The sequence below is a fragment of the Lysinibacillus sp. PWR01 genome (assembly GCF_043359455.1).
In the GTDB taxonomy this organism is placed as follows: domain Bacteria; phylum Bacillota; class Bacilli; order Bacillales_A; family Planococcaceae; genus Lysinibacillus; species Lysinibacillus fusiformis_F.
In genome coordinates this window covers 115343-230685 of sequence record NZ_JBHERJ010000047.1, presented here as the reverse complement: position 1 = coordinate 230685, position 115343 = coordinate 115343, and the positions used below count along the sequence as shown (strand labels likewise).

The following is a 115343-nucleotide window of genomic DNA, read 5'->3' as shown; positions in this document are numbered from 1 at the left end:
ATTTCAGCTTTTGGTACTAAGGCAGCAACAGAGTCAATTACGATAATATCAATAGCACCACTACGCACTAATGCTTCTGCGATTTCAAGTGCTTGTTCACCTGTGTCAGGCTGTGATAATAATAGCTCATCAATATTAACACCTAATTTTTGTGCATAGATTGGGTCTAATGCATGCTCAGCATCGATAAATGCTGCTTGTCCACCTGTTGCTTGTACTTCAGCAATGGCATGCAGAGCAACAGTTGTTTTACCAGATGATTCTGGACCGTATACTTCAATAATACGTCCACGTGGATATCCACCCACTCCTAATGCAGCATCAAGTGCAAGTGAACCACTTGAAGATGTGGCAATTTCTAAATCGGTTTTTTCCCCGAGTTTCATGATGGAACCTTTACCAAAATTCTTTTCAATTTGTTTTAGAGCCTGTTCTAAGGCTGCTTTACGATCACTCATTCATTTTCCTCCTTCGAAAACTGTTCACTGTTTTTATCTATCTCTACTATACTTGTTTTTGAGAAAACACGCAAGAAAAAAGCGAACATTTATTCGATTTTCCTTCAAAATAAAAATTTGGATAGTTTTCCTCTACCCAAATTCCTATGTTTTAATCTATTTTAATAACGTTTTGTGTAGCCACGTTCTTCTAACAGCTGCATTAAATAGTGGCATGTAAATTTCACCGCACGGAGTCGATTCGTATTCCGCATGCCTGATAAATGAAGTAAATATGTAAGCGGCTCCTCATCATTTATGGCAATACCAATCCAAACAGTACCTACTGGCTGATGATCATGCGCAGTGGGACCTGCTTCTCCTGTAAGGCCAATCCCAATATTTGTAGCAAATTTCTCACGAACAGCACTTGCCATTGCCGCCGCACACTCAGCACTCACAACACCATGTGTATCAATTAATTCTTGTGAAATGCCTAGCTGTTTTACTTTCGCATCTGCTGCATAGGTAACAACGCCTCCTATAAGAGCATTGCCTACCCCTGGAATTTCCGCAAGCTCAGATTGAAATAACCCAGCAGTTAAACTTTCTGCAGCCGCGATTGTTAGCTTATTATCCAATAGCATTTCTACCGTTTTTGAGGCAAGGGAATCATCATCTACACCATATTGATAATCACCAACAAGTGCTTGTATTTCCGCAACCTTTGCCTTAATAAGCTGCCTAGCTTGCTGCTCTGTTGCGGCTTTAGCTGTTACGCGTAACGTTACCTCACCATCAGAAGCAAGTGGAGCAACTGTTGGATTGGTTTGTGCATCTAAAATATTTTGAACTTGTACTTCAAGCTCGGCCTCACCAATTCCATAAAATCGCATAACATGTGATGCAATGATCCCTCCATCATTAAGCATCGCAGCAAGTTTAGGTTTAGCCTCAAATTGAAACATTGGTTCTAACTCTTTTGGAGGTCCTGGTAATAAAATATAAGTGCGATCATTTTTTGTGAAGATCATACCTGGAGCCATTCCATGGTGATTAGCTAATACTTCACTCCCTGCTAAAATTAATGCCTGTTTACGATTATTTTCCGTCATTGGACGTCCTCGTTTAGCAAAAAATTGCTCAATATACGTCAATGCTACTTCATCAAACTCAAGAGAAACACCAAGATGACGTGCAATCGTTTCCTTCGTTAAATCATCTTTTGTTGGACCCAGTCCTCCCGAAAAAATAATGAGATCTGCACGAGACTCTGCCACTTCGATAGCTTGTTCTAAACGCTTTGCATTATCGCCCACTACGGTATGATAAAAAACGTTGATGCCAAGCTCGGATAGCTGGCTTGAGATAAATCTCGCATTTGTATTCGTAATTTGACCTAATAATAGTTCTGAGCCAACCGCAAGAATTTCAGCATTCATGATCCCAAGACCTTTCTTATTTAGACTCAAGTAATACACGTCGATTTAGATAGAAATAATCCCACCCTGACCAAAGTGTAAAGAACAATGCAATATAGAGCATGATTTTATCAAATGGAATACCAACCAATGTAAAGATTGTATTGTGTAAAAGAGCAGCAGCAATCGCTACAATTTGTGCCCAAGTTTTAATTTTACCAAGCTGATTGGCAGCGACCACTTCTCCTCCACCTGCCAAAATCAAACGTAAACCCGTAACAGCAAATTCACGACTAATAATAATGATAATTACCCAAGCAGGTGCCATCTTAAGCTCGACCATTAAAATAAAGGCTGCTGAGACAAGTAACTTGTCAGCTAAGGGATCTAAAAATTTCCCAAATGTAGTCACAAGGTTATACTTACGTGCGTAATAACCATCCACCCAATCGGTTGTTGAAGCAAAGATAAAAATAAGTGCACCTATAAAATGATGGATTGGCATCTCAGCACCAAAAAGCGATAATGTTCCCCAGCCAAAATCAAACATCATAACAATGACAAAGAATGGAATAAGCAAGATTCGAGAGATGGTAATTTTATTTGGAATGTTCATTTTTCTAACACCTTTCATGATGAAAGAAAGTAGTCATCATAGGATGACTACTGTTCTTTATTGAAATTGATGACGATATTTTGCGTTACAATTTGTTGTGCATACGTTAGAAGTTCGTCATTAATATAGATTTTAGCTTGCGTTGAATTACCGAGACGAATACGAACATAGTTTTGTGTTGAGGCGTCAAATTCAACTACTTCCCCGGCATTATAGACACGCGTATCTGTTAAGATTTCTTGTTGCTGTTGATTGCGAATACCAACAAATGTAGGGCCTGATATTTCGATTTTAAGTTTCATTGTATCCGTCCCTGTTAACGTATAAGAAGTTGTCGCTCCATCTGCTTCAACAGTACCCGCGGAAATTGTTTGCTTCATCTCTTCAGTTTGATCAGTGTCATCTTCATCAGTTGGTGTTTCTTCTGTAGCTTTTGTATCATCTTTATCTTTATCATTTTTCTGTGCATCTTTATTTTCTTGTTCTTTTTTATCCTTCTCACTATCAATTGGATTGACATTTGTGTCATATTCCATCTCAGGAGTTGGATTTACTTCTTCGCTTGTCCCTGGACTGTTTTTTGATTGCCATAGCACCCATATAGCCACAATAATGACTACAATAAATAAAGCAACAATGATTTTTGGCATAGCCTCCATCATTTTATTCGAAGGGCCTTTCGTTACTTTTCTTCTGCTAGGGCTATTCGTCATCGATTGACTTACTTGATCATTTGGAGTGCTCGGTAGTTCATTTTTATATGTCTCTAAAATTTCTTCCGCGTCCAAACCAACAGCTTCTGCATATTGTTTAATAAAAGCTCGTACATAAAACGAGCCAGGCATAATGGAATAATTGCCCTCTTCAATTCCTACTAAATAACGTTTTTGAATTTTCGTTATTTCTTGTAAATCGTCTAAGCTGTAGCCTTTAGACAGTCTCGCCTCTTTCAGTCGAGTCCCTAATTCTGCCACTAATAACACCTACTTTAACATCAAATTAAAAATTAAATCCACCAAAAGAATCGGATTCGGACATATGATTTTTTTCCATTATTTCATAAGTAATTTCTTCATCAGTGTGATGACGTAATTCAATGATATAATCAAAATCCTCTATTTTATATTCTGAGTGCTGAACAAACATATCTGGATGCTCTACAACTTTTATACAAGGCATATTCATCATTTCACGCACTAATTGCAAATGTTTCTCATCAGATGAACGTCGAGTCACAATACCATCTAGAATAAAAATATTGTTACGACTAAATTCATCTCCCACAAGCTTATTACGAACTGTTTGCTTAATCATTGTAGATGATAAAAAGATCCACTTTTTATTGGCGCAGACACTTGCGGCTACTATGGATTCAGTTTTTCCCACACGTGGCATCCCACGAATACCAATCAGCTTATGCCCCTCTTTTTTAAAGAGCTCTGCCATAAAGTCAACTAAAATACCTAGTTCGTCTCTTACGAAATGGAATGTGTTTTTTTCGTCTGCATCTCGAGGAATATAACGACCATGCCTAATGGCTAATCGGTCACGAAGTTTTGGTTGTCGAAATTTGGTTACGTTAATATGTTCCATTGTCGAAACAATTGTACGAAAACGCTCAATTGCCTCATCATTGTCTGTATGCACTAACATACCACGTCGATCCTCATCTACACCATTTATTGATATAATATTGACACGAAGCATCCCTAAAAGTGAAGCAATATCTCCTAATAATCCAGGGCGATTCACCTGAATTTCATATTCAAAGTACCAATCGCTCAACACACTCGTTCCCTTCCTATTAGTTAACGTAAAAAATCCTTTATAAGTTCCATCATAGCTGATTTTTTATGTAATGGAAAGTTAGAATACATGGAATTACAGCGTTATTTGCTAATTTTTTTTGATGCCTGTTAAAAGGCTTACATATGTTCCCGTTTTTACAGATAAAAAGTTTATTGTATAACAAAAAGAGGAGATTGGCTCTCCTCTTTTATTTACTGCACATGCTTATTTTGTACAAGCTTAATGACACAATTCGCTAATGCATGTTTTTCATCTTCAGAGGCAACGCCCCATAAATCCGACAGCACTCGCTCTTGTTCGTTTTTAGGATCGACATTTGTCGCCAAATATTCCCCAATTTGGACAGCAGCCGTTTGAATCATTTTCTTCGGCATACCGCTTGATTCAGCTTGCATAACGTTTTGCCCTAAAAACGATGTCCATTTTTGCCAGTTTTCTAAAATGGTCATATTCTTCCTCCTCCTTTACACAAGTAGTATGTGCAAAAGAGATTATTATATGTACCAGCCTCCATTTAATCGTACGATTTGTCCTGTCACATAATCAGCTTTACCAGACAAATAAAAACGTACCATTTCAGCCACATCCCTTGTTTGTCCAATGGAACCTAGTGGGATATCGTCCAAAATGTATTGAAGCTCTTCTTGACTTAGATGGCTGTTCATTGAGGTATTTATAAAGCCAGGAGCAATAGCATTCACTCTAATCCGAGATAATGCCGCTTCTTTTGCATAGGATTTAACAAAAGCATGTTGCGCACCCTTAACAGTTGCATAAAGTGCCTCCCCTGCTGAGCCAGCCTCTCCCCAAATGGAACCTATAAATAGTACATAGCTTACTTCATGCTTGCGAAGTTTTCCAGAAAGTAAAGCTGTTAATCTCATAGGATTTTGAACATGAACACGCCATAAGGCATTCATATCCTCCACTGTCGTATCTTCGAGCAATGAATAATGGGCTTGTCCATTGGCAAAAACAATTGCCTGCACATTGAAAATTTGCGCGGCTACTAATTCTGCTCCATTAACGATTGAAAAATCCCCCTGTACAAGCATAAATTCTTGTGCAGGGAAATTTTCGGAAAGCATTTCACATAATCTCTGTGCCGCATTTTGATTGTTTGAATAATGTACATAGATGGACCAGCCGTCCTCAGCTAAGCTTTGACAAATGGCGTGACCGATATCACCTGATGCACCTAAAACAAGGGCAAATTTTTTCACTGTGCATCCTGCTTACTTGGCAGAATTTTAAAGACTGTTTGCTGTGTTTCACCTTGGATAGAAGCAAATGCTTTTTGTAAGTCCTCAACGGTTAAAGTCTCAAGTACTGGTACTACATCAAATAAATTCATGTCATTAAAAGAATATCGTGTGAATTGGTTTGCGATAAACTCGATCGAATTTAGTGCACGTAGGAAGAACCCAATTTTTTTGCGTTTTATACGATCCAAACCAGCAGGATCGAATTGGCTATTTCCTTCATATTTTGCTAATTCGTCCATAATCGTTTTTGCCAATTTATCAGGCTCTGCTGAATCTGAACCAATCATGGCAAATCCAAAGCCATTTTCTAAGGTAAAATCAAAAGCATACGTCTCATCAATTAAACCTTCCTCGTAAACACGTTCATAAAAATCAGAAGTACGTCCAAAAATAAGTTCAAGCGCAATTTGAACGGACAACTCATGCTTTAACATGTCCTGACCTGATAAATTAGTGTCTTTCGCTTTTAAACCAACATAAATTTTTGGTTTTTGAACATCCATATTTAATGTACGTTCCTTAATGGCTACCTCTGTTGGTTCTATATCAAAGAAGCGTTGAATTGGCGTTGGTTCTGGGAACTCTTTTTTACCTTGATTGTCACGAATAAACGTCATCATTTGCTCTGGTTCTACAGCACCAATCACAAATAACAACATATTCGAAGGATGATAAAACGTATTGTAGCATGTATATAAATGCTCTGCTGTAATGCCATCAATCGATTCAATCGTACCAGCAATATCAATTTTCACAGGATGATGATGATACATATTTTCGATTGTACCAAAATATAGACGCCAGTCTGGTTGATCGTCATACATTGTAATTTCTTGCCCAATAATTCCTTTTTCTTTATTGACAGTAGCCTCTGTAAAGTATGGTTCTTGGACAAAATTCAATAAAGTTTCCGTACTTTTATAAATATTGTCGGTAGATGAAAATAAATAAGCCGTACGTGTAAACGATGTAAATGCATTCGCAGAAGCACCATATTCGCTAAATTTTTGGAAAACGTCTCCATCCTCTTTTTCGAACATTTTATGCTCTAAAAAGTGCGCAATACCATCTGGTACAGTAATACTTTCTGTTTCACCAATTGGTACGAATGTACGATCGACAGAGCCGTACTTTGTTGTAAATGTAACAAATGTTTTAGAGAAGCCCTTTTTCGGCAATATATAAACATCTAAGCCATTGTCTAGCTTTTCATAATAAAGTGTTTCATCTAATTGTTTAAATTCTATTGTTTTCATTGTGCGGCTTGCTCCTTTCCACATAAGAAATAGACCGCTTCAAGCTGCACTTGCTTTGCCATTGCAACAACATCTTCCTTTGTCACAGCTTTCCACTTATTTGCCCAGGCTTCAACTGAGAATTCCTCAGGTAAATCTTTATATTGATCAAAAATTTCGATTTGTCCTCGTGCAGAATCTAAGGACTCTTTTAGCTGATTCGTCAGCATAGCCTTTGTTTGTTCCAATTCTAAATCTGTAATGTCTCCAGCCTGCATGACGGCAAGTTGTTCTTTAATTAAAGATAGCGCTTTTTCTTCATTTTTAGCTTCAATACCAGATACAACAAATACAAGTCCATAATGCGATGCATAGGAACTAGAAGCATAATAAGCAAGGCTCTCTTTTTCACGAACATTCATAAACAACTTGGCATGTGGATATCCACCAAAAATGCCATTAAAAATTTGCATCTTAGAGAAATCTGCATCACCAAATCTAACAGGTGTGCTAAAGCCAATATGAAGTTTACCTTGTTTCATTTCATGCTGTTCTCTTACATAATCATTAGCAGGATGTTGTTGTGGAAGTACTGCTGGCACTTCCTCAGGTGTACGATCATTAAATGGTAGCGCTTTTTTTAATTTCGCAACAATTTCCTCTTCATTAATATCCCCAGCAACATAAATATCAATTTTGTCGTTAGCTAGCATCGATTGATATGCCTCAAATAAAGAGGCAGGTGTAATTTTTTGAATTTCTTCGACACTACCATTCGCTGAAATTGATGCTGGTTCATTTGGTCTCAGGATTTGTTGTAGACGGAATTGAGCAAAGCGAGATTTATCATCAAAAATAGATTCAATACGTTGAATAACAGTTTTTTTCTCACGCTCTACAACGGATTCCTTAAAGACACCATTTTCTAGATTAGGCTCAAAAATAGCTGTATGCAATAAACCAAGTACCTCGTTTAAGACACTCGTATTCGCTAGATAATGATCATTAACAGTCTCTACATTCATAAGAACTGTATGCTCATTTCCGCGCTTCGATGTATCAAAATACAAAACTGTACCATACAAGTCATCTAAAAAGCTTCGAAAAGCAGCCGTTGTCTTATATTTAGCATTACTGTGCTGCAGTACATTTGTTAACACTGTACGCTCTGATGCACTTTTAGCTGTTAATGCTCTTCTCCATTTAATTGAAAAATTTACGGTTTTAAATTGGGTCGTTTGTCGGATATGCAAATTGACACCTTTGGCAAAAGGTATTGTTTTAAACATATGAAACCCTCCTATCCTTCTTAATATAACGATGTACTACACATACTATACATGTCTATTGTCTATAATTGCAAAAGGAATCCAAAGTATGTATGGGAAAAATTAAAAATTACGCCAATCCTATATAAAAAGGACTGAGCATAGCTTGCTCAGTCCTTAAAATGCTTTTCTTAACGTTTACCTTTAATATAAGGCTGTCCACTCGCTTTTGGAGCGTTTGCTTTACCAATAAAGCCTGCTAAAGCAAGGATTGTTAATACATACGGTAAGATTTGCAGATAAACGGCTGGAACATTTTCGATAAATGGAATCTGGTTCCCTGCAATACTTAATGTTTGTGCTAAACCGAAGAATAAAGCTGCACCTAGCGCACCAATCGGATGCCATTTCCCGAAAATCATGGCAGCAATCGCCATGAAACCTTGCCCAGCAATTGTTGCATGTGAGAAGTCGTGCGTAATTGTTTGTGCATAGACAGCACCACCAAGTCCACCTAGAGCTCCAGAAATCATAACAGCAATATAACGCATTTTATTGACGTTAATCCCCATTGTATCTGCCGCCATTGGGTGTTCACCTACAGCGCGAAGGCGTAAGCCAAATGGTGTTTTATAAATAATAAACCAAGCACCAAAAGCTACCACAAACGCCAGAATAGACGTACTGTAAACATCATGGAACAATAAACGTCCAAAGAACGGAATGTCCTCTAAATAAGGAATACCAAAACGGCGAATCGGTTGGTCAATCATATCTGTTTGACCTTTATCATAAATCATTTTTACCAAGAATACAGTAGCAGCTAAGCCTAATAAGTTAATAGCTACCCCTGATACAGTTTGATCGGCACGGAATGAAATAGAAGCAACGGCATGGAAAAGTGAGAAAATCGCACCAATTACAACAGCCGCTAGCATTGCTACCCAAACAGTTGCCGCACCTAATGATGAAGCAAATTCTAAATTGATAAATATACCAACAAAAGCACCAACAATCATTAAGCCCTCTAGCCCGATGTTGACAACACCAGAGCGTTCAGAGAATACCCCACCGATGGCTGTAAAAATCAAAGGTGTTGCATATAGAATCGCCGAAGGGATGATGAAATATAACATTTCTAAAAAGCTCATGTTATTGTCCCTCCTTTTTCTTGCTCAGCTTTTGTAAGCCTACTCGAATAATATAGCCTGATGCAACGAAGAAGATAATCAATGCAATGATAATGGATACGATCTCTTCTGGGATACCCGCAGCATTTGGCATATTTAATGCACCATATTTTAAAGAACCGAAAAGGGATGCCCCAAATACTACGCCAAGTGGTGTATTGGCACCAAGTAAAGCAACGGCGATACCGTCAAAACCAATTCCTGTAAAGCCAGGTTTAATGGATGCGTTTTGGAACGTTCCTAATGCTTCCATCGCGCCGCCAAGACCTGCAAACATACCAGAAATCGTCATAGCTAAAATAATATTTTTATTGACACTCATACCTGCATAATCAGCAGCATTTTTGTTAAAACCTACTGCTTTTAGCTCGTAGCCCCGTGTTGTTTTTTCTAGAATGAACCACATCACGACTACCATTAAAAGTGCAACAATGATCCCATAGTGAAGACTTGAATTGTCTGTAAGCTCTCTTAAAAACGGAGAACGTAAAGAAGCTGACTCATGGATACGTTCTGTTTTAAAGCTGCCATCGGACAATTTTTTAATCACTGCATTTGCAATATAAAGTGCAGTGTAGTTTAGCATAATTGTCGCAATAACTTCATGAACTTTAAATTTCGCTTTTAAGAAACCTGCAATAAAGGCCCAAAATGCACCTGCAGCTGCTGCTGCAAGCAATGCTAATGGTAAGTGAATGATTTTAGGAAGTTCAAACGCATAACCTACCCAAGCTGCGGCTAACCAACCTAAAATTAGCTGACCTTCAACACCGATATTGAAGAGCCCTGTGCGGAATGCAAAGGCTACTGCGAGACCTGCTAAAATATATGGTGTAATTTGACGAATTGTGTTCCCGATTGAATATGAATCTCCAAAAATACCTGTCCAAAGAGCGATATAACCTTGCACTGGGTCATAGCCACTGACTACCATGACGATAGCCCCTACAATTAAACCGATAATGATAGAGATGATAGGAACGAGTATATTAATGACACGATTTGACATTAGTCGTTCCCCTCCTTCGCATCACGCTTGATATTTTTTTTACTTTGCCCTGCCATTAGTAAGCCTAGCTCTTGTTCAGTCGTTTCTTTCGGATTTAACTCATCGACAATTTGTCCATCATAGATAACGGCAATTCGATCCGAAACATTCATAACCTCATCTAATTCAAATGAGATTAACAAAACGGCTTTCCCTTTATCACGTTGCTCAATTAGACGAGAGTGAATGAATTCAATAGCTCCTACGTCAAGTCCACGTGTTGGTAGAGCAGCAATTAATAGATCAGGGTTACGGTCAATTTCACGACCAATAATTGCTTTTTGTTGGTTACCACCAGATAATGCACGAGCTGGTGTCATCTCCCCATTACCAGTACGCACATCATACTCTTTAATGATTTGGCGAGCTTTTTCTGACACCTTTTTATAGTCCATGACAAAGCCCTTCGCTATTGGAGATTGGTAATATGTTTGCAATGCAATATTATGACCAATTGGGAAATCTAAAACTAAACCATGCTTATGACGGTCTTGTGGAATATGTCCTACGCCTTCCTCTGTAATTTTACGAGGCTTCATGTTAGTAATATCTTTACCATTCAGCTTGACTTTACCACTTTTAATTTTGCGTAGACCTGTAATGGCTTCAATTAATTCGGATTGACCATTACCATCAATACCCGCAATACCTACGATTTCACCTTTACGAACATTTAAATTAAGACCTTTAACTTTATCAATATTTCGATAATCCGTAACAACCAAGTTCTCAATTGCAAGCACTTCGTCAGTTGGTGTCGCATCCGTTTTTTCCGTTTTGAATTCAACTTGACGGCCAACCATCATTTCAGCAAGCTGATCAGGATTTGTGGCAGCGGTTACAACAGTGCCAATCCCTTCTCCCTTACGGATAATCGTCACACGGTCTGAAACTTCCATAATTTCTTTTAGCTTATGCGTAATTAAAATAATGGATTTACCTTCTTCGATAAGACGACGCATTATTTGAATTAATTCGGTAATTTCTTGCGGTGTTAATGATGCAGTTGGTTCATCAAAAATTAAAATTTCGGCACCGCGATACAATGTTTTTAATATTTCTACACGTTGTTGCATACCAACCGTGATATCCTCGATTTTGGCGTTTGGATCAACATCTAATCCATACTTTTCAGAAAGTGCTTGTACTTTCTTTGCCGCATCTTTTATATTCACAATTCCCATTTTAGTAGGCTCAGTGCCTAAAATGATATTTTCTGTTACTGTAAAGTTTTCTACCAACATAAAATGTTGATGCACCATGCCAATCCCTAAATCATTGGCAATATTCGGGTTTGTAATTTTTACTGCCTTCCCACGTACACGAATTTCGCCACCTTCTGGTTGATACAAACCAAAAAGGACATTCATCAAAGTCGATTTACCTGCACCATTTTCACCTAGCAATGCATGAATCTCGCCTTGTTTCAGTTGGAGGGTGATATTATTATTCGCCACGAAATTACCGAATTCTTTACGGATTCCTAGCATTTCAATCACATAATCCAAATTTGTCACTCCCTTAATAGGCACTATTATTAAGTATTTTTGCCTTAGCGTATAGTATCTGCTGCTACATGATGGATGGTACAGATAAGCCATACGTCCAGTAATGAATTTTCTACCAGAGGCTATATTTTATTGACCGATTTAATATCCCACGTATAGAGGTAGATGTTTTGCTAAATTAATACAGGAAAGGTCATCGTTAGAAACCTTTCTTCTATTAACTTGTTACCATCATTATTCAAATCATAATTACTACCTCTATAAGGTTCCTATAAATCTAGCTAAATAGAGTATTGCGAATAATCTAAATATAACGATAGATTGAAAAATCATCATAAGGTCCTTCTAAAAGTCCCTTATGATGATCAAAAGATGAATTATTTTTCCACTTTTTCTGGAACTTTGATTTCACCCTTAGCAATTTTCTCTTTATATTCGTCGATTACTTTTTGTACATCTTCTGGAATTGCACCGCGAGAGTCCGCAAGTTTAACGCCATCTTCAGCTAAACCGTAAACAAGTGTTTCTCCACCTGGGAAATCACCATTTTTCGCTCTATTTGAAATATCTACTACTGCTGTATTAACACCTTTTAACATAGAAGTTAGTGTAACGTTTGTTTTATCGTCTACTTTACCTTCTTCGTATTGGTCAGCATCTACACCGATAACCCATACATCAGCATTTGGATCTTTCGCTTTACGCTCTTTTGCTTCAGAGAATACACCGTTACCAGTTGCACCAGCAGCGTGGAAGATTACATCTACACCTGAAGAATACATGCTGTTCGCTGTAATTTTACCAAGATCCGCTTTATCAAACGCACCAGTATATTTTACTTGAATTTCGATATCTGGGTTTACTGCTTTAGCACCTTCAACGAAACCAGCGTGGAAACGGTTAATAACTGGAATATCAACGCCGCCTACGAAGCCGATTTTACCTGTTTTAGATGTTTTCGCTGCAGCAACACCTGCTAAGAAAGCACCTTCTTGCTCTTTGAACAGTACGTTTACTACGTTGTCTGCTTCTACTTCAGCATCGATTAATGCAAAGTGATTATCTGGATTTTCAGAAGCAACTGCATCAATTGCATCAGCCATCATGAACCCGATACCAAATACTAGGTTAAAGTCACGACGAACTAAGTTGTTTAAGTTTGTTTCATAGTCAGCATCTGAAGCTGATTGTAGGTAGTCAAAACCACCATCACCTTTTGATAAACCGTGTTCTTTACCGTAAGCTTGTACACCTTCCCATGCAGATTGGTTGAATGATTTGTCATCCACGCCACCTACGTCAGTAACCATTGCTACTGAGAAAGCTTCTTCTGTGCTTTCGCCGCCTGAAGCTTTGTCATTTTCTTTCGCTGGCTTTTCGTCGTCTTTCGTACCACAAGCACCTAAAATAGCACTTGCCGCTAATACTGATGTTAATACTAAACCAAATTTACGTTTTTTCATTTAATTAACCCCCCAAAGGTATTGTAATTAGCAGGAAAAAATTTAGAAATGTTCTACACCCGTTTACGAACTACATGGAAGCTGAATTTATCAGCTCGGAAATAATTTTTTGAATAGAGCACTACTTGATCATGATCATCATAATGCAATTGCTTTAACACTAAAAGAGCTGTCTCACGTCCACAATTTAAAATCGGTGAGGCTTGTTCATGATACCCAACTGGATCAATATAGGTTACAGCATAAGCTACATGAATTTTGCCAGATTGCTCAAGTGCAGAGAACAGTGAAACTTCTTTTTTTTCGACAAAGTCAGTAGGCAGGAAGCTTGCAGGTAGCCTGTCTATGCAGTATACTACTGGCTCACCATCCGCTGTTCTGACACGTTCAATCGTGAGTATTTTATCGTCGCCATCACTTTGGAAGCGTTTTAAATCTTCCTCAGAAGGCACATGCTCAGTCGCTTTTAAAAATCGCGAACCTGGCTCCATACCTGCTGCCTCGATCATAGAAGAAATACTAGATAAATGCTCGATGCCTGATGTAAACAACGGCTTCGGGTTGACAAAAGTCCCAACCCCATGTCGGCGCACAATCACATTTTCCTCTTCCAACAGTCGAAGTGCTTCTCTAAGTGTTGCTCGACTGACTCCTAGTGATTTCGATAATTCAAATTCTGAAGGCAGCTTTTCATTTTCTAAAAAAATGCCAGCCTCGATGTCAGATTTTAAACGATCGATTACTTGAAGATAGAGATGACGATGATCTGCTTTAATAGTCACATATATCACCACCAAAATCAGAGATCAGACATCTGATGTACAACATTCCTACTAATCGTTCATAAATATAACATTTTTGCAGAATGAAATAAACAGTTTTGAGTAAAATCTGTTATAGAATTCATTCTTTCTTTATTTTATCTGCAAATTTTTGGACAAAAATACAAATGCTCTCACCATTTTCGTCTTCATTTTTTGCTTAGTTATCGTATTGGTGAACAAGTACTTGACGAGGTTTACTACCCTCTGGAGGCCCAACAATACCGCGTTGCTCCATCTGATCAACAATACGTGCAGCTCTTGAATAACCAATACGGAAGCGACGTTGAAGCATAGAGACAGATGCTGTTTGCATATTGACAACTAATTGGACTGCTTCATCATACAAATCATCTGTTTCCTCTAAAATGGTCTCTTCTTCAGAAGGAATCATCTCCTCCTGATACTGAGCTTTTTGCTGTTCTATAACAAAATGAACGACTGCCTCCACTTCTTGATCTGATAAAAAGGCACCCTGCACCCTTTTTGGTTTAGAAGCTCCAGCAGGTAAAAATAACATATCGCCTCGTCCTAATAATCGTTCAGCTCCACCCATGTCTAAAATTGTTCTTGAGTCAATCGCGGAAGAAACTGCAAAAGCAATTCTGGATGGAATATTTGCTTTAATGACACCTGTTAAAACATCTACACTTGGTCGTTGTGTGGCAATAATCAAATGAATGCCAGCTGCCCTTGCCATTTGCGCTAAACGTGTAATCGAATCCTCTACATCACTTGATGCGACCATCATCAAATCCGCTAACTCATCTACAATAACCACAATATAAGGTAGCTTTGGATGCTTTTCCTCTGTTTGATCATTAACCTTTTGGACATGTGCATTATAGCCCTCAATATTTCTTGTACCTGTATGAGAAAACAAATCATAGCGACGTTCCATTTCAGATACCACTTTTTTCAGTGCTTGCGAAGCTTTACGGGCATCCGTTACGACAGGCGCTAATAAATGTGGAATCCCATTATAAACGTTTAATTCAACCATTTTTGGGTCTATCATCATGAGCTTCACTTCATGCGGTTTTGTACGCATTAGTATGGATACAACAATGCCATTTATGCAAACACTTTTCCCACTACCTGTAGAACCAGCTACAAGTAAATGTGGCATTTTATTGAGCTCTGCTAATACAGCTTGTCCTGTAATATCTCGACCAAATGCTACTTGTAATAATGCTTCAGGCTTAGCACCATCTTTCGATTCTAATACCTCACGAAGTGTTACAATGGCTACCTCACTATTAGGTACTTCTATACCAATCGCAGATTTCCCAGGAATTGGCGCTTCCATACGAATATCTTTAGCTGCCAATGCTAATGCAAGATCATCTTGTAAATTGACAATTTTGCTTACTTTCACACCGATATCTGGTAAAATCTCGTATTTCGTAACAGCAGGACCTAAATGCACCTGTGTCACCTTTGCCTTTACGCCAAAACTTTGTAATGTCTGCTCAAGCTTTTTGGCATTTGCCTGAATCACTGAATATTCACCACTTTGATCATGTTGTGGAGGTAATTGTAATAAATTATATGATGGGAGCTGATAATCTGCATTTTCTACTGCATCTGTGCCCTGAATCTGGACATCATCCGATGCTTCTTCAAGTTCATTTTCCACCATGTGAGTTGTATCAATCACTTCTCTTTCTTGTGAAACATTCTGTGTAAAAGCAGAAATAATCGGTTCATGTGGTATTTCTTCTTCTTGTTCAGGCATATCTATAGATTGATTAACAGCTGCTACTTCATCCCTACTCTCTACTCTTGAACGACGATTATTTGGTTTTTTCGGTGTATTTTTTTTCTTATCACGATGCTTTTTTTTCCATTTACCAAATATATCTGGCGTTTTTTCTGCTAAATAAGGCACTAATGCTTTACCAGTGACAAGAATTAAACCAATAAAGAAAATAACCCAAGCAACAACTTTTGCCCCCGAGGCTTCAAACAGCACATGAAGCCCACTAAATAGTAGGGCACCAATCATGCCACCCCCTAAAGCATTACTACGATGAATGATACCATCTGTATTAATCAAAATTCGCCATGATTCACGTAGTACAGAATCAGATAGTAGACCACCTGATTTGGACAGTTGTTCAAATAATATGCCATGACTAAAAATCGTTAAGCTCATAACAATGAGGAACATGCCAAGTATTAATCGATCCTTTATCCCAACTTTTTTACGACCAATCATCATTAACAATGCAACAAATATAAGCATAAATGGAACAGCAAAATGTAAATTACCAAAAAGGAACATGGCGATTGTTTGTAGAATCCGCCCGATCATGCCGTATTCAAAAATCATAATGACTGCTAATGCAATTAAGAGCAACCCTAATATTTCGTACATAAGCGGATGCATTTCTTTTTTTTCTGTTGTCGCTTTACTTTTAGTAACTTTTTTTCTCTTACTAACTGCCATCAAATTCACCTTCTTCTGCAATCCATTCTATATATGTAGCGAATCATCACATGTAGAACTTGAATATTTCAAAAAAAGGATTTTCCACCGCAATTGGGAGAAAATCCTTTATCATTTATTTTTTCCTCAAAGCATATACGATGAGCTTGTTCAATTAATATTCCATAATAATAGGAATAATCATTGGGCGACGTTTTGTTTTTTGGAATAAATACGTATTTAGCGTATCTCTAATTTCTTGTTTTATGTTCGTCCATTCAAAGGTTTCTTTCCCAACGTACTTTTCAATCACATTCCTCGCAATGTCAGAAGCCTCAATCATTAATTCCTCTGATTCTCGTACATAGACAAAGCCTCGTGATAAAATTTCTGGCCCAGAGGCAATTTTCTTTTGTGCTCGATTTAATGTTACCACCACAATGAAAATACCATCCTGCGATAATAATTTACGGTCACGAAGGACAATATTACCTACATCGCCTACACCAATACCGTCAATTAAGACATTACCAGCTTGTACACGACCACTCATGCGCATTTTATTATTTTTATATTCTACGATATCCCCTTTATCAGCGATAAAAATTTGGGATTTTTGCATACCTAGCTGTTGTGCTAATTTAGAATGCGCAATTAGCATACGGTATTCTCCTTGTACGGGAATAAAGTACTTTGGTTGCATCAAGTTTAGCATCAGCTTTAAATCTTCTTGGCTACCATGTCCTGAAACATGGACATTTTTGCTAGAAGTCAAAATTTCAGCGCCTGCTTTTGACATAGAGTTCATTGTATTCGCCATTTGAACTTCCATGCCAGGAGAAGGTGTAAAGGTGATTAGTACCGTGTCACCTTGTTTAATTTTAATATCACGATGGTGCTTACGGACAATTTTTTCTAAAGCATCGAGAGGTTCTCCTCTGTTGCCTGTTGCAATAATGATAATTTCATCATCTTGATATTTTTGCATTTCCGAGATCGGAATAATTGTATCTTCTTCGACTGTTAAATAACCAAGCTGTACGCCTAAATCAACTGCCTTTTCCAATGGTTTGCCCACAATTACAACCTTACGGAATGATTTCTGTGCTTGAGCAAATACTTGTTGAATTCGAATAAAATTCGATGCGTAAACAGCTACTAAAATACGACCTGGTGCTGAGTGGAATGTTTTTGATAATTGTTCTTCAATGACAATCTCTGATGTCGTATATCCTGGTCGCTCAGCTTCGCAAGACTCAGATAGTAAAATGAAAACGCCGTCTTCTCCTAGCTGTGCCATTTTTGCTAAATCAGGTTTAAATTTACCTGTCGCTGACTGATCGAATTTAAACTCTCCTGTATGAACAATCGCGCCTTCAGATGTATGGAACACTACCCCTAACGAATCGGGAATACTATGTGTTGTGTGGAAGAATGTTACATACGTTGAGTTAAAATTCATACGACTACGGTTTGTTACTTCAAAAAACTTCACTTGATGTGGTGCAGGTAATTCTTTTAAATGTTCCTTTGCTAATGCAATAGTTAATTTCGATCCGTACACAGGTGCCTTTATTTTTTGTAATACATAGGCAATAGAGCCAATTGCATCTTCATGACCATGTGTTAAGAAAATACCTTTCACACGTTCTTTATTTTCTTCTAAGTAAGTAATGTCAGGAATCACGATATCTATACCTAGCATTTCATCTTCTGGGAACATTAAGCCGCTATCCACCACAAATAGCTCTTCATCAATTTCTACTACGTACATGGCTTTCCCAATTTCGCCTACACCACCAAGAGGGATGATGCGGATTAATTCATTTTTCTTTTTTGTCAATTTATTTCCTCCTAAAAAATATCCCGAACAGCAACCACTTAACATTTATTATACGGTTTGCAAAGCTTTTGCACAAATTAAAAATACATGTTTCACGTAGGAAATAGATTTTCCTGCTATTTGCTTATTACTAGCAGATGGAAAACAAATATTGGCTATCCTGTATAAATAGAGCTAAATAAGTATTTGTAAGGACGAGGAGTTACAAATTTTGTACATACTTTTTATTTAAAAAATATAAAAAACGAGACTGAAATGCTATCAGCCTCGCTCCTATTTATCTAAAACTTTTCGCTTTTTCTTGATACGTATCCCAAATTCGGTCAAAATTAGCTTTCTCTTCATCTGTCATTTCCATCATCGGCAAACGAACATTGAGTGTATCAAATCCTAATTTTGTCATCGCATATTTAATCGGTGAAGGGTTGGGCTGAGCGAACAGCGCACGTACTAAAGGTAATAAGGCTCGGTGAATTTGGGCTGCTAGCTTATGATTTCCTTCTTCAAACGCTTTAATCATTAATTGCATATCATTGCCTACCACATGGGCAGCTACAGAAATAACACCTGCTCCACCAATGGCCATTAGTGGGAGTGTTAAACCATCGTCCCCACTATACACTAAGAAATCATCAGCTGGATCAACATTCTCAATAACATCACCCATCTGATCTAAGTTACCGCTCGCTTCCTTAATCCAAGCAATATTAGGAATCTTGCTTAATGCAACAGAAGTTTCATAGGCAACATTGACCCCAGTACGCCCTGGAACATTATAAAGCATAACAGGGAGACTAGTTTGTTTAGCAATGGTTTCAAAGTGAGCATAAATCCCACGTTGATTTGGCTTATTATAGTAAGGAGCTACAAGCATAATGCCGTCTGCTCCATTTTCTTCTGCCTTATGTGTCATCGCGATAGAGTAAGCTGTTTCATTATCCCCAGTACCTGCAATAACTGGTACGCGACCTGCTACTTTCTCTACGGTAAAGCGTACAACTTCAATTTTCTCTTCTGTAGACATAGTTGGGTTTTCAGAAGTCGTACCACAAGCAACAATACAATCAGTACCATTGTCTATTAAATGATTAATAATACGTTCTAGTTCTGGATAATTAATCGTGCCATCATTTTTGAACGGCGTAATCATTGCCGTTCCAATTCGACCTAAATTCATCCTTACACCCCTCTTATAGTAAGTTATCCTCAAGCATTGCTTCTGCAATTTGGATAGAGTTTAATGCGGCGCCTTTTAATAAATTGTCAGAAACGATCCATAGATGGAACCCTTTGCTGTTGTCTAAATCTTGACGGATACGTCCTACAAAAGTAGCGTCTTCCCCTTCTGCATAAATAGGCATTGGGTAAGTTTGTGTTGCAATATCATCTTGTAATACCACACCTGGTGCGTTGCGTAATACTTCGAAAATCTCTTGGATTGACGCGTCTTTCTCTACCTCAATATAAACAGATTCAGAGTGACCTGAAACGACTGGCACACGAACACAAGTAGCAGCTACTTTTAGCTCTGGTGCATGCATGATTTTTTTCGTCTCATTAATCATTTTCATTTCTTCGTATGTAAATCCATTATCTGTGAATTTATCGATTTGTGGAATGACATTACGAGCAATTGGGTAATGACGTTTATCACTACCAGACGGTAAAATATTTGCTTCTACATCTTTACCTGCATCCCAGTTTTCGCTTTGTGCCTTTAATTCTTGGATCGCAGAAATCCCTGCACCTGATACTGCCTGATAAGTTGAAACAATTACTTTTGTTAAACCAAATGCATGACGAATTGGTTCAAGCGCAGCTACCATTTGAATTGTCGAGCAGTTTGGATTCGCAATAATTCCCTTATGCTTCGCTAAGTCGCCTCGATTCACTTCAGGCACGACAAGCGGTACCTCTGGATCCATACGAAAATGGCTCGTATTATCAATAACTACTGCACCACGCTTAGCTGCTTCTGGTGCAAGCACAGCTGATACTGAACCACCAGCTGAGAATAAAGCGACATTGACGCCTTCAAAAGCCTCAGGTGTCGCTTCTTCAATTGTATATGTTTCCCCATTAAATTCGATTGATTTTCCTGCTGAACGAGCAGAAGCTAGAAATTTAATATGTCCAATCGGAAATTTACGTTTAATCAACTGCTCCATCATTTTCGATCCTACTGCACCTGTTGCCCCAACAACCGCAACTGTTAACTGCTTTGTCATCTGTCATCTCTCCTTGAATACATGTTCCATAATGTGTGCTATTGTATCACAAAAATACTGAAAATTGTGTGTAATCTCTTATTTATTTGAAATATTGTATCAACAGCGGTTGTAATTGCTTTTTCTGCGTAATTGCTGCATGAACAGTATCCACCATTTGCTCAAAATCAGCAATTAAAGAATTTGGTTTGGAGTGAGGGGCATCCTGACCAAAGGGAATAAAATATATATTTTTAGCATTTAACAGCTTCATAATATTTATGCCATTTAAGCCTAGTGCATCGTTTGTGGAAATACCTAAAACTACAGGCGAACCATTACGCAAAGTAGCCTTTGCTGCCATTAACACAGGACTATCTGTTGCCGCATTAGCAAATTTACTTATGCTATTGCCTGTCATGGGGGCTATGACCATTGCATCTAATGGATTGGATGGGCCAAATGGCTCCGCCTCTTTTATAGAAGAAATAACTTTTTCTCCTGTCAAAGCTTCTATTTTGGCAATCCACTCTTCACCTGTACCAAAGCGTGTTGCTGCATGTAAAACGGAATGGGTAATGATTGGAATAACTGTTGCTCCGACATCAATAAAATTTTGGATTTTAGGTACTACATCTTCATACGTACAATGAGAAGCAGTAATACCTAAGCCAATTCGTTTCCCCGTTAACAATTTTCTTCCTCCTCTATTGCCTTGCACAATATTGTAGCTGCATCATGTGCAAAGTATTTCCCAGGCAATGATGGCAATAGTACATACGTTTGTAATTGATCAGAATCTATATCTAAACATCCTGGCTCTGAAGCCAAGTCATATAAAACAGTTGGAACATGCTCTATAAAAGACTCTGTAATCCATTTAGCAGGAATTGTATTAATAAAAATGCCATCTGTAATAGACCATTGGCGATCATCTAAATTCGTGGCTTTATAACCATAAGCTTTTGCTTCACTCACTTGTACAACTGAACGTGCAACAATATGAACATTTGCACCCATCTTAACTAGTAAAGAGGCTAGCATTTTTGCGATGCGACCAAAACCTGCGATTGTGAAATTTTGTCCGTAAATACATTTTTGCTCGAGTCCGTAAAACGTGGCGATAAATCCCTCCGCTGTTAATCGAGCATTTTGCCAAATAAATGATTCTTGTTGTAAATAGCAAATAGATTCATTTTTCTCTAGTAATTGCTTCCAATGCATTGTTAACCGACCTGTATAAAATTTCACTTGTGATATACCATAGAGCTGCTCAACTTCTATTTTTAATGGAAGAATAGGTAATACGATTTTATTAGGCTGGAATTCTAAAACAAGTTTATTTAACTCTTCGTTCCATACAGTTGTTCTTTTATAAAATACTGTTCTCGATGGACTTCTTAGCATTGTAGCTAGTTCCTTTAATCGGGAGTCCTCACCGATAACAAGCCATTTTTCGTTTTCCAAAAGCTCACCTCACTGTAAATATTCTGACTGTACTGTAGATGTCTTATTAAATAAAATACGATCTTCACCAATTAAAATAATTTCGTGCCAAGGTATCATTTCACTAACTTTCATTTTCTTTTTTTGGAATGGTAGTTTATCTTTCACAATTTCAAAACCATGTATTTTCCCTGTTTGCACATCTAATAGGCATTCTGTATGTGCCAGGATGCCAAAATGTACGCCACCCTCAATTTGAATTAACTCCTTATCCACCATCTCAGATAGTAGCATGCCTCATCTCCCTCCTTGAGCCGTTACCTCAATATATGCGGACTTTTTGCAAATCGTGACCCCTACCTAAAGTACGAATATGTTGCATTTTTATCGCTTTCTGTATATAGTGTATATATACAGTTATAAGAGGTGATGATTTGTGCATATCCATTTAAGTAATGCGAGTGAAAAACCTATTTATGAGCAAATCACCATACAGCTCAAAGAGGCTATTTTAGCTAATAAATTACAGGCTGGTGATGCACTACCGTCTATCCGCGCTTTAGCAAAGGATTTAAAAATAAGTGTGATGACCACTAAACGTGCCTATGCTGATTTAGAGCGAGATGGTTTCATTGAAACAGTCGCTGGTAAAGGGAGCTTTGTCACAGAACGAAATCAAGACTTTCTACGTGAGGAGCTATTACGGCAAGTAGAGGGGCATTTGCAAAAGGCAGCAAAAATAGCGAAAACCGCTGGACTTTCTGGTGAAGAATTACAAGAACTACTATCTTTAATGTTAGAGGAGGATAAGTAATATGAATGCCATTGAAATTCATGATCTACATAAGGGCTTTGAAGGCTTTTTTCTTAAAGATATAAGTTTTTCCGTCCCTCAAGGCACGGTAATGGGTTTTGTTGGAGAAAACGGGGCTGGCAAATCAACAACGATAAAATGCATGCTGAATTTAATAAAAAAAGAATATGGCGAAATTTTGCTATTTGGCAAAGATCATGTCGAACACGAACTATCGATAAAAAACGACATCGGCGTTGTATTTGACGATTTACATGTACCAGAAACGCTAAATGCGACGCAACTCGACAAAATCATGAGAAAAGTATTTCAAACATGGGATTCAGACTATTATTTTGAAAGATTAGCTCAATTTAAGGTGCCAAAGAGGAAGAAGATAAAGGAACTATCACGAGGAATGAGGATGAAGCTATCAATTGCCTTAGCATTGGCACATCATCCAAAATTATTGATTTTAGATGAGCCAACAAGTGGATTAGACCCTATTATTCGGGATGAAATTCTGGATTTATTTTTAGCATTTATGCAGGATGAAACGCACAGCATTTTATTTTCATCGCATATTACAAGCGATTTAGAAAAAATTGCTGACTATATTACGTTAATTCATAATGGTGAGATTTTATTGAGCGAGAGTAAAGATGCTCTATTATATGAATATGGTATTTTCAAAGGTAACAGTGAGGAAGTAAACGACTTGCCAGAGCATGCTATTCTAAGAACCCGTCCTGGTGCGTTTGGAATAGAAGCATTAGTTCTGAAAAATGAAGTAAATGAGGCTTTCAGACTTGAAAGGCCTTCTATAGAAGATATCATGCTATTTTTCGTGAAAGGTAGTGTTTAAATATGGTAGGACTTATCCTAAAAGATTTAATGACCATTCAACGACAAATGAAAGCACAAGCATTTGTTCTTATATTTCTTCTTATGATGGGGATTTTTATGCAGCAAAGCGCAATGCTTCTAGCTGTTATTGTTTTTATTGTTACGATACAAGCGATAACTGCGCTTAGCTACGATGAACAAAGTAAGTGGGATAAATACGCTAATACTTTACCAATTTCTAAAGCAGATATCGTTTTTAGTAAATATATACTTAGTGTGATGTTAATGATTTTCGGACTTGTTATGGCATTACCTATCCTATTTTTTATCAATTTTTTTACCAAAAACGACATCACTTCAGAATTTTTCCTAACGTTTAATTTGATCATAACATCGGCGCTCTGTTTATTAGCCGTATTACTACCTATCTATATTAAATTTGGCTCTATTAAAGGAAGAATAGTCCTCATTGCGTTTTGTTTTATCCCTGGTTTCTTAACGGGGATGTTTAAAGAATATATCCCTGATATGACTCAAACGTTTCTATATTTAAAGCAATATGTCTATTTAGCACCTTTGGGCGGGCTAATACTGCTCTGCCTCTCCTCTCTAGTTTCTACTGCTATTTATAAAAGAAAAGAGTTTTAGGAGGGATCTCATGCGAGCACTGTTGTTACAAAGAATTGTCGTACAAAAATGGACTATTCTTTTTACAATGACGATATGTTTACTTCTTCATTTTGTACACTTACCTTTTGTAGATAGTCCTTCTATCGGATTATTTGTGGTCGTTATTTCTGCCAACATCGTAGATAATTTATATAGAGGCGACCGTCAAGTAAAGTGGACAATGTATGTCAATACGCTACCTCTATCAAAGAAAACACAATTGCAATCCGATTTTTTATTTTGCTATGGCCTTATTGCATTGCTCTTTATTATCCTTGCGCCTATGTATTTCTCACAACCTGATGCATCTGAAAATTTTATCGAGCATCTTGCTATGTACTTTGCTTATATAAGTAGCGCCTCTTTCCTCATCTGTAGTCAATTTTATATTCAGCATCTTGATGAAACAGAGAGAATGCGAACGGTTAGAATGCTTACAGCTATTGTGCTTATCATTCTGCTAAATTTTGTTATTCATTATTATTTATCACTAGTAGCTGCAAATTTAATTATCTTATTCATACCAACACTGGTTAGTATCCTCATCACTTTTCTTGTGTTTCACAAATGTCTTTATTTATATTTGGCAAAGGAAATTTGCTAAAGCTAAATATTCATCAAAAAATAGGCTGCCTTATTTGGCAGCCTATTTTTAATCGTGTTGAATAGCAAAACAGTCAATTAAAAGGAAATGGATTTCATTGCAGGCTACTTGCTTTCCTATGAGCATGTGCAGAGCGGCTTCCTTCGCTACCTCTCCATTTAGAGGGTGACATGTCTGGCTATCCCCATGAATCAAGTACCTTCCTCGCCAGTTCATAAAGTGTTACCTTTTGGGTAAAGGTTTTCACTACTCATTTTATGGAGGGCTGTTGTCACTTATCCACATTGAAAATAAATGCCAATCTCTTATCTAATAATAGCTTGAACAAATGCTATCTTATTAAAATATCTTTATTCGCTAGGACCTATGATTGAGATAGCTGGCTCTGCTTTTAAAATTTTTGCAATCAACCGATCCACTGACTCCATCGATACGGCATCTATCGATCTAAGAACCTCGTCTACTGTTCGATGCTTGCGATGGACAAGTTCACTTGTTCCATTTCGATTCATACGAGCTCCCGTCCCTTCTAATCCAAGGACAAAGCTTCCTTTAAGCTGCTCTTTCGCATTATCAAGCTCCTCCTCTGTCACACCACCCGCTACAATATCTAATAAAGTGGCATCAATCGTGTGCTGAAGCTGTGCTAATTGCTGTCGACTAGTACTACCATAAATCGTAAAAGCACCTACATCTGCATAACACGATTGATAGGAGAAAATAGAATAGGCTAGCCCACGTTCTTCTCGTACTTCCTGAAACAATCGAGAACTCATATTGCCTCCAATTATATTGTTAAGCGCAATAAAGCTATACATATCTGGATCTTTTACACCAATTGCTGGATAGGAAATCGCGACATGTGCCTGCTCTGTATCGCGTATTTTTGTAATTTCCCCTGGATAAAATGAAGGATTTGTCAGGACAGGTGCCATAGCATGCGGTGAAGGTTGATAGTGACCAAATAAATCTTCAATCGTTTGCATAAGCTGAGATGAAACATTACCTGCAATAGAAATAACAACGGACTCTGGCCCATAATGTTTATCCATATATTTCCGTATAGCATCTGCTGTAAATGTCTTTAATGTAGCAGCCGTACCTAGTATTGGACGACCGAGTGCATCATTCGGATACATGACACCCCACAGCTTCTCATGAACGTCATCATCAGGAGCATCTTCGCTCATTAAAATTTCTTCTAATACTACTTGTCGCTCTTTTTCTAATTCTTCTTCCGCAAAGGTAGAATTAAAAAACATATCTGCTAGTATTGTGACCGCAAGCTCCGCATGATGATCTAAAACTTTAGCATAGTAACATGTATTTTCTTTCGATGTGAAGGCATTTAGCTCTCCTCCGATTCGATCAAATTCTTCAGCAATTTGACGAGCTGAACGAGTTGTTGTGCCTTTAAACAACATATGCTCAATAAAATGTGTGATACCATTCTCTTCAGGTAGCTCATAGCGAGAGCCAGCATTCACAAAGATACCTAATGCCACTGATCTTACATGATCAATTTGCTCTGATACAATTCGAACACCATTCTGACATGTATGTACTTGAACCAAACTATCTCCCCCAATTATAAAAATCCTCTACTTTTCTTCTTGCTACTATCGAAAAAGGCTGCGCAATTTACGCAGCCTTTTAATCAATATTATTTTTCTTGTTCAGCGCGCTCTTTTTCCTCTTGAATTACTACTTTGCGAGATAAATTCACACGACCTTGCTTGTCGATTTCAATCACTTTCACAAGTAATTGATCGCCAAGTTTTAAGACGTCCTCCACTTGCTTTGTTCGTTCCTCTTGAATTTCAGAAATGTGAAGCAAGCCATCTTTCCCTGGGAAGATTTCGCAAAAGGCGCCGAATTTTTCAATACGTTTCACTGTTGATAAGTAGTATTCCCCTACTTTTGCTTCACGTACGATATCTTCAATAATTTGTTTTGCACGTGCATTCATTGCTTCATCAGCAGAAGAAATATAGATTGTACCATCTTGCTCTGTATCAATCTTAACGCCCGTTTCTTCAATAATTTTATTAATTTGTTTACCACCTGGTCCAATTACATCACGAATTTTATCAGGATTAATTTTTACAATAACAATTTTTGGTGCAAACGCAGATAATTGTTTACGTGGCTCTGGCAGTGTAGCAAGCATTGATTCTAGAATATGCATACGTCCAACTTTTGCTTGTGTCAGTGCTTCTTCTAAAATATTGCGAGATAAACCATCAATTTTAATGTCCATTTGTAGAGCTGTTACACCTTTAGCTGTACCAGCCACTTTAAAGTCCATATCGCCTAAATGGTCTTCCATTCCTTGAATATCCGTTAAAATAGAATAATGTTCACCTTTTTTAATAAGGCCCATTGCAATACCTGCAACTGGTGCTTTTAATGGGACACCCGCATCCATCATGGCTAATGTAGACGCACAAATAGAAGCTTGAGAAGTTGATCCGTTTGATTCAAGTACTTCTGATACACAACGAATTGTATAAGGGAAGACCGACTCATCAGGAATGACTGCTTCAAGTGCACGCTCACCTAACGCACCATGACCAATTTCACGACGACCTGGCCCACGGATTGGACCCGTTTCCCCTACAGAAAATTGTGGGAAGTTATAATGATGCATAAAGCGTTTTGACTCTTCCACACCCAAACCGTCAATAATTTGTACATCACCAAGCGCACCTAATGTACAAATAGAAAGTGCTTGTGTTTGTCCACGTGTAAACAGACCTGAACCATGTGTACGTTGTAATAAGCCTGTTTCAGAAGAAAGTGGTCGGATTTCGTCGAGCTTACGACCATCTGGACGAATCTTATCTTCCGTGATTTGACGGCGTACTTCTTCTTTTACCATCTTGTCAAGAATTGTGTACACTTGTTTCATTGTTTCGTCATCTGCTTCTTGCTCTTCATAGGAAGCGATAACTCGCTCTTTAACAGCTTGGATTGCCTCATCACGAGCATGTTTCTCTGCCGTTTGAATTGCGTCATGCATATCAGTCTCACAAGCTGCTTTTATATCGGCTTGAATTGCTTCGTCAATTTCAAATAGTGTCACTGGTAACTTTTCTTTACCAACCTCTGCCACAATTTGCTCTTGGAAAGCAATGATTTTTTTGATTTCTTCATGACCGAAGATAATCGCTTCTAACATGATTTCCTCTGGTACTTCAAGTGCTCCCGCTTCAACCATATTGATAGCATCTTTGTTCCCTGCTACAGACAAATGAATTGTTGAGCGATTCGATTGCTCTACTGTCGGGTTTACAATGAATTCTCCATCAATATAACCAACTTGTACACCTGCTATTGGCCCATCAAATGGAATATCAGAGATCGCTAATGCTAATGATGAACCAACCATTGCTGCCATTTCAGATGTACAGTCAGGATCATTTGACATAACCATAGAAATAACTTGTACTTCATTACGGAAACCATCCGGGAACATCGGACGAATCGGACGGTCGATTAAACGGCTTGCTAAAATCGCCTTTTCAGATGGACGTCCTTCACGCTTAATAAAGCCGCCAGGAATTTTACCTGCAGCATATAGACGCTCTTCATAGTTTACTGTTAATGGGAAGAAATCAAGTGGTTTTGGTGATTTTGACATTGTTGCTGTAGCAAGTACAGAAGTATCGCCATAGCGTACTAATGCGGCTCCGTTTGCTTGTTTTGCTAACTGTCCTACTTCAATTACAAGTGGACGGCCAGCCCATTCATAGGAATAGACTTTCTTTTCGTTCATTCAATGAACCCCTCTCTATTATAAAAACACTTACTTCGTCTGTATGTACTAATAGTAAGTGTACCAAAAATGCTTGTTCTATGCTAAATAATATTTCATGAAATAATCATACATTTAAATTCAGTTATTGCCAATTTATTTAAGATTTATTTCTATATTTCATTGAAAAAGCATTTTTGGTATATGGATTTTTTTATATTGATTCCTCCTTGACGAAAAGTAATGTATGTAAATGGAAATAACTGCTTCGCTAACATTAGTTTTTCAAGTACAAGTTTAAACAATAGACTCATTATAACATGGAGCTTATCATACAACATCCTATAAGGTAAAAGAAAGTCGGATCATCTAGTAAAATTAATAAGTCAGGCACACAAATACCTCTCACATATAATGGGCGGGGTATACATATTGTTGAAAAACAAAACCATCCATAGAATTTTTGTGAAAGGCGAAAATGAATTTACGTTGCAGGCTACTTGCTTTCCTGTTGGCGAGCCGCTTCCTCCGCTACCGCTCCGTTTAGTGGCTCGTCTGTCTCGCTATCCCACGGGGGTTAAGTAGCCTTCCACTCCAACCCAAAAAATATAATCTTTTTAGCAAGGATTTTCAAATAAGTGAAGGTGTTCACTATTCATTTTAATGAGGGGTGTTGTAACGAATCACTTCTCCACATTGAAAATAAGAGCCTATCTTCTCTCTAATAATATAAATAATGGGCTATTTTGTTCAGGAAAAGACACTTTGCAGAATGGTTGATTGGAGTGTAGCCAGCGTCACTCCTAGGGGATTTAGCGTCACAGAGGAGACCCTGGAGCGAACGTAAGTGAGTGAAGCGGCTCATCGGACGCCCCCTGGAAAGGACGTTGGCGGAACGGAAATCAACCCCTCACCTTGCTAATAGGTCTTTTTCTGCTAGTGACATGATTTTTTTCAACAACAATATACCCCACCCATATAATGGGCGGGGTATATTCAGACTAATGATTAGTCTCCTATATAAGATATGCAAAAAGTTTATTATGTAATTTTAGAAATTGGTTGAACTACTTCTTTTTTCTTATTTCTCTCCATCTTTTCACTTAAGATAGGCATAATGAAGCGGTCAAGCCCAAATTTCCCAGCATTATAACCAGCAACGGCAATAAAGATTGCAAGTAAAATGTCCCAAGGATTACTAGATATAGTACCTGCCATTAAGAAAGCAAAATTCATGACCATACCGAAAAATGCAGCATATGTCGTTAAACATCCCAGAATTAATCCTAGCCCTACTAAAAATTCTCCCCAAGGCACGAGTATATTAATTACCCCAGCATTTGGTAAAGCAAACGATTCAATAAACTTTACATACAGTGGATATGCGAGCTCTTCTCCACTTGTCACTGGATTTGCAATAGCATTGGCTAAAAAACCAGATGCATCAAAGCCATTAAACAGTTTTCCCCAACCTGCTGTAAGCCAATGCCAGCCTAAATAAACACGAATAACTGTTAATATACCTGCAACAATATTATTCTCTCTTAATAATTGGTTAAACATCTTACTCACCCTTCTAAATGATTTAGTTTAAGTTTACATTTCACCATCTGATAATACAGAACGTTTTCTAACCCATAGCCATCGTTTTACTAGTATTCAATGATAGCATTTAGATTGTATGATTGACGCTTATCTACCAATTGTTTCGAGCCTCTATCTATAATTTGCTAGATTATAATTCATGAAAAATAAAAGCAACCTCGCATTCAATTTATCTACTTCAATTGCACTTGCAAAAGATGATTACAATGACTTGAATATGGGCTGTGAAATGTGATTAGAATATATCACCCTTTTATGAAGTATCAAATCATTTTTATCTATCGTTCATCGTAGTGTAAAAAAGTTATGGCTTATTGTTGAACAAAATAACAATCATTATGAATGTTATTTCGTATTGATGATTAGCTATAAAAAAAGACTGTAGACAAACTACTGTTTGTCTACAGTCTAATATAGGATTACTTCTGCTATAAATTAGCGACGTAAGCCTAAACGGTTGATTAGTTCACGGTAACGTTGTACGTCAGTTTCACGAAGATATTTTAATAAGTGACGACGACGACCTACCATTTTAAGAAGACCACGCTCAGAGTGGAAATCTTTTTTGTGTGTACGTAAGTGAGTATTTAGAGCATTGATTTCTGCTGTTAATACTGCAACTTGTACTTCTGGTGAACCAGTGTCACTTTCGTGAGTACGGTACTCAGCGATAATTTCGTTTTTACGTTCTTTTGTAATAGCCATTTGTATGGACCTCCTAAATTATAATTAATCCCCATTAGCACAGTAAACGTTGGAGTCATCGATATACCAAGCTAAGGTTAAGCATTTATGCACTTATGAATGTTACCATACATCACTTGGTCAAGCAAGTAAAACGTCGAATTAGATCATCTAATTACGAAAATGAAGTAAAGCTTATAGCTCGTTAAAGTAACGAATTGCTTCTTGTTTATCCTTTTCGATTTGCGTCTTCAATGCCTCAATACCATCAAATTTTCGTTCACTTCGAATGCGTTTATACCATGCTACATGTACTTCTTCACCATAGATATTTTTATCAAAGTTTAGAATATGGACTTCAATCGATAATTGCTTATCATTTGGATCTTTGAAAGTTGGTTTATAGCCCACATTGCAAACACCATCATACCAGTTATTTTGCACAAGCAGGCGAACAGCATAGACACCACTTGCTGGAATAAACGTTCCTTCTAAAGCTTGGACATTTGCTGTAGGGAAGCCAATGGTACGCCCACGTTTATCACCATGTACAACAATGCCATTGATTTCAAATGGTCTCCCTAATAGCACTGTTGCTTCTTCCATGTCGCCTTCTTGTAATAGCTTGCGGATACGGGTAGAGCTGATTTTCTCAACATCATCTGTTTTCTTCTCAACAATCGTTACCCCATATTCACCATTGCTTAATACACGCATATCTTCCATTGTTCCCTTACCAAATGCTCCAAACGAATAATCGAAGCCAGCTGTCACATGTTGAATATTTAATCCACGAATAAATGTATCAATAAACGCAGCTGGTGAAAGTTTGGCAAAATCAGAAGTGAAATGGACAACGAATACCGTATCCACACCCTGTTCTTCAAACAACTGTAATTTCTGTTGTAAGAGTGTAATATAAAAAACCTTTTCGTTACGTCCACCAAGGACTAATGAAGGATGTGGATCGAATGTCATCACTGCAGTTGGAATTTGTCGCTTGTCTCCCTCTTCCTTAGCTGCCTTGATAACTGCTTGATGCCCTCTATGTACACCATCGAAAAAGCCAAGAGCTAATGAATACGGCTGGATACTTTCTCGTTGCTGTAATTGATGTGGGTATTTTAAATGAATGACCTCCATTGAAAAAATCCTCCTACTCTATCGTCGGAAACATCTTATGTGGCTTCATCAAACCATCCTTTGTAGGGTGAGCCTGATAAACCGCAACTGCCTTTCCATTGATTCCATACACAATTTTATCATGACTATTTAATAATGCATCTGCTGGAAGCACTTGTCCATTGAAAATTTCTTTTTCATTGGCGTTCGTAATCTCAATATATGGATAGTCTGCTAATGCATACTCGACAGGTAAAATACAGGTAGCCACTTGCTCAGCCTCCATTAGCTCAGCAACCTGTGCTAATGTAAAACAGTTATCCTGTGTAAAGGTACCTGAAGCAGTTCGTACGAGTTCCTTCATATGTGCTGGATAGCCAAGCGCCTCACCAATTTGTACAGCTAATGTTCGTATATAGGTCCCTTTACTGCAAGCGATACGGACTGGAAATGTAATTTCTTGCCCCTCATATTGTGCTAGCTCATCAAGAAGCTCTAAATCATAAATTGTGACTTGACGAGTTGGTCTTTCAACACTTTCGCCTTTTCGCGCATATTCATAGAGGCGCTTCCCATTTACTTTTACTGCTGAAAACATGGGTGGTGTTTGTTCAATAACTCCAGTTAATGAAGCTAAAACCTCTAGCAACTGTTCACGAGAAAATTTTTTTATCGTAAGATTTTCTTCAACGGTTTCACCTTCTGCATCCTCGGTTGTCGTGGTACGACCGATTGAAATAATTGCTTCATAGGTTTTCCCTGCGTCCGTTAAATATTCTGCTATTCGAGTTGCTTGGCCAATACAAATTGGTAGTACGCCCTCAACACCTGGATCAAGTGTACCTGTATGCCCAACTTTTTTTGTCCGCAAAATTTTGCGTAATTTAAAGACACAATCATGGCTCGTCATGCCTCTTTCTTTCCAAAGCGGTAAAATACCGTTCATATAGCTCCTCCCAAATTGCCTACTCTATAATTAATTACTCATTGGCAATATAACCTTTTCCATGAAGATAAAAAGTCTGCCTGCATAAACATGCATGTGGCAGACTTTTTCAGCTTATTCTTTGTGTAAATCTCTTAGCAATGAATCAATACGGTTACCATATTCAATCGATGAATCAAATTCAAAGATTAATTCTGGTGTACGTCGTAAACGAATGCGTGATCCGATTTCAGAACGAATGAAGCCAGAAGCTTTTACTAAAGCTTTTAGCGTTTCTTCACGTTCACGCTCATTGCCTAAAGATGTAATATAAATTGTCGCTTGCTGTAAATCACCTGTTACATCAACACCTGTAACAGTCACAAAACCAACACGCGGATCTTTTATTTTACGGCCAATAATATCGCCAAGCTCTTTTTTCATTTGCTCAGCAACACGGTTTGAACGTAGAGACATAATTTATCACCTCTATTTCGATGTACAGATAGTTGATATTTTATTGCTGTATCACGCTCTCAACTATCTACTGTTACTTATAAATAATCTCGCCACACATCAAGCTGTTCCCATGATGGATTTGACTGCAAATAATGGAGCGCATGGTTTATTTCCCGTTCAGCTGCATCTTTTGATGAAGAAACAGCAACAAGTCCTAATTTCGTACGCTGCCATACATTTTGATGGTCAATTTCCGCAATAGAAACATTAAATTTCTGCTTTGTGCGGGTAATCATACGCTGTAAAACAGCACGTTTTTCCTTTAACGAATGGGCAGTTTGAATGATGAATTCAACCTCTGCATATACGATCATTAGACGCGTTTAACTTCTTCCATAATATAGGCTTCAATAATATCGCCTTCTCTAATATCGTTGAAGTTTGTAATCGTAATACCACATTCGTATCCTCTTGCCACTTCTTTCACTTCATCTTTGAAGCGTTTAAGCGTATCTAGCTCACCTTCAAATATTACTACGTTATCACGGATCACACGTACACCTGAATCACGCGTTACTTTTCCTTCTGTTATATATGAACCAGCAATTGTACCAACTTTTGATACTTTAATTGTTTGACGAACTTCTGCTTGACCAATAATTTTTTCTTCAAACTCTGGATCAAGCATACCTTTCATCGCTTGTTCAATCTCTTCAATTACTTTATAGATAATGCGGTGTAAGCGAATATCTACACCCTCTTCTTCCGCTGCACGTTTTGCATTAACATCTGGACGTACGTTAAATCCAATAACGATCGCATTGGAAGCTGCTGCAAGAGAAATATCAGATTCTGTAATAGCACCAGCACCTGTGTGAATGATTTTCACATTTACGCCTTCTACATCAATTTTCATTAAGGAAGCAGCCATTGCTTCAACAGTACCTTGAACGTCAGCTTTCACAATTAAGTTAAGCTCTTTCATTTCGCCTTGGCTCATTTGTTCAAATAAGTTATCCAGCGTAACACGTTGCTTTTCTGAACGCTGTGCTTGAATTGCTGACATGGCACGAGTTTCCCCAACTTGGCGTGCTGTTTTCTCGTCTTCAAAGACTACGAAGCGGTCACCAGCTTGAGGTACATCATTTAAACCTGTAATTTCTACTGGTGTTGATGGGCCAGCTTCTTTCACACGACGACCTTTGTCATTCACCATCGCACGTACACGACCATACGCATGACCTACAACAATCGGGTCACCTACTTTTAAAGTTCCATCTTGTACTAATAACGTAGCAACAGAGCCACGTCCTTTATCAAGTTGCGCTTCAATAACTGTACCAAGTGCTAAACGATCTGGGTTCGCTTTAAGCTCACCAACCTCAGCTACAAGTAGAATCATTTCGAGCAATGTATCGATGCCTTCACCTTTTAATGCAGAAATTGGTACGAAAATTGTTTCGCCACCCCATGCTTCAGGAACTAGGCCATGCTCTGTTAATTCTTGCATCACACGATCAGGATTTGCTGATGGTTTATCCATTTTATTCACAGCTACAATAATTGGTACTTCGGCTGCTTTAGCGTGATTAATCGCTTCTACTGTTTGTGGCATGACGCCATCATCAGCAGCTACAACTAGAATTGTTAAATCCGTTACTTTTGCACCACGTGCGCGCATTGTTGTGAAAGCTGCGTGCCCTGGAGTATCAAGGAAAGTAATTTTCTTGTCGCCTTCCGTTACTTGGTATGCGCCAATATGTTGTGTAATACCGCCAGCTTCTCCTGCTGTCACTTTAGTATTACGAATAGAATCTAATAATGTTGTTTTACCGTGGTCAACGTGACCCATGATTGTTACAACTGGTGGACGTTCCGATAATTCAGCTTCGTTCACTTCTTCTGTTTGCTCGAAGTGTGTTTCTAAATCCGTAATGTCTACACGAATTTCTTCTTCCACTTCTACACCATAGTCTGCGCAAATTAATTCAATTGCATCCTTATCTAATTCTTGGTTAATTGTTGCCATTACCCCAAGCATAAATAATTTCTTAATGATTTCAGACGGCTCACGGTGTAATTTTTTTGCTAATTCCGCTACTGATAATGATTCAACAAAAGTAATTTTTTCTGGCAGTTCCTTTTGTTTAACTGGTATAGACGGTTGATGCGTTTTTGGATGGCGACGTTTGCCTCCATGAATCCCTGGTTTTGGACGTTGGTTGTAACCACCGCCACCTCTACGATTATTATTATTATTGTTATTATTATTATTTTGTGTCATATTTCTATTTTGATTACCTTTTGTATTCTTAGATTTTTCGTTAGACGAATTTGAGTTTTGCTGTGCGTGTTGCTGGTTGTTTGCTTTTGGCTTAGAAGTAGCAGATTGCTGCCTTTGTCCTTCTTGCTTTTTCACCGAATGCTGTGGTTTTTGCTGGCCATTTGATTGAGGTTTTTGTGCCATGTTTTGAGTTGATTGTTTTGCTACATTTTTCTCAGGTGTTGCTTTAAATGTTTGATTTAACTTTGCCACAGCGTCTTTCTCTAACATAGACATATGGTTTGTTACACTCACATTTAATTTACTTAGTGCTTCAATAACCTCTTTACTCGTTTTATTCACTTGCTTCGCATATTCATGAACTCTGATTTTGGTCATCTGCTCACCCCCGATTAGTTTTCGTTGAGTAGACTAGACAATTTACGTGCAAAACCTTTATCGGTAATAGCTAAAGCCACTCGGGCCTCCTTACCTGTAGCATGTCCTAGATCATAACGATCTCCAATTACATGATACTCAACGTTGTAGTACGTGCACTTATCTTGAATTTTCTTACTAGAGTTTTTAGAAGCATCGTTTGCAAGCAATACTATCTTAGCATTGCCATTACGGACTTCCTTTACTACTAGCTCTTCTCCTGAAATCACTTTACGTGCTCTTGCCGCGATCCCAAGCAAATTAAATATTGCTTGATTTATCATAAAATTGACTCCCTACGAATCAGCAAAATAAGTTCCTCATAAATTTCTTCAGGAATTTTAACATCAAGCTGGTGCCCTAATACATTTTTCTTACGCGCGATGTCAACTGCCTGCTCTGATTTAGAGACATAGGCACCACGCCCTGGTTTTTTTCCGGAGACATCTACACTTACTTCGCCCTCTTTTGAACGAACAACACGTACCATCTCTTTCTTTGGTAGCATTTCTCCAGTTGCTACACATTTACGAAGAGGTACTTTTTTGTTTACAGCCATAAGAATCACCATTCCTCTCTGAAGCTTGTCGTAAGAGGTGGACAAGTTATGCTCTACTTGACGCTCTGACAGTATTCAGTCGGCGTAGGGGGCCCACTGAATACTGTCAGCTAACTTGTCACACGGGCTTTCTTACTTATTCTTCGTCGTCTTGATATAAGTCAACTGCTACATCATCAAAATCACTTTCTTCATCATCCGCAGGGATGAAAGTGCTTGTAGCCGAAGGATAAATACCTAATCCACGAGCATCTGTCTCACTCTTAATATCAATTTTCCAACCAGTAAGCTTCGCTGCTAGACGTGCATTTTGCCCGCGTTTACCAATTGCTAGAGATAATTGATAGTCTGGTACGACAACTGTTGTCGATTTTTCTTCTTCATTCACTTGAACATCTAATACTTTCGATGGGCTTAATGCATTAGCTACAAAGACAACTGGATCTTCAGACCATTCTACGATATCAATTTTTTCACCATTTAGTTCATTGACAATCGTTTGTACACGAGCTCCCTTTGCCCCAACACATGAACCTACTGGATCTACTTCTTCATTATGCGCAAAGACAGAAATTTTAGAGCGATCTCCAGCTTCACGTGCAATTGATTTAATCTCTACAATACCCTCATAAATTTCAGGTACTTCCATCTCAAATAATCGGCGTAATAAACCAGGATGTGTACGGGACACAATCACTTGAGGTCCACGTGTCGTACGTTCAACTTTTGTAATATATACTTTAATACGATCATGTGGATGATAGGATTCGCCTTGGATTTGTTCATTAACTGGCAATGCCGCTTCTACTTTCCCAAGACCTACATAGATATTACGAGCATCTAAACGTTCAACAACACCCGTTACGATATCATCTTCACGATCTACGTATTGCTCATAGATTAAACCTCGTTCCGCTTCACGTACACGCTGTGTGACTACCTGTTTTGCTGTTTGTGCAGCAATGCGTCCGAAGTTGCGTGGCGTTACTTCCTGCTCCACGATGTCCTCTAGCTGATAAGCTGGATTAATGACTTTTGCATCTTCTAGCGAAATTTGCAAACGATCATCTTCTACCTCTTCCACCACATCTTTACGTGAAAATACACGAATTGAGCCCTTATCTAAATTTAAGTCCACTCGAACATTTTGTGCTTGGTTAAAGTTGCGTTTGTAAGCTGTAACTAATGCCGCTTCAATGGCTTCAATTAACACATCTCTTGAAATTCCTTTTTGTTCTTCTAGCGCATTCAGCGCATCTAACAAATCACTACTCATTTTGTTTTCACTCCTAAATATGCATTATGCTGAAAAATCAATGGCAAGACGTGCCAATGCGATTTTTTCTTGTTCAATTGTTACTGTCATTTTACGTGTTTTAATACGCACTTCCATCACTAATGTATGTTCATCGTATGACGTTAAGTAGCCTAGGAATTCCTTCATGTCCTTGATGGGCTTGTAGGTTTTTACGTAAATAAATTTACCAACTGCTTTTTCAAAATCTGTATCTTTTTTTAATGGACGTTCCGCTCCAGGCGAAGAAACCTCTAAATAATAATTTTGTGTAATTGGATCTTTTTCATCCAATAACAAGCTTAGTCGTTCACTAACTTGAGCACATTGGTCAATGTCAATTGCACCCTCAGGTGTATCAACATAGACACGTAAAAACCAGTTACGTCCTTCTTTTACGAACTCAATATCCACTAGCTCAAGATTTAACTCATCCACAATTGGTTTAGCGAGCTCTTCAATTAAAGATGGTACTTTGCTCATTATTTCCTCCTGTATTTATCAAATTCTAGCGTATGAATTGTTCATTACTATCAGTTAACGCGGTAATGAACCATAATAAAACAGAAATTCCACCAGTTGCTTTGGTGAAATTTAACGGTCTTACCTGCTGTTAGTCAAAATTTGTTTTGCTACGGTTAAACAACAGAAAAGAGCGGGTATGCCCCACTCTTTTGCTGGAAAAATATCAACAAATTATTACCATAAGAATAGCACAGTTCTCGACACAATGCAAATTTCCGTCATTAAAGATAACCATATTGTGTCAGGAATTTGAAAATGCATGAAGACCTTTCAATACGAAACAAATCCCATACTAGAATAGTGATAACTGATTAGCATCAGGCATGCCTTCTAAACATCCAAGCTGATCCATGTATTCAATAAGTGTTTTGGATACACGACCACGTTGCTGTAAATCTTCCTTGGATAAAAACTCTCCCTCTTCACGAGCAGCTACTATCGTTTTGGCCACGTTAGTCCCAAGGCCTGGGATCGCGTCGAATGGAGGGATGAGTGAATTGCCATCAATGACAAATTCACTGGCTTGAGAGCGATATAAGTCAACCTTTTGGAAACTCATACCTCGTTCACACATTTCCAACGCAAGCTCCAACACCGTTAATAAGTTTTTCTCTTTAGTGGATGCATCTAAACCTTTCATATTAATTTCATCAATACGTGCTCGAATCATTTGTGATCCTTGAACCATCGCAATTAAATCGAAATCATCTGCCCGAACTGTGAAATACGCTGCATAATAAAGAATTGGGAAATGTACCTTGAACCACGCAATACGTACAGCCATTAACACGTAAGCTGCCGCATGGGCTTTTGGGAACATATATTTTATCTTTTTACAGGATTCGATATACCAGCCTGGTACTTTATTGGCGAGCATCTCGGCTTCAAACTCTTCTGATAAACCTTTCCCTTTACGAACAGATTCCATGATTTTAAAGGCTAATGACGGCTCTAGACCTTGGTAAATTAAATACACCATAATATCATCACGACAACCAATTACTTCTTTCAGCACACATGTACCGTTTTGAATTAATTCCTGTGCATTGCCTAGCCATACGTCTGTTCCATGTGAAAGTCCAGAAATTTGTACAAGCTCTGAGAATGTGGAAGGCTTTGTATCTTCTAGCATTTGACGTACGAAACGTGTACCAAATTCCGGGATACCCAATGTTCCTGTCTTACAGCCAATTTGCTTTTCTGTGACTCCTAACGTTTCTGGAGAACTAAAAATTTTCATCACGACAGGATCATCGGTTGGAATTGTTTTTGGATCTATTCCAGATAAATCCTGCAACATCCTGATCACCGTCGGATCATCGTGTCCAAGTATATCAAGCTTTAAAATATTGTCATGAATCGAGTGGAAGTCAAAATGGGTTGTCCGCCATTCTGCATCCTGCGCATCTGCAGGGAACTGTACTGGAGAGAAGTCATAAATATCCATATAATCAGGTACAACAATAATTCCCCCAGGGTGTTGCCCTGATGTACGTTTTACGCCTGTACAGCCTTGAACTAAACGATCGACTTCCGCACCTCGGAAATGTAAATTATGATCATTTGCATAGCCCTTTACATAGCCATATGCTGTTTTCTCCGCCACTGTACCAATTGTTCCGGCACGGTATACATAATCCTCACCAAATAGCACCTTTGTATAGTTGTGAGCTTGTGGTTGATATTCACCCGAAAAATATGACGATAGGTAAGCCTTTGAAGTTATCGCCAGCTTTTCCCCCGTCCCACACCGTGCATGAGGCTTTCACACTCACACGGCGTTCCATCGTTAGTTTTGTTGAATGTTATAGGCTAAGCTTTGGATTTCCTACTTCCGTTCTTAGCCTGTTTAATTTGTTCATTGCTTTTATTTCGAATTTACTTAAAATCTTCTGATATTCTTTATTCCTTAAAGGGTCTGAATTGTGAATGAGCATATGATACTTTCTATTAATAATAATCAAGTTATCGTATTCATCTGTACCACCTTGTGCTGTTGATTTAATATGATGACATAACGCTTGATGAGGTGTTAATCTCTCACCCGTAATACCACAGCAGCCTTTTTGTGCTACATATTTACTCAATCGGTTATTCTCATACAGAACACTTTTTGATTTATATATTCCTTTACGAAACATTTCGATTTCTCGAATGGACACTTGTTTTAAATCTTTATGAATTACTTTCCTATCAACTTCATTGTAAATTGTGAATTCAGGCTTTCGCTGTCCTCGTATATCATGTCGAACAGCTTCAATAGGATATACCAGCAATCCATTGCTTTTGAAACGTGGATAATTGTAATCTCCGTAAAATTTATCAATCACTCCGTTTGTTTCTTTTGTTTTCAAAAAGATGTTTCTTATCATGAGTGATTTAATGTTTGGGTGAATGTTATGCCTTATCTCATTAAAATCCTGAGCGATCCGAGTTGCAATCTTATAATAGTTTTGCAGCCCTAAAATATTCGCATTAAAATTCATCACTTTTTGTGGAGTAGGACTTTTTCTTAGTTTTACTAGCTGATGCCTTATAACGCCTTGTACCTTTTCTTTTGCTCTTGGGTCCATCTTAGAATTGACGATGTATCCTGTTTTCGCATTGCCTTTTTGTACCGCTCTAAAGCGAACTCCTAAAAAGTCTGTACCATTCTTACGCAAATTCGTGATTTTACTTTTTTCTTCACTAATTTCTAGCCCTAATCGTTCTTTTAACCATTTTTCAACAGCTATTTTAATCTTTCGAGCATTTTCATATGAGTTCGTGAATATTTTAAAATCATCTGCGTATCGAACTAGATACATTGGTTTTAACCTTGTCTTTTTAAGTGCGTCCGTTTTATTGCGTTTTAGCTTATAAGGTACTCGTGTCGGTTTCGTTTCCCATTGATTTGAGATCCACCAATCCAACTCGTTTAATACTACATTGGCAAGTAGCGGAGATAAAATTCCTCCTTGGGGCGTTCCTTTCGTTGGTACTCCTTCACCTGTAATTTCAGCTTTCAGCATCTTTTTGATGATTACTAATACTTTTTTATCCCTAATACCAATCATCCATAATTGTCTCATTAGCTTTTTATGATTTACATTATCGAAGAAACCTTTAATATCGATATCAACGACAAAATGTTGATGACTATGATTCACCATATGATAGCATCTTGCGAGTGCATCATGTGTGCTTCGTTTCGGTCTAAAGCCATAACTTTGCGGATGATATTTCGCCTCTGTAATCGGTTCTAATACTTGCAAAAACATTTGCTGTATTAATCTATCCTCAATAGTTGGGATACCAAGAGGTCGCATCTTTCCATTCGGTTTTGGTATGAATAACCTTCTTACTGCATGTGGTGAATAATTTTCTAGTCTTCTTCGAACAAGCTTGATTAGTTTATCAGCATTCATTTTGTTTAAATGTTTAATTGTGTGTCCATTAGTACCTTTCGTTTTACTACCTGTATTACTTTTAAGGTTACGAAAGGCGAGCATGATATTTTCTTCGGAAATAATCACATCATAAAGGTCTGTAAAATAACGACCACTTTTACTTTCGTTATAAAGATCATCAAAAGTTGTTTGCAATCCAAAATACTCATTGTTTCTTAACTTTTGAATCATTAAGTCAGTCAACTAATCACTCCCATTGAGCTTTCGTTCTCTTTAGTCATACTAGAATCTGACTTGTGTAGGTTTGTTTTCAACACTAACGACTTGTGCCCTTCCCTCAGAAATGTTTTTTTCCTCCGACCTATTTGTTATTCAGTCATCACTGGCATTTCATCATCGGTACTACGGCACTACTGCCACTCCGTTAAAACGAGTTATAGCTAAAAGCCTTTCCTCGTACCGTCGTCATCGACATGCAACTGTCTCTTACGTTTGGAGCTTCACACGTTCCACTATTTCTATCTGTACATCTTCCCTTAGGTTCCCCCTAAATTCCGCTAGGCTTGCATGTGCCTGTAACACAAGATGGATTTTCATAATCAAACGCTTACTCATCCACACCTAGAAGCCCTAATTTGGACCCCGCAGCATTTCTACTACGTGATATTCACGAAAAGTCAATCGAGGGTTCGTCCCAGTCAATCTACTGATTCTAACCATAGAAAGTTTATAGACGCCAGACCTATCATTCACAGGATGTCTCCTTTTCCACAGCCGTACTGTTTGGGTGAACTTCAGCCCACTTTAACGAGCTTCATACAAGTTTCAATTTTGCAGTCATCCGCTTGCATGTCGTAGCTTCAGCGAGTGTGTTTCGGGGCGTTACTCCGTCATTCCACACTTCGAAATAGCAGTTCTACCATTAATGGTGGCTAATCTTTTCAATTAGCAACGTGTCGCACTCAAATCGATATCGGGTACCTTGTCACCTTTAAAACCAAGGAAGGTTTCAAATGGTATATCTTGTCCATCTTTTTTATAAGGTGTGCCACATTCTGTACAGTCTTTATTTGGTAAATCGAAGCCAGAGCTGACAGATCCATCATCGAAAAACTCGGAATGTTTACAACTAGGACAAATATAGTGAGGAGGTAATGGGTTAACCTCTGTAATTTCCATAAAAGTTGCTACTAACGAAGAACCAACCGAACCACGTGACCCTACTAAATAGCCATCAGCTAATGATTTTTTCACTAGCTTGGCAGAAATTAAATAAATTACCCCAAAACCGTGACCCAAAATCGATTTTAATTCTTTCTCAATTCGAGCTTTCACGATTTCTGGTAAGTCCTCACCATAAATACGATGGGCCATTTCATAAGTTAAATTGGTTACCTCATCATCAGAGCCTTCAATTTTTGGTGTATAGAGGTCATCCTTAATCGGTTTGACGTCGCCAATACTTGCCGCTACTTTTTGAGCATTCGTCACAACCACTTCTTTTGCAAGATCCGGTCCTAAAAAATCAAATTCTTTCAGCATTTCATCAGTTGTTCTAAAATGAACCTCCGGTAGCTTGGATCGATTTAAAATATTCGCTCCACCTTGTGAACCAATGAGTATTTGCCTGAACATTCCATCTGTTGGATCTAAATAATGGACATTGCCAGTAGCAACAACAGGCTTATCTAGCTTCTTCCCAAGTTTAACAAGTTTACGGATAATATCTTCTAATGTCCATTCATCGCGCACAACATTTCGTTCGATTAATGGCGCATATACAGCCTTCGGTTGCACCTCAATATAATCGTAAAAACGAGCGACTTTCTCTGCTTCCTCAGGAGACTTATTCATCATTGTTTCGAATACTTCACCATTACTACAACCAGATCCTACTAATAAACCCTCGCGATATTGCTCAAGCACTGCCCGTGTCACCCGAGGAACACGATAGAATGTTTTTGTATGCGAATGAGAGACGATTTTAAATAAGTTTTTTAAGCCTGCATTATCTACTGCTAAAATCGTACAATGCATAGGTCTACCTTTTTTATAGGCATCCCCACCACCAATATGCTTATTGAAGTCATCATGGTAGTTGATAGCTAGCTCATCCGCATCCTTTAATAGCTGCAGCAGTAAATACCCTGTCGCCTCTGTATCATAAATCGCTCGGTGATGTTGTGTTAATTCAATATTGAATTTTTTACAAAGGGTATTCAAACGATGGTTTTTCATTGTAGGATAAAGCAACCTTGCTAGCTCTAACGTATCAATTACAGGATGGACCGTCTCTTCAAGGCCGAATTTTTTATAGCCTGTATAGAGGAAGCCTATATCAAATGATGCGTTATGAGCGACAACAATTGCGTCACCGATAAAGGCATGAAATTCTTTAATGACCTGCTCTACCTCTGGTGCATTTCGAACCATATCATCTGTAATACCTGTTAATTCAATGGTAGTGGCCGAAAGAGGATGATGTGGATTTGCAAAGCTTTCATATTTATCGATAACATGTCCATCTTTAATTTTAACTGCAGCCAATTCAATAATCGTATCGTATGCAGTTGATAGTCCTGTCGTTTCTACGTCAAAAACAACATACGTTGTGTCTGCCAATAAACGATGCTCTGGAGCATAGGCAATTGGTACACCATCATCCACTAAATTTGCTTCCAGACCATAAATAATCTTAATGCCATGTTTTTTCCCCGCTGCATATGCTTCAGGGAAAGATTGCACAACAGCATGATCCGTAATAGCTATTGCTGGATGCCCCCACTTTGCAGCCTGAGCAACAAGCCGATCAACAGGTGTAACTGCATCCATTTGGCTCATTGGTGTATGCAAATGTAACTCAACACGCTTTTCACCCTCTGGTGCTAAATCCTGCCGTGTTTCTTTTTTGATTTCATTAATATCATTCGCCATGACGATTAAATCACGAATGAATGTATCTGTTTGCACAGAGCCTCGAACTTTAACCCACATGCCCTTTTTCAAATGTTGCATTAATTCGGCATCATCATTATCACGAGAAAACATTTTAACAATGATGGAATCTGTATAGTCGGTAATTTTGATTTGTAATAAGGAACGTCCACTTTTTAACTCTTTAATTTCCGCATCAAAGACAAATCCTTCAATAATAACACGGCGTTCTTCTTCAACAATCCGTTTAATTTCCATGATTTCATCATCTTTAATATGCATTCCAAGTTGGAAGGGACGGTCACCAAGGTTCGCCAGTGCTGGATTGTCCTTCTTCTCTTGCTCACGTTTTTGGAAATCCTGCATCGCTTGCTGTGCCAGAGCCACTTCTTCCAGACGTTTCTGCTCCATAAACGCTTCCTGTGCCGCAATCATTTCTTCCGTTTCTTCTTGTAGCACAAAGTCGATTGCCATACGAGGGAAACCAAATTGACCATAGCTTTCTGCTAGCTTGTCAGCATACTTTGTTTTTAGCATCATAAATTCCATTTCCTGCATGCAGGATAATGTCATCTTTTGGCCGTTCCATGTTGGTATTTGAGAGACGAGACAATTTTTAAGCGGTGGGGCCATCTCATCAATTTGTTCCACAACATTTAGCCAGTAAGCTTGCACCAGTTCCTCTGTCACATTTTGCTCTAACGTTTCAAATGTCGTATTAACTTGCGCGATTGCTGAAAACTTCTCTGTCAAATGGGTACGGAAAAGCTGATATAACGGAAACGGTAGTATATCTCTTAACTTAATGGTGAAATGCCAAAGTCTATCCTTTTTATGAACTGTCAGGCGTGATAATTCACCTTCCTCAAAAAATGACATGTATACATCATCTGTTAACTCTAATTGTTGCAAGAGCATTCGAAGTCTCATTCTTGCCTCTTGTTGCTGTTCCAATCTAATGACACCTACTTTCAGAAAGAGGCAGCTTATTTAGCCTCATGTTCTAATTCGTCTCAAACGCATGATGAGAATTCAAGAAAAAAATTCGCTCCCACACTGCGGGCGCTCTTCAAGTTTAACAGAGATTTTACCATCTGTTGTTTCTTGCTTGGCTCACTGTCCCGCAGAAGTGTCGCGAATTATTTATATCTATCTTATCAAATTTATACGAAAGCCTCTATCAAAAGCATTGGCTTCCAATTATGACCAACCTTCTAGCAGGTCATTAGTTTTTACGGAAAAATTCGTTAAGGTGATCAATGACTTCTTCTTTTTTCCATTCAAATGTTTCACCCGTTTGACGGAATTTCACCTCTATAATACCCTCTGTTGCTTTTTTACCGACAGTTACTCGAACAGGTAAACCAATTAAATCAGCGTCCGCGAATTTTACACCTGCACGTTCAGGACGATCATCTAATAGCACATCATAACGGTATGATTTTAATAAGCCATAAAGCTCCTCTGCTAATGCCACTTGCGCCTCATCTTTTGTGTTAACTGGCACAACATGAATATCATATGGCGCTAATTGTGTTGGCCATGTAAAGCCATTGTCATCTTGGAAGTGCTCAGCTACAGCAGCTAGAATACGAGATACACCAATACCATAGCAACCCATAATAAATGGTTGAGCCTTTCCTTGCTCATCTAAGAAAGTACCATTCATTTTAGCAGAATATGTAGTACCTAATTTGAAAATATGACCAACCTCGATACCTTCTGCAAATTTAATGATACCTTGTCCATCAGGAGAAGGATCTCCCTCTTGAATAAAACGAATATCTAAATAGTCATTAACTGCAAAATCACGCTCTGGGTTAACATTGACTAAGTGGAATCCATCTTCGTTAGCACCTGCAATACCATTACGGATGGATTTAATTGCTTGGTCTGCTACTACTTTTACGTCTACTGGTAGTTTCACTGGACCAATTGAACCAACGCCACAGCCTAATAAATCTTTAATTGCTGCTTCACTAGCAAGTTCCACTGACCCTGCATCAAGTGCATTTTTCAATTTGATATCATTAATTTCATGATCCCCACGTGCTAGGACTACAACAAGCTCACCATCTACATCAAAAACTAAAGATTTGATGACATTGGCTGGCTCTACTTTTAAGAATGCTGAAACTTCTTCAATCGTTTTTTGTTCTGGTGTTGCTACTTTTTCCACTTCTTTTAAAGCTTCATCAGATGGTTGATAGTCAACGATGACTTCAGCCATTTCGATGTTTGCTGCATAGTCCGAAGTATCCGAGTATGCAATTGTATCTTCACCGATTTCAGAAAGCACCATAAATTCATGTGTACCTTTACCGCCAATTGAACCTGCATCTGCAATAACGGCGCGGTAGTTTAAGCCAAGGCGGGAGAAAATATTAGAATAAGCACGGTACATATCTTCATATGTTTCATCTAAACTTTCACGTGACGCATGGAAAGAATAAGCATCTTTCATGATAAATTCTCTTCCTCGTAGTAAGCCAAAGCGAGGACGTTTTTCATCACGGAATTTTGTTTGAATTTGATACAATGTTAACGGTAATTTTTTATATGATTTAATTTCATCACGTACTAAAGTAGTAATGACTTCTTCATGTGTTGGTCCTAATGCAAAATCACGGTCATGACGGTCTTTTAAACGCATTAATTCAGGCCCGTATTTTTCCCAGCGACCTGACTCCTGCCATAGCTCAGCAGATTGTAGGGATGGCATTAGAAGCTCAATGGAGTTGATAGCTTCCATTTCTTCACGGATAATTGTTTCAATTTTTGTTAGCACACGTTTTGCAAGCGGTAAATACGAGTATACCCCACTTGTATTTTGACGAATAAACCCTGCACGTAGTAATTGCTTATGTGATTTTACTTCAGCATCAGCAGGTACTTCACGTAACGTTGGGATAAATGTTTTACTTTGCTTCATTCAGTGTTCCACCTTTTTCAATAGATAAGTTTATACTCTCAATAGCATAAACAAATTTAGCTTTGAGCGCAATGTTTCATCGAAATTGCGCTCAAAGCTAGGAAATCAAATTTCATTTAACTGTAGATCATTTAAAAGAAGAATCGTTGTATATCGTTCCATGTAACGACCACCATTAAAATCATCAGTAGGACGATTCCTACAAAATGTACAATCCCTTCTTTTTGACGGTCAATTGGTTTACCACGTAGCGCTTCAAAACCAAAGAATAATAAACGGCCTCCGTCAAGTGCTGGTAATGGAAGTAGGTTCATAATTCCTAAGTTAATACTTAGCATTGCTGCCCAATTCATTAAGTTCATAATACCATACTGGGCAACTTGCTCTGTTGCTTTATAAATACCTACAGGACCAGAAAGTGCATCGATTGTGAACTTACCAGTAATCAGCATACCTAATAGTTCAAATATTTTCACAGTCATATTATAGGTTTCTTGTGCTCCATAGACAACCGCCTTTATTGGGTTAAACTCCCTTGGGCTTTCATAGCGCACACCTATTTGACCATATTTTTCACCGTCCTGTTGGATTTCCTTCACGGTCATATTTAAGTTCACAGATTGTCCATTTCGATCAACTGTCACGGCAATATCTTCGTTTGGATGATCTTGAACGATAGCGGCTAAATCCTGCCATTTTTCAACAGCTTGTCCGTTAATAGATGTTACTCTATCTCCTGCAAGCATCCCTGCTTGTGCAGCTGGATCATTCTCTACTACTTCCGTGATGATTGGCTCATAAGTTGGTACTCCATGGATTAATCCAATCACTAAATAAATCACAAACGCAAGAATAAAGTTAAACAAAGGACCTGCAAAGATGGTCATCGCTCGTTGGCCAACTGTTTTTGCATTAAATTGACGATCCTGTGGTGCAATGACCAGTTCGCGACCATTTTCCACAAGAACACAATCTCTAGCTACTTGATAACGAACTAAACGTTCTTCTTCATCATAGCCCTCTACAAATAACTCTTTCTCTAAATCAGCACGTTCAACTTCTAAAAATAATAAATCTGGTAACTGCTTATTATTTTGATTGAAAATAATTTTTTTAACAATATTATCCTCATTCACAATAAGCCCTATTCGGTAGCCCGGCTGTAATTCAGTGCCATCCATATCCTCGCCGGCCATACGTACGTATCCCCCGATAGGTAATAATCGAATGGTATACATTGTTTCTCCATGTGTTCTCCCATAAATTTTGGGACCCATTCCGATAGCAAATTCACGTACTAAAATGCCTGCACGTTTGGCGAATAAGAAATGTCCAAGTTCATGGAAGAAGACGAGCATGCCAAATATTAATATAAATGCAATGGCTGTTTGCATATTACCCCACCTTTAATAGCGATTAGTTAACGATACAGTGCTTTCGTTATTTTACCATGTCTAACACTATTTTTCTTGTCTCACTATCCACATGTAATATGGTTTGTAAATCTGGTATTGCAATGTTTTGGTGTGCTTGCATCACACGCTCAATCGTCTCATCAATTTCAAGGAATGTGATTTTCCCTTGTAAAAAGGCTGCAACTGCCGCTTCGTTTGCTGCATTCATCGCTGTCAAAATGGTACCACCCATACGACCAGCCTCATATGCTAAACGCAAAGCAGGGTATCGCTCAAAGTCCATCTCTTGAAAATGTAGTTGACCAATTTGCGCTAAATTTAGTCGCTGACCATTATGTAATGGTATACGATCTGGGTAGCTTAAAGCATATTGGATTGGCACACGCATATCTGGCGTACCTAGCTGAGCAATAACACTAGTATCATGATACTCAACTAGAGAGTGAATAATACTTTCTCTATGCAAAAGTACATCTATTTTATCATATGGCATATCAAATAAAACATGTGCTTCAATGACTTCTAATCCCTTATTCATCATTGTAGCGGAATCTATCGTAATTTTTGCACCCATAGACCAGTTCGGATGATTAAGTGCATCTGCGACCGTCACGTGTTTTAATTGCTCTCGCGTTTTATCACGGAAGCTACCACCAGAAGCAGTAATAATCAAACGTTCAATATTTTTCGGATTCTCGCCATTCATCGATTGGAAAATGGCAGAGTGTTCACTATCTACAGGCAAAATGGTTGCCTTGTATTTTTTCGCCTCTGCCATCACTAAATGTCCAGCAGTTACAAGGGTTTCTTTATTAGCAATAGCAATCGTTTTGCCCATACGAATGGCTGCTAATGTTGATTCAAGCCCTACACTTCCAAGCACGGCATTGACTAGTACAGTCGAATCTGGGTGTGTTGCGACCTCTACAAGTCCTTTTGCTCCAAACGTAAATTGGATATTTGGAAACTCACTAGCAAGCGTAAGTGCGTCCTCTTCTAATTGCACTGAAACTACTTCGGGCTTTAATGTTTCAATCATTTCTCGCGTTTTATCTAAGTTTTTCCCTGAAGAAAAAGCCACTAATTGAAAAGCATCACGTTGTTCTTTTAAAATATCGTAGGTTTGCCAACCGATTGAACCAGTAGCACCCAATAAACTAATTTTTTTCACAACAAATTGTCCCCTTTTTTCTATCTAAGCAAATGATTTAGCAAGCTGCCTTTTCGTATACAGATTAATTACCAAATAAATGTAGAAAATGAAGTAGTGGCACGACAAATAATAGACTATCAAAGCGATCTAAAATTCCGCCATGCCCTGGTAAAATATTGCCCGAATCTTTTACATCAAAATGACGTTTAATAGCGGACTCTACCAAATCGCCCATTTGACCAATGATTGAGGCAAAAATCGTTACAAAAACAAGTGATATATAACCATTTGCGAATGGGTAAATGAGTTGCATACCAACTGCAAAAATGACAGCAATGACAATTCCACCTATAAAACCCTCAATCGTTTTCTTTGGTGAGATTTCTGGCCATAACTTATTTTTCCCTAATTTTCTGCCTACAAAATAAGCACCGGAATCTGTTGTCCAAACCACTAATAAGCAATAAACAACATACTCTAATCCAACATTTCTTGTTTCAATTAAATAATGGAATCCTAATCCCACATAAAATGCACCTAATAAAATAAAACCAACTTCATCAAAAGTTATTTTATTTTTCACTAAAACCACGTAAATAAGAAGTAGCATCATGAGACCATAGACTACCATTAGATTAGACGAATAGCCTATTAATTCTACAACCTGTTCACTCCAGTCCTTCGGGATAACAAGTAAAATTAACGTGACCAGCCCTAAGAAGCCAGGCACAGAAAAAATGGAAATACCTTTCATTTTTAATATTTCATAAAAACCGACAATAGCCATTGCAAGCACAAGTATGGTAAACGGTACTTTGCCATAAATAACGAACGGAATAAAAAGTGCTGCTGCGATTATTGCCGTGATAATACGTTGTTTCAAGTTGTTTCTTCTCCCTTCAACCCACCGTAACGGCGATTACGTTTCTGATAGTTTTCCACCGCTTCCAGTAAGGTTTCCTCACTAAAATCTGGCCACAATGTATCTGTAAACCAAAATTCTGTATAGGCGAGCTGCCATAGCATAAAGTTACTTAATCGCACTTCACCACTTGTACGAATTAAAAGATCTGGCTCAGGTAAATGGGCCGTCATTAAATGAGATGTTAAGCAATCTTCTGTTATGTCTTGCATCGTTAATTGACCGTCCTGCACTTTCTGAAGCATCCTCTTCATGGCATTGACCATTTCAGAACGACTACCATAATTCAACGCAAAATTTAGAATAAGCCCTGTATTATGCTTCGTTTCTTCCATTGCCTCATACAACGCTTTTTGTGTATGGGCAGGTAATAAAGAGGGGTCACCAATCATTTCGACACGTACATTACGCTCCATCATCTCTGGTAAAAAAGAACCTAAAAATTCAACAGGTAGCCGCATCAGAAAATCAACCTCAGGTTTTGGTCGCTTCCAATTTTCAGTGGAAAATGCATAGACAGTTAAGACTTTAATACCTAAGTCTGACGCAAATCTCGTTACCTTACGTACCGTCTTCATTCCTTCATGATGACCAGCAACACGTGGCATAGCTCGTTTCTTCGCCCAACGTCCATTTCCGTCCATAATAATCGCTACATGGGCAGGAATCGGCTCGCTTTTAGTTAGGGCCACACGCTCCTCCAATGATAGTGTATCCATATTTATTTGTTTACCTAATAGCTTTTTAAACATGCTAACTCCCCCACTACAACTAATCGGACGTATACTAACCTATCATAACAAACAAAAGCGCCTTTTGTCTTTTTTTTCCCTCTAAATTGACTATGTATGTACTAGCTTGTTTTAGAACTATACACATATTAAAGAATGAGTTTGTTAAAAAATCGATGATTGTATCATTAATGACCTTTTCACATTTCATAAATGCTCTCTACATGAGTAAGCAATTTGGCTATGAATAATAAAGAGAAAAGACGTCCTGTTAAGTATAGGACGCCTTCATCTCATCAAAAAGTTCCATCATAGACGTGTAAAAGTATAGTTTACACCTCTAAAATTTCTTTTTCTTTATCTTTCGCTACTTGATCTACTTTCACAATGAATTCATCTGTTAATTTTTGGATATCTTCACCAAAGCCACGTAGATCGTCTTCTGTGATTTCGCCAGCTTTTTCAAGTTTTTTCAAATCATCATTTGCATCACGACGAACATTACGTACAGCAATTTTTGCGTCTTCCGCTTCTTTTTTCACTTGTTTTACTAGATCCTTACGACGCTCTTCCGTTAGAGCTGGGATCATTAAACGAATGACAGAACCATCATTTGTTGGTGTGATACCAATATCTGATTTCATAATTGCTTTTTCAATATCACCTAAAATTGATTTATCGTAAGGTGTAATTACTAATAAACGCGCTTCAGGTACAGAAATACCCCCAAGTTGGTTAATTGGTGTTGGTGCTCCATAGTAATCAACCGAAATACGATCTAATAGAGATGCATTCGCACGACCTGCACGAATAGAAGCTAGTTCACGTGAGAAAGCAGCGATTGTTTTGTTCATTTTTTCTTTTGCTTGTTCTAATACTTGTTTAGCCATTATACATTCCTCCTAACAACTGTTCCGATTTTCTCGCCTTGTACAGCACGTTTAATGTTACCCGGCTCCGTAATTGAGAAAACAATTAGCGGGATATCGTTATCCATACATAAAGTAGAAGCCGTTGAATCCATTACTTGTAAGCCTTGTTGGATAACGTCTAAGTATGTGAGTGTATCATATTTAATGGCTGTCTCATCCAATTTAGGATCTGCTGAATAAACGCCATCAACATTGTTTTTAGCCATTAAAATTGCATCAGCGTCAATTTCTGCTGCTCGTAATGCGGCAGTCGTATCAGTAGAGAAGAACGGATTACCTGTCCCTGCTGCAAAGATAACGACACGCTTTTTCTCAAGATGTCTAACTGCTTTACGACGAATGTATGGCTCCGCTACTTGAGTCATCACAATAGAAGATTGAACACGTGTTTCAATGCCTAATTTTTCAAGTGCATCTTGTAAAGCTAGGGAGTTCATTACGGTTGCCAGCATGCCCATATAGTCCGCAGCTGCACGATCCATTCCCATTTCACTACCTATTTTCCCACGCCATATATTACCGCCACCTACAACAACAGCAACTTCTACATCAAGATCTACTACTTCTTTTACTTCTTCGGCAACAGACTTGATTATTTTTGGTGATAAACCGAAGCCCGCTTCTCCAGCTAACGCTTCACCACTTAGTTTAATAACTACTCGTTTATATTGCGGTACACTCATTGTAAACCTCCGTAAGACTTTATTTAAAACATCCCTATTCCCTTTTCCATTATAGTATATCTAACAATAATTGCTAGTTGTGAATAAGGCAGAATAGAAAATTATCTTCAATTTTTCATTCACTTCGGAAAAATAGGGAACACGCTATGTTGTGTTCCCCATTTTTTTGTCTAGATAATCTAGATATTATTTGATTAGAATCAAATGCAAGCTAAATTAGTTACCTTTAACTTGGCTCATTACTTCTTCTGCAAAGTTATCTTCACGTTTTTCGATACCTTCACCAACAGCGTAACGTACAAAGCCGTTTACAGAACCACCAGTTGAAGCTACAAAATCACGTACTTTTTGATCTGAGTTTTTAACGAAAGTTTGGTCAAGTAAGCAAACATCTTCGAAATATTTGCCAAGACGACCTTCAACCATTTTTGCAACGATGTTTTCTGGTTTACCTTCGTTAAGAGCTTGTTCAGTTAATACTTTACGCTCACGTTCAACTTCTTCAGCAGAAACTTCATCGCGAGAAACATAAGTTGGGTTGATTGCTGCAATGTGCATAGCAACATCTTTAGCAGCTGCTGCATCAGTAGAACCTTCTAAAGTTACTAATACACCAATACGGCCACCCATGTGTAAGTAAGAACCGAATGCATCTGCATCAGATTTTGTTTTAATTTCGAAACGACGAAGTGTAATTTTTTCACCAATTGTTGCAATAGCAGTAGAGATTTGATCTACAATTTTCACGCCTTCAGCATTTGCAAGCTCTAAAGCAGCTTCAACTGATGCAGGTTTAGCAGCAAGTAATTGCTCTGCTAAAGATGCAACTAATACTTGGAATTTGTCGTTTTTCGCAACAAAGTCAGTTTCAGCGTTTACTTCAAGGATGATTGCTTCGTTACCTTGTTCTAAAATGTAAGTTGTACCTTCCGCAGCGATACGGTCAGCTTTTTTAGCAGCTGAAGAAAGACCTTTTTCGCGTAGGAAGTCGATAGCTGCTTCTAAGTCGCCATCTGTTTGTACTAACGCTTTTTTACAATCCATCATACCAGCGCCAGTTTTTTCACGTAATTCTTTTACTAATTGTGCAGTAATGTTTGCCATTTAGTGTTTCCTCCTCAAATTGGTTGAACATAATTTAATGATAGGTTCTAAAAAAGGTGATAAGGGTTCTGAGCCACTTATCACCTTTTTGTAAACGTGAATTACTCAGCAGCAACTTCTACAGCTGGAGCTTCTTCTTCACCTTGTTTTGACTCGATTAAAGCGTCAGCCATTTTAGCAGTTAAAAGTTTAACAGCGCGAATAGCATCATCATTAGCAGGGATTACGTAGTCGATTTCATCTGGATCACAGTTCGTATCAACAATACCTACTAGAGGGATGTTTAATTTACGAGCTTCTGCAACCGCAATACGTTCTTTACGTGGGTCAACCACGAACATTACGTCTGGAAGATCGTGCATATCACGGATACCGCCTAAGAATTTGATTAGACGTTCGTGTTCTTTTTTAAGTTGGATTACTTCTTTTTTAGGAAGAACTTCGAAAGTTCCTTCTTCTTCCATTTTTTCGATTTGTTTCATACGTGCAACACGTTTTTGAATTGTACCGAAGTTTGTAAGAGTACCACCTAACCAACGTTGGTTGATGTAGTAGTTGCCTGAACGTTCAGCTTCATCTTTGATCGCTTCTTGTGCTTGTTTTTTCGTACCAACGAAAAGAACTTTACCACCGTCTTGACCAACTTGACGCATGAAGTCATAAGCTTCCTCTAATTTTTTAACAGTTTTTTGTAAGTCGATGATGTAGATCCCGTTACGTTCAACGAAGATATATTTCTTCATTTTTGGGTTCCAACGACGAGTTTGGTGACCGAAATGTACACCAGCTTCAAGTAATTGTTTCATAGAAATTACTGACATGTGAATTTCCTCCTAATATGTTTGGTTTTTATCCTCCGCATTTATCATCTGCAACAAGCTACCCTAAGCTTAGAGCACCACTTACTACATCAAAATGCGTGTGTATTAATAACACCATTTGCAACTATATCATAGCTTTGAACGATTCGCAACAATTTAGTGATGGAATTTCAGTAAAAGCTCGATTTCTGTTTTGCCTTTTTGCAGTTGTTTCGCTATTTCCTCTGGTGATTTTCCCTGCTTTGCTAATTCTAGAACCTGCTGTTCCACTGTCAGCAATTTTTCTGGTTCTTTTTGCTCCTCCACTTTTAGAGGTGGGGCTGATTGCACCATTTTTGAACCTGTTTGTTGCTGACGTGAATAAGCATTTGCGACAATATTTTTAGGTACATAGATACGAGCATCTTTATCTAAGGCTAGAGAACTATCACTTTTCACCTCATGTACTACTGGTAAAGGCGACTGCTCCTGAGGTGCCACATATTGCTCGGTTTGCTGCATGCTACTAGCCGCTATTTCAGACTGTGAGACATTTTGTAACTCTTTAATAAGACGGTCATTTTCATCTTTCATTTCAGCTAAATACACACTAATGGTGTCGTCCATTTCCCTCATTAATCGTTCTTGCTTCTTTTCCAAATCTTTAAACTTTGCTAACTTTGTGTTTAAAATGATAAGAAAGTAAAATGAAATGAGCTGTAAAAAGAATAGCACCGCTATTAGAATGGTTGTCATTGTAAACTCCTATCCACTAAAATCCACGAAATTCCCTTTAAACGGATGTTGTGCCTGTTTTTCTTGTTGATCCTTTTTTTTCTTTTTATGAATACCTGTTAAATATTCACCGCCTGCATCTTCATCCTCACTAATTTCATCCATACATTCAGATGTATTGACAATTTTCTGTTGACGCTCAACTTCTTTTTTTAATGCTTCATTTGCATGTGCTTGTTGGGCTAATACTTGTTGCTGTGCCTGATCTGCCATTTTTCCTGCTTCAAATGTTTTTGGAATAGCAATCTGTAACTCAACACCTTTTAAACTCATTGGAATCTCTCCCTCAAGGATATTTACGCATTAATCATTTCACTCGATAATAGCTTTCGTAGCTTTAATAGCGCTTTTGAATGAATTTGTGAAATGCGTGATGTTGATAGTTCAAGCATTTCACCAATTTCAGTCAAAGTTAATTCCTCTGTGTAAAATAAACTTAGTACAAGCTGTTCTTTTTCATTGAGTTTCTGAATATTTTCAGCTAAATCATCTAATAACTCTGATTTAATGATAGCTTGCTCAGGTGTTTTTGTTGTATCATCTCGGATGACAAATGACTTGCCATCTGTTTCTTCTTGATCTTGTTGTTCATTAATAGAAAGAACATTGGAAAAAAAATGCTCCTGCACCGTCTGATAAACATCTTCAACAGGTAACTTCATATGCTCCGCAAGTTCCTCAGGTGTTACATGACGCATATATTTTTGCTCTAGCTGTTCAATTTGAGCATCTAATTTTTTGGCTTTTTCGCGTGCTGACCGCGGTAACCAGTCTTCTTTTCGTAAACCATCTATGATGGCTCCTCTTACTCTAAACGAAGCATATGTATCAAATTTTAAATCTCTGTTAATGTCAAATTTATTTAGTGCATCAAAAAGCCCTACCATCCCTAAACTCGTTAAATCGTCACGTGATACGCTTTTTGGCAAACCTGCACCAATACGTTGGACATGATAAGATACTAAAGAAATGTATTTTTTTATAAGTAAATCACCAGCATCTGGATCACGCTCATGTATCCAGCGATTCCATAGTTTTTGCTCATCGTTCAGAATTGGTTGTGTCATGAAATCCACCTCTCTAAAAAACGCTTTTTCACGCCCTTTTGCCAACGACTACTTGCGCTCTTAAAAATTATCATTTAACAGGATTTCTCGGTTATTTAAAAAAATCCACATTTAAGCTAATCTAGACGTGAGCCCTGAATAGTTAAAAGCCCGATAAGCAGTTGCCATCTTTCCTATATTATAACAAGAATCGACTATAATTTCATTTGTTTCTCTTAGTCTCTAATATATTCCTTTGTTTTTTAAAGACATAGAAAAACTGTACCCTCATTGTGTAATGACACTTGGATACAGTTTTGTATGATAAAGCTTATAGTTTATGAAGCTACTGGATTCTTTTTATATGATTTTTGAGTAGCCATACTGACGAGCAACATAACCTTAACATTGAGCAAAAGAGCGATGAACCCTACATTGACATCTTTCATCCAATGTGGAAGCAACGGAAACGAAGTGGCAATGGTCGTTTTTGACAGCGTAATATAGGCTACGGCTGCTTCACCCATTATGATACCTGCAAAGGCCCCTTGCTTTGTCACAAAATTATTTTTCATCAGACTAAATATCAGAGACGGAAACAATTGTGTCACCATACTTGCACCCATTAATCATAATGCAACAATCGTTCCACTTTGAAATGTGAAGAACAGTGCGATTAATGCAACGAAAGGTACTAAAAACTTTGCTAACTGAACAATTTGTTTTTATGTAGCAGTTGGTACAAATACACCATAAACATTTTTTGCTAGTAATGTAGCGACAGACAGTAACAGCATTGAGCCTGGAACTAATGCTGGTAGTACGCCAGCAGCTCCAATGACACCATGACCCATGGATCGAAAGCCATTTTAGATAAACGTAATAGCGATAAGTCAACTTCATCACCTTGCAAAGTCGGAATTTGAAGAATCGCAGCAAATCCAACAAGAAATACAAAGAGCAATATCAATTGATATAATGGCATAATAATTGTATTTTTGCGGAATGCTTTTTCACTTTTACCTGCATATATCGCACCAAATGCATGTGGGTACATATAAAACCCAAGCGAGGTTAGTAATACTGTAGAAATAAACCATGTCGGACTTAACCCTTCACTAGGTATGGAATGATGCTAATAGTTTGATAAGTTTCAAAGTATGTTCTCCTTTCAAATTTACAATCGACAATGATTGTCCTACTCAACTGCATTCAGTTCACCTGCAACTACGTTTCCCTTATACATAACAGCGGGGCGTCTAGATCTTCTAGCTATTGCTTCAGCTGAACAACTTGCTTCTACAAATACCATGCTTGCTTCATCACCAATGTTTGGCCAGATTCGTTTCCCCATCTGATCTAAAGGTGTTTTACCATTCGTAATAAAGCCTAGTGTTTGAGCTAATGATTGCTCGTCAATCCAGTTAAATCGCTCTGCCATACGGCTTGCTCGGTCAAGAATATCGCCATTTCCAAAAGGAGACCAAGAATCAAAAATATTATCACACCCTATAGCAATGGGCACTCCCTTTTTTCTCAATAAATCAATTGGAGGTATAGGGCCATGAATAGGCACACTCGTAATAAGCGATATATTCGATGCTACTAGCATGTCAGCTACATCTTCTGCCTCAGCTAAAGAAACCTCCCCTAACCCGTAGGCATGGCTAATGGTTACTCTTCCCTGCCAGCCTGCATCTTCTGTAAGTGCTGCTAAACGTCTCATCGTAAAAATTCCAAGATGACTTGGATCGTGTAAATGTAGATCAATACCAACATTTGCTTCCACAGCAATATCCATCATTTGCTGTAAAGATGCCTCAATATCACCTTCTATAACAGCAGGGTCGACTCCACCTACCAAATTAGCCCCTTCACGTAAAGCTGCTCTCACTAAATCTTTTGAGTTTGTACGTAGTAAACCATGCTGTGGAAAGGCTACAATCTCATGTGATAATCTTCCATCAAATGTTGTCAATGCTTGCTGTACAGCTTCTAAATAATGAAGTCCTGCTTCAGGATAAATATCAACATGGGTACGAATATGCGTTGATCCAGCATTTACTAATACTTGTAAAAGCGCCTCTGCTCTTTCTTTAGTTGTTGTTGCTAAAGTAGGTAGCAAATTTTTTTCAAAGTTGCAGCGCTCGATTCGGTTGGCTACTTGACGACAGGATCTCCAAGAGTCTCCAATCAATGTTTTATCTAAATGACAATGTTTTTCTATAAATGAGGGAAGAATTAATAAGTTTCTTGCATCTTTTTTAGGTAGTTGATCGCTTAATGGCGTACGAGCAGCAACAATAGCTGTAATAAAGCCATTATCTATTAAAATATGAACCTTTTCCGTGATGGTCTCAATGGCTACATCATCCTCATAGTGAAAACCACTTTCTAATAGCGCATTTGTAATCCAAAATGTAGAGCCCTGCATAATCCGCTTCACCTTTCCTCTATCAATTATTAAAATATTAAGAAAATTAAATTCAAAAAAATTATCAATTTAGATAGGGATGGTTTCTAATAGAAGCTAATAATACCATCCCTTATCAATAAACTTTTGCTTTAAATCGAACTATAGACAAAGTTTCCATTGAATAGAGTTGCCTTGCGTTGAGATCTTCGAGCAATCGTTTCAGCAGAGCAAGAAGCCTCCACGAACACCATATTTGCACTATCTCCCACTTTTGGCCATGTTTGCTCACCCACTTGATTGAGTGGGGTTTTTCCCCCTGTAATAAATTGAAGAGTTTGGGCTAATGAGCATTCATCCCCCCAACCTGAGCTTTTTGCCAAACGACCAGCTCGTTCTAATAAATCTCCGTTACCAAATGGGGACCAAACATCAAAGATATTGTCACACCCAATTGCAACGGGTACTCCTTTACTGTGTAATAAACCAACAGGTGGGTACTTTCTACGTAGGGGTACACTCGTCACAATCGTAATTCCTGCATCACATAAAATGTCCGCCATTTCTTCTGCCTCAGCGTGTGAAACATCTCCAAGCCCAAAGGCATGGCTAATGGCTACTTTGCCTTGTAAACCAGCTTCTTTTGTTAATTGGGCTAATCTCTTCATGGTGAAAGTACCCAATTGGTCTGGGTCATGCAAATGCAAGTCAATTCCTGCGTTTCCTTCAACAGCGAGTTCCACCATTTGTTGTAGGGAAGCCTCAATATCACCATCCACTGTAGCTGGATCGACACCTCCGACAAATCCTGCCCCACAACGTAAAGCTTCCCTTATTAAATTGGTTGCCTTTGTTCGTAATAGACCATGTTGCGGAAAGGCAACGATTTCATAAGACAACTTCCCTTCAAAAGTTTGTAAAGCTTTTTGAACCTCCTCTAAATTTTTCAAACCTACCTCAGGATATAAATCCACATGCGTACGTACATGTGTAACGCCTAACTGCACATAACGACTAAGTAATTCCTCAGCGCGTTGCTGTGTAGTTGTATGCAAGGCTGGAAGTACCTCTTTTTCAATTTCACAACGTTCGAAAATATTGTTCACAGGTGTAACTGCTCGCCATTGGTCACTCAAGAGAGTTTTATCCAAATGACAATGTTTTTCTATAAAAGAAGGCAATGCTAAGAGCTGTTTCATATCTTTTTTTGGGTAATCATCATTTAATAGGCTATTAGCAGAAACTATTTCTGCAATTTTTCCATCTTTAATGAATAGATGAAAACAAGCCGTATTCGTTTTGGTAATCGTGTCGTTTTCAAAATGATAATCCGTTTCAAGACGTACATTTGTTAACCAAAAAGTAGAGTTCATTTCAGATTTATCCTTTCCTCTTCAATAATTAAAGCTCGCCCGCAACTATTTTTCCTTTAAAGAGTACTGCCACTCTTCTTGCTCTCCTTGCTACTGCTTCTGCTGAACAAGTTGCTTCAACAAATACGACATTCGCTGCATCTCCAATATTCGGCCAAAGGAGCTGTCCTTCATTGCTTAAAGGTGTTACGCCTCCCGTAATATACTTTAGACTTTGACCAAGTGAACGTTCATCACTTAAACCAAAGCGTTCAGCTAGCGTACCCACTTTTTCTAAGCTGTCACCTATACCAAACGGTGACCAGTGATCCGTAATACTATCATCACCTAAAGAGATTTGAACACCTTTTTGATCTAATAGAGGAATAGGAATGGTATGATCCAATGGAACAGACGAGGTAATGTCAATACCATGATGTGCTAGTAACGCTGCAACTTCACTTGCTTCATTAGTAGAAACATCAGCAAGGGCCATCGCATGACTAATTGTCACTCGACCTTGCCAACCCGCCTCCTCTGTTAATGCGGCTAATCGTTTAAAGGTAAAAATACCAAGATGGCCAGGATCATGGATATGCAAATCAACATTTGCATTAGCTTCCACCGCTAATTCCATCACCGTTTGTAAAGATTTTTCAATATTTTCATCGATCGTTGCTGGGTCTACACCACCTACTAGAGACGCTCCACTTCGCAAAGCTTCCCTTACTAAAGAAATGGAATCACTACGTAATAGCCCATGTTGCGGGAAAGCAACAATCTCTAAAGCAACTTTATCTTTGTAAGCCTCTTTAGCTCTTAAGACTGCTTCTAAATTTTTCAACCCAATAAACGGATCAATATTACAATGCGTACGAACATGTGTTGAACCCGCATGTAACAGCAAATCAAGTATATTTTTTGCTCTTTCCTCTGCAACAGGCAATAAGCTAGGCAGTAGAATCTCTTCCTCTTTTAATCTTGTGATTAGACCTTCTGTTGGAATCGAAGGAGCCTTCCATGGTCCACCAAAATAGGTTTTATCAATATGAATATGCATATCTCTAAAAGAAGGGAGCATTAAATAACTATGTGCATCTCGCTTAGGTAAATCTGTTTCTAAAGGCTGATCTACACTTATAATTTGTGTTATTTTACCATTTTCGACTTGTATATTAAAAAGAGCCGTTTTTGTTTCTATAACGGCCCCATTATCGTAATGATAACCCGTTTCTAATCGTACATTTGTTAGCCAATACGCTGTTGGTATCATTAATTGAACCTCCCGAATTTTATTAAAGATTAATAGCTAGATGAACCATCTGAATGGCCCTCTCTTGATGGGGTAAAGATAGTTGATGGTAGACATAATTTTGACTAGGATTACTAGCATTAAAATAATAAACTGTAGAAATTTTAGAATAATAAATGGCACTCAAACACATAGGACATGGTTCTGTGCTTGCATACATTTCGCAACCTTCTAAATTGGTCGTTTTCAGTGCATGACAAGCTTGACGGATTGCTTGAATCTCTGCATGATTCGTCAAATCATTGGTGATTGCAACCTCATTTACACCAGAGCCAATCATCTGTCCATTTTTCACCACAATTGCACCAAAAGGAGCACCATGTTTTGTTCTTTCATTTTCCTTAGCTAAGTCAAGTGCTTGTTTCATAAAGTCATGTGATTTCATATCGTTTCCCTCCTAGAAATAGCAAATTTCTATTACCTTGTCATACATTAAAACGGGCCGTAATTGATAAAATGTGCGACGATGACTGCAGTCAAACCGATGAGAATGTGAATGGCAACCAGTGGCCAAATCCATTTCAACCAACGCACCCATGGGATACCAGCTAATGCAAGTGCTGCCATAAGTGGGCCATTTGTTGGGAAGATGATATTGCCAATGGCGTCCCCCATTGAAAAGCTAAGTACAGCTGTCTGACGTGTCACCCCTACAAGATCAGCAAGTGGTGCCATAATAGGCATCGTTAATGCTGCTTGACCACTTCCTGAAGGAACAAAAAAGTGAAGAATAAACTGTAAAAAATACATTCCTACAGCACTCAATACAGGTGGGAAATGATGAATTAAGGATGATGCATGAAATAATAATGTATCAATGACATGACCATCAGTTAACACGACAACAATTGCTCTCGCAACACCGATGATTAATGCCCCTGACAAAATACCACCTGCACCCTGCATAAATGCATTCACTGCTTTGTTTGCAGAAATTTTCCCTGCAAAAGCAATGACGATAGCTAGCAACGTAAAAATACCAGCAATTTCTGTAATATACCAACTGAACTTAATCACACCGAAAATAAGCACAACAAAATTTAGTAAGAAACAACCGAGGACAATCTTATGTGTAGTATTAAGTTGAACATTGGCTGTATCGTCTAATTTGTCGTACTTGCCAATTGGGAAAAATCCTTTTGAAGGATCACGTTTTATTTTTAAAGCATAGCGCTGAATATACCAAACAGAAACCAAATACGTAATAACAAACAACACAATACGATAGCCAATCCCTGAAAATGGCGGTAATTGAGCAATCCCCTGTGCAATCCCTACAGTAAATGGATTTAACACGGCTGTCATAAAACCAACAGATGCCCCAACCAATACAATAGCTGCCCCTGTAATAGCATCAAATCCAAGTGCGATGGCAATAGGCACCAAAATCCCAATATAGGCCAATGTTTCTTCAGCCATCCCTATTAGTGTTCCTGCTAAGGCAAAAAACAGCATAATAATTGGAATCAACCATTTTTCTTTTTTGGCGAACTTTCTCGAAGCTGTGGCAATTAACGCTTCAACTGCTCCAGTTGCTGATAATACCCCCAATGTTCCACCAATAATCAGTACAAAGAAAATAATAGGTGCTGAATCTACCATTCCTGTATGAATAGATGTAATGAGCCCCATCAAACTAATTGGTGAAGATTCAATCGTCTGATACGTATCAGGCACTACTACATTTCTGCCATCCACATCTGACCGGGTATATTCACCAGTTGGTACAATGTAAGTAATAATAGCGGCAATCACTAACATTGATAAAATAAGTACAAAAACATTTATTTCTCTTTTTTTCTTTTTTTTGTTTTGAAGATCATTTGACTGAACTGTAGTCATAACTCCACTTTCTCCCCTTTGCAGCTAAACTTTCTCTTAGTTGAAAAAATCTATCAAAATGTACAACCACGATAAATCTGGTTTTTCCTAATGAATAGATTTTATTAAGATTAATTAATAGAATAAACAGTGATCGCAATTTCATTTGCAGAAAATTTAGTCTTTTTAAGTGATAACACGTTTAACCATGTATCGTTCCTGCAACAAGCTTTCCTTGAAAAAAAACAGCTATTCGTTTTACACGTCGAGCAATTGCTTCTGCTACACAGCCAGCTTCCACTAATACCATATTGGCCTCACTACCTTGAATGGGCCACATTCTATTGCCTTCCTTGTCTAATAATGTGATACCATTCGTGATATAACCAAGTGATTGATCTAAAGAATATTCATCTAACAAGTGGAATCTATTTGTTAAGCGGCCAACGCGCTCAAGCAAATCTCCATTACCAAATGGTCTCCAAGCATCGTAAATATTGTCACTTCCCACTGCAACTCGTACCCCTTTTTCCTTCAGCAGTGGAACAGGTGGCAAGGTAACATTATGTTGTAAAGCTGTCGTTATGGAAATACTTGCTTCCACTAAGAGGTCTGCCATTTCTTCAGCTTCAGTTAATGGAATTTGTCCTAATGCAAAAGCATGACTAATATTTACACGTCCTTGCCAGCCAGCATCCATTGTAAGTGCTGCTAACCGTTTCATTGTATAAATACCTAAGTAGTCACTATCATGTAGATGAAGATCTATTTCCGCATTTGCTTCAACAGCTAGATCCATCATTTGGAATAAGGACTCTTCAATATTGCCATCGACCGATGCAGGATCAACACCACCGACAATGCCTGCCCCAAGACACAATGCATCTCGAACCATGCTCTTAGCCTTCTTTCTGACTAAACCGTGCTGTGGAAAAGCAACTACCTCATAGGAAAGCCTCCCAGAAAAATGAGTCAATGCTTGCATAACTTCTACAATATTTTCAAGTCCTACTTCAGGGTAAATATCTACATGTGTTCGAACATGAGTAGACCCATTCTGTAGTAGTTTATCTAATAAAACTATTGCCCTTTCTTCAGTAGTCATTGTCAATGCTATTAATCTATTATGTTCGAGCTTGCATTGATCAATAATGGATTCTTCCTGTTTTACAGCAACCCAAGGTCCACCTAGAAATGTTTTATCGAGATGAACATGTTTTTCAATAAAACTCGGCATGAGTAATTTCATTTTTCCGTCAATTTTTTCGATATTGCTGTCTACTGGTTGATCTGCTGATAAGATATTCACTATGATCCCTTCTTTAATATGAAGGTGACAAAGCTCGGTTGTCGTACCTACAATGACACCTCTGTCCTTTTCATAGCTTTTTTCAAGAAGCACATTCATTAACCAATACTCTTGCTGCATCACCATTCCTCCATATGTGACTTGTTTTTAGCTGTTTTTCACCCTATTCTTTTGATTGACTTCCAGGACAAGGCATTTGTTATGATAAACTACATTTTTTATATAATTTGCGGTTTTCTGATTAAAGGCTTTTCCTTTGTACAAATATGCTAACATGAAGAGTGTATATATGAATAATATAAAAAAAATTAATTTTACTTAAGTTTTTCATATACTATAAACTTCAAAGCCAAATAAAAAAAGAGTCGCTATTCACGACTCTCTCTTTTACGCATTCACTTGTTGGTCTTCTTCTCGATTCATCATCGTTCGTACTACTTGTGCAATTTCCTCAGAATTCTCATCTTGAAATTCAACCGTGGAATTAGCTGTTGGCGCTTCTTGTGTTACGCCTTCTGTTGAATCAAGTTCCTTTTCATCTAAATCATCTTCAACTGCTTCCTCATCTACCTCTGGTGTAAACAAGATGTAAGCAATTAAAAAACGTACAATAAACATTACAAAAAATACGATGATTGCTACAATAAATGAGCCAATCAGGATTCGCAGGGGCGTATATGATTCTTGAAATGTACTAAAAAAATAAATAGAAAAGGCAATTAATGCTCCCCATAGGTTGTAAAATATAGAACCAAACATTAGATTTCGCTCACTCCCTGGTTAACTGTTCGAATATGTAATATCGACGTTGCAGGATTAAATTCAATCGTTCTACCACTATTTCCACCCGTATCCTCGGCCACTAAAGGGATTCCATGTCTCTTTAATTCATTTTTGACAGCTTCTACATTGCGGGGACCGATACGCATTGTATCTTTGTCAGAAGTAAATTGAAACATCTGCGCACCCCCTGCAATTTTTGCTTTGAGTTTAAATTTTTGAACGCCTTCTAACTTTAATAAATCAACCATTGCAGCAATACCTGAATCTGCAAATTTTGCGACATTGATTGACTCAGCTCTTCCTAAGCTTGAATCTGGTAACATCACATGGATTAAACCAGCAATTTTTTTTGACTCATCATACAAAATAACACCAACACATGAACCAAGACCCGAAGTTCGAATCGTGTTAGGTAGCTTTACTACATCCATTTGTGCAATTCCCACTTTAATCACTTGTCCACTACTATTGCTTAACATCATCATGAAACCCCTAATGCTTTAAAAATCGCATCAAATGAGTCAGGATCTGGTAGTAGGAAGAAATGACCTCTCACCGTTTCAAGGTCTTCCACACCTTCTTCAAAAATGGATGTATTTATAACAATAACATTATCACTGACATGAGATAATTCTATTAAACCAATACTTATTATAGCTCCAAACATATCAACACTTAGACCTGGTACAGTCGGGTAAATTTTCAAGTTAGTAAAATCTGATAGGGCAGATAAATAGGAGCCCGATAAAATATTTCCCATTTCTTGCATAGCTGATAAACCTAACTCTGAAACAGGTCGTTTTTCAAAGTCAAATGAGTCATCGAAAATGAGTCGACGTATAAAGCGGTTTGCTTGTTCGATAGGTAAAATAAAGAACATACTCCCCTCTGCATCACCTTCAATACGAAGGTAAATGCCAACAACGACGTTTTCTGATCCGCCAGCCAACTCCATCATATCGTTAAAGGACACCATTTCTACCTTTGGAACACGCATATCTATTTTTTTCCCAAGTAAATTGGAAAGTGCTGTCGCGGCATGCGCAGCACCAATGTTTCCAATTTCCTTTAATACATCTAAATGTAGCGATGTTATTTTTTGATTAAATGTCATTATCGATCCCTACTTTAGTGGATTTAATACTTTTTCTAAATGTAATAAGATTAATAATCGCTTTTCTACTTTAGCAACGCCTGAAATAAATTCTTCTTCAAGTGAGCCAACAACTTCTGGTTGCGGTTCAATAGCACTTGCAGGAATATCAATAACGTCGTTAGCAGAATCTACTACAAAGCCTACTTCCATATCTTCTAATGAAATAATGATAATACGTGTTGTTTCTTCATGTTCAGAGATTGGTAATTCAAAACGTTCACGTAAATCAACAATCGGCGTGACAACACCTCGTAGATTGATTACACCTTTTACATAATTCGCTGTTTTCGGTACACGTGTGATATGCATTAACTTCTCGATTCCTTGTACATGAGACACAGGAATTGCATATTCTTTATCTGCTAATTGAAAAACAATTACTTTAATACTTTCTTGCTCCACTGCATTTGTCATACTTTACACCTCTCTTATTCATTCACCTTATTTAATTAGTGCGTTGCAATCTACAATTAAGGCTACTTTACCATTGCCTAAGATTGTTGCTCCTGAAATGGCAAAGATATTTGTTAAGTAATTTCCTAATGACTTCAAGACAATTTCTTGTTGGCCAATGAATGAATCCACTACTAAACCAGCAAGTTTTTCACCCTTACGGACAATCACTACTGAGTGGAATTCTTCATCTTGCGGCTCTTGACGAGGTACCTCAAAGATTTCTTCTAAGAATACCAATGGCACAACCTTGCCACGGAAGTCGATTACTTTTTGATTATGTGCATTCATAATCTCTGATGAACGGATAATAGATGTTTCAATAATAGAAGATAGTGGAATTGCATAAATTTCCTTTTCAATCTCCACAAGCATAACTGAAATGATCGATAATGTCAGTGGTAATTGAATTGAGAAGATGGATCCAACATCTTGAGTTGATTCAATTGAAATATTGCCACCTAGTGATTCAATCGTTGTTTTTACAACATCTAAACCTACTCCACGACCAGATACATCAGAAATGACATCTGCCGTTGAGAAGCCCGAAGCTAAAATAAGCTCATTAATTTGTTTATCAGACATTGAATAAGACTGTTCTTGCGTAACAATACCTTTTGAAATAGCTTTCGCTAATACTTTTTCTCGATTTATGCCCGCACCATCATCTTCAATTTCAATAAAGACGTAGTTACCGCTATGATACGCACGCAATACAACTGTTCCTTCTTCAGGCTTACCTTTTGCACGACGAGCAGTTGGATTTTCAATGCCATGATCCACAGAGTTACGGATTAAGTGAACAAGCGGATCTCCAATCTCATCGATGACTGTACGATCTAATTCTGTTTCAGCACCAATGATTTCGAGGTTGATTTTCTTATTTAAATCACGCGATAGCTGACGAATCATTTTCGGGAAACGATTGAAAACTGTTTCTACTGGTACCATGCGCATCGTTAAAATAATCGTTTGCAAATCACCCATCACACGACTCATTCGCTCTACTGTTTCATTTAGCTCGCCATGATTTACTTCAGTAGAGATTGATTGCAGTCGGCCACGATCAATGACAAGCTCCTCAAACAAGTTCATTAAAATATCCAGACGTTCTATATTTACACGAATTGTTTTATTACCTACAGGTGCATGATTTTTGTCAGCCTTTGCAGGTGCAGCTTCTTTGACCGGTTTCGCAACAGGCTCAGCTTTAGCAGCAGGTGTAGCAGTAGGGATTGCCTCTACCTCAACCACTGCTGTTGCAGTTGCTGCTACTTCTTGGTGAGCTTCGAATTCTTTTTCACTAAATTTCCTTTGGTCGATTGTTGTCACAATAACTTCATCAACTTCAGAAACTTTCATTAGCTTTTTCTGCATATCCTCTGCTGTTGTTTTTGTGACAAATGCAACATAAAACTGTTGATCAAACTGTTCGTCCTCAAGCTTTTCAACAGTTGGACTTGATTTAATGACATCCCCATCTTTTTCTAAAATCTCAAACACCATAAATACACGTGCTGCCTTTAAAAGGCAATCCTCGCGTAATGTTACTGAAATTTCAAAAGCATTGAAGCCTTGTTCAGCCGATTGTGTAATGACTGTTTGTTCAAATGAATCATATTCTAATACACTTTCAACAACTGGTGCAGCAACTGTTGCTACCACCTCTGGTACGGCTTCCTCACCTAATTCTATGCGCTTCAGCTGCGCAACAGTTGAAGAAACATCACGCTTACCATCTCCGCCGTTGGCAATATCCATTACCATTTCTTCTAAATGATCAACAGATTCAAATACGACATCTAAAATTTCAGGTGTTACATGAATCTTCTCATTACGGATAGCATCTAAAACATTCTCCATTTTGTGTGTTAAATCTGCTAAATCTTCAAAGCCCATTGTGGCAGACATACCTTTTAATGTATGTGCAGAGCGGAATATTTCCCCAACAATTGCCAAATCATCTGGATTTTTTTCTAACTCTAATAAGTGTTCACTACATGCTTGTAAATGCTCTTTACTTTCTTCAATAAACATCTCTAAATATTGATTGACTTCCATAAGAGGACACCCCTTTTAAGGCAAATATTTCATTATTGTTTGTGCAATATCATCTACATCTGCAACTTCATCAACAAGTTGCGTTTCTACTGCTGCTTTTGGCATACCATATACAATGCAAGTTTCTGCTGATTCGGCAATAGCAATGACATTGCCAGTATTTTTCAATGCTTTTAATCCATTAGAGCCATCATGGCCCATACCTGTCATAATCACTGCTACTTTATCAAAATCTTTATATTGACTAACATCTTCGAACATTACATCTACAGAAGGTCGATGGCCAGATCTTGGTGCTTCTTGATTATCAAGAACTATGCCAAAAGTCGTCCCTACTTTTCTAAGCTTTAAATGATAGCCGCCTGGTGCAATATAAGCCACTCCATTTTGCAAAATATCGCCCTGTTCAGCCTCTTTTACAGAAATTTCACTTAGCTGATCAAGTCGAGTCGCAAGCGATTTAGTAAATCCAGCAGGCATATGCTGAACAATTAATATAGGAGCTTGAATAGACTTAGGAATTTTAGTAACAACCTCCTGAAGTGCACGAGGTCCTCCTGTTGATGTGCCAATTAGCACAATCTTCTTTCCTACTTTACTCCATTCTACCATTGGTTTTGTTGCGACTACCTTAGTAGAAACAACATTTGTAGATGTGTTTGGTCGTCCATGCTGTTGTGGTTCCTTTATTACGGTACTCACCCTTGTCACTTTTTCTTGTTGTCTTTTACTACCAGAAGGTTTTTTCAATTTGGAAATTGGCACCATTGCAGCTTGCTCCACTTTGTGCACAAGTTCATTTTGAATTTTATGTAAATCAAGGGAGATGGTCCCGCTAGGCTTGGCGACAAAATCGACTGCACCGCCTTCAATTGCTGCAATTGCATTTTCTGTCCCACGTTGAGTGGTACTTGAGAGCATTACTACAGGAACCGGACATTGTATCATAATTTCTTTTAAAGCGTCGAGCCCATTCATTTCAGGCATCTCAATATCCATTGTCACAACGTTTGGCTTCAACGATTGTATCTTTTTGATCGCATCTTTTCCATTTCGAGCTGTTCCAACTACTTCCACCTTCGAGTTGCCAACAAAAAAGTCACTAATTAGCTTTCTCATAAAAGCAGAATCATCCACAACTAAAAGCTTGCTTTTATGTAAAAAGTCCAATTAATCACGCCCTTTCGAGAAAATACTTCTAAGTTTCGTTAAAAATTTTTTCGCAGTTTGATCATGCGCGTGTATTTCCTCTGCACGCTGCTCCATAAAACGAACTACTATAAGTTGTAATGTTTTTGATATTAATGCGTCTGGATAAGCAAGTGAAAATGGTACTTGCTCGCGCACTGCCTTACGCACAATAGGGTCTTCAGGTAATGAACCGAGAATGATTGTTTCTTTGTCTAAAAAACGTTTCATTGTTAACTTTAAACGTTCATTCGTTTCTATTCCTTCTTCTTTACTGAAAGCACGGTTACAAAGAATATAAAACTGCTTATCTGGATCTCGAACATGAATATACTTCATCATGGAGTATGCATCTGTAATAGAAGTAGGCTCCGCTGTTGAAATGACGATAATTTCATCAATGGATGTGAGTAAATCTAACGACCAATTTGTCGCACCAGCCCCCATATCAAATAAAATATAATCATAGTTTTTTTGAAGCTCTTCAAATGCTTGTATAAGTCGTTCAAACATACTATGTGACCAATCAAGCACACTTGTCATACCTGACCCACCTGAAATATACCTTAAATCGTAAGGCCCTTCAAATATTACCTCATCTAGTAACTTATTTCCTTCTAAGTAATCTTTTAAACTATAAGAAGCATTTTTCCCAATTAGAATATTGATATTCCCCATCCCAATATCCATATCTACAATGACAACTCTTTTCCCCTTTTGGGCCAAAGTCATGGCAAAATTCATAGTGAAGTTACTTTTACCTACTCCACCTTTGCCACTTACAACTGCAATTGCTCTACCTAGTTCGCCTTGCCGTCTCATCATTTTTAAGCGTAATGCTTCAGCTTGGTCTCTCATTTTTCTTCACCTTGAAAAAACAAATTAAGCACTGCTTCTAAATCAGCTTCTTCAATATCTTCTGGTACTTCTTGACCATTCGTATAGTAAGCAAGTCCTTTATTATATTTAATCATTAAATTGATCATTGTGCCAATAGAATTTGTTTCATCAATTTTTGTAAAAATGAATTTTTCAATTGGTAATTGTTTGAATTGATCAACAATATTCTCCAAATCCCTTTCTTTCGTTGTCATTGCAAGGACTAAATAAGATTCTGCATGATCATCGAATTTTATGAGACGTTGGAGATCATCAACATATTTGACTTCTTTATAATTACGACCAGCTGTATCAATAAAAACCAAATCTAAATGTGATAATCTTCGGATTGCTTGTTCAAAATCTGTTGCATTGTAAGCAATTTCAACAGGAGCTTGTAAAAGACCAGCATATGTTTTGAGCTGCTCTATTGCCGCAATCCGATAAGTATCTGTCGTAATAAAGCCAATCTTTTTCTTTTTTTCTAACACAGCTCTAGCAGCCATTTTGGCAATGGTTGTGGTCTTGCCAACACCTGTTGGTCCTAATATATTTATATATTTTCTTTCGTAGGACAATCCTCCAACAGGAAGTACTTCTAGCTTCTTACGGAGTAAATTTTTTGTTATTAATTTACACTGCGAGAAATTTATTTCTGACGCTTCTTTGAAATGCATAAAAAGCTCATCACCTATCGTTGTGATGAGCTCTTCACTTAGCTCTTGCTGTCTTAAGTATTCAATGAAGGGTAAGAGTTCATCGGGATATTGAGCTTGGGTAGTCTTTTTATGCATCGATTGCATTAATGATTTTAAATCAGCAATTTCTTTTCTCAATTCTTCTGAAATGCTAGTGTCCTCATGTACTGCTACATCATGGGGTGGTTCCTGATGTATTTTTGCTTGAATAGCATTTGTAATCTCTTGTAACCTTGCATTTTCTTTTTTTACTACAGGTAGTACAGCAGGTGTTGGTACAGAAGCCACTTGACGTGGCTCCATTGCATCAATACCTGCAACAACTTCAAAACTTTTCTTTTTTATCATGCCGAAAAATTTCTTTGTGATGACTACTTTTGAATTTAAAATGACTGCGTCCTCACCTAATTCTGCTCGGACTTGCTTCATCGCCTCTGGTATGGATGATGCATAATACTTTTTCATTTTCATTAAACATTCACCACCCCAACACTTTGAATTTCAACTGAAGCATCCAGTTCATTATAGGATAGAACCGGAATTTGCGGGAAATAACGCTCCGTTAGTTGTCGTAAATACATCCGAACTGCTGGAGAGCATAAAATAATAGCTGATTGCTCCATAAAGGAAACACGCTCTACTTCAGCTGCAATAGTTTCTAATACTGTTTGGGAATCTTGAGGGTCCATAGCTAAATAATTTCCATGATCCGTTTGCTGGATACTATCAGCAATCATTTTTTCTACTTTACCTGAAACCGTAATCACCTTTAATACCGAACTATCCCCAACATACTGCGCTGTAATTTGACGAGCCAATGATTGACGCACATATTCAGTTAAGATATCTGTATCACTCGTTAATTTTGCATAGTCTGCTAGTGTCTCAAAAATAATTGGTAAGTTACGTACAGACACATTTTCTCGAAGAAGCTTGCCCAATACCTTTTGAATTTCTCCAGTAGATAAAGGTGTAGGTGTCAATTCTTCTACTAAGATTGGATGTGATTCTCGTAAGTGATCGATTAACTGCTTAGTCTCTTGTCGCCCTAATAACTCATGAGCATTTGCTCGAATAATTTCTGTTAAGTGTGTTGAAACCACACTCGGTGGGTCCACAACCGTGTAACCGTACATTTCAGCATCCTCTTTTACTTGCTCTGTTATCCATTTAGCTGGTAATCCAAATGATGGCTCGACAGTGTCAATACCTTCAATGGAATCATCGTCGCCAGGACTCATCGCTAAATAATGATCTAGTAAAAGTTCGCCTCGTGCCATTTCATTTCCCTTTATTTTAATTCGATATTCATTTGGTTGAAGCTGAATATTGTCACGAATACGAACAACTGGGATAACGATTCCCAACTCTAATGCTAGCTGTCGACGTATCATGATAACACGGTCTAATAAGTCCCCACCTTGAGCGGCATCTACTAAGGGAATTAATCCGTAACCAAATTCGAATTCAATAGGGTCCACATTTAATAAATTCACAACATTCTCTGGGCTCTTCATGCCGTCAGTAGCCACTTCTTCTTCAATTTCCTGTAATTCTTCTTCATCCTCTGGTTTCTTACGCTCCATCATATAAGCTCCCGCAATTAGTGAAAGACCTATTGGCAGTGTTACCCAGTTTGGTATTGGGGTGAACAGCCCTAGTAATACAATGGTACCACCAGCTACATAGAGAAGCTTAGCTTGGGCAAATAATTGTCCTGTAATGTCCTGACCAAGACTTCCTTTAGAAGAAGCACGCGTTACGACAATCCCTGTAGCAGTTGAAATAAGCAACGCAGGAATTTGGGATACAATACCATCCCCTACTGTTAGTTTCGAAAAATGAGTTGCCGCTTCTGCAAAGGGAAGCCCCATTTGTACGACACCAATGATGATACCAAATAATAGGTTGATAATAACCATTACCATGGATGCAATGGCATCTCCCTTTACAAATTTTGTGGCCCCATCCATTGCTCCGTAAAAGTCCGCTTCTCCCGCTACTTTTTCACGTCGTTCACGCGCTTCTTTTTCGGAAATAATCCCTGCATTTAAGTCAGCATCAATACTCATTTGTTTACCTGGCATCGCATCCAGTGTGAAACGTGCCGCTACTTCAGCTACTCGTTCTGCACCTTTTGTAATTACAATAAACTGAATTAACACTAAAATTAAGAAGACGACTAAACCAACAAGTATATTTCCGCCAACTACGAAATCTCCAAAGGTTTCAACGACCGAACCTGCATCTCCATTTGCTAAGATTGCACGGGTTGTGGAAACACTTAATCCTAATCGGAACAAGGTTAATAATAAAATCACCGAAGGAAAAATGGAAAAATCCAATGCTTCTTTCATACTCATTGCTGTTAGCAGTACAATTAATCCTAATGTAATATTAATGACAATTAAAAAACTTAACATCCACGGAGGAAGAGGGATGATGAGCATCGCTACGATTAAAATAACCGCACCTAAAACCCCAATATCGCGAACTTTCATTTGTGTCCCTCCTACAAAAAGCCTTAAATTTTTCGCTTAATACGGTAAACATAAGCGAGTATCTCTGCTACTGCTTTGAAAAATTCCTCTGGTACCTGATCGCCTATTTCTACCTGATCATACATGGCACGTGCTAATGGCCTATTTTCAACCATAATTACATCATGCTCTTTGGCAATCAGTTTAATTTTTTGAGCAATAAAGTCTGTCCCCTTCGCAATAACACGAGGAGCATCCATACTGTCCTCATTATATTTGAGGGCAATTGCATAGTGAGTAGGGTTGGTAATAACTACATCCGCACTCGGAACCTCTGACATCATCCGTCTCATCGCCATCTCACGTTGACGTTGTTTGATTTTTGATTTAATCAGAGGGTCACCCTCACTATTTTTATATTCATCTTTAATATCTTGCTTAGACATTTTAAGATTTTTTTCGTACTCATGTTTTTGATACATCCAGTCTAAAATGGATACACAAAGTAATACTAAAGAAGCTGCTATGCCCATAATGCCAACAAGCTTCCCTACCGTAATGAGCGTCATCCATGGACTTTTAAAAGATAAGGCCAAAACTTCCGGTAAGTTTGACCAAATAATAATTGTTGTGACACTTCCGATAAAACCGATCTTTAAAACAGACTTTAATAACTCCACAATGGCTTTAACAGAAAATATCTTTTTTAGCCCTTTAATAGGGTCCATCTTTTTCAAATCAAACTTCATTGGCTCTAACGTAAAGAGAAAGCCAAACTGCAAAAAATTACCTGCAAGTGCTCCGACAAATGCAATTGCCATAATTGGCACAATGATAAAAGCCATTTGAATCAATGTTTCTGTAAATAAGCGCATCACACTATCAATAGTCAGTGCTTCGATGCGTATGTTATGAATAAAGGTTTGCCTGAAAAAGGATAGTAGCTCGTCGCGCAAAGAGCCTGCAAAGAAAAATAAAAAGATAAATACCATTAACATCACAATGGCACTAGAGATATCTTGACTCTTGACAACTTGCCCCTTTTTTCGAGCATCCTGTCGTTTCTTAGGGGTTGCCTTTTCTGTTTTTTCACCCGCAAAAAATTGTAGTTCTAAATTCAGTAGTAGTCTCATATTATCCACCACCTAAAATGGCCATTAAATCACGCATCCCATAAATCATAATCGTAATAAGCTTTTGAATAACTTGAATCATAACGGCCATCATTGTAAATAACACTAAAAAACTAACACCAATTTTAATAGGAAAACCGACAACAAATATATTCAGTTGCGGTACTGTTTTTGCAGTGATCCCTAAAGCTAAGTCGACCAAAAATAAGGTCGCTACAACAGGAGCAGCCATCTGGAATGCTATGGCGAAAACGGCTGTAAATGTTGTGATGATAAACTGCGGAAAGTTTTCGTTCATAAAACTAGGGAATTGATCCATCGGGAAAAATTGATAGCTGTAGTAGATTCCATTAAGAATCATATGATGGCCATCAATCGCTAACAATAAAAGCAGTGCTAGCATATTAAAAAACTGACCAATTAATGGACTTTGAGCACCTGTTTGCGGGTCAATTATATTGGCAATGGCAAAACCCATTTGAAAGTCGATAAAGCTTCCTGCAATTTGAATTGCGGACATGATGATATAGCCCATTAGACCGAGTAATAGTCCAACTAGTGCTTCTTTCACCACTAATAATATGTAATCATCATTGAATGCAAATGGCTCAACATCAATTGTATAGTACATCATCCAAGCTAAAACCAGTGCGAGAGTAATTTTGACTTGTGGTGGAATGGTTCTATATGAAAAAAAAGGAACCGTAGCAAAAAAGGCTGAGACACGTACAAGTACTAATAAGAAAACCGTTAGATGCGGAATTAATTCATTCATGTACTCACCCTATATAACGCGTTAAATTCTCAAATATGTCTCTCGCATAGCTTGTAACTTGAGATAGCATCCAAGGGCCGAAGAATACGATGGCCACTAAGACAGCAATAATTTTTGGTACAAATGCTAAAGTTTGCTCTTGTATCGAAGTTGTGGCTTGAAAGATACTTACCGCTAAACCAGAGATTAAAGCAACTAATAGTAGCGGACCGCTTGTTAGAAGGATAATCATTATAGCACGCTCTGCAATGGAAATAACCAACTCACCTGTCATACTGTATCATCCCCTAAAAACTTTGTAGTAACGATTTCATAACGAGATACCAGCCATCAACCAGTACAAATAATAAAATTTTAAATGGCAATGAAATCATTACTGGTGGTAACATCATCATCCCCATCGACATTAATGTACTCGCAACAATCATATCGATTACTAGGAATGGAATAAAAATCATAAAACCAATTTGAAATGCAGTTTTAATTTCACTTAAAGCAAAAGCAGGGACAAGCATAGTCAGCGGAATTTCCTCCACTGATGCTGGTTTTTCTGCTTGGTTATACGTTAAAAACAAATCAAGATCTTTTTGCCTAGTATGCTTACTCATAAACTCTTTAAATGGCACACTAGCACGGTCATAGGCTTCTTCTAAACCAATTTCTTCAGCAAACAATGGCTGTAGCGCCTCTTTATTGACCTCCTGAAAGGTTGGTGCCATGATAAAAAACGTTAAAAATAGTGCCAGACCAATGATCACTTGATTTGGTGGCATTTGCTGTGTTGCCAATGCTGTACGCACAAAGGATAAGACAATGACTATACGAGCAAAGGATGTCATTAAAATTAAAATACTTGGTGCAAGTGATAAGACAGTTAGTAAAAGTAAGAGCTTTACAGATGTCGAGACGTTCGTTGGATCGCTGTTGGAAAAAATATTGATTAAATCATTCATTTACCATCCTTCTCCTTCTGCTTCCATCTCTCTATCTCGTCACTACGCTCCTGTTTTATTTCGGATAGCTTTTTTTCAAATAAATTGCCGAATGAATCTTGTTTTTGTTGCTCATTTTGTACATTCACGCTATCTTTTTTCTTAAACTTAGAAAATACTTCTGCAATATACGGTGATGTTGCTGCAAGTTCTTGCCTATCATTATATAGGGCTAAAAGGGCTTCAACTTCTTCAGGATCTGTAATTTCTCGTAAAAGTTGAACGTCTTCTCCGACACCAACTAAATACAATGTTTTACCTACCTGTAAAAGCTGAACTGACTTTTGCGCACCTAACGATAAACCGCCTAAATTTTGTACCATTTGATTACGTTGGAAGTTTAAATTACGTTTATTTAAAAACTTCATCAATCCATAAAATAAAGCTACAACAAAAATAAGCGCCAAAACCATTTTTATGTATTCCCATGCAGATATGTCTCCAGCTGCTGTTACAGTTGTTTCTTGTTTAGCAGCTGGATCAGTCGTATCTCCATTACAAGCTTCTGGATCTTTAATGCAATCCGTGACACTATTCGTATCAGCATCTGCATAGACAGAAGTTGGTGTCGGGTACAAAAACAGGAAGGATACAAGAAATGCGAAAATCATCGTTAAACGAAATGATTTTAACATTTTCATGCAATCATCCTAGCGCTTTTTGAATCGCTTCAATTACACGATCTGCTTGGAAAGGTTTAACGATAAAATCTTTCGCACCAGCTTGAATTGCATCGATTACCATCGCTTGTTGCCCCATCGCTGAACACATGATTACAGTTGCACTTGGATCTGTTCCCTTAATTGCTTTAAGAGCAGCAATACCATCCATCTCTGGCATTGTGATATCCATTGTTACTAAATCTGGTTTTAGTTCATTGTACTTTTCGACAGCTTGTAAACCATCTGCTGCCTCTCCAACAACTTCAAATCCATTTTTTGATAAAATATCCTTGATCATCATGCGCATAAATGCAGCGTCGTCTACAATCAAAATTCTTTTAGACATGGTTAACTCCTCCAATTGAAACTATCTTAAATTATTTAAACGCTCTGCTTGACTTAAAACATCTGTAATACGGACACCAAAGTTTTCGTCAATGACAACGACTTCACCTTTAGCAATTAAACGGCTATTGACTAAAATATCAACAGGTTCCCCTGCTAATTTATCCAGTTCAATAATTGAACCACTTGATAGTTCTAAAATCTCTTTAACAGAACGCTTCGTACGTCCTAACTCTACAGTAACTTGCAATGGAATATCAAGTAGCATATTTAAATTTCTAGCTTCAGATTGAGAGATTACATTTGTATCGAAGCTAGCAAACTGTGCTTGTTGCACATTTACAGGCTGTGCAGGTCTCGCTGGTTGTGCAAATTGTTGTGGTTCCTGATAAATCGGTTGCTGCATTGGTGCTGACTGCTGCTGATATACTGGTTGTTCAGGTGGTGGTGCTACAGGCACATGCTGTTGAACAGGCGGTGGTGTAACTGGTGGAGCCTCAGGTGCAATCGTTGCAGCCACAGGTTCCTCAAACACTCCTGTTTCACCTAATAAAGATTTTACAATATTTTGACTGAATTTAAGCGGTAATAATTGCATTAAATTCGAATCAATTAAATTACCAATTCTTAATCTAAATGAAACTTTCACCAGCAAATCGTCTTCTGGAATATTTTCTCGACCTTCATCTTGTGAGATGTTCATTAAATCAATTGTCGGTGGAGAAATATCTACTTTTTTGTTGAAGACCGTCGACATAGATGTAGCAGCTGAGCCCATCATTTGATTCATAGCCTCTTGAACAGCACTTAGCTGAATCTCACCTAAGTCCGGCTTCGGATTTAATCCATCGCCACCTAACATTAAATCTGCGATAATTGCTGCATCAGATTGTTTAATAACAAGTAAATTCATACCTGTCAAACCAATTGTATATTCAACTTGTACAGCTACATATGGATGAGGAAATTCCTCTTCTAATTTATTGCGATTAATCATCGAAATACTTGGTGTAGTAATATCTACTTTTTGACCCAGTAACGCTGAAAGAGCTGTGGCAGAGCTACCAAAGGATATATTGCCTACCTCTCCTAATGCATCTTGTGCAAACGAATCAAGGTAATCCTCTACTCGTATCTCATTTATTTCTTCATTTGTTGAAGCATCAGTGTCGTTGTTTTTATCTCCCAACGTCTCGCCCCTTAATAGCGCTTCAATTTCTTCTTGGGAGAGCATTTCATCACTCATCTTCGTCTCCTCCTTTCAAAGGGTCGATAATCTGGATTGCTAATTTTTTGCCTTTCTTACCTGGTTGAACAGTGAATTTCGGCAATGTTCCTACTTTGAGTAGTAATGGTGCTTCAATTTTTTGATCTAACTGTATAACATCCCCAACCTGCATTGTTAGGAAATCTTCAATGGTGATGTCCGTCAAACCTAATTCAACTGAGAGTGGTAATTGGGCTTGTTTCACACGTGTTTCAAGCATTTTTGTTTGCTCTGGTGACATCTCTTTCGTATTAGTTTGCATCCAATAGCGAACCGAAAGATTTGGCACAATTGGCTCCAACACAACATGTGGAATACAAATATTAATCATACCGCTTGTCTCACCAATAATCGTATTTAACGAGATTACGACAACCGTTTCATTGGGTGAAATCATTTGTAAAAATTGTGGATTAACTTCAAGTTCTACTAATATGGGATCGATTTCCGCAACATTTTCCCATGCTTCACGTAAATTGTCGAATGAGCGTTCAAAAAGGTTTGTCATAATTTTAGTTTCAATTTCCGTTAGGTTATCTACATTACTATGACTTGCCCCACTACCGCCCATTAGGCGATCTAGCATTGAATAGGCAATATTCGGATTGATTTCCATCAATATATTACCATCTAATGGTGGCACTTCAAATACATTAATGAGTGTCATATTCGGAATGGAACGGACAAACTCTTCAAATGGTATTTGGTCTACTGAGGCAACCGTAATTTGCACATAGCTTCTAAGCTGTGCAGAGAAAAAGGTTGTCAATAATCGTGCAAAATTTTCATGTATTCGGGTCAAACTTCGGATTTGATCTTTTGAGAATCGAAGTGCTCGCTTAAAATCATAAACTTTAACCTTACGTCCCTCGTCCTCTTTTTTTATGTCATCCGCTGACATCTCCCCTGTCGATATAGCGGAAAGCAGCGCATCTATCTCGGATTGAGATAACACATCTCCTGCCATTTGCCCACCTCCAATTCAAGCAGTTTCTGTTTTATTGAGTAATGAAGGAGGTAAAATATACTTCCTGAACTTCTCCCTCTTGCATCAATTCATTTAATCTTGTTTTCAATGATTTTTGGAAAATTTGTTTTCCTTGCTTACCTTCTAAATCCTTTTGCTCCATTTCAGAAAGCTCTTGAATGGCGATGTTTTGCACTTGGAAAACGCGCTTTGTTAATTCTGCAGCAGCATCTTTACTTGTCGTTTGAATTTTCAATGACAAGCGCACAACTCTTTTATCTGCAAGATTTGTCGTGATCTCTGGTATCTCCACTGTTGCCTCTACAATCTCATCAATGGACGGCTCAACAGCCCCTGTTGGTTTATTAAATTGGGTAAGCAATACAAACAAAATAACCCCAATCAGAATGACTGCTACTAGTAAAATAATAATCATCGTTAGCATTTTATTATTCTTCATCTTCTTCACCTCGTAGATGCGGGTTGGATAGTACTTGTATATTGTTATAAAAGGCAGTTACCTTTTGTCGCACCTCTTCTTCACTCTCTAAAACAATTAATTTTGTTCCAGTTGTTAAAGTAATAGTCGTATCTGGAAATGATTCGACTGTTTCTATGTATAAAGCATTTAATGTAAATGCTTTGCCATTTAGACGTGTTAGTTCAATCATGAATTAGGGCCGGGTCTAGCATGAGAGCCGGCCCGACCCTCCCTCATATGAAAATATGTTTGTTAAAACGTCCGTTATGAAAGGACTATATTATTATCGTTTTAAGTTTACTAGTTCTTGTAGAATTTCATCAGATGTCGTGATGATACGTGTATTTGACTGGAAGCCCCGCTGTGCAACAATCATCTCTGTAAACTCCTCTGAAAGGTCCACATTTGACATTTCAAGTGCCCCAGAAACGGCTTTACCTATCCCACCTTCAGTACCAGCTGCAAAATAAGGATCTCCTGAGTTAGCAGTTGGTACGTAATAATTTCCACCAGACTTTTCAAGTCCTCCTGCATTTGCAAATTTCGCCATAACAAGTTGACCAGCATAATGTAAAACGCCATCTTTACTAACAAAAGTCACTTTACCATCTAATCCAATAGACATTGATTGAGCATTCGTAGGGATTTGGATAAAGCCTACATTACCTGCTAGATCTGCTGCAGGATCAATCGTTTCAGGAACAACAGGTGCTGGGTCTACTGCTGTACCTCCAGACGGTGTTAAGTCTTGATAATTACTCAAATCATCTGGAGTCGTTGGGTCAAACGATGGATTCTGAGGAGATGATTCCGCTAAAGTCGTAACAGCCATCATATAATTACCATCTGCGTTTACCAAGAAACCATCTTTATCTAAATAAAAGTTTCCCGCACGTGTATATTTTAAATCTGAAATTGGAGCAACAGGCCCTGTAGAGTTAGCATCATAACCTGCTGCAATAAAAAAGCCATCCCCTTCAATAGCCAAATCTAAAACTCGTCCCGTACTTTGAAGTGAACCTCCTCCATGAATGGTATCAATCGCAGCAAGTTGTGAACCTAGTCCTACTTGTTTAGCGTTTGTGCCCCCAATAGTGCCTGTTGGACCTGAGGCACCTGCCTGTGTTTGAGACATTAAATCTTTGAAAATTACTCGCCCTTTTTTAAAACCATAAGTGTTCACGTTGGCGATATTATTACCAATCACATCTAGCTTTGTTTGGAAGTTTTTAAGACCTGAAATACCTGAATACATAGAACGTAACATATGTTTTCGTTCTCCCTTCGTTTTATATAGGTGAGCCTCTATCAATCAGCATCACCAAGGCTTCCTTACGTAAGAAGGTCCAGCCTTTAAAGCACAATCGTGCCATCAATATTTGTAAATAACTGCTGTTTTGCTTCCGTGCGATCCATTGCTGTAATGACAGTAGCGTTTTTAGCACTGACAATTAAAGCTGCTTGATCCATCAAGACTAATGGCTGTTTGACACCTTTTGAGTGTGCTTCAAATACCTTATCCGATACAACCTGCCATTCTTGTTCAGAGATATTAATTTTGCGCTCTATAATACGTTCATTCGCATGCTTACTCACCTTTAGCTCTTGTTTAGAAGCTTCCTGTAAATGTGCTTTAAATGATGGTTGCGTATTGATTGGCTTAGGTTGTGTTGTACGAATAGATGGATGCAAGGGTACACGATGAATTGAAAACTTATCCATCACTTTTCTCCACCTTTATTCGCTAATAACCGTAAAATCTTTATCCGTTAATCTTTTATCATTATCTAATACGTAATTAATGACCCCATCTTTATTGGAAACAGAGACGATTCGTCCTTTTAATTCTTGGTCACCGTCTTTATACGATACATTTTTACCAATCAATTGGCTAGCTTTCACTAATGGAGATTCTGATACATTATTATTGCCATTTGAACTAGAATCGCTTGCTCCACCTAAAATACCAGATATATTACCAGGAGCAATCTCTTTTCCGTCAGCTAATTTGAAAACAACGTTACCATTTACAAATTTGAGGGATTCGATGACGCCTGTTCCTTCATTAACCACAGGATTTCCTTTTTCATCTTTCTCCTCTGAAATCTCATGCCATTTGACTTCTTTGCCAATAAAAGTTGTATAACTCATCATCTGTGTTTGTTGCTGTGATGCTAATAAAGATTCCATGGCCTTTGTCATATTTTGCATTTGCTCTAAAGAAGAAAATTGCGCCATTTGAGAAATAAATTCTCGATCATCCATTGGATTCGTTGGATCCTGATGCTGTAATTGTGTAATTAACAATTGTAAAAAAGCATCCTTGCCAAGCTCACTATTTCCTGTTTGCTTCATTGGCTTCTGATAATTCGAGTAGTAAAGATCATCTGTTATCGAATTATTTGTCACTTTCGTTGTTGCATCTGCCATTATTACACCTCCTCACTTATTAAATAGTCACTAAAGGACATTCCTTCATCTTCATCATCACTTTTTTGATCCTGTTCTTCGTCTTGCTGTTGTTTAAAGAAATTATTGAAGAAATTTTGATCACGTTGTTGTCGATCGGCATCTTGTAGTGATTGTGCAATATCAAGGCGGTCTACTTGAATATTTTGCTGAGCAAATGCCTGTTTTAGCTGGTGTGCTTGACTATCAAGCAATTCACGTCCATGGGTTGTGGAAGCCAGTAAACGGGCTGTTAGAACACCATCATTTTGTACAAGTTCAATACGAACCGTCCCTAGGTTTTCTGGATATAATTTTATGGTTAAACGTGTAATCCCTTGTGCATTAGAGATCTGTGCTCGATTGATGATGGCTTGCATTTCCTTTAATAAAGCTTCTGATTGCGCAGGCTTAGCCGTTGGTAATGTTACATGGAATGTGTCTGGTTTGGTTTGTACCGTTTGTGGTGTAACTATATCAGTCGTACTTGTTTCACTTTGCTTCGTCACTTGGACTTGCTGAACAACTTGCTGGAAGCCTTGTAATGGCAATGTCACAGTTGTTTTAGTTGTTATTTCCTGCATCGTACCTACTTGCGTTTGCAATGACGTTAATAGGCTCTTAACCGTCGTTAACAGGTTTTCTTGCGATGCAGTTAAGTCTGTTTTTTGGCCTACTAATTGCACTAATTTCAACACTTGAAGAAGTTGTGACGCCTCTTTTGGTGTCACTTGACCTTCACCTTGTAATGCTGTGCTTATATTTGCCTGTAGTACCGGTGCTTGGGCATCTACTACTGATAATAGCTCCCAAACATCACTCGCTTCCTTTTCTTCTCCTAGAAGCTGTTGAATTATTTTTTGAAGCTGCTCTTCATCAATACCTAATGCATTTAGTATATTTTCTAAATGTAGCATTTCATCCATTGCCACTGCCTTACCGTCTTCTCCTAGCTGAAGCACTAGTAAACCATCATCGTGGGAAATCCCCAGTAAATCTAGTACTTCCTCCATTGAATCAGCATTTAAAACCGCTTGTAAATCTGCTAGCTCATTTGTGGAAGTCGTCTGTGATGCTTGGGTTGATTGAGATGAAGAAGATAAAACTTGCCCAAAAACAGAACCGAAATTTGATAAACTTTCTTTCTTTTGTGTGCCACCTAATTTTTCTTCAGCGGTACCAACTGCTGCTGACTTTGTTGCTGCAGTTTTAGTAGGCGCTGATTTATTGATCATTTGCATCATCGCTACATCCATTAATCTTTCACCTCCTTTCAATTACCCTATTGTTTAGCCATAAGCTCGGTATATTTTGCTGCGTCTTTTGCATCCATTTTCTCTAAAATGGCTGCTAGCTTATCCGGCTTTAAATTCGTTATAATTCGCAACGCTTCCGTATCACTCATATTGACCAGTACAGGTGCTGCAGCTTTGGGTGACATCTTATCAAACGTTGATAAAATATCATTAAAATCACGCTTTACATCATCTTGTTCACGATTCAATTTTTCAATTTCAAATTGAAGTTGTTCTTTTTCTGTCAGCAACTTCTCTTTATCCGTTATTGTTGAATCTAATTTTTTTTGAAGCTGTGTAATTTCTGCTTCCTTTTCTTGTATCTCTGCCTGTAAACTCACTATTTTAGAGTCGTTATTAACGACAGCATCCTTCGCTTGTTGTTCTTCTGACGGCATAAAAGGTAAATTACCAATTGCCTTTTTTCCTAAATCAAAGACATTTGTATTCATTAATGTTGCCACAACAAGCAAAACCGCTACTACAAACATAATCGGCAGTACAATCCAAGTAAAAAACTTTAGAAAGCCCCCAGATTTTTTCTTTGGTTGCTCTTCTACTAATTCTGTTGCTAATCGATTGTCTTTCTTTGCCATGAAATCACCTGATTTCTTTCTTGTTATACGTTTGTAATGAAATCTCATCTAAAAAAAGGCTTTCTATACGATCTTGCTCTTGTTGGAAATGTTTAAAATCCTTTTCTCTCATTTTTTCAAATTTACGTACTTCCAAGTTTTTTTCTAATAGTTTTTCTTCGTGCCAATTCATCTTTGCACGAGCTTGAATCACTTTCTGTTGCACATCTGCAATTGTTTTCTCGAGACTGTCAATAAAACGACTATAATGATGGATTTCATCTATCGATGAGCCGATCATTAAACGCTCCTGTTGAAACCCAATTAAATCTTCTTTCTTTTTTAGCAATTCATATAATTTCTTTGCTATTTCTTCAAAAGAACGGACAGATTCTTTATAAGCCATTTCGGTTTCGTTTTTTTCCTGTTCGCGAATAGTTAACACTTTTTCAAAACGATACACATAACTGACCATCTATTTCGCACCACCGTTCGATAATGTTATTAACTCATTGACACTTTCTTCTAATGTCACTTTATCTAAGTAACCCTGTTTAAGATAAGCAGTAATAAGCGGTTCATAATAAATTGCTTCATCAATTTCTTTAGAAGTCCCTCTTTTATAAGCCCCAATATTGATCAAATCCTCAGATTTGTCATATGTATAATAGAGTTCTCTTAATCGTTCAGCAGCTTTTTTATGAGTTGGCTCTGCAACATGGTTCATCAAGCGACTCACACTTTTCAAGACATTGATGGCTGGATATTGCCCTTTGTTGGCAAGATTTCGATCCAATACAATATGACCATCTAATATCCCTCGCACAGTATCCGCAATGGGCTCATTCATATCGTCCCCATCTACTAAAACGGTATAAAATGCTGTTATAGACCCCTTTTCATTGGTGCCTGTTCGTTCTAGTAATTTAGGTAATATCGCAAAAACAGAAGGCGTATATCCTTTTTGTGCAGGTGGTTCACCCGTGGCAAGTCCAATTTCACGTTGTGCCATCGCCACACGTGTAACGGAATCCATCATTAGCATGACATTTAAGCCTCGATTTCTAAAATATTCGGCGATTGCTGTGGCTGTAAATGCCCCTTTAATCCGCATTAATGCAGGTTGATCTGAAGTAGCTGCAACAACAATGGACCGACTTAGACCTTCAGCGCCTAAATCACGTTCGATGAATTCTCGAACCTCACGACCACGCTCCCCTATTAACGCAATGACATTCAAATCTGCTTGAGTATTTCTTGCGATCATACCAAGTAATGTACTTTTACCTACCCCAGAACCAGCGAAAATACCAACACGTTGTCCATTACCAACTGTTAGCATGCCGTCAATAGCCTTCACTCCGACTTCAAGCCTTTCATTAATCGGTGGACGAGTCAGTGGGTTTGGTGGATCTTGTTCAGTGGGAACTGTCATTAGTCCCTTAGGCAATAAAGTACCATCAATTGGATTCCCCATAGAATCCAATACTTTACCAATTAACTCAGGGCCCACTTTTACTTCCAATGGAGCACCCGTCCCTTCGACAAGGCAGCCGATCGATATTTCGCGTAAGGAGGTAAAAGGCATTAAGACGACTATTTCATCTTTAAAACCAACAACCTCTGCTAAAATAATCTGATGACCATTATTTACAGTTTCCACATGAATTTTACAGACATCACCTATGGAACTATCTGGACCTTGCGACTCAATCATCAAGCCAACAACTCTAGTAACTCTACCAAACTTTTTAAAAGTAGGTATATGAGGAATATGTTCAATTAATTGAGCCACTTTCATCAAGATCATTCCTTACTCTCTAATATTTCATGTAACTTTAATCTGAGTGCATTTAATTGCTCATCGATACTAACCATAATTCGACCATGATTTGTTTCAATATAGCAATCTGTTTCATTATCCAAATCCTCATTAACAAAAATCATAAATGGTACGTCTATTGGGAACATTTCTGCTAATTCATCTCGATTGGCCGTAATTAAAGCATAATAAGCTGGAGAGACATAAATTTTAATTTCTTTCATTTCTCTCGCTTCTTTCAGCCCTCTGCGTACGATTGATACAAATAGTTCGTTATCCTGTTCTAATGAGGTACCAATAATTCGTTCTGCAGCAGTTAAGCCTAACTCTAAAATCACCGCTTCTTGATCATCAATGTATTTTTGAGCATTTTCTTTCGCTAGCATCATGATTTCATTCGCAGTTTGAAGTGACTGAGCCATTGCTTCAGTGGCCTTATTCACGCCGTCTTCATAGCCTTGCCCAAATCCCTCATCATAAGCTTCTTGAACACGATTGGGTCTCTCTTCCTCCCAGCTTAGCTTTAAATGTTCAATCTCTTGAAAGTGCAAATGCTTTTCCTGTTCAAACATCTCTCGTTCTGCCTGCAAAGCAGCTCTCGCTTCAGCAAGTAAACGATCTCGCTCTGCCATTACTTCATCCATCGTTAATTGATGTTGAGGTGGGATTTCTTCCTGGTATTCCTCCATCGGTTCAAACATATCACGGATCTGTATTTCCTTGACATTATCGCTATCGGACTGTGTATAAATAGAACGGATGATTCTAGACAATGACGTCATCTCCTCCACCGCGAGCTATAATAATCTCGCCAGCATCCTCTAGACGACGAATAACGGCAACAATTCGAGATTGTGCCTCCTCTACGTCACGTAATCGTACAGGTCCCATAATTTCCATTTCTTCTTTAAATGTTTCAGCCATACGTTGTGACATATTGCGGAATATAATATCTTTTACCTCTTCACTTGATACCTTCATTGAAAGCAGTAAGTCTTCGTTTTCACAATCACGAATAACACGCTGAATGGAACGATTGTCGAGTGTAACAATATCTTCGAACACAAACATACGTTTTTTGATTTCCTCTGCAAGTTCTGGATCTTGGATTTCGAGTGCATCGAGAATTGTTTTTTCTGTTTGGCGATCTACTCCATTTAAAACTTCAACGACTGCATCGATACCACCCGTTTCTGTATAATCCTGCGTAACAGTTGACGATAATTTACGCTCTAACACAGATTCAATTTCGCTTATCACTTCTGGTGAAGTTGATTCCATGACCGCTATACGTTTAGCAATGTCAGCTTGTACTTCCTGTGGTAAAGAAGATAAAATAACACCCGCTTGCCCTGCCTCTAAATAAGAGAGTATCAGGGCAATTGTTTGAGGATGCTCATTTTGGATAAAGTTGAAAATTTGCGCTGGATCAGCTCTGCGTGCAAAATCAAACGGACGTACTTGTAAAGAAGATGTTAATCGATTAATAATCGTTTGTGCTTGTTCTACACCAAGTGCTTTTTCTAATACTGTTTTTGCATAGCCAATACCACCTTGTGTGATATAGTCCTGCGCTAGTGCAATATTGTGGAATTCTTCAATAATCTCTTCTTTTACATTTGATTCCACTTTTTTAACACTTGAAATTTCTAATGTTAAACGTTCAATTTCTTCCTCTGTTAAATGCTTATAGACAGAAGCTGAAACCTCAGGCCCTAATGAAATTAACAAGAGAGCGGCCTTTTGTTTTCCGGTTAATTCCTTATCTTTCTTGGACACAGCCGAACCTCCTAGTTAGTCTTCAGCAATCCAACTGCGCAGTAACTTTGCAAAATCGTCTGGCTTATCTTTGGCCATTTTTTCAAGCTGCTTACGACGCATTGTAGCTTCCGTTTCAATTTCTTCATTAATATCATCAACCATTAATTCTTCTTGTTCTTCTAGGATACTTAGCTCTTCTTCTTCCTTCGCACGCTTACGTGAACGGATAATGAAGAATGCTAGCAATACGATCACAGCTAACAAGATACCGCCGATAACCCAAACCCACCATGGAATAATTGGTTTTTCATCAGCTACCTCTGTCACCTTACCGTATAATGGTTGTACAGATACCGCCACTTTTTCATCAATTTGCTCTTGTGTAAGTTCTGCTGCCACGTCTTTGGAAATTGTTGTACGTACAATTGTACTTAAAATTTTCTCAATATCTTCACGAACACCGTCTGGTAATGACGCTGCGTCAGTTGCTGTCGGTGGTTCAACTATTACTTGAATCCCAATATCTTGAATTTTATAAGGTGCTTCTTGAATATCCTTACGTATACGGTTCACATCATTATTTATCGTCTCTTCCGTACGTTCATAATCTCCATTTCCTGCTGCACCTTCATTATAAGTTGTGAAGTTATCAGTAGTTGTTTCAGCTTCAGGTGTTCCGGCTGCTGCTGCAGCTCCTGTGCCAGAATATTGCTCTGTAATTCGCTGCGCACTAATAGCAATACCTTCCATATTTTCTTCATCAACAGGTGTCACAAGATTTTCTTCACGATTTTCTTTCTTGAAATCGATATCTGTTGTGACAGAAACCATTACCTTATCTTGTCCCATCAACGTTCCTAGCATATTTTGCACTTGACGTTGTAGATCTCGTTCCACTAATTTCTTCATTTGTAATTGACCTTCTGCTGTCGTTGTGGAAGTTCCATCAGCTGTGGCAGCATTCAAATCAAAGTACTCTGAGAATTGATTAGAGATCACAATATTTTCAGTCTTTAAATTTGGAATACTTTTTGACACCAAATTGTACATCGTTGTAATTTGCTGTTCTGTAAATTTATAGCCAGGGTCTGTATTTAAAACGATAGATGCCGTTGCTTCTCCTTTAACATCCGTTACGAATACCCCTTCCTCAGGAACAGTAATCATTACTTTGGCATCTTTTACACCTTCCAAATTTTTGAAAAGTTTAGCAATTTCAGTTTCAGTAGCTGCTTTTTTTAATAGGTTAAATTCATTATCAGTCATACCAAATCCTGAACTATTCGCAAATGAGTAATCAATTGAACCTGTTTGCGGATATCCCTCAGAAGCTAATTGCACTAACAAGGAGTCAACTTGTTCTTCTGGCACTAAAATAGATGTTCCACCTGGAGCAATTTGATAGGTCACACCTTGGGAATCTAGCGCTTCCTTTACTTGTCCAATTTCCCGTGTTGATAAATCTTTATAAAGTGGAACATATGTAGTTTTGGAAGCGAAAAATGTCACAATTGCTGCTAGTGCGATTACAACTACCACGGAGCCAATCATAACTATTTTTTGCTTTTTACTTCGACTTGTCCAAAATTGACTGGTGTCGTTTTTTATTTTCGTCAATCGTTCATTCATTATGAATCCTCCGGTTATAGTGAATAACCTAGCCATCAATAATTTGCGAACATAATGAGCCCACTCTAAATCGTGGTTATTAATCTATATTGAAAAGGGGTTGCCTTGTCTTGACAATAAATTAAACACTCATTCGCATTATTTCTTGGTAAGCTTCAATCACCTTATTGCGAACTTCAATTGTTGCGTTTAGTGTAATGCTCGCCTTTTGCGAAGCAATCATCACTTCATGCAACTCCACATCTTCACCTTTAATTAGCTTCTGAGTATACTTATCAGAAGTTATTTGTTGATCATTTACTTTTGCTATTGCTTCTTTTAAAGAGTTCGCGAAGCTTTGTTGCGCTTCATAAGGTGTTGCATTAAGTTTGTTTGGGTTATTTACAACCTGAGTGGGTGTCATTAGCGAAATGGACGAAATGGCCATGTATGTATCTTCCTTTCTACTTAATTTTATTTACCAATCTCTAAAGCCTTTGTAAGCATGGATTTATTCGCATTAAAAACAGTTATATTTGCCTCATAAGAACGAGTAGCCGACATTAAATCTACCATTTCTTTCAACGGATCAACATTTGGCATATTTACGTAACCATCTGCATTAGCATCTGGATGAGTTGGGTCATAAACAAGTTTGAAAGGTGTTTCTTGATCTTCTGAAATTCGAGTAACTTTTACACCATTACCAACACCACTTTTTGCATTTTTCCCTAGTGCTATGTTCAAAAAATTTGAAAATTGTCCTTCTTGTGCTGACAGCGTAACAGACTTGCGTCGATATGGTTCCCATTCCCCATTCACTTGACGAGCGCGAGTTGTATCCATGTTAGCCATATTAGAAGAAATAACATCCATGCGTAAACGTTGCGCCGTTAAAGCAGAGGCAGTGGTATTCATCCCATGAAATATAGACATCTATTACTTACCTCCTTTAATAACGGTACTCAATGTGTTTAATTTCCCATTAACACGATCGATTAAAGCATTATAATAAATTTGATTCTCTGCTAATTTTGCTTGCTCAGCATCCATATCTACAGCATTCCCATTGTTTCTATATCGCAAGTTCTCAACGATATTGACACCAGGTGTAGCTTGTCGAAACGTGAAATCATAATGTCTATTATCAGTACGATATGCAGAAATGGCTATACTCTTCTGTTCTTCCAGCATATCCTTAAAACTAACATTTTTCGCCTTATAATTAGGTGTATCGACATTCGCAATATTATTTGCGATCGTTTTATGATTTAAAGTGGCATAGGAAAGTCCATTTTCCAGGCTACTAATAGTTCCTCCAAATAAATTCAAAACTGTTCACCTCATTTTATTTCAATCTATGTACTTGTTAATTTATCCAATAATACAATTGTAATTAAGATGATACCTAGTGTCTATTGTCTTTTGTCACTTTTTAATAGTCTATACGCCCTATTTTTTCTCAACCTCAACCATGACAAAACTTCCTTATCCCTTGTGCCTCTAAGTTCAAGTAAAGGTCATTACACATCTAGTTATTTTACACCATTTCGACAGTGTTTACGATTTTATTGTTAAATATGCCTTTTTATGAGGTTTATCGCCTTTTTTAATCCTCATCAATAAAGGTCCCTTTTTACTAGTTCAATCAATATTAGAGTATTTTTAAAATAGTTACTCTACGTTTATTGGCCATTCTTCCAAAGTAACATAAAAGGCATTTTTATATGCTAATTGTAGTGACAAATTATCGAACATTATTAGGCTAAAAGCAATGAAATCCATCAAACTTCATTGTTTTTGTATTAATTCTCAAAAAATAAGAGCCATAAAAATTCGAAAATAAACAAAAAAACGTCTATATGTACCATAGACACTTTCATATTTTTTGAGAAACACAACAATAAAAATTTTTTTATGACAAGTTGAAAAAGGCTTTCCGTTCCAATCTACCTGCTTCCATTGCCGCTTTGCTGTCGCCCTGAGCCAACCTTCCTGTGCTAGTGTGGCTAAGCTTTCGTCGCAAAACCAGTATGGCTACCGCTCTGTGCAAGGTCATTCCTATCTCGCTATTACACGTAGAAATCAAGTAGCTTTCCACTCCAATCCACAAAAGAGTTATCTTTTTGCATAAATAAAATAAGGTGTTCACTACTCATTTTATGGATGATCGTTATGACTAGTCACCTCTCCACATTTAAAATAAAAGCCTATTCTTTCTTTAAAAACAGATATAATTGGCGCAATTTCCCTACGGCTAGTGTGAAAGATAATGAACAGACACTTTTGCAGCATGGTTGATTGGCGTGGAGTCAGCGTCACTCCTAGGGGAGATGAAACTTTGGGGCGAACGCAGTGAGTAAAGCGGCATATCGGACGCGATCGGAACGGAAATCAACCCCTTACCCTGCCTTCTACTAGTGAATTTATCTTTTATCAACAACAAAAAAGCGTCTATATTTACCATAGACGCTTTTGTTAGCTTCTTAAAGAAGCAATTATTTCATTTTAATTTCTGCTAAAGCATTTAAGAATTTATCGTTTAGTACTTTAATATAAGTACCTTTCATACCTAAAGAGCGAGATTCAATGACACCTGCTGATTCAAGCTTACGTAATGCGTTTACGATTACTGAACGTGTAATACCCACACGATCAGCAATCTTAGAAGCAACTAATAAACCTTCATTCCCATCAAGTTCTTCGAAAATATGCTCAATTGCCTCTAGTTCACTGTATGAAAGTGAATTAATAGCCATTTGTACGACTGCCTTGCTACGAGCTTCTTCTTCAATTTCTTCAGATTTTTCACGTAAAATTTCCATACCAACTACTGTTGCACCATACTCAGCTAAAATTAGATCATCATCTTCAAATTGTGAAGATAAACGAGCAAGGATTAACGTTCCTAAACGTTCACCACCACCAACGATTGGCACAATTGTTGTTAAGGCGTTTTGGAATAAATCTTTGTTTTCAACTGGGAAAGCAGTATGTTCATTATTAATATCTAAATTTGATGAAGTTTCAGAGATCGTAAATAAGCTATGTGTGTATTCTTCTGGGAACTGTCTCTCTTCGAACATTTTTTTCATACGCTCATTTTCAATTTGTTGGTGAATTGAAATACCTAATAATTTACCTTTACGACTCAAAATATAGACATTGCTATCAATAATATCGCCTAATGTATCGGCCATTTCTTTAAAGTTCACCGGCTTACCAGCAGAAGCTTGAAGCATCGAGTTAATTTTACGTGTTTTTCCTAATAAATTCATTATATGTTCCTCCTATAAATAATCCGAAGAGTATTTACTAAATATTCTAAAGGTTTTTACTATTGAATGATACTAATCAGCTTTATCTTACAGTATAAACTGTGACAAATCTTTGTTTTTTACTATACCCGCAAGTTTTTGATCAACATACGCAGCATTGATTGGGATACTTGCTGGTGCAATTTCAGATGCCTCAAACGATAGTTCTTCCAGTAAACGTTCTAATATCGTGTGTAAACGACGGGCTCCGATATTGTCTGTTTCCTGATTCACTTCGGTTGCAATTTCAGCAATTCGTTCAATTGCATCTGTCGTGAAATGAACTTCTACACCTTCTGTCTCTAATAGTGCTTTATATTGCAAAATTAGTGATTGATCTGGTTCTTGTAAAATACGTACAAAATCCTGCTTTGTTAATTTTTCTAGCTCTACACGAATTGGGAAACGGCCTTGTAATTCAGGAATTAGATCCGATGGTTTCGACATATGAAATGCACCAGCAGCAACAAACAGCATATAATCCGTTTTTACTGCACCATACTTCGTAGTGACAGTAGAGCCTTCTACAATTGGTAAAATGTCACGTTGAACTCCTTCACGGGAAACATTCGCCGAAGTATTTCCTTCTTTACTAGCAATTTTATCGATTTCGTCAATAAAAATGATACCCGATTGCTCAGCCCTATTAATGGCTTCCTGTGCTACTTCATCTGCATCTATCAGCTTATTTGCTTCTTCTATTGTTAAAATACGACGTGCGTCTTTTACTTGCACACGACGTTTTTTCTGTTTTTTAGGCATTAAACTAGATAGCATATCCTGCATACCGCTATTCGCAGACATATCCATCCCAGTTCCTTGTAACGCATCAAAAATGGATGGATTTTGTTCTGTTACCTCTACAGTAACCCACTCATTTTCTAACTTCCCATTGCGTAAATCAATCGCAATTTGTGCACGCTTCGAGCGAACTTCCCCATCATCTGCTGATGAATCGTCATTTGTTGGTTGCTCTTTCCCACCGAATAGCATTTCAAACGGATTTTGCATCGCCTGTTTTTTACGTAAAGAAGGCACCAAAAGTTTCACGATTGCTTCATTTGCTAATTCTTCTGCTTGTTCCTTGACAGACTCCATCATTTCTTCTTTAACTAGACGGTGTGAAGCTTCTACCAAGTCACGTACCATTGATTCAACATCTCTACCGACATAACCTACCTCAGTAAACTTTGTTGCTTCAACTTTTACAAAAGGAGCATTTGTAAGCTTTGCAATCCTTCTCGCTATTTCTGTTTTACCGACACCAGTTGGCCCAATCATCAAAATATTTTTCGGAATAACTTCAGCCTTCATATCTTCGTTTAACAATGAACGACGATAGCGGTTTCGTAACGCAATAGCTACTGCTCGCTTAGCTTCATTCTGCCCAACAATGTTACGATCTAAATGCTCAGTAATTTGTCTTGGCGTTAAATTTTTTTGCGTCATTAGTTCAGCGCCTCCACGATAATATTATGATTCGTAAATACACAAATTTCAGCAGCTGTTTCTAATGCCGCTTCAGCAATTTCACGAGCAGTCATCGTTTCACCTGCATATTTTTTTAATGCTCTACCTGCGGATAACGCATAATTTCCACCAGAGCCAATAGCCAAAATGCCGTCATCAGGTTCAATCACTTCTCCTGTACCCGAAACGAGTAGTAAGGTCGTTTTATCCATTACTAATAGCATCGCTTCTAGCTGGCGAAGCATTTTATCACCACGCCATTGCTTTGCTACCTCAACGGCTGCACGCTGTAAATTACCGTTATACTCATTTAATTTGCCTTCAAACATCTCAAAAAGTGTAAAGGCATCAGCAACTGAACCTGCAAAACCAGCAAGGACCTGCCCATTAAACAGACGTCTGACCTTCCTTGCTGTACCCTTCATCACAACTGCATTTCCCAATGTTACTTGACCATCACCAGCCATGGCACAGCCTCCGTTATGATGAACCGCAAATATCGTTGTTGCATGAATTTGTCCCATCTGCCTTCCTCCTTAGCTCTATTATGCCCTTGGATGAGCATTCATATATGTTTGACGAAGATGCTCTTTTGTTACATGTGTGTAAACTTGTGTAGAAGATAAATGTGAGTGACCTAATAACTCCTGCACCGTCCGCAAATCTGCGCCATTATTCAACAAATGAGTGGCAAAAGTATGGCGAAGCATGTGTGGGTAAATTTTCGTATGGAGTGAGGCCTTGTCAATCATTTCGTTTAAAATATGACGTACCCCTCTAGGAGTAAGTTCCCCACCACGCATATTGACAAACAACTGCTGATGATTCGTTTTTTTCATCAATCGTGGACGAGCTTGCTCTATGTAGTCCTGCATTGCTAAACTCGCAAATTGACCAAATGGAATGATTCGTTCTTTTCGACCTTTGCCCATTACTCGTATGATCGAATAATGAAAATCCACATCCTCTACTTGAATTGAAGTCAGTTCACTCACACGAATACCTGTTGCATATAACAGCTCTAATATAGCTATATTTCTCAATGATTTCAAATCATCACCAGTATTCGCATCAAATAACTGTTTCAATTCTTCTTCGTAGAAAAAACTGGGTAAACGTGATTCTTTTTTCGGATGATAAAGCGAACGAAACGCTCCGTCATCTAATCCGTACTGTCTATTTAGAAAGCGAAAAAAGGAGCGGATTGAGGAAATTTTCCTAGAAATAGAGGCCCTTGCCCTTTTTTCTTCGTACAACTTTGTTACATAAAGACGTGCATGTATATATTCAACACTTGCTAAATCATGGATTCCCTCCGTTTGTAAAAAGGTTAAAAAATCTAGCAGGTCTGATTCATATTCTCGCACTGTATGAACAGAGAAGTTCTTTTCAACTTGGATGTAAAGCATGAACTGTTCGAGTGCATCTTGGGACGAAACTAACATGGAAAGATTCACCACCAATAATTTATTAATAATTTTCTCAAATGACTGTCACTTGTAATATAACGGATATACATTTCTTTGTCATCTCTTACAAGTTTGTATCGTTTTTCTCATCATTAATAAACATACATATTGACACTAAACCTATCTTCATAATATAGCAAGTGTAAATAGTTATATTTTGAGAAAATGTCCATACAAAATAATAAAATACGTCTAATTAAGCATTTTGTCTACAAAAAGAAAAAGCCTCTAAGAGTATATCAACTTTTAGAGGCTTTTGGCAATTAAATTGTTTGTGAATTCACAAAATTTCGAATTGTGCTTATTGCGCGTGTTGCATGCATTTCCGCACGTTCTGGTTTGGAACGACGACCAGGTGGTAAGTCTGGGAAAATACCAAAATTTACATTCATTGGCTGGAAGTTTTTCGACTGTGCTTCTGTTATATAACGCGCCATGCTTCCTAATGCCGTTTCGAATGGGAAAATAATTGGCTCTTGTCCTAATGCTAAACGAGCTGCATTAATTCCTGCAATTAATCCACTGCCTGCTGATTCAACATAGCCTTCTACTCCAGTCATCTGACCTGCAAAGAAAATATTCTTTTGCTCACGAAGTTGATATGTTTTTTCTAAAACTTTCGGTGAATTAATGAAGGTGTTTCTATGCATTACGCCATAGCGTACAATTTCTACATTCTCTAACCCTGGAATTAGCTGTAGCACTTCCTTTTGCGGCCCCCATTTTAAATGGGTTTGGAAACCTACAATGTTGTAAAGGGTACCAGCAGCATCGTCTTGACGAAGTTGAACAACTGCATATGGACGTTTTCCTGTTTTTGGATCTTCAAGACCAACTGGCTTCATCGGACCAAATAACATGGTTTTCTCTCCACGAGCTGCCATGACTTCAATTGGCATACAACCTTCAAAGTAAATTTCTTTTTCGAATTCTTTCAATGGTACAACTTCAGCTTCGATTAATGCTTGGCGGAAACGATCGAATTCTTCTTTTGTCATAGGACAGTTTAAATAAGCCGCTTCCCCTTTATCATAACGAGATTTTAAATAAACTTTATTCATATCTATACTATCTTTTTCGATAATGGGTGCTGCTGCATCGTAAAAGTATAAATAATCTAAACCCGTTAAACCTTGAATTTTTTCAGCTAAAGCTTTCGAAGTTAATGGTCCTGTTGCAATAACTGTAATACCCTCTGGAATTTCTGTGACTTCCTCATGAATAACCTCCACAAGTGGATGGTTTTTCACAGTCTCCGTTACATACCCTGCGAATTCATGACGGTCTACTGCTAATGCACCTCCAGCAGGTACTGAACATTGGTCTGCTGCCTTTAATATAACAGAATCTAACATACGCATTTCTTCTTTAATAACGCCTACAGCATTCGTTAACCCATTTGCACGCAATGAGTTAGAACAAACAAGTTCCGCAAATTTATCAGTATGATGCGCTGGAGTCTGCTTTACTGGACGCATTTCATAAAGTTTAACTTTTATACCACGCTTTGCAATTTGCCAAGCTGCTTCACTACCTGCTAGTCCTGCTCCTATTACATTTACTACTTGTTCAGTCATGTTTCTTACCATCTTCCTATCATTGAGTTGGTGCTTCTTCATAGTCACACTTCGTACATTGAATTTGCACACCTTTTTTTATCTTTTTCTCTACTAATAATGCACTACATTTTGGACATGGTCTACTAATTGGTTTGTCCCATGATACAAATTCACATTCAGGATACTGATTGCAACCGTAGAATAGACGCTTTGTTTTACTTTTTCGCTCCACAATTTCGCCCGTTTCACAGGAAGGACATTTCACACCAATAGGTTTCATAATTGCTTTTGTATTTCTACAATCCGGGAAATTAGAGCAAGCCATAAATTTGCCATATCGTCCGAGCTTAAAGACCATTGGAGATCCGCAAAGTTCACAGTCTTCTCCTGCAGGCTCATCTTTAATGACAACCTTTTCCATAGCTTCATCCGCATGTTTTACATGAACTTCAAAGTCTGTATAAAACTCTTCTACAATACTTTTCCATTGACGACTACCTTCTTCAATATCATCTAAATCTTGTTCCATTTGTGCTGTGAATTCGATGTTTATGATATCTGGGAAAAATTCTAGTACGAGTTGGTGTACGATTTCACCTAGCTCTGTTGGCATAAAGCGTTTAGCATCTAATACAACATAGCCACGGCGCTGAATTGTATCGAGGGTAGGTGCATATGTGGACGGGCGCCCAATTCCTAGTTCTTCCATTGTTTTAACAAGTCGCGCCTCTGAATAGCGTGGTGGTGGCTGTGTAAAATGTTGTTTAGGCTCAATTTCAAGCGATTTTACTTGGTCACCAATTTCCATCTCAGGTAAAAGTTTTGTCGTCTCTTCCGTTTGATCATCAGTACCCTCGATATATAATTTCATAAAGCCTGCAAATTTAACCTGTGAGCCGTTCGCACGGAATAAAACATCACCATTTTGAAGATCTACAGCTACTGTATCAAGGACTGCTGGTGCCATTTGGCTCGCAATAAAGCGCTCCCAAATTAAGCGATATAAACGTAATTGATCTCGACTAAGTACCGCCTTTAATTCCTCGGGTGTCCGCATCGTACTAGTTGGACGAATCGCTTCATGAGCATCCTGTGCATTCGAAGCCTTTTTTGTTTGTTTTATTTCTGTTGCAATGTACTCTTTTCCATATTTCCCCTCAATGTACGTCACCGCTTCAGCTTTTGCCGTATCAGAAATACGTGTGGAATCGGTACGCATATAAGTGATTAACCCGACTGTTCCCTCTTTTTTTCCAATATCAATACCTTCATATAATTGCTGAGCTAGCATCATGGTTTTCTTAGCTCGGAAATTTAGTTTTCGTGCAGCTTCTTGCTGTAAAGATGATGTTGTAAAGGCTGGTGCTGCATTACGTTTACGTTCCTTTTTCGTTACATTAACAACATCAAAGTTTGTTCCTTTAACATCTTTTAAGATTGCTTTTACTTGTGCTTCATTTGTTAATTTTATTTTTTCTTTACCATTTCCATAGTAAAGGGCATCAAATGATTTTTTGCCTTTTTCAAACGTTCCTTCAATTGTCCAGTATTCTTCTGGTTGGAAGTTTTTAATTTCATTTTCACGATCAATGATCATGCGTAGCGCTACAGATTGTACTCGACCTGCTGATAAACCTTTTTTCACCTTTTTCCATAGAATCGGGCTAATGTTATAGCCAACAAGTCGATCCAATATACGTCTTGTTTGCTGTGCATCTACTAAATCCATGTTAATTGGACGTGGATTTTTAAAGGACTCTATAATTGCATCTTTAGTAATTTCATTAAATACAACACGGCAATCTGAGTGAATATCGATATTTAATGCAGTCGCAAGGTGCCAAGCAATTGCTTCTCCCTCGCGGTCTGGATCGGCTGCTAGATAAATTTTCTTTACTTTTTTAGCCGCAGATTTTAATTCCTGTAAAACAGGTCCTTTACCACGTATCGTAATATATTTAGGCTCGAAGTTATTTTCAGCGCTAACACCCATCTGACTACGTGGAAGATCTCGTACGTGTCCAACCGATGCTTTCACTTTATATTTCTTTCCTAAATACCGTTCAATTGTTTTTGCTTTTGCTGGTGATTCTACAATCACTAAATAATCCGCCATCTATGTCTCCCCCTTAGCGAGGTCTATTACTAATTTTTTTTAAGTTACCTGTTGCAAAATGTATAACAGATTTTAAGATAATGCAACTTTTTTTCAATTTTTGTTAGAAAAGAGGTCCAATGTTTCAATGATTTGATGACCATTCACTATTGGAATTGCTCCTTCTAAAAGCAATTGATTTGTCCCCTTAGATTGGGTAGCATCAATAGGTCCCGGCACCACAAATACATCTTTTCCTTGCTCTAATGCAAGCTCTGTTGTAATGAGCGTGCCACTTTTTAATGCCGCTTCTGTCACAACTAAAGCTCGAGATAATCCACTAATGATTCGGTTACGCATTGGGAAATGCCATTTTTCAGGCTTCATATAAGGGGGATATTCTGTCACTAATAACTGGTGCTCTGCCATTTGTTTAGCAAGAACGCGGTTTTCTGCTGGATAGAGATAATTAAAACCATGTCCAAGCACAGCAATTGTATGACCACCCATATCGATTGTCGCCCTATGTGCCATTGTATCTGCACCTCTTGCAAGCCCACTAACAACCGTATAATCACGTTGAACAAGAGGCGGGACAATTACGTCTATCGCTCTTTTTGAATACGCTGTCGCCTTCCTAGAGCCTATAATAGCTATCTGTTTTTTGTTTGTTAACAGGGAATATTGACCTTTCACATACAATACAGTAGGTGGACTTGATATTTCAAATAATTGCGCCGGGAAATAGGGATGATAAAACGGGATGGGGAAAATATTAGCCCGTGCATAGGCCTCTTCAAGTGGTGTTGTCATAATTTGTCGAAAACGCTGAGAAAGTTGACATGCTTTATGTGCCGATATTTGTAAAACTTTTGCGATTTCGTCATAATGAATGTCTTCAAAAGAGCTGAAAATATTCACTGGGGACAACAATTGCTGAAGTTTTTGAAGTGGTAATGGGTATACATAATGTAAGGCTAGTAATCTCTGCGTATCTACTGCTAGGATCATTCAATAAACCTCCTTTTATAATAGAAGAAATTAAATGACCGCATGATAATTTTCAACACAACATTTCAATATTAGTTATAACATCTGCCACAAAATTGTTGATTTCTTCAGAAGTAAGTAGGTAATTATTGAATGAAGTATGATAAACAGTGTATAAATAATGAAAAAGATGTAGCCGCAATGGCTACATCTTCCATTTTAATGGGTTTTACACTTTTCGTATAGCCCTTTTTCTTTAATTACTTTAATCAATGTTTCACCAATTACAGAAGGTGTTTCTGCAACTTCGATACCAGCTTCGTTCATTGCTTTAATTTTCTCCGCTGCTGTTCCTTTACCACCAGAAATGATAGCACCAGCGTGACCCATACGTTTTCCTGGAGGTGCAGTTTGTCCACCAATAAAGCCTACAACAGGTTTTGTCATATTTGCTTTAATCCATGCAGCTGCTTCTTCCTCAGCTGTACCACCGATTTCACCAATCATAACGACTGCGTAAGTTTCTGGATCATTATTAAAGGCTTCAAGCACATCAATGAAGTTTGTACCGTTGACAGGGTCTCCACCAATACCTACTGCAGTTGTTTGACCAATTCCAGCTTGTGTTAATTGATGTACTGCTTCATATGTTAATGTACCAGAACGAGAAACAACTCCTACATGGCCTTTTGTATGAATATAACCAGGCATGATACCAATTTTACATTCATCAGCTGTAATAACACCTGGACAGTTTGGACCTACTAGGCGAGTGTTTTTACCTTCCATATAACGTTTAACCTTAACCATATCAAGGACAGGAATATGCTCTGTGATACAGATTGTTAATTCTAATTCAGCATCAACAGCTTCTAAAATTGCATCTGCCGCAAATGGTGCAGGTACATAGATAACTGAAGTTGTAGCACCTGTTGCAGCTACAGCTTCTGCTACTGTATTGAAAACAGGAACTCCCTCGATTTCAAGTCCACCTTTACCTGGTGTTACACCTGCTACGATTTTAGTACCATACTCAAGCATTTGCTTCGTATGGAAAAGAGCTGTTTCGCCCGTAATCCCTTGTACAATTACCTTCGTATCTTTGTTAATAAATACAGCCATTGTTCTCCCTGCCTTCCTTAGCCTACTAGTCCCACAATTTTTTGTGCACCGTCAGCCATTGAATCCGCTGCAACGATGTTTAAACCAGATGCATTTAAAATTTCTTTTCCAAGTTCTACATTTGTACCTTCTAAACGTACAACTAATGGCACAGCTAAACCAATTTCTTTAGCAGCCGTTACAACACCCTCAGCGATAATGTTACACTTCATAATTCCACCAAAGATGTTTACGAAAATGCCTTTTACGTTTGAATCAGAAAGGATAATTTTGAAAGCCTCTGTTACTTTTTCAGCTGTTGCACCGCCCCCTACATCTAGGAAGTTAGCAGGGCTTCCGCCATAATAACTAATTGTATCCATTGTTGCCATAGCAAGACCAGCACCATTAACCATACAGCCAATGTTTCCATCTAATGAAATATAGCTTAAGTCATATTTTGATGCTTCGATTTCTTTTGCATCTTCCTCGTCAAAATCGCGTAATTCGACAATATCCTTATGTCGATATAATGCATTGGCATCAAAATTGAATTTAGCATCTAGTGCCACTACATCGCCTTGTCCAGTTACAACAAGTGGATTAATTTCTACGATTGATGCATCTTTGTCGATAAATGCTTGATATAAGCCTAACATTAATTTAACAGCTTTCCCTACAAGGTTTGCTGGAATATTCATATTAAACGCCATACGACGTGCTTGGAAGCTTGTTAATCCAACTACAGGATCTACTACTTCTTTGAAGATTTTTTCCGGATTTGTTTCCGCTACTTCTTCAATATCCATACCGCCTTCTTCAGATCCCATCACTGTAACACGAGATGTGGCACGGTCTAATACTAGACTTAAGTAGTATTCTTTTTGGATATCAGAACCCTCTTCAATATACAAACGTTTTACTTCTTTTCCTTCTGGACCTGTTTGATGAGTCACTAAAATTTTTCCTAATAACTCTTTTGCGTATGTGCGCACCTCGTCAAGGTTTTTAGCGATTTTTACACCGCCTGCTTTACCGCGTCCACCTGCATGAATTTGCGCCTTGACTACTGTTACGTTTGAGCCAAGTTCCTTCGCTACTTTTACTGCTTCATCAGGGGAAAAAGCAACTTTTCCGTTTGGTACAGCTACACCATATTTTCTCAGAATCTCTTTCCCTTGATATTCATGGATATTCATAATACATCCTCCCATCAAACATTTGCATAGAATTGTTTTACTAACATAGACTATTCTAACGAAAGATTCTGATAAAGTCTACACTTTGTCTTTAGTTCGAATTTTCTCTCTTATTATGACGCTTTTTTCTATTTTGTGTACTAAAACAGCTTGTAAAAATAATCAGAATAATTCATTTTTTCTATATTTTTGCGCATGTTGCTGATCCAAACGATAAATAAATGCAAAAACTTCTGCTACTGCCTGATATAATTCTTCAGGAATAGACTCATTTAAATCTAATTGGCCAAGCAACTGCACAAGGTTAGGATCCTCATAAATCGGCACATTATGCTCATTTGCGCGAGCTAAAATATTTTCTGCAATCTTCCCTTTTCCCTTTGCTACAACAGTGGGACTATCAAATTGACCAAGCTTATACGTAAGTGCAATTGCCTCTTTCCGGGTAAGTTTTTCTTCGCTCATACGCGGATATCCACCCCACTCTGCTCCTCTCGCTGTTCTACTACAGGACTTACTTTTTCCGTTTGCCCTTTGTCAAATTGTTTAATAAACACTCCTGATAGTTGATAATTTTTTTCTGCCAACCCAACTTTCAAGGCAGCCTTTAACGGCTCGGCAAGTAATTGAATTTCCGAATTTTCATTAAAGACCGTTACTGTGACGACTCTATTTTGAACCTGCATATCAATCACTGTTTCTTGCATGGATGCCATCTGTAAATAAAATAATACACGTGCATAATTGGCATCAATTTTGCCATTATCTTTCATGCGTCCATTCCACTGTAATGTTGCATCCATTTTCTTGCCAAAAAATTCAAGTGGGACTTGCATGATAAGCTGATGTTGATGACCATTTTCCCCTGAAGATAGCTGCATACCATTCATACGCGTCATGAGCATCTCTGCCGCTTCCTTCATTTGAGGTGTTGTATTAGTTTCCTGCAATAATGTATGGAGCTGTGGCTTTAGCTGATGTGCAATCATGTGTAAATCAGCCGATTTGTTTCCCAATGTTGCCTCATAGCTAATTCCTAAATTTTTCAACACCGTTTTAAGAGCATGTTCCATCGCTTTACTATCCATTGAATTTTGCACTAGTGCATCTGCTTGTGTCACAACTTGCTGTATAAATGGCTGCGAAGAATCAATACTATTTTTTACAAGATTGCGCATGAGCGCTTCATTCTGTGAAGGAGAATTTGCCTCTTGCCTAAATAGGGATAACAAATGATCTTTCACCGAAAGTGCATGGGCATCCTGTGTAAATAAACGATCAGTTGTATTTTGGGCAAATGCTTTTAATAACTGATCCTGCATTTGTTTAGCAAAAACCTCTAGCGTTTGTTTCGTTACTGGTAACTGATTAAAACGATCCACCAGCTGATTGATTTGCTGTTTTTGCTCATTGGTTAATAAATTTTGACTGTTTGTCCATGATTTAAGCTGTTCCACCAGTTGCCTAGCATCTTCAGGCTTTGTAGCAAGTATAGTTTGAATAACTTGACCAGCTTGCTGCATTGGTTGAAAGGCTTTAGCTTCATTCATATTTGACCAGTTTTGCAATGTAGCCTGCTGAGGAAGGATCCCCGACTCTTTTAGAATCGATAAAGCTTGCATTTTTTCGCTCATTGTCGCAGCACTATTCGTTAAACTTTGTAGAACCCTAGCAAGCACGGCACTACCTGTTTCTACTTCAAAGGGCTTGGCAATCGCTTGTATTTGTTGGATTAAATTTTGCCTAAATGACTCAGATAGGGTTGTATCCTTTGCTAAAAGCTGGGCAAAGTTGTCCATGATAGCGGTCATACCAGAAGTCTTTTGACCACTAATCAATGCTTGAAACACATCGTTTGTCATAGGCATTTTAAGCTCGATCATTTTTTGTATAGTTTGTAGAGCATCCACTTTGGATATACCCTCTGGTAATGCCTTTAACCACATTTCAGCTTGTAGCATTTGGTCTTTTGAAATAGGTAACTGTGCCTTCATAAAATGTCCTAATAATTGCTGCATCTCTGCTGATTTAGGCAAATTCATGGATTCTAATAACTGATTAATTTGCTGACTTGGGGTAGCTGCCTGCGCCATCGGTCCAGTCACTATTTTCAATTCCGTTTGTGGATTTGTTCCTGTTACCTGAAAGAAATGGGCATCTCCAGCTTTTAACGGCACTTCAAGTTTAGCTATAAATTTTTGATTACCTACCTGTATTTCTGCCATTTGATCTGGATATAATTGCTTAATTGTTCCGTGAAATACTTGTCCTTGTTTTAAAGCAAGTGGTTGATTTGTCGTAGTGATTGCATTTTGTTGCAGTTGAATCGGATTAAATGATGTGGCTGTCATCTACATACTCCTTTCATCAATTACTCCTACGTGTAATTGTCTACCGTTTTTTAGCTTTATTGAAACATAGATTTTATTGGTTCAAACGATTTACGATGGTGAATAGACGGTCCAAATTCTTCTAACGCTTTTAAATGTTGCTTTGTCCCATACCCCGCATGTTGCCTAAAGCCATACATCGGAAATTCTTCATCTAATTGCTCCATATACTCATCCCGTGCCGTTTTAGCTAAAATGGATGCAGCTGCTATCGCTAGGCTCTTGGCGTCCCCTTTTATAATGGAATCCTGAGGGATCGAAATAGGTAATGTCATGGCATCCACTAAAACAACATCAGGCTTCGTCGCTAATGATTCCACACTTGCTTTCATAGATTGTTTCGTTGCCTCATATATATTCAGTTCATCAATTTGCTGGGCAGGCTGAAAATGAATGAAATAGCTTATGGCATGCTCTTTAATTAATGTGGCAAAACCGTTTCGTTTATCCTTCGATAATTGCTTTGAGTCATTCAAACCAACAAGTGCCTCACAATTTGTCGGTAAAATTACAGCTGCCGTCACGACTGGTCCCGCTAGTGGTCCCCGTCCTGCTTCATCTACACCTGCAATAAATGCATCTGTTCCCCCATAGCTTAAATCGAATGCGACTTTTTTTTGATGCTCTTGCAGCAATTGACGTTTTTTATCTTGTCTCTTTTGCCAAGTAAGCCATGCCTTTTGTACGCCAGCTCTTTCATCCGCTGCAATGTCTTTCATCCAATCTTGCCATTCCTCGGTATCTTTCAATGCAGTTGTAATTTCCTTAATGGTTTTCATTGTGTACTCCTTCTTACTTCTATTCATTCAAACTATATCATGTTCAGTTCTTTATGTAGTCTCTTTAACTAGAAAACTATTTCCTCTCTATAGTCATTATCGGTAAAAAAATGCATTCCTAAAAGAAAAACTGTCACAAAAGAACGTGTGACAGTTTCAAATACTTATACTTGTTCAGTTTCTTTTTCTAATTGCTCATCCACAAAATCAAAGGTTAGTTTACCTAATTGTAATCCGCGGATGTCTCGAACAATTAGTTGAGCTACTTGATCATAATCAATCTCTCCACCAGGACCGAATACACGACGCAGCTTGCCTATATGGTCAAAAGTGTCCACTAACTCCTCATGGATAAATTCCAAACCATAACGCTCCTCCATTCGCTTTGGGTAATGAACAGATAAGAAGCGTAAGCCATAGACAGCTAGGTCTTCCATATTTGTAATCGTGTCCTTAATAGCACCAGTTAAAGCTAATTTAAAGCCTACTTCTTGATCCTCAAACTTTGGCCATAAAATACCGGGTGTATCCAATAGTTCAAGCTCTTTACCAACTTTGATCCATTGCTGTGCTTTTGTCACACCTGGGGTATTCCCCGTTTTAGCGATATTTTTTTTCGCTAATCGATTAATCAATGTGGATTTCCCTACGTTTGGAATTCCCACAATCATGGCACGAATAGCTCTAGGTTTCATTCCTCTTGCTTTCATGCGATCAAATTTTTCTTTTAAAATTTCTTGCGCCGCTTTCGTTACTTGCTGTAAGCCCTTGCCCTCAAGTGAGTTAATGGCTACTGCTTTATGACCACGCTTTGCAAAATACTCTACCCATTTCCGTGTTTCTTGCTCATCTGCCATATCCGCTTTATTTAAAATCAAAAGACGAGGCTTTTGGTTAATGACTTCGTCAATCATCGGATTACGTGAGGATAGCGGTAAACGTGCATCTATTAATTCAAATATAATGTCAACAAGCTTTAATTTTTCAGTTACTTCACGTCGGGCTTTAGCCATATGCCCGGGAAACCATTGTATCGTCACAGCTATACCTCCTAAACTAAAAGAAAAAGGGAGTGATTATGCTCTCCCTTTTATGCATTACTTTACAATTTTTATGTCACTAAATGGCCAGAAAATCAGACTGGTGTTACCAATAATTTCCTTTTGGTCAACAAGGCCAATATGTCGACTGTCTTTACTATATCGACGATTATCCCCCATAACAAAGATATATCCCTCAGGAATGGTATTGCTATCCAAGGAAACATCGATGTCATTTAAGGTGAAATCTTCTGTTAAGGTCCCCTCAGTAATTTGCGCTTTATAGGCATCTAAATAGGGTTCATCAATTGGCTCTCCATTTATATACAATTGATCATCCTTATACTCCAATGTATCTCCTGGCAAGCCAATTACACGCTTTATGTAATTTTTTTGTTCAGGTGCATGGAATACAACGATGTCAAAACGTTTTGGTTCACCTATTTTATAACCAATTTTATTCACAATCATTCGGTCGCCATCTTCAAGGGTTGGCATCATGGACTCTCCATCAACTGCAATGGGTGTAAATAAAAAATATCGAATAACTGCAGCAATCGCAAATGCAATTAATAGTGCTTTTGTCCATTCCCATAATTCATTTTTTTCTTTCACTTGTTTTTCCATTGAGAATTGCCCCCTTGTCTAACACCATTTTAGATGATAGTGAATAAAGATGACAAGCAAAAAGAAAAGAGGCTTGAACACAAGCCCCTCACTTTTAAGTCATAATTATCGAATTTCTTTAATACGAGCAGCTTTACCACGTAGGTTACGTAGGTAGTAAAGTTTAGCACGACGTACTTTACCACGACGTACAACTTCTAAGTTAGCGATTTTTGGTGTGTGTACAGGGAATGTACGCTCAACACCTACACCATAAGAAATTTTACGAACTGTGAAAGTTTCGCTAATTCCGCCACCACGACGTTTAATTACTACACCTTCGAAAAGTTGGATACGTTCACGAGTACCCTCTACTACTTTCACGTGTACCTTAACAGTATCACCAGGACGGAAAGTTGGTAGATCAGAGCGAAGCTGAGATTTTGTAATTTCTGTAATAATGTTTGACATTGTTTTCTCTCCTTAGACAGATGCTCTTGCACGCAATCTATGCCACAGCGGAACACCGTAATTCAGTACTTCACATAGAAGTACAGATTAGATGTTATCATAAATAGAGTCGGCAATCAAGCATCTAGATGATTGTTTTTTAGTTTTTCTACATACAATTTTTGCTTGTCTGTTAATGGATATTGCTCCAATAAGTCAGGACGGCGCTCAAAAGTTCTTTTCAGCGATTGTTCCTCTCTCCATTGGTCGATTTTAGCATGATTCCCCGATAATAAAACATCAGGTACCTTCATGCCACGGAACTCCGCAGGTCGTGTATAGTGTGGATGCTCCAGTAGACCCGTTGAAAAAGAATCCTGTATATGCGAATCCTCTTGCCCTAAGACACCAGGTAACAATCTAACTACACTATCAATAACAGTCATAGCGCCTAATTCCCCACCTGTTAACACGAAATCGCCGATGGAAATTTCATCTGTTACAAGGTGCTGACGTATACGCTCATCATAGCCTTCATAATGACCACATAAGAACACTAACTCTGTTTCCTGGGCTAGCTCTTCTGCTTTTTTTTGGGTAAAGCGTTCCCCTTGAGGACACATTAATATGATCCGTGGCTGTTTGCCTGCAGTGATGGCCTCTACCGCACTAAACATCGGTTCAGGCTTTAATACCATTCCTGCACCACCACCATATGGATAGTCGTCAACTTGATTATGCTTGTTCCCTGAAAATGTACGAATATCCGTTACCTCTAAATTTACAGCACCCTTTTCTTGTGCTTTCTTTAAAATAGATGCACCAAAAACGCCTGAAAACATATCAGGGAACAGGCTTAATACATGAATATTCATCATAATAAGCCTTCCATAACATGGATGACGATTTTTTTATCCATAACATCAATATCTTTGACGATATCTTCTATATAAGGGATATAGTGTTCTTTCTTCGAGCCTTTCACTACCCATACATCGTTTGCCCCTGTTTGCAGGATATCTGCTACAACACCGATTGTTTCGCCTTCTTCAGAAATAACTGTGCAGCCGATTATTTCATGGAAAAAGAACTCATTTTCTTCAAGTAGATCATCTGTCATTTGATCTTTTGTCACTTTCAGCATGCCTTCTTTAAACGGCTCAACTAGGTTGATATTGTTCATGCCTTCAAAAGTTAATAAAATAAAGTTTTTATGACGACGCACAGAGTCAATCGTTACCCATGTTGGCTTCTTATCGTCTTTTTTAAAGGCAGCAAGCTTATTTCCTACTGCAAAACGCTCTTCTTCAAAGTCTGTTGTCGATAATACACGTACCTCACCACGGATACCGTGCGTATTGACAATTCGACCTACATTAAACCATTCCATTTTACTTTCACCTCGTAAAAACATGCTTATCTCCACAATGCACCTTGCTCATCCAACAAAGGTCCCGTTCTTGCAGATGTGCTTTGGAAGAATGTAGTTTTAGTTAAGACTCATTTGTCTTGTCAATAATAATATAAGCAATATCCTTTAGCTATACTCCTTATTAAAGGTTTATTTTCCACTTCAACAGAAATCATAGCGATATGCTGATGTTAAAAAAAGATAAAAAAAGGAAGGAACCTACAAGCTCCCTCCTTCTTCGACCAGATTTTACACTTCATGCTAAAAGCCCACTTCGAACTCCTAAGCGACATGTAAACACACCTATCAGGACTCACTAGTACTTGTTGCAAGAGCGTGAAAATCTTTTCTATTAATCCAATATATCGACGTAGGTCTTCTTTTGATGGTGACTACCTGCCGCTGAATAAACAATTGTACGAATCGCTTTTGCTACTCGCCCTTGCTTGCCTATGACTTTCCCTCTATCCTCTGGATGAACAAAAAGTTTATAAACAATTCGATTTGCATTTTCATCCGTCTCAATACGAACTTCTTCTGGATAATCGACTAACGGTAAAACGATTGCTTCAATCAGCTGCTTCAAAGACGTCGCCCCCGATTATTTACTGAATTTTTGGTTATGGAATTTTTCCATGATACCTTGTTCTGAGAACAGGTTACGTACTGTATCTGATGGTTTTGCACCGTCAGCTAACCATTTAAGAGCTTTCTCTTCATCAATGTTTACAGTAGCTGGTTGAGTTAGTGGGTTGTAAGTACCAACTGTTTCGATTTGACGACCGTCACGTGGTGAACGAGCGTCTGCAACTACGATACGATAGAAAGGAGATTTTTTAGCTCCCATACGTTTTAAGCGAATTTTAACTGCCATTTTAATAGCACCTCCGAATAAGTTTCACACAAGATAGTATATTATCAATGTTTAGGTTGTTTGTAAAGTGTTTTTTCTTAACACCTAAAAATTATTATTTAAACAACGAATCAAAGCCTGGTAATTTCATTTTTTTCTTTCCTTTACCACTTGCCATTCCAGTCATTTGCTTCATCATTTTTTTCATTTCATCGAATTGCTTAATGAGACGATTCACCTCTTGAATAGATGTCCCAGAGCCTTTCGCAATACGCTTTTTACGGCTACCATTCATGATTTCTGGGTTGGTCTTTTCAGCAGGCGTCATCGAGTAAATAATGGCCTCTACACGCCCCATTTGCTTATCATCAACTTTTACATTATCTAAGCCTTTGATTTTGTTAGCACCTGGGAGCATTTTTAAAATTTCATCAAGAGGGCCCATTTTCTTGACTTGCTGTAATTGCTCGACAAAATCATCAAAAGTGAATGTTTGAGATTTGAACTTTTCTTCTAATTCTTTCGCCTTGGCTTCATCTACATTTGCCTGTGCTTTCTCGATAAGTGACAGAACATCGCCCATACCTAAAATACGAGATGCCATACGCTCTGGATGGAATGGCTCGAGCGCATCCATTTTTTCGCCCATCCCGACAAATTTAATTGGTTTTTGCGTCACAGAACGGATAGATAATGCAGCACCACCACGTGTATCACCGTCAAGTTTTGTTAAAACAACCCCAGTAATACCAATTGCTTCATTAAAGCTTTCTGCTACATTGACTGCATCTTGACCCGTCATGGCATCGACAACTAGGAAAACCTCATCTGGCTCTTTTAATGCACGAATATCCTTTAACTCTTGCATTAGGTCTTCATCGATATGAAGACGACCAGCCGTATCGATGATTACTACATCATGATGCTCTTCCTTTGCTAATTCAATTGCCTGACGCGCAATTTCTACAGGAGATACCTCGGTTCCTAGCGCAAAAACAGGTAGTGATAACTGTTTTCCTAATGTCTGTAATTGTTGGACAGCTGCTGGACGATAAACGTCTGCAGCAACTAGTAAAGGTTTACGATTATATTTTTTTCGTAGAACATTTGCCAATTTACCTGTAGTTGTCGTTTTACCCGCACCTTGTAAACCAACCATCATAATGACAGTGGGTGGCTTTGTATTAAACTTAATGGGACTTTGTTCGCCCCCCATTAATTCTGTTAATTCGTCCTGTACAATTTTAATAACTTGCTGACCTGGTGTTAAACTTTGCATAACATCAACACCGACAGCACGTTCACTTACCTTTTTTACGAATTCTTTGACTACTTTTAAGTTAACATCCGCCTCGATTAAAGCAAATCGGACTTCTCGCATCATTTCTTTAACGTCTTGCTCTGATACTTTCCCTTTGCCTTTAATCTTTTGGATCGTTCCTTGGAGTCGTTCCGCTAATCCTTCAAAAGCCATTGCTTTCGCCTCCTAATCCCATTCTTTCAGCTGTTCAATAAGTGCTAACTGCTCTTCAGCTGTCATACTTTTTTCTGTAATCCCCATTGTTAGCTGTGACAGCATTTGGGTACGTTGTTTAAATTTTTCAAGTAAACATAATTTTTCTTCATATTCCTCAAGCATCGCTTCTGTTCGACGAATATTATCGTAAACAGCTTGGCGTGAAACACCATATGATTCGGCAATTTCTCCTAGGGAGTTATCATCCAAATAGTATAGCTCCATATAACTTCTTTGCTTATCAGTTAATAATGCTTGATAAAAGTCGAAGAGAAAGTTCATGCGTGTTGTTTTTTCAAGTAGCATCGAATGTTTCTCCTCCCGCTATTAGTCATTTGTATCATAACGAAAAGCGCCCGTCTGTGTCAAGGTAATCTCCTTGTCTAAAAGCCTAAATTGCTGCTATCAGGCATTTCTTGCCTTTAGCTAGTATTACTCTTTTAAACAAGTTCATTCGCCTATGCACAGTCGAGCGTTTTTATCCATTACGTGTCAGTGTCATTTTATCCAATTTTGTTCAAAAACTGAAGCAAACTAAGCATCCATCTTCCTCAAAAGAGGAGGGAGATGAATGCCAATCAAGATAAAATTATTCAGCTACTGTTAGCTGTTACTCTTCATTATTTTGTAATTCCTTATCTAAACCATCGGCAAATAATCCATAAACATATCGTTCTGCATCAAATGGCTGTAAATCATCCATTTTCTCACCAAGACCCACAAATTTTACAGGAATGTGTAACTTGTTGCGAATCGCAAGGACAATACCACCTTTAGCTGTACCGTCAAGCTTTGTTAAAACAATACCTGTTACATTCGTCGCTTCTTTAAATGTTTGTGCTTGAACAAGCGCATTTTGACCAGTTGTTGCATCTAATGCCAATAATACTTCATGTGGAGCATTTGGAATTTCACGTGAAATAACACGATGAACCTTTTCAAGCTCATTCATTAGGTTCACTTTGTTCTGCAAACGTCCAGCTGTATCACAAATTAACACATCCGCTTTTCTGTTTTTTGCTGCACGAATCGCATCATACATGACTGCCGCTGGGTCAGAGCCCTCTGATTGTTTAATGACCTCACAACCAACTCGGTCTCCCCACACTTGTAATTGATCAATGGCACCAGCACGGAACGTATCACCTGCAGCTAACACAACTGTTTTCCCTTGAGATCTTAAGCGATGCGCTAATTTACCTATCGTCGTTGTTTTCCCAACGCCATTTACGCCAACAAATAAAATAACAGTCAGTTCACCATCTGGCTGCATATTTAGTTCCATTAAATCTTCTTCACCTTGCTCATAAATTTCTACAAGCTTCTCAGAAATCACTGCTTGAATACCATTTGTATCTTTGATATTTTTACGCTGAACTTCATAGCGAAGTTTATCCATGAGTTCCATGACTGTTTCAAATCCAACATCAGCCTGTAATAGTAAATCCTCTAATTCTTCAAAGAAATCCTCATCCACTTTACGATAACGTGCAACAAGGTCATTCACTTTTGAAGTAAAGGAATTACGTGTTTTTTCAAGACCAGCCTTGAACTTTTGTGTTATTGACCAAGCAGAAGGCTTTTTCTCTTCCAGTGGTTCGTCCTCTACTACAGCTAGCTCCTGTACTTCTGACTGTTCTTCTTCTATCTCAGGTGAGGATTCTGATTCTGGTTC

At 38.1% G+C, this 115343-nt stretch carries 112 protein-coding genes and 3 pseudogenes (2 of these 115 running past the window's edge); 4 read left to right on the top strand and 111 right to left on the bottom strand.

The features are described from left to right. The 21 genes from recA to ACEVFT_RS08435 all read right to left on the bottom strand — a co-directional run. A protein-coding gene (gene recA, locus ACEVFT_RS08535) for a recombinase RecA (RefSeq protein WP_016992835.1) crosses the window boundary here: on the bottom strand, positions 1-458 show its 5' portion. The gene continues 607 nt to the left of window position 1, outside the view; 458 of the gene's 1065 nt are visible here — the first part of the coding sequence; its start codon is at positions 456-458; its stop codon lies off the left edge, out of view. Positions 459-619: 161 nt separating this feature from the next. Continuing rightward, positions 620-1879 carry a competence/damage-inducible protein A gene (locus ACEVFT_RS08530; RefSeq protein ID WP_026023399.1) on the bottom strand — a complete coding sequence of 420 codons (1260 nt, stop codon included), beginning with the start codon at positions 1877-1879 and terminating at the stop codon, positions 620-622. 16 nt (positions 1880-1895) lie between these two features. Further along, a complete protein-coding gene (gene pgsA / locus ACEVFT_RS08525) occupies positions 1896-2474 on the bottom strand; it encodes a CDP-diacylglycerol--glycerol-3-phosphate 3-phosphatidyltransferase (RefSeq protein ID WP_016992833.1) in 579 nt (192 codons plus the stop codon). A gap of 47 nt (positions 2475-2521) precedes the next feature. Continuing rightward, positions 2522-3457: a helix-turn-helix domain-containing protein gene (locus ACEVFT_RS08520; protein WP_176408485.1), complete on the bottom strand. Its 936-nt coding sequence runs from the start codon at positions 3455-3457 to the stop codon at positions 2522-2524. Between the two features lie 16 nt (positions 3458-3473). Then, the gene (locus ACEVFT_RS08515; protein WP_026023397.1) at positions 3474-4259 is read right to left on the bottom strand and encodes a DUF3388 domain-containing protein; all 786 of its coding nucleotides are present in this window, start codon (positions 4257-4259) and stop codon (positions 3474-3476) included. 215 nt (positions 4260-4474) lie between these two features. Then, positions 4475-4732, bottom strand: a complete 258-nt coding sequence (locus ACEVFT_RS08510; RefSeq protein WP_004224939.1) for a DUF3243 domain-containing protein — start codon at positions 4730-4732, stop codon at positions 4475-4477. 45 nt (positions 4733-4777) lie between these two features. Further along, the gene (gene ymfI / locus ACEVFT_RS08505) at positions 4778-5506 is read right to left on the bottom strand and encodes an elongation factor P 5-aminopentanone reductase (RefSeq protein WP_393949217.1); all 729 of its coding nucleotides are present in this window, start codon (positions 5504-5506) and stop codon (positions 4778-4780) included. After that, positions 5503-6804: an EF-P 5-aminopentanol modification-associated protein YfmH gene (gene yfmH / locus ACEVFT_RS08500; RefSeq protein ID WP_393949216.1), complete on the bottom strand. Its 1302-nt coding sequence runs from the start codon at positions 6802-6804 to the stop codon at positions 5503-5505. Before yfmH ends, ymfI begins: the two co-directional genes overlap by 4 nt. Beyond that, a complete protein-coding gene (gene yfmF, locus ACEVFT_RS08495) occupies positions 6801-8072 on the bottom strand; it encodes an EF-P 5-aminopentanol modification-associated protein YfmF (RefSeq protein ID WP_258859538.1) in 1272 nt (423 codons plus the stop codon). The genes yfmH and yfmF overlap by 4 nt, the downstream gene beginning before the upstream one ends. A 170-nt stretch (positions 8073-8242) precedes the next feature. Further along, on the bottom strand, positions 8243-9202 hold the full coding sequence (locus ACEVFT_RS08490) for an ABC transporter permease (RefSeq protein WP_008178940.1): 960 nt from the start codon (positions 9200-9202) through the stop codon (positions 8243-8245). 1 nt (position 9203) lies between these two features. Next, entirely contained in the window at positions 9204-10250 is a 1047-nt protein-coding gene (locus tag ACEVFT_RS08485) for an ABC transporter permease (RefSeq protein ID WP_004224945.1), read from the bottom strand. Beyond that, on the bottom strand, positions 10250-11797 hold the full coding sequence (locus ACEVFT_RS08480; protein WP_036080373.1) for an ABC transporter ATP-binding protein: 1548 nt from the start codon (positions 11795-11797) through the stop codon (positions 10250-10252). Before ACEVFT_RS08480 ends, ACEVFT_RS08485 begins: the two co-directional genes overlap by 1 nt. Positions 11798-12174: 377 nt before the next feature. Then, positions 12175-13260 (bottom strand): BMP family lipoprotein, encoded by a 1086-nt coding sequence (locus tag ACEVFT_RS08475; RefSeq protein ID WP_036080376.1) that lies wholly within the window; start codon positions 13258-13260, stop codon positions 12175-12177. 53 nt (positions 13261-13313) lie between these two features. Beyond that, a complete protein-coding gene (locus tag ACEVFT_RS08470) occupies positions 13314-14042 on the bottom strand; it encodes a GntR family transcriptional regulator (RefSeq protein ID WP_393949213.1) in 729 nt (242 codons plus the stop codon). 199 nt (positions 14043-14241) lie between these two features. Further along, positions 14242-16533, bottom strand: coding sequence for an FtsK/SpoIIIE family DNA translocase (locus ACEVFT_RS08465; protein ID WP_393949211.1), 2292 nt, complete (start codon positions 16531-16533; stop codon positions 14242-14244). Positions 16534-16687: 154 nt separating this feature from the next. Further along, positions 16688-18355: a ribonuclease J gene (locus tag ACEVFT_RS08460; protein ID WP_048391543.1), complete on the bottom strand. Its 1668-nt coding sequence runs from the start codon at positions 18353-18355 to the stop codon at positions 16688-16690. A 277-nt stretch (positions 18356-18632) separates the two neighbouring features. After that, on the bottom strand, positions 18633-19532 hold the full coding sequence (gene dapA / locus ACEVFT_RS08455; protein ID WP_048391545.1) for a 4-hydroxy-tetrahydrodipicolinate synthase: 900 nt from the start codon (positions 19530-19532) through the stop codon (positions 18633-18635). A 13-nt stretch (positions 19533-19545) separates the two neighbouring features. Beyond that, on the bottom strand, positions 19546-20583 hold the full coding sequence (locus ACEVFT_RS08450; protein WP_048391546.1) for an aspartate-semialdehyde dehydrogenase: 1038 nt from the start codon (positions 20581-20583) through the stop codon (positions 19546-19548). Positions 20584-20665: 82 nt separating this feature from the next. Beyond that, positions 20666-21256 carry a dipicolinate synthase subunit B gene (locus ACEVFT_RS08445; RefSeq protein WP_004224962.1) on the bottom strand — a complete coding sequence of 197 codons (591 nt, stop codon included), beginning with the start codon at positions 21254-21256 and terminating at the stop codon, positions 20666-20668. Next, entirely contained in the window at positions 21250-22029 is a 780-nt protein-coding gene (locus tag ACEVFT_RS08440) for an NAD(P)-dependent oxidoreductase (protein WP_004224963.1), read from the bottom strand. The genes ACEVFT_RS08445 and ACEVFT_RS08440 overlap by 7 nt, the downstream gene beginning before the upstream one ends. Positions 22030-22038: 9 nt before the next feature. Beyond that, the gene (locus ACEVFT_RS08435) at positions 22039-22302 is read right to left on the bottom strand and encodes a YlmC/YmxH family sporulation protein (protein ID WP_004224966.1); all 264 of its coding nucleotides are present in this window, start codon (positions 22300-22302) and stop codon (positions 22039-22041) included. A 142-nt stretch (positions 22303-22444) separates the two neighbouring features. On the opposite strand from ACEVFT_RS08435, the gene ACEVFT_RS08430 reads away from it, so the two are divergent. The 4 genes from ACEVFT_RS08430 to ACEVFT_RS08415 are packed head-to-tail and all read left to right on the top strand — an operon-like array spanning position 22445 to position 24920. Then, positions 22445-22822: a GntR family transcriptional regulator gene (locus ACEVFT_RS08430; RefSeq protein ID WP_048391548.1), complete on the top strand. Its 378-nt coding sequence runs from the start codon at positions 22445-22447 to the stop codon at positions 22820-22822. A gap of 1 nt (position 22823) precedes the next feature. Beyond that, positions 22824-23666, top strand: coding sequence for an ABC transporter ATP-binding protein (locus ACEVFT_RS08425; protein WP_004224974.1), 843 nt, complete (start codon positions 22824-22826; stop codon positions 23664-23666). Positions 23667-23668: 2 nt separating this feature from the next. Further along, positions 23669-24295: an ABC-2 transporter permease gene (locus ACEVFT_RS08420; protein WP_393949209.1), complete on the top strand. Its 627-nt coding sequence runs from the start codon at positions 23669-23671 to the stop codon at positions 24293-24295. Positions 24296-24305: 10 nt separating this feature from the next. After that, on the top strand, positions 24306-24920 hold the full coding sequence (locus ACEVFT_RS08415; RefSeq protein ID WP_115673180.1) for an ABC-2 transporter permease: 615 nt from the start codon (positions 24306-24308) through the stop codon (positions 24918-24920). 350 nt (positions 24921-25270) lie between these two features. Here ACEVFT_RS08415 and ACEVFT_RS08410 read toward each other — a convergent pair whose 3' ends face one another. The 90 genes and pseudogenes from ACEVFT_RS08410 to ftsY all read right to left on the bottom strand — a co-directional run. Continuing rightward, the gene (locus tag ACEVFT_RS08410; protein ID WP_281216827.1) at positions 25271-26494 is read right to left on the bottom strand and encodes a M16 family metallopeptidase; all 1224 of its coding nucleotides are present in this window, start codon (positions 26492-26494) and stop codon (positions 25271-25273) included. An 89-nt stretch (positions 26495-26583) separates the two neighbouring features. Continuing rightward, on the bottom strand, positions 26584-28698 hold the full coding sequence (gene pnp, locus ACEVFT_RS08405) for a polyribonucleotide nucleotidyltransferase (protein ID WP_393949207.1): 2115 nt from the start codon (positions 28696-28698) through the stop codon (positions 26584-26586). Between the two features lie 1020 nt (positions 28699-29718). Then, on the bottom strand, positions 29719-30240 hold the full coding sequence (locus ACEVFT_RS08400; protein WP_205441995.1) for a DoxX family protein: 522 nt from the start codon (positions 30238-30240) through the stop codon (positions 29719-29721). A gap of 477 nt (positions 30241-30717) precedes the next feature. After that, on the bottom strand, positions 30718-30987 hold the full coding sequence (gene rpsO, locus ACEVFT_RS08395; RefSeq protein WP_008178982.1) for a 30S ribosomal protein S15: 270 nt from the start codon (positions 30985-30987) through the stop codon (positions 30718-30720). A 174-nt stretch (positions 30988-31161) separates the two neighbouring features. Beyond that, complete coding sequence (gene ribF, locus ACEVFT_RS08390) at positions 31162-32109, bottom strand: riboflavin biosynthesis protein RibF (RefSeq protein ID WP_205441994.1); 948 nt, start codon at positions 32107-32109, stop codon at positions 31162-31164. Between the two features lie 13 nt (positions 32110-32122). Further along, on the bottom strand, positions 32123-33034 hold the full coding sequence (gene truB / locus ACEVFT_RS08385; RefSeq protein WP_342442715.1) for a tRNA pseudouridine(55) synthase TruB: 912 nt from the start codon (positions 33032-33034) through the stop codon (positions 32123-32125). A gap of 114 nt (positions 33035-33148) precedes the next feature. Then, entirely contained in the window at positions 33149-33490 is a 342-nt protein-coding gene (rbfA, locus tag ACEVFT_RS08380) for a 30S ribosome-binding factor RbfA (protein WP_205441992.1), read from the bottom strand. A gap of 77 nt (positions 33491-33567) precedes the next feature. After that, positions 33568-33846, bottom strand: a complete 279-nt coding sequence (locus ACEVFT_RS08375; RefSeq protein ID WP_036121391.1) for a DUF503 domain-containing protein — start codon at positions 33844-33846, stop codon at positions 33568-33570. After that, positions 33846-36134, bottom strand: a complete 2289-nt coding sequence (gene infB / locus ACEVFT_RS08370) for a translation initiation factor IF-2 (RefSeq protein WP_205441991.1) — start codon at positions 36132-36134, stop codon at positions 33846-33848. Before infB ends, ACEVFT_RS08375 begins: the two co-directional genes overlap by 1 nt. A gap of 14 nt (positions 36135-36148) precedes the next feature. After that, the gene (locus ACEVFT_RS08365; RefSeq protein ID WP_205441990.1) at positions 36149-36457 is read right to left on the bottom strand and encodes a YlxQ family RNA-binding protein; all 309 of its coding nucleotides are present in this window, start codon (positions 36455-36457) and stop codon (positions 36149-36151) included. Then, a complete protein-coding gene (gene rnpM / locus ACEVFT_RS08360; protein WP_205441989.1) occupies positions 36454-36732 on the bottom strand; it encodes an RNase P modulator RnpM in 279 nt (92 codons plus the stop codon). The genes ACEVFT_RS08365 and rnpM overlap by 4 nt, the downstream gene beginning before the upstream one ends. A 136-nt stretch (positions 36733-36868) precedes the next feature. Beyond that, entirely contained in the window at positions 36869-38008 is a 1140-nt protein-coding gene (gene nusA / locus ACEVFT_RS08355; protein ID WP_342534088.1) for a transcription termination factor NusA, read from the bottom strand. A gap of 24 nt (positions 38009-38032) precedes the next feature. Further along, positions 38033-38509 (bottom strand): ribosome maturation factor RimP, encoded by a 477-nt coding sequence (gene rimP / locus ACEVFT_RS08350; RefSeq protein WP_205441986.1) that lies wholly within the window; start codon positions 38507-38509, stop codon positions 38033-38035. 334 nt (positions 38510-38843) lie between these two features. After that, positions 38844-40247, bottom strand: a pseudogene (locus ACEVFT_RS08345) (PolC-type DNA polymerase III); the annotation flags it as partial. Between the two features lie 109 nt (positions 40248-40356). After that, complete coding sequence (gene ltrA / locus ACEVFT_RS08340; protein ID WP_393949202.1) at positions 40357-42183, bottom strand: group II intron reverse transcriptase/maturase; 1827 nt, start codon at positions 42181-42183, stop codon at positions 40357-40359. A gap of 243 nt (positions 42184-42426) precedes the next feature. Continuing rightward, complete coding sequence (locus tag ACEVFT_RS08335; RefSeq protein WP_393949200.1) at positions 42427-42555, bottom strand: hypothetical protein; 129 nt, start codon at positions 42553-42555, stop codon at positions 42427-42429. A 345-nt stretch (positions 42556-42900) separates the two neighbouring features. Next, positions 42901-45828: pseudogene (locus tag ACEVFT_RS08330) on the bottom strand (PolC-type DNA polymerase III); the annotation flags it as partial. Between the two features lie 271 nt (positions 45829-46099). Further along, positions 46100-47806 (bottom strand): proline--tRNA ligase, encoded by a 1707-nt coding sequence (locus ACEVFT_RS08325; protein ID WP_342442713.1) that lies wholly within the window; start codon positions 47804-47806, stop codon positions 46100-46102. 131 nt (positions 47807-47937) lie between these two features. Then, positions 47938-49200: an RIP metalloprotease RseP gene (gene rseP, locus ACEVFT_RS08320; RefSeq protein WP_342534087.1), complete on the bottom strand. Its 1263-nt coding sequence runs from the start codon at positions 49198-49200 to the stop codon at positions 47938-47940. A 46-nt stretch (positions 49201-49246) separates the two neighbouring features. Continuing rightward, on the bottom strand, positions 49247-50392 hold the full coding sequence (dxr, locus tag ACEVFT_RS08315) for a 1-deoxy-D-xylulose-5-phosphate reductoisomerase (RefSeq protein ID WP_393949198.1): 1146 nt from the start codon (positions 50390-50392) through the stop codon (positions 49247-49249). Positions 50393-50456: 64 nt separating this feature from the next. Then, complete coding sequence (locus tag ACEVFT_RS08310) at positions 50457-51257, bottom strand: phosphatidate cytidylyltransferase (RefSeq protein ID WP_205441981.1); 801 nt, start codon at positions 51255-51257, stop codon at positions 50457-50459. After that, positions 51254-52048, bottom strand: a complete 795-nt coding sequence (locus tag ACEVFT_RS08305; protein ID WP_205441980.1) for an undecaprenyl pyrophosphate synthase — start codon at positions 52046-52048, stop codon at positions 51254-51256. The genes ACEVFT_RS08310 and ACEVFT_RS08305 overlap by 4 nt, the downstream gene beginning before the upstream one ends. A gap of 311 nt (positions 52049-52359) precedes the next feature. Next, the gene (gene frr / locus ACEVFT_RS08300; protein ID WP_205441979.1) at positions 52360-52917 is read right to left on the bottom strand and encodes a ribosome recycling factor; all 558 of its coding nucleotides are present in this window, start codon (positions 52915-52917) and stop codon (positions 52360-52362) included. Next, positions 52917-53642 (bottom strand): UMP kinase, encoded by a 726-nt coding sequence (gene pyrH / locus ACEVFT_RS08295; RefSeq protein ID WP_205441977.1) that lies wholly within the window; start codon positions 53640-53642, stop codon positions 52917-52919. Before pyrH ends, frr begins: the two co-directional genes overlap by 1 nt. 216 nt (positions 53643-53858) lie before the next feature. Further along, entirely contained in the window at positions 53859-54746 is an 888-nt protein-coding gene (tsf, locus tag ACEVFT_RS08290; RefSeq protein WP_016994555.1) for a translation elongation factor Ts, read from the bottom strand. A gap of 101 nt (positions 54747-54847) precedes the next feature. Continuing rightward, entirely contained in the window at positions 54848-55567 is a 720-nt protein-coding gene (gene rpsB / locus ACEVFT_RS08285) for a 30S ribosomal protein S2 (protein ID WP_008180715.1), read from the bottom strand. Between the two features lie 156 nt (positions 55568-55723). Continuing rightward, on the bottom strand, positions 55724-56302 hold the full coding sequence (locus ACEVFT_RS08280) for a hypothetical protein (protein WP_393949194.1): 579 nt from the start codon (positions 56300-56302) through the stop codon (positions 55724-55726). A gap of 9 nt (positions 56303-56311) precedes the next feature. Next, on the bottom strand, positions 56312-56614 hold the full coding sequence (locus ACEVFT_RS08275) for an RNA polymerase subunit sigma (RefSeq protein WP_393949191.1): 303 nt from the start codon (positions 56612-56614) through the stop codon (positions 56312-56314). Positions 56615-56637: 23 nt separating this feature from the next. Next, positions 56638-57408, bottom strand: coding sequence for a FliA/WhiG family RNA polymerase sigma factor (locus ACEVFT_RS08270; protein ID WP_205441974.1), 771 nt, complete (start codon positions 57406-57408; stop codon positions 56638-56640). 317 nt (positions 57409-57725) lie between these two features. After that, positions 57726-58516, bottom strand: a pseudogene (locus ACEVFT_RS08265) (sodium:solute symporter family protein); the annotation flags it as partial. Positions 58517-58585: 69 nt separating this feature from the next. Continuing rightward, entirely contained in the window at positions 58586-59821 is a 1236-nt protein-coding gene (locus tag ACEVFT_RS08260; protein ID WP_342534086.1) for an amidohydrolase, read from the bottom strand. A 131-nt stretch (positions 59822-59952) separates the two neighbouring features. Further along, positions 59953-61173: an amidohydrolase gene (locus ACEVFT_RS08255; protein WP_393949189.1), complete on the bottom strand. Its 1221-nt coding sequence runs from the start codon at positions 61171-61173 to the stop codon at positions 59953-59955. A 28-nt stretch (positions 61174-61201) separates the two neighbouring features. Next, positions 61202-62425 (bottom strand): amidohydrolase, encoded by a 1224-nt coding sequence (locus ACEVFT_RS08250; protein WP_393949187.1) that lies wholly within the window; start codon positions 62423-62425, stop codon positions 61202-61204. A 22-nt stretch (positions 62426-62447) separates the two neighbouring features. Then, positions 62448-62849 carry a nucleoside deaminase gene (locus tag ACEVFT_RS08245; protein WP_205441968.1) on the bottom strand — a complete coding sequence of 134 codons (402 nt, stop codon included), beginning with the start codon at positions 62847-62849 and terminating at the stop codon, positions 62448-62450. 47 nt (positions 62850-62896) lie between these two features. Beyond that, positions 62897-64306, bottom strand: a complete 1410-nt coding sequence (locus tag ACEVFT_RS08240; RefSeq protein WP_205441967.1) for a YfcC family protein — start codon at positions 64304-64306, stop codon at positions 62897-62899. A 181-nt stretch (positions 64307-64487) separates the two neighbouring features. Continuing rightward, positions 64488-65714, bottom strand: a complete 1227-nt coding sequence (locus ACEVFT_RS08235) for an amidohydrolase (RefSeq protein WP_205441966.1) — start codon at positions 65712-65714, stop codon at positions 64488-64490. 267 nt (positions 65715-65981) lie between these two features. Continuing rightward, positions 65982-66353 (bottom strand): hypothetical protein, encoded by a 372-nt coding sequence (locus ACEVFT_RS08230; RefSeq protein ID WP_342442703.1) that lies wholly within the window; start codon positions 66351-66353, stop codon positions 65982-65984. Beyond that, a complete protein-coding gene (locus ACEVFT_RS08225) occupies positions 66353-66859 on the bottom strand; it encodes a chemotaxis protein CheD (RefSeq protein WP_393949184.1) in 507 nt (168 codons plus the stop codon). Before ACEVFT_RS08225 ends, ACEVFT_RS08230 begins: the two co-directional genes overlap by 1 nt. Further along, entirely contained in the window at positions 66859-67491 is a 633-nt protein-coding gene (locus ACEVFT_RS08220) for a chemotaxis protein CheC (RefSeq protein ID WP_205441964.1), read from the bottom strand. Before ACEVFT_RS08220 ends, ACEVFT_RS08225 begins: the two co-directional genes overlap by 1 nt. 9 nt (positions 67492-67500) lie before the next feature. After that, a complete protein-coding gene (locus ACEVFT_RS08215; protein WP_205441962.1) occupies positions 67501-67947 on the bottom strand; it encodes a chemotaxis protein CheW in 447 nt (148 codons plus the stop codon). A gap of 27 nt (positions 67948-67974) precedes the next feature. Continuing rightward, positions 67975-70047, bottom strand: a complete 2073-nt coding sequence (locus ACEVFT_RS08210) for a chemotaxis protein CheW (protein WP_342534081.1) — start codon at positions 70045-70047, stop codon at positions 67975-67977. Between the two features lie 15 nt (positions 70048-70062). Next, the gene (locus ACEVFT_RS08205) at positions 70063-71217 is read right to left on the bottom strand and encodes a protein-glutamate methylesterase/protein-glutamine glutaminase (RefSeq protein ID WP_205441960.1); all 1155 of its coding nucleotides are present in this window, start codon (positions 71215-71217) and stop codon (positions 70063-70065) included. Further along, positions 71218-72093 carry a MinD/ParA family protein gene (locus tag ACEVFT_RS08200; RefSeq protein ID WP_205441959.1) on the bottom strand — a complete coding sequence of 292 codons (876 nt, stop codon included), beginning with the start codon at positions 72091-72093 and terminating at the stop codon, positions 71218-71220. After that, positions 72090-73283, bottom strand: coding sequence for a flagellar biosynthesis GTPase FlhF (flhF, locus tag ACEVFT_RS08195; protein ID WP_393949181.1), 1194 nt, complete (start codon positions 73281-73283; stop codon positions 72090-72092). The genes ACEVFT_RS08200 and flhF overlap by 4 nt, the downstream gene beginning before the upstream one ends. Next, positions 73283-75313 carry a flagellar biosynthesis protein FlhA gene (flhA, locus tag ACEVFT_RS08190; protein ID WP_205441957.1) on the bottom strand — a complete coding sequence of 677 codons (2031 nt, stop codon included), beginning with the start codon at positions 75311-75313 and terminating at the stop codon, positions 73283-73285. Before flhA ends, flhF begins: the two co-directional genes overlap by 1 nt. A 23-nt stretch (positions 75314-75336) precedes the next feature. Continuing rightward, the gene (gene flhB, locus ACEVFT_RS08185) at positions 75337-76425 is read right to left on the bottom strand and encodes a flagellar biosynthesis protein FlhB (protein WP_205441956.1); all 1089 of its coding nucleotides are present in this window, start codon (positions 76423-76425) and stop codon (positions 75337-75339) included. A 1-nt stretch (position 76426) separates the two neighbouring features. Continuing rightward, positions 76427-77200: a flagellar biosynthetic protein FliR gene (fliR, locus tag ACEVFT_RS08180; protein ID WP_048391595.1), complete on the bottom strand. Its 774-nt coding sequence runs from the start codon at positions 77198-77200 to the stop codon at positions 76427-76429. 4 nt (positions 77201-77204) lie between these two features. Next, positions 77205-77474 carry a flagellar biosynthesis protein FliQ gene (gene fliQ, locus ACEVFT_RS08175; protein WP_004269285.1) on the bottom strand — a complete coding sequence of 90 codons (270 nt, stop codon included), beginning with the start codon at positions 77472-77474 and terminating at the stop codon, positions 77205-77207. Positions 77475-77487: 13 nt separating this feature from the next. Continuing rightward, the gene (gene fliP / locus ACEVFT_RS08170) at positions 77488-78153 is read right to left on the bottom strand and encodes a flagellar type III secretion system pore protein FliP (protein ID WP_205441955.1); all 666 of its coding nucleotides are present in this window, start codon (positions 78151-78153) and stop codon (positions 77488-77490) included. Beyond that, positions 78150-78827: a flagellar biosynthetic protein FliO gene (locus ACEVFT_RS08165; protein WP_342534079.1), complete on the bottom strand. Its 678-nt coding sequence runs from the start codon at positions 78825-78827 to the stop codon at positions 78150-78152. The genes fliP and ACEVFT_RS08165 overlap by 4 nt, the downstream gene beginning before the upstream one ends. Before the next feature lie 10 nt (positions 78828-78837). After that, entirely contained in the window at positions 78838-79200 is a 363-nt protein-coding gene (locus ACEVFT_RS08160) for a response regulator (RefSeq protein WP_004269288.1), read from the bottom strand. A gap of 21 nt (positions 79201-79221) precedes the next feature. Continuing rightward, a complete protein-coding gene (fliY, locus tag ACEVFT_RS08155; RefSeq protein ID WP_205441952.1) occupies positions 79222-80445 on the bottom strand; it encodes a flagellar motor switch phosphatase FliY in 1224 nt (407 codons plus the stop codon). Next, a complete protein-coding gene (fliM, locus tag ACEVFT_RS08150; RefSeq protein ID WP_004269290.1) occupies positions 80438-81433 on the bottom strand; it encodes a flagellar motor switch protein FliM in 996 nt (331 codons plus the stop codon). The genes fliY and fliM overlap by 8 nt, the downstream gene beginning before the upstream one ends. Before the next feature lie 31 nt (positions 81434-81464). Then, positions 81465-81893 carry a flagellar basal body-associated protein FliL gene (gene fliL / locus ACEVFT_RS08145; protein WP_004269291.1) on the bottom strand — a complete coding sequence of 143 codons (429 nt, stop codon included), beginning with the start codon at positions 81891-81893 and terminating at the stop codon, positions 81465-81467. Then, positions 81883-82104 carry a flagellar FlbD family protein gene (locus ACEVFT_RS08140; protein WP_205441951.1) on the bottom strand — a complete coding sequence of 74 codons (222 nt, stop codon included), beginning with the start codon at positions 82102-82104 and terminating at the stop codon, positions 81883-81885. Before ACEVFT_RS08140 ends, fliL begins: the two co-directional genes overlap by 11 nt. Positions 82105-82197: 93 nt before the next feature. Continuing rightward, positions 82198-83181 (bottom strand): flagellar hook-basal body complex protein, encoded by a 984-nt coding sequence (locus ACEVFT_RS08135; protein ID WP_342442694.1) that lies wholly within the window; start codon positions 83179-83181, stop codon positions 82198-82200. A gap of 86 nt (positions 83182-83267) precedes the next feature. Beyond that, positions 83268-83636, bottom strand: coding sequence for a TIGR02530 family flagellar biosynthesis protein (locus ACEVFT_RS08130; protein ID WP_205441949.1), 369 nt, complete (start codon positions 83634-83636; stop codon positions 83268-83270). A 15-nt stretch (positions 83637-83651) separates the two neighbouring features. Next, complete coding sequence (flgD, locus tag ACEVFT_RS08125) at positions 83652-84344, bottom strand: flagellar hook assembly protein FlgD (protein WP_342442693.1); 693 nt, start codon at positions 84342-84344, stop codon at positions 83652-83654. A 2-nt stretch (positions 84345-84346) separates the two neighbouring features. Then, positions 84347-85618 carry a flagellar hook-length control protein FliK gene (locus tag ACEVFT_RS08120; RefSeq protein WP_393949175.1) on the bottom strand — a complete coding sequence of 424 codons (1272 nt, stop codon included), beginning with the start codon at positions 85616-85618 and terminating at the stop codon, positions 84347-84349. Between the two features lie 26 nt (positions 85619-85644). Continuing rightward, positions 85645-86253 (bottom strand): MotE family protein, encoded by a 609-nt coding sequence (locus tag ACEVFT_RS08115; RefSeq protein WP_342442691.1) that lies wholly within the window; start codon positions 86251-86253, stop codon positions 85645-85647. Positions 86254-86257: 4 nt separating this feature from the next. Continuing rightward, entirely contained in the window at positions 86258-86707 is a 450-nt protein-coding gene (gene fliJ / locus ACEVFT_RS08110; RefSeq protein WP_393949174.1) for a flagellar export protein FliJ, read from the bottom strand. After that, positions 86708-88033 (bottom strand): flagellar protein export ATPase FliI, encoded by a 1326-nt coding sequence (fliI, locus tag ACEVFT_RS08105; RefSeq protein WP_205441945.1) that lies wholly within the window; start codon positions 88031-88033, stop codon positions 86708-86710. Positions 88034-88038: 5 nt separating this feature from the next. Beyond that, positions 88039-88827 (bottom strand): flagellar assembly protein FliH, encoded by a 789-nt coding sequence (gene fliH / locus ACEVFT_RS08100; RefSeq protein WP_205441944.1) that lies wholly within the window; start codon positions 88825-88827, stop codon positions 88039-88041. Further along, entirely contained in the window at positions 88820-89833 is a 1014-nt protein-coding gene (gene fliG, locus ACEVFT_RS08095; protein ID WP_008180783.1) for a flagellar motor switch protein FliG, read from the bottom strand. Before fliG ends, fliH begins: the two co-directional genes overlap by 8 nt. A gap of 15 nt (positions 89834-89848) precedes the next feature. Further along, positions 89849-91444 carry a flagellar basal-body MS-ring/collar protein FliF gene (fliF, locus tag ACEVFT_RS08090; RefSeq protein WP_205441943.1) on the bottom strand — a complete coding sequence of 532 codons (1596 nt, stop codon included), beginning with the start codon at positions 91442-91444 and terminating at the stop codon, positions 89849-89851. Positions 91445-91565: 121 nt separating this feature from the next. Beyond that, on the bottom strand, positions 91566-91871 hold the full coding sequence (fliE, locus tag ACEVFT_RS08085) for a flagellar hook-basal body complex protein FliE (protein WP_205441942.1): 306 nt from the start codon (positions 91869-91871) through the stop codon (positions 91566-91568). Positions 91872-91897: 26 nt separating this feature from the next. Further along, a complete protein-coding gene (flgC, locus tag ACEVFT_RS08080; protein ID WP_205441941.1) occupies positions 91898-92359 on the bottom strand; it encodes a flagellar basal body rod protein FlgC in 462 nt (153 codons plus the stop codon). A gap of 3 nt (positions 92360-92362) precedes the next feature. After that, a complete protein-coding gene (gene flgB, locus ACEVFT_RS08075; RefSeq protein ID WP_393949171.1) occupies positions 92363-92755 on the bottom strand; it encodes a flagellar basal body rod protein FlgB in 393 nt (130 codons plus the stop codon). A 1166-nt stretch (positions 92756-93921) separates the two neighbouring features. Then, positions 93922-94701, bottom strand: a complete 780-nt coding sequence (gene codY, locus ACEVFT_RS08070) for a GTP-sensing pleiotropic transcriptional regulator CodY (protein ID WP_205441938.1) — start codon at positions 94699-94701, stop codon at positions 93922-93924. Between the two features lie 87 nt (positions 94702-94788). Further along, positions 94789-96189, bottom strand: coding sequence for an ATP-dependent protease ATPase subunit HslU (gene hslU / locus ACEVFT_RS08065; RefSeq protein ID WP_205441937.1), 1401 nt, complete (start codon positions 96187-96189; stop codon positions 94789-94791). Then, positions 96189-96734, bottom strand: coding sequence for an ATP-dependent protease subunit HslV (hslV, locus tag ACEVFT_RS08060; RefSeq protein WP_004229270.1), 546 nt, complete (start codon positions 96732-96734; stop codon positions 96189-96191). The genes hslU and hslV overlap by 1 nt, the downstream gene beginning before the upstream one ends. Positions 96735-96755: 21 nt before the next feature. Continuing rightward, positions 96756-97655, bottom strand: a complete 900-nt coding sequence (xerC, locus tag ACEVFT_RS08055) for a tyrosine recombinase XerC (RefSeq protein ID WP_205441936.1) — start codon at positions 97653-97655, stop codon at positions 96756-96758. Positions 97656-97942: 287 nt separating this feature from the next. After that, entirely contained in the window at positions 97943-99256 is a 1314-nt protein-coding gene (gene trmFO / locus ACEVFT_RS08050; RefSeq protein WP_016994086.1) for an FADH(2)-oxidizing methylenetetrahydrofolate--tRNA-(uracil(54)-C(5))-methyltransferase TrmFO, read from the bottom strand. Positions 99257-99275: 19 nt separating this feature from the next. Then, positions 99276-101354: a type I DNA topoisomerase gene (gene topA / locus ACEVFT_RS08045; RefSeq protein WP_393949168.1), complete on the bottom strand. Its 2079-nt coding sequence runs from the start codon at positions 101352-101354 to the stop codon at positions 99276-99278. A gap of 93 nt (positions 101355-101447) precedes the next feature. Continuing rightward, the gene (gene dprA / locus ACEVFT_RS08040; protein WP_205441934.1) at positions 101448-102344 is read right to left on the bottom strand and encodes a DNA-processing protein DprA; all 897 of its coding nucleotides are present in this window, start codon (positions 102342-102344) and stop codon (positions 101448-101450) included. A gap of 198 nt (positions 102345-102542) precedes the next feature. Then, on the bottom strand, positions 102543-103445 hold the full coding sequence (gene sucD, locus ACEVFT_RS08035) for a succinate--CoA ligase subunit alpha (protein WP_004229280.1): 903 nt from the start codon (positions 103443-103445) through the stop codon (positions 102543-102545). Between the two features lie 17 nt (positions 103446-103462). After that, a complete protein-coding gene (sucC, locus tag ACEVFT_RS08030) occupies positions 103463-104623 on the bottom strand; it encodes an ADP-forming succinate--CoA ligase subunit beta (protein ID WP_205441933.1) in 1161 nt (386 codons plus the stop codon). 162 nt (positions 104624-104785) lie between these two features. Then, positions 104786-105088: an EscU/YscU/HrcU family type III secretion system export apparatus switch protein gene (locus ACEVFT_RS08025; RefSeq protein ID WP_048391628.1), complete on the bottom strand. Its 303-nt coding sequence runs from the start codon at positions 105086-105088 to the stop codon at positions 104786-104788. Continuing rightward, a complete protein-coding gene (locus ACEVFT_RS08020) occupies positions 105085-106974 on the bottom strand; it encodes a hypothetical protein (RefSeq protein ID WP_393949167.1) in 1890 nt (629 codons plus the stop codon). The genes ACEVFT_RS08025 and ACEVFT_RS08020 overlap by 4 nt, the downstream gene beginning before the upstream one ends. 56 nt (positions 106975-107030) lie before the next feature. After that, positions 107031-107792, bottom strand: coding sequence for a ribonuclease HII (locus ACEVFT_RS08015; protein ID WP_393949165.1), 762 nt, complete (start codon positions 107790-107792; stop codon positions 107031-107033). A gap of 164 nt (positions 107793-107956) precedes the next feature. Beyond that, on the bottom strand, positions 107957-108832 hold the full coding sequence (ylqF, locus tag ACEVFT_RS08010) for a ribosome biogenesis GTPase YlqF (RefSeq protein WP_205441928.1): 876 nt from the start codon (positions 108830-108832) through the stop codon (positions 107957-107959). A gap of 57 nt (positions 108833-108889) precedes the next feature. Continuing rightward, a complete protein-coding gene (gene lepB / locus ACEVFT_RS08005) occupies positions 108890-109459 on the bottom strand; it encodes a signal peptidase I (protein WP_036080510.1) in 570 nt (189 codons plus the stop codon). Positions 109460-109564: 105 nt separating this feature from the next. After that, a complete protein-coding gene (gene rplS / locus ACEVFT_RS08000) occupies positions 109565-109909 on the bottom strand; it encodes a 50S ribosomal protein L19 (RefSeq protein WP_205441927.1) in 345 nt (114 codons plus the stop codon). Between the two features lie 116 nt (positions 109910-110025). Next, positions 110026-110763: a tRNA (guanosine(37)-N1)-methyltransferase TrmD gene (trmD, locus tag ACEVFT_RS07995; protein ID WP_393949343.1), complete on the bottom strand. Its 738-nt coding sequence runs from the start codon at positions 110761-110763 to the stop codon at positions 110026-110028. After that, entirely contained in the window at positions 110763-111278 is a 516-nt protein-coding gene (rimM, locus tag ACEVFT_RS07990; RefSeq protein ID WP_342442686.1) for a ribosome maturation factor RimM, read from the bottom strand. The genes trmD and rimM overlap by 1 nt, the downstream gene beginning before the upstream one ends. 373 nt (positions 111279-111651) lie before the next feature. Further along, positions 111652-111885 carry a KH domain-containing protein gene (locus ACEVFT_RS07985; RefSeq protein ID WP_004269410.1) on the bottom strand — a complete coding sequence of 78 codons (234 nt, stop codon included), beginning with the start codon at positions 111883-111885 and terminating at the stop codon, positions 111652-111654. A gap of 15 nt (positions 111886-111900) precedes the next feature. Beyond that, complete coding sequence (gene rpsP, locus ACEVFT_RS07980) at positions 111901-112173, bottom strand: 30S ribosomal protein S16 (RefSeq protein WP_004269411.1); 273 nt, start codon at positions 112171-112173, stop codon at positions 111901-111903. A 94-nt stretch (positions 112174-112267) separates the two neighbouring features. Then, positions 112268-113626: a signal recognition particle protein gene (ffh, locus tag ACEVFT_RS07975; protein ID WP_205441925.1), complete on the bottom strand. Its 1359-nt coding sequence runs from the start codon at positions 113624-113626 to the stop codon at positions 112268-112270. Between the two features lie 12 nt (positions 113627-113638). Beyond that, on the bottom strand, positions 113639-113974 hold the full coding sequence (locus ACEVFT_RS07970) for a putative DNA-binding protein (RefSeq protein ID WP_205441924.1): 336 nt from the start codon (positions 113972-113974) through the stop codon (positions 113639-113641). Positions 113975-114278: 304 nt separating this feature from the next. Then, positions 114279-115343 carry the 3' portion of a signal recognition particle-docking protein FtsY gene (gene ftsY, locus ACEVFT_RS07965; RefSeq protein ID WP_393949161.1) on the bottom strand. 213 nt of this gene lie beyond the right edge of the window, so only the last 1065 of its 1278 coding nucleotides appear in the window; its start codon lies beyond the right edge, outside the window; the stop codon is at positions 114279-114281.

Coding starts and splice junctions, on each gene's coding strand:
- ACEVFT_RS08530 (WP_026023399.1), bottom strand. CDS start 1,879: ATGAATGCTGAAATTCTTGCGGTTGGCTCAGAACTATTATTAGGTCAA.
- pgsA (WP_016992833.1), bottom strand. CDS start 2,474: ATGAACATTCCAAATAAAATTACCATCTCTCGAATCTTGCTTATTCCA.
- ACEVFT_RS08510 (WP_004224939.1), bottom strand. CDS start 4,732: ATGACCATTTTAGAAAACTGGCAAAAATGGACATCGTTTTTAGGGCAA.
- yfmH (WP_393949216.1), bottom strand. CDS start 6,804: ATGAAAACAATAGAATTTAAACAATTAGATGAAACACTTTATTATGAA.
- yfmF (WP_258859538.1), bottom strand. CDS start 8,072: ATGTTTAAAACAATACCTTTTGCCAAAGGTGTCAATTTGCATATCCGA.
- ACEVFT_RS08490 (WP_008178940.1), bottom strand. CDS start 9,202: ATGAGCTTTTTAGAAATGTTATATTTCATCATCCCTTCGGCGATTCTA.
- ACEVFT_RS08485 (WP_004224945.1), bottom strand. CDS start 10,250: ATGTCAAATCGTGTCATTAATATACTCGTTCCTATCATCTCTATCATT.
- ACEVFT_RS08475 (WP_036080376.1), bottom strand. CDS start 13,260: ATGAAAAAACGTAAATTTGGTTTAGTATTAACATCAGTATTAGCGGCA.
- ACEVFT_RS08465 (WP_393949211.1), bottom strand. CDS start 16,533: ATGGCAGTTAGTAAGAGAAAAAAAGTTACTAAAAGTAAAGCGACAACA.
- dapA (WP_048391545.1), bottom strand. CDS start 19,532: ATGAATTTAGGTCGAATTGGAACGGCAATGATTACGCCGTTCAAAAAT.
- ACEVFT_RS08450 (WP_048391546.1), bottom strand. CDS start 20,583: ATGACAAAGCAGTTAACAGTTGCGGTTGTTGGGGCAACAGGTGCAGTA.
- ACEVFT_RS08435 (WP_004224966.1), bottom strand. CDS start 22,302: ATGCTACTATCTGAGATGGTGGATAAGGAGTTAATTCAAATTGAGGGT.
- ACEVFT_RS08425 (WP_004224974.1), top strand. CDS start 22,824: ATGAATGCCATTGAAATTCATGATCTACATAAGGGCTTTGAAGGCTTT.
- ACEVFT_RS08420 (WP_393949209.1), top strand. CDS start 23,669: ATGGTAGGACTTATCCTAAAAGATTTAATGACCATTCAACGACAAATG.
- ACEVFT_RS08415 (WP_115673180.1), top strand. CDS start 24,306: ATGCGAGCACTGTTGTTACAAAGAATTGTCGTACAAAAATGGACTATT.
- pnp (WP_393949207.1), bottom strand. CDS start 28,698: ATGAACGAAAAGAAAGTCTATTCCTATGAATGGGCTGGCCGTCCACTT.
- ACEVFT_RS08400 (WP_205441995.1), bottom strand. CDS start 30,240: ATGTTTAACCAATTATTAAGAGAGAATAATATTGTTGCAGGTATATTA.
- rpsO (WP_008178982.1), bottom strand. CDS start 30,987: ATGGCTATTACAAAAGAACGTAAAAACGAAATTATCGCTGAGTACCGT.
- ribF (WP_205441994.1), bottom strand. CDS start 32,109: ATGGAGGTCATTCATTTAAAATACCCACATCAATTACAGCAACGAGAA.
- truB (WP_342442715.1), bottom strand. CDS start 33,034: ATGAACGGTATTTTACCGCTTTGGAAAGAAAGAGGCATGACGAGCCAT.
- rbfA (WP_205441992.1), bottom strand. CDS start 33,490: ATGTCTCTACGTTCAAACCGTGTTGCTGAGCAAATGAAAAAAGAGCTT.
- ACEVFT_RS08375 (WP_036121391.1), bottom strand. CDS start 33,846: ATGATCGTATATGCAGAGGTTGAATTCATCATTCAAACTGCCCATTCG.
- infB (WP_205441991.1), bottom strand. CDS start 36,134: ATGACCAAAATCAGAGTTCATGAATATGCGAAGCAAGTGAATAAAACG.
- ACEVFT_RS08365 (WP_205441990.1), bottom strand. CDS start 36,457: ATGATAAATCAAGCAATATTTAATTTGCTTGGGATCGCGGCAAGAGCA.
- rnpM (WP_205441989.1), bottom strand. CDS start 36,732: ATGGCTGTAAACAAAAAAGTACCTCTTCGTAAATGTGTAGCAACTGGA.
- nusA (WP_342534088.1), bottom strand. CDS start 38,008: ATGAGTAGTGATTTGTTAGATGCGCTGAATGCGCTAGAAGAACAAAAA.
- rimP (WP_205441986.1), bottom strand. CDS start 38,509: ATGAGCAAAGTACCATCTTTAATTGAAGAGCTCGCTAAACCAATTGTG.
- ACEVFT_RS08335 (WP_393949200.1), bottom strand. CDS start 42,555: ATGAGTAAGCGTTTGATTATGAAAATCCATCTTGTGTTACAGGCACAT.
- ACEVFT_RS08325 (WP_342442713.1), bottom strand. CDS start 47,806: ATGAAGCAAAGTAAAACATTTATCCCAACGTTACGTGAAGTACCTGCT.
- rseP (WP_342534087.1), bottom strand. CDS start 49,200: ATGCAAACAGCCATTGCATTTATATTAATATTTGGCATGCTCGTCTTC.
- ACEVFT_RS08305 (WP_205441980.1), bottom strand. CDS start 52,048: ATGTTTAAAAAGCTATTAGGTAAACAAATAAATATGGATACACTATCA.
- frr (WP_205441979.1), bottom strand. CDS start 52,917: ATGGCTAAACAAGTATTAGAACAAGCAAAAGAAAAAATGAACAAAACA.
- pyrH (WP_205441977.1), bottom strand. CDS start 53,642: ATGAGTGTACCGCAATATAAACGAGTAGTTATTAAACTAAGTGGTGAA.
- tsf (WP_016994555.1), bottom strand. CDS start 54,746: ATGGCAAACATTACTGCACAATTAGTAAAAGAATTACGTGAAAAAACT.
- rpsB (WP_008180715.1), bottom strand. CDS start 55,567: ATGTCAGTAATTTCTATGAAACAATTACTTGAAGCTGGTGTACATTTC.
- ACEVFT_RS08280 (WP_393949194.1), bottom strand. CDS start 56,302: ATGACAACCATTCTAATAGCGGTGCTATTCTTTTTACAGCTCATTTCA.
- ACEVFT_RS08275 (WP_393949191.1), bottom strand. CDS start 56,614: ATGAGTTTAAAAGGTGTTGAGTTACAGATTGCTATTCCAAAAACATTT.
- ACEVFT_RS08270 (WP_205441974.1), bottom strand. CDS start 57,408: ATGACACAACCAATTCTGAACGATGAGCAAAAACTATGGAATCGCTGG.
- ACEVFT_RS08260 (WP_342534086.1), bottom strand. CDS start 59,821: ATGCAGGGCTCTACATTTTGGATTACAAATGCGCTATTAGAAAGTGGT.
- ACEVFT_RS08255 (WP_393949189.1), bottom strand. CDS start 61,173: ATGAACTCTACTTTTTGGTTAACAAATGTACGTCTTGAAACGGATTAT.
- ACEVFT_RS08250 (WP_393949187.1), bottom strand. CDS start 62,425: ATGATACCAACAGCGTATTGGCTAACAAATGTACGATTAGAAACGGGT.
- ACEVFT_RS08245 (WP_205441968.1), bottom strand. CDS start 62,849: ATGAAATCACATGACTTTATGAAACAAGCACTTGACTTAGCTAAGGAA.
- ACEVFT_RS08240 (WP_205441967.1), bottom strand. CDS start 64,306: ATGACTACAGTTCAGTCAAATGATCTTCAAAACAAAAAAAAGAAAAAA.
- ACEVFT_RS08235 (WP_205441966.1), bottom strand. CDS start 65,714: ATGCAGCAAGAGTATTGGTTAATGAATGTGCTTCTTGAAAAAAGCTAT.
- ACEVFT_RS08230 (WP_342442703.1), bottom strand. CDS start 66,353: ATGTTTGGTTCTATATTTTACAACCTATGGGGAGCATTAATTGCCTTT.
- ACEVFT_RS08225 (WP_393949184.1), bottom strand. CDS start 66,859: ATGATGTTAAGCAATAGTAGTGGACAAGTGATTAAAGTGGGAATTGCA.
- ACEVFT_RS08220 (WP_205441964.1), bottom strand. CDS start 67,491: ATGACATTTAATCAAAAAATAACATCGCTACATTTAGATGTATTAAAG.
- ACEVFT_RS08215 (WP_205441962.1), bottom strand. CDS start 67,947: ATGACAAATGCAGTGGAGCAAGAAAGTATTAAAGTAATTGTTTTTCAA.
- ACEVFT_RS08210 (WP_342534081.1), bottom strand. CDS start 70,047: ATGGAAGTCAATCAATATTTAGAGATGTTTATTGAAGAAAGTAAAGAG.
- ACEVFT_RS08200 (WP_205441959.1), bottom strand. CDS start 72,093: ATGAGAGACCAAGCTGAAGCATTACGCTTAAAAATGATGAGACGGCAA.
- flhF (WP_393949181.1), bottom strand. CDS start 73,283: ATGAAAATGAAAAAGTATTATGCATCATCCATACCAGAGGCGATGAAG.
- flhA (WP_205441957.1), bottom strand. CDS start 75,313: ATGAAAGTTCGCGATATTGGGGTTTTAGGTGCGGTTATTTTAATCGTA.
- flhB (WP_205441956.1), bottom strand. CDS start 76,425: ATGAGACTACTACTGAATTTAGAACTACAATTTTTTGCGGGTGAAAAA.
- fliR (WP_048391595.1), bottom strand. CDS start 77,200: ATGAATGAATTAATTCCGCATCTAACGGTTTTCTTATTAGTACTTGTA.
- fliQ (WP_004269285.1), bottom strand. CDS start 77,474: ATGACAGGTGAGTTGGTTATTTCCATTGCAGAGCGTGCTATAATGATT.
- fliP (WP_205441955.1), bottom strand. CDS start 78,153: ATGAATGATTTAATCAATATTTTTTCCAACAGCGATCCAACGAACGTC.
- ACEVFT_RS08165 (WP_342534079.1), bottom strand. CDS start 78,827: ATGTTAAAATCATTTCGTTTAACGATGATTTTCGCATTTCTTGTATCC.
- ACEVFT_RS08160 (WP_004269288.1), bottom strand. CDS start 79,200: ATGTCTAAAAGAATTTTGATTGTAGACGACGCTGCATTTATGCGCATG.
- fliY (WP_205441952.1), bottom strand. CDS start 80,445: ATGAGTGATGAAATGCTCTCCCAAGAAGAAATTGAAGCGCTATTAAGG.
- fliM (WP_004269290.1), bottom strand. CDS start 81,433: ATGGCAGGAGATGTGTTATCTCAATCCGAGATAGATGCGCTGCTTTCC.
- fliL (WP_004269291.1), bottom strand. CDS start 81,893: ATGAAGAATAATAAAATGCTAACGATGATTATTATTTTACTAGTAGCA.
- ACEVFT_RS08140 (WP_205441951.1), bottom strand. CDS start 82,104: ATGATTGAACTAACACGTCTAAATGGCAAAGCATTTACATTAAATGCT.
- ACEVFT_RS08135 (WP_342442694.1), bottom strand. CDS start 83,181: ATGTTACGTTCTATGTATTCAGGTATTTCAGGTCTTAAAAACTTCCAA.
- ACEVFT_RS08130 (WP_205441949.1), bottom strand. CDS start 83,636: ATGGATAAGTTTTCAATTCATCGTGTACCCTTGCATCCATCTATTCGT.
- flgD (WP_342442693.1), bottom strand. CDS start 84,344: ATGGCAGATGCAACAACGAAAGTGACAAATAATTCGATAACAGATGAT.
- ACEVFT_RS08120 (WP_393949175.1), bottom strand. CDS start 85,618: ATGGATGTAGCGATGATGCAAATGATCAATAAATCAGCGCCTACTAAA.
- ACEVFT_RS08115 (WP_342442691.1), bottom strand. CDS start 86,253: ATGGCAAAGAAAGACAATCGATTAGCAACAGAATTAGTAGAAGAGCAA.
- fliJ (WP_393949174.1), bottom strand. CDS start 86,707: ATGGTCAGTTATGTGTATCGTTTTGAAAAAGTGTTAACTATTCGCGAA.
- fliI (WP_205441945.1), bottom strand. CDS start 88,033: ATGAAAGTGGCTCAATTAATTGAACATATTCCTCATATACCTACTTTT.
- fliF (WP_205441943.1), bottom strand. CDS start 91,444: ATGAATGAACGATTGACGAAAATAAAAAACGACACCAGTCAATTTTGG.
- fliE (WP_205441942.1), bottom strand. CDS start 91,871: ATGGCCATTTCGTCCATTTCGCTAATGACACCCACTCAGGTTGTAAAT.
- flgC (WP_205441941.1), bottom strand. CDS start 92,359: ATGTCTATATTTCATGGGATGAATACCACTGCCTCTGCTTTAACGGCG.
- codY (WP_205441938.1), bottom strand. CDS start 94,701: ATGAATTTATTAGGAAAAACACGTAAAATTAACTCGATGCTTCAAGCT.
- hslU (WP_205441937.1), bottom strand. CDS start 96,189: ATGACGCAAAAAAATTTAACGCCAAGACAAATTACTGAGCATTTAGAT.
- hslV (WP_004229270.1), bottom strand. CDS start 96,734: ATGGGACAAATTCATGCAACAACGATATTTGCGGTTCATCATAACGGA.
- xerC (WP_205441936.1), bottom strand. CDS start 97,655: ATGTTAGTTTCGTCCCAAGATGCACTCGAACAGTTCATGCTTTACATC.
- trmFO (WP_016994086.1), bottom strand. CDS start 99,256: ATGACTGAACAAGTAGTAAATGTAATAGGAGCAGGACTAGCAGGTAGT.
- topA (WP_393949168.1), bottom strand. CDS start 101,354: ATGGCGGATTATTTAGTGATTGTAGAATCACCAGCAAAAGCAAAAACA.
- dprA (WP_205441934.1), bottom strand. CDS start 102,344: ATGATCCTAGCAGTAGATACGCAGAGATTACTAGCCTTACATTATGTA.
- sucD (WP_004229280.1), bottom strand. CDS start 103,445: ATGGCTGTATTTATTAACAAAGATACGAAGGTAATTGTACAAGGGATT.
- sucC (WP_205441933.1), bottom strand. CDS start 104,623: ATGAATATCCATGAATATCAAGGGAAAGAGATTCTGAGAAAATATGGT.
- ACEVFT_RS08025 (WP_048391628.1), bottom strand. CDS start 105,088: ATGAGCGAAGAAAAACTTACCCGGAAAGAGGCAATTGCACTTACGTAT.
- ACEVFT_RS08020 (WP_393949167.1), bottom strand. CDS start 106,974: ATGACAGCCACATCATTTAATCCGATTCAACTGCAACAAAATGCAATC.
- ACEVFT_RS08015 (WP_393949165.1), bottom strand. CDS start 107,792: ATGAAAACCATTAAGGAAATTACAACTGCATTGAAAGATACCGAGGAA.
- lepB (WP_036080510.1), bottom strand. CDS start 109,459: ATGGAAAAACAAGTGAAAGAAAAAAATGAATTATGGGAATGGACAAAA.
- rplS (WP_205441927.1), bottom strand. CDS start 109,909: ATGTCAAACATTATTACAGAAATTACAAAATCTCAGCTTCGCTCTGAT.
- trmD (WP_393949343.1), bottom strand. CDS start 110,763: ATGAATATTCATGTATTAAGCCTGTTCCCTGATATGTTTTCAGGCGTT.
- rimM (WP_342442686.1), bottom strand. CDS start 111,278: ATGGAATGGTTTAATGTAGGTCGAATTGTCAATACGCACGGTATCCGT.
- rpsP (WP_004269411.1), bottom strand. CDS start 112,173: ATGGCAGTTAAAATTCGCTTAAAACGTATGGGAGCTAAAAAATCTCCT.
- ffh (WP_205441925.1), bottom strand. CDS start 113,626: ATGGCTTTTGAAGGATTAGCGGAACGACTCCAAGGAACGATCCAAAAG.
- ACEVFT_RS07970 (WP_205441924.1), bottom strand. CDS start 113,974: ATGCTACTTGAAAAAACAACACGCATGAACTTTCTCTTCGACTTTTAT.